This window comes from Micromonospora sp. NPDC049274, from assembly GCF_040678875.1.
GTDB lineage: Bacteria > Actinomycetota > Actinomycetes > Mycobacteriales > Micromonosporaceae > Micromonospora.
The window spans coordinates 562,036-676,810 of the sequence record NZ_JBFAQS010000001.1 but is presented as its reverse complement, the minus strand read 5'-3'; the positions used below and the strand labels follow the sequence as shown (position 1 = coordinate 676,810).

Below are 114,775 nucleotides of genomic sequence, written 5' to 3'. Positions count from 1 at the left end.
TACCAAAGGGTGGTCTCGCCGTACCGGCGACTGCGCTCGGGGGTGATCCCCTCCACCCACTCGAACTGCCTGGTCCGACGGGACCGCTCCACCACCACCAACGCGTCGGGCGCCAGCCAGCCCCCGTCGACGAGCGCCGTCAGCAGCGCGGCGATCTCCGCGTCCGGCACGGCGTAGGGCGGGTCGGCGAAGACCACGTCGTACGGCCCGCCGTCGGGCCCGGAGGCCAGCACTGTCGCCACCCTGGCGGTGACCAGACGGACGGCGGGACCGGCCCGCAGGGTCGCCACGTTCTCCCGGATCACGCGCGCCGCCCGCGGATCGGACTCGACAAGCAGGACGTGCCGGGCGCCCCGGGACAGCGCCTCCAGCCCGACCGCGCCGGAACCGGCGTACAGGTCGGCGAAGCGCGCCCCGTCCAGGTCGACCTCGGCCTCGATGGCACTGAACAGCGCCTCGCGGACCCGGTCGGAGGTGGGTCGGGTGCCGGCGCCGGGCGGCGCCGCGATCCGCCGGCCCCCGAGCGTCCCGGCCACGATCCGGGTCACCGTCTCCTCCTGCTCATGGCCCCGACGCTACGCGACCCGTTGGACCAGCCGTCCGACACGGTCGGTACCGCCACGAGGATGACGCGATCACTTCTCGTATATCAATGATCTCAAGTTAATAACATCCGTCTTAGCAAATCCTGAGCGCTGTATCACGCACGGCGATCTCGCTAGGGTCTGCCGGGTGCCGGCGGCCAACCCACCGGCCCACGGCTCGGGAGGGCGCCTCACCGATCGGACGTGCAGTGACCGTCCACTGTCGCTCCCGTGCCACACCCCTAACGCTTCAGCACTCCAGGAGTACCCGTGATCCGTCCCAAGCTGTCGCTCCGGCGACCGCTGGCCATCCTGGGAGCCGCCCTCGTCGGCCTCACCGGGGTCGCCGCGGTAGCCACCCCAGCCAGCGCGCACCACACCGAGATCAGCGCCACCGCCGACTGCGACCGGCTCACCGGCGAGCGCGTGATCACCTGGAAGGTGAAGAACAGCGAAGACAACAAGGACGCGACCATCCAGAAGGTGACCTCCGACCCGGACACCCCGGTGACGTCGCTGGTCGAGGGGGTGAAGGAGGCGAAGCCGCTGCAGGGGCTGGTCATCCCCATGGCCTCCTCCAAGCTGGCCGTCCAGCGGGTGCCCGGCAACACCACCAAGGCCCACCTCCAGGTCTACGCCGAGTGGATCAAGGAGGGGAAGGTCACGGCGTTCCACACCGCCAACGGCGACATCGACCTCGCGGCCGACAAGGCCTGCACCCCGGCTCCGAAGTGCGTCGAGGTCGACAAGGCCACGTACAGCCACACCTTCGACGGTCCGAAGGGCACCGCCACCGTCAAGCTCGACGGTGACCTGCCGCTCTGCGGCGACGGTAAGCAGTGGTTCACGCTGGTGTCGTACTTCGCGCCGCGTCCGCAGTTCGCCACTCCGCAGTACGTCTACGGGACCCCGGACAGCAACTGGATCGGTGGCACCCAGACCGAGATCACGCTGAACGTGGAGATCCCGGACTGCCACACCCAGGTCGACCTCATCTGGGGCGGCAAGGACCAGGTCATCGACGAGATCGTCGACGGCGGCACGCGCTACGACAACAAGAAGCTCGGCTCGCCCGGCGCTCCGGGCAACCGGTCCAAGGGCCCGCAGGGCTGGTACAACGGCGGCAGCAAGAGCTGCGTCACCCCGGCCTCGACCTTCGCGTCCAAGTGCGACGGTTCGGTCGCCGTCTCGCTGAGCAACGACGGCAAGATCAGCAAGTACGCCGTCGAGTTCGAGGTCAAGGGCGAGAACGGCTTCACCAAGAAGGTCTCCGTCGCGCCGGGTAAGGCCGACACCAGCATCGTGGTGCCCGCCGCCGACGCCGGCAAGATCGAGGTGCTGGTCGACGGCAAGGTCATCGAGAACGGCACGTACTCGTGGCAGCGCCCCGAGGACTGCCCGCTGCCGGCCGTCACCACCAAGGCCGACTGCAAGGAGTTCGCCCTCACCGTGACCAACCCCGAGGGTGGCCTGCCGGTGAAGACCACCTTCACCTACGGCGACAAGACCGAGACCCGTACGGTCGCGGCCGGCGCCTCGGAGACGGTGACCTTCAAGGCCGGCAAGGACAAGACCGCTGTCGTCGCCCTGCCGGACATGGACCTGGAGCTTGAGGCGATCTACACGCCGGAGGGCAACTGCGGCGGCAGCGGTGGTGGCGGCGGCGACGAGCCGGGCCTCCCGGTCACCGGCGCGGCGGCGGGCGGCATCGCCGCCGGCGCGGTCGCCCTGCTGATCGCGGGCGCGGTGCTCTTCGTCATCGCCCGTCGGCGTCGGGTGACCTTCACCGCCTGACCTGACCTGAGCTGAAGCCCGAGGGCGCGTCGACCACCCGGTCGACGCGCCCTCGGCCTTTGCTGCTGCGACTCGGGATCACTGAAACCGGGATGTCCCCTTGGCAGGGACAGCCCGGTTTCCTGGAACTGGAGTGGATCAACGGTCCAGGTCGGACCGACGGATGTCAGCCCTTCTCCAGGTACTCCGCGCGGTCCTCGTCGACAAGGGCCGCGACCGACGCGGCCAACGCGGGGTTGCGGGCCAGCTCGGGATCGTCCTCGATCAGGGTGATCGCCTCGGCGCGGGCGTCGCGGATCAGGTCGGCGTCGCGTTTCAGGGACAGCAGGCGCAGGTGCGAGCGGTGACCGGACTGGGTGGCGCCCAGCACGTCGCCCTCGCGGCGCTGCTCCAGATCCAGTTCGGCGAGCTTGAACCCGTCGCCTGTGGACGCCACCGCGTCCAGCCGTTCCCGCGCCGACGAGCCCTCGGCGGCCTCGCTGACCAGCAGGCAGAGCCCGGCGGCAGCGCCCCGGCCGACCCGGCCGCGCAACTGGTGCAGTTGCGAGACACCGAACCGGTCGGCGTCCAGCACGATCATCACGGTGGCGTTCGGCACGTCCACACCGACCTCGATGACCGTGGTCGCCACCAGCACGTCCAGGTCACCGGCCGCGAAGGAGCGCATCACCGCGTCCTTCTCGTCGGCGGGTAGGCGACCGTGCAGGACCCCGATCCGCAGACCGTGCAGCGGCCCCTCGGCCAGCAGCGGGGCCACCTCGGTCACCGCGAGGGGCGGCCGTCGACCGTTGTCGTCCTCGGGCGGCGGCTCGTCCTCCGACGCGGGCCCCTCTCCGATGCGCGGGCACACCACGTACGCCTGGTGGCCGGCGGCGACCTCCTCGCGCAGCCGACGCCAGGCCCGGTCCAGGAAGGCGGGCTTCTCGGCGGCCGGCACCACGTGCGAGGCGATCGGCGACCGGCCCCGGGGCAGTTGGGAGAGGGTCGACACCTCCAGGTCGCCGTAGACGGTCATCGCCACCGTGCGCGGGATCGGGGTGGCCGTCATCACCAGGGTGTGCGGCGGCTGGTCGGCCTTGGCGCGCAGGGCGTCGCGCTGCTCCACCCCAAAGCGGTGCTGCTCGTCGACGACCACGAGCCCCAGGTCGGCGAAGTCGACGCCCTCGTAGAGCAGCGCGTGGGTGCCGAGCACGATCCCGGCGTTGCCGCTGGCCACCTCGCCGAGCGCCCGGCGGCGCGCCGCCGCCCCCAGCGAGCCGGTGACCAGCTCGACCCGGGTGGCGTGCTCGGCGGAATCCAGCTCACCGGCCCGCCCGAGGGGCCCGAGCAGGTCGAGCATGCCCCGGTGGTGCTGGGCGGCCAGCACCTCGGTGGGAGCGAGCAGCGCGGCCTGTCCGCCGGCGTCGACCACCTGGAGCATGGCCCGCAACGCCACCACCGTCTTGCCCGAACCCACCTCACCCTGCAACAACCGGTGCATCGGGTGTTCGGCGGCAAGATCCTCGGCGATCTCCGCGCCCACCTCGCGCTGGCCGGCGGTCAGCTCGTACGGCAGTCGGGCGTCGAAGGCGTCCAGCAGCCCGCCGGCGCGCGGCGGGCGGGGGCGGGCCGGCCAGTCGGCGGCCCGGTGCTTGCGCTGCACAAGGGTCAGCTGGACGGCGAACGCCTCGTCCCACTTGAGCCGGTGTCGGGCCCGGTAGAGCTCCTCCTTGCTGGACGGGCGGTGGATCTCGCGTAGCGCGGTGCCCAGGCCGACGAGTTTGCGGTCGGCACGCACGGTTGCCGGCAACGGATCCTCCGGCGGCGTGAACGTGTCCAGCACGACGCGTACGCAGCGGGCGATCACCCAGGTCGGGACGGCCGCCGCCGCCGGGTACACGGGGATCAGCGCGCCGGCGAACTCCTCGATCTCGTCGCTGACCGCCGCCTCGCCCTCGCCGCCCTCGCCGAGCAGGACGTACTCCGGGCCGTTGAGCTGACGCTTGCTCCGGAACTCGGTGACCTTGCCGGCGAACAGCCCCCACCGGCCCGGGCGCAGCTCCCGTTCACGCCACGCCTGGTTGCCGAAGAACGTAAGCGTCAGCAAGCCGCCGGAGCCGTCGCCGACGGTCACCTCCAGCAGGTTGCCCCGACGTTGACGCATCGGCCGCACGGCGGTGCGCTGCACCTGGGCCAGCACGGTGACCTGCTCGCCGACGTCCAGCGACCGGATGTCGGTGTGCTCGCCGCGCTCGTCGTAGCGGCGCGGGAAGTGGTAGATCAGGTCACCCGCGGTGTGCAGGTCGAGGTGGGCGGCAAGTGCCTTGGCCGTCTTGTCCCCGACGAGCTTCTTCAACGGCGTGTCGACAGTGGCCGGCTCGCTCATTCGACCCCCACCAGGAGCGGATAGAACGGCTGGCCGCCCGGGTACGCCTGCACCTCGACGAACGGCCAGCGCCGCGCGACGTGCGCGCGGACGGCATCGGTGAGCCCGGCGGGGGCGTCCACCCCGGCCAGCAGGGTGACCAACTCCCCGCCGCCGCCGAGCATCCGGTCGACCACCGCGGCGCAGGTGTCGGTGAGGTCGGTGCCGATGAGGTGCACCTCCCCCTCGACAAGCGCCAGGACGTCACCGGGACGGCAGGGGCCGGCGACCGTCAGCGCCTCCCGGCTGGCGTGGCAGACCTCGGCGTAGCGGCAGGCGCCGGCCGCTTCGGCCATCGCGATCACGTCGTCCTCGAAGCGGCGGGTGCCGTCCCGCACCGCGAGGGCCGCGAGGGCCTGCACCGGCGAACGGGTCGGCACCACGCTCACCTTGATGCCGTGCCGATGCGCCTCGCGAGACGCCGCGCTCGCGACCGCCTCGGCGTTGGGGTCGTTGGGCAGCACCACCACCCGGGCTGCTCCGGTGCTGCGCACGGCGTCCAGCAGCTCACCGGTCGACGGATTGCCGGGCACCACAGTCGCGCCCTCGGCGGCGAACAGCTCGGCGAGCCCGCTGCCGGTGGCCACCACCACGGCGGCCCGGCCGTCCTCGGTCGGGCCGACGGACGGCTCCGGCTGGTCGGCGAAGCGGGTCACCGAGATCCGGTACGGGCGGCCGGCGGCGACCCCCGCCTCGACCGCCGCGCCCACGTCGTTGACGTGCACGTGCACGTTCCAGGTGCCGCCCGGTGCGCGCCCGTCGCCGACGACGACGAGCGAGTCACCAAGCGCCTCCAGTGTCCGGCGCAGCAGAGCCACCGCGTCGGGGTGCGCGTCGAGCAGGAACTGCACCTCGTAGGCGTACTCCTCGGAGCCGGTCTCCCGCGCGACGGTGGCCGCCGGGCGGGCGGTGCGCGGCGGCGGCGCGAGAGGGGTGGCGCTCTCCCCGGTGAGCACCTCGACCAGGGCGTCGAGCAGGACGCAGAGGCCCCGGCCGCCCGCGTCGACGACGCCCGCGCGGGCCAGGGCCGGCAGTTGCTCGGGCGTGCGGGCCAGGGCCTCGGTCGCCGCTCGCGCCGCGTCGCGGGCCACCGCCGGCAGGTCGTCGCTGCCCGCCTGCTCGGCCCCGGTGGCCGCCGCGGCGACGACGGTGAGCAGGGTGCCCTCGACGGGACGGCTGACCGCCGTGTACGCGGCGACGGTCGCGGCCCGCAGCGCGACGGCCAGGGCCCTCCCGCGCACCGCCGGCACGGCGACGACGGCGTCGGCGAAGCCGCGCAGGATCTGCGAGAGGATGACCCCCGAGTTGCCCCGGGCGCCGAGCAGCGCGCCCTGGGCCATCAACCGCAGGACGTGCCCGTGGGCGGTGGGGCCGCTGTCGGGGAGGGTGTCCAGGTCCATCGAGAGCGCCTGCTGGGCCGAGGTGAGGGTGAGCACCAGGTTGGTGCCTGTGTCACCGTCGGGCACCGGATAGACGTTGAGCTCGTCGATCTCACCCTGGTGGCGCTTGAGCGCGGCCAGCCCGCTCGCACACCAGCGGCGGACCGCGGCGGCGTCGAGGGTGTCCAGCACGGCCAGAAGCCTACTGTTGCGCACCGACACGCGCCGGGCTCGTCCGGCGTGTCCGCCCGCGCCCGGTCCGATGGTGCTCCCGGCCCTGGTCGACGCCTCCGGTACGGTTGCCGTCGGGCCGGCCCACCGGCCCACCGGCAGGCCCGATCCGGGCCGGGCACGACCGCCCGACCGGGCCGGTTGGCCGGCCCGGCGAGTCATCGGGTAACCTGACCAGGTTGCCCGGGCAGCACCTGCCGGCGACCTCATGAACGTTTCAATCCCAGGAGTATCCCGTGGCTAGCGTGTGCGACGTCTGTGGCAAGGGACCGGGCTTCGGCCACAACGTGTCCCACTCGCACCGGCGGACCAACCGCCGCTGGAACCCGAACATCCAGTCGGTGCGTACCCCGGCCGGTGGCGGCAACACCAAGAAGTTGCAGGTCTGCACCTCGTGCATCAAGGCCGGCAAGGTCACCCGCGCCTGACGCGGCGGCACCAACTCTTCTCGTTCGGTTCAGCCGGCGGCCCCTGCGGTCCGCCGGCTGAGTCGTGTCCACCCCCGGGTGGGCACCGGCCGTTCAGAGCGTGCGGCCGAAGGAGAGGCAGCCCTCCGCGTCCTTGTAGAAGCCGAAGTTCGGGATCCGGTCGTAACCGGCGGACGCGTACATGGTGATCGCCTCGGGCTGCTTGTCCCCACACTCCAGGACCATCCGCTTGCGGCCCTGCTCGCGGGCCGAGCGCTCGACGGCCGCGAGGACCGTCCGCGCCACGCCACGCCCACGGGCTGCCGGGGCCGTGTACATCCGCTTCAGCTCGGCGGTGTCCTCGCCGTGGCTGCGCCAGCCGCCGCAACCGACCGGCTCACCGGCCAGGTAGGCGACGAGGAACGCGCCGTCCGGCGGCTCGAACTCGCTGGCGGCGACCGGCGTGTCGTCGCCGGTACCCCCGTAACGGGTCGCCAGGTCCGCCAGCGCGGCCCGGATCAACTGCTGCGCCACCGGCGCGTCGAACCGCACCACCCGGATCTCGATCTCACTCACAGTGCCCAGAATACGGCGGGCTCCCGGCGTCAGCGGAAGTGGTCCCAGCCCCGGGGCCCGTCGTACGCGCCGCCGTCGACCGTCACCTCAGCACCCTCCGTCACCAGGCCGATGGGCCGCCACTCCGGCGGCAACGCCACCGTCGGGGGAAAGGTCGCGGCCAGCGCGTGGTCCTCGCCACCGGCGAGAATCCAGGTGTACGGGTCGACACCGAGCGCCCGCGCGGCGTCGGCCATCTGCCGGGGCACCTCGAACGCGTCGCGGCGCACGTCGATCGCCACACCGCTGGCCCGCGCCACGTGCCCGAGGTCGGCGAGGAGCCCGTCCGACACGTCGATCATCGAGGTCGCGCCGAGCAGGGCGGCCTGCGGCCCGGCCGGGTAGGCGACCTGCGGCCGCCGGTACGCCTCGACCAGCAGCCGGGGGGTGCGGAACCCCCGGGTGAGCACGGTCAGCCCGGCCGCCGCGTACCCGATTCGGCCGGCCAGGGCCAGCACGTCCCCGGGGCGGGCGCCCGAGCGCACCACGGGCGCCCGGCCGCCGAGGTCGCCCAGCGCGGTGACCGCGATGGTCAGGGTGGGGCTCGCCGACATGTCCCCGCCGACCACGCTCGCACCGACCGTGGCGGCTTCCGCGGCCAATCCGTCGGCCAGGCCCTCTGCCCAGCTCGTCTCCAGGTCGGCGGGCATGCACAGGGCGACCAGCAGGGCGGTCGGGGTGGCGCCCATCGCCGCGATGTCGGCCAGGTTGGCCGCCGCGGCCCGGTGACCGACGTCCGCCGCCGAGCACCAGTCCCGCCGGAAGTGCCGCCCGTCGACGAGCACGTCCGTGCAGGCGACGACCCGGGCGTCCGGCGCGGCCACCACCGCCGCGTCGTCACCCGGGCCGAGCAGTGTCGTCGGGCCCATCGCCAACCGGGCGGTGACCCGCCCGATCAGCCCGAACTCGCCGATCCCGGCCACGTTGGCCCCACCACCGGCGTTCCGCCCGTGCTGCCCGGCACCGCCGCGCTCGCTCACCGCTGCTCCTTGACGACCGATAGGGATCAGACCTGGTCCGTAAGGTAGTTTCACCCTTCGGGCCGCTCCCGGGCGGCGACGGACGGAGGTCGAGTCGTGGTACAGGCGTACATCCTCATCCAGACCGAGGTGGGCCGCGCACGTGACGTGGCGGGTCTCATCGCGGACATCGCCGGCGTGGTACGCGTCGACGCCGTCACCGGGCCGTACGACGTGGTCGTCCTCACCGAGGCGAACACCGTCGACGAGCTCGGCAAACTGATCGTCAGCAAGGTGCAGATGGTGCCCGGCATCACCCGCACCCTCACATGTTCGGTGGTGCGGCTGTAAGTGGACGAGATGACGACCTCCTCGGCTGCCCTGGACGACGCCGGAAACCGCGAGCCGGCTGCCGGGAACGGCGAGCCGACTGGCGGAACGCCCGAGCCGGCTGACGGTATCCGCGAGAGCGCCGACCCGGGCGCCGACGCGCCGGCCGGCCGGGACCGGACCATTCGGGGCGCCGCCCTGCTGGCCACGTTGATCGCGCTGCCGGTCACGCTGCTGGTGGCCGTGCTGGCCTTCGCCAAGCTCGCCCCGGACACGCCGGCAGCCGCGCCGAGCCCCTCGGCGAGCACCGCACGCGTGCAGTCCACCGCTCCGGTCGAGATGGCCGCCCCCGCGCTGGCCGAGCGCCCGGCAACGGTCTGCCGCGCGCTGCTCTCCCAACTGCCGCAGACCATCCGTGAGCTGGCCCAGCGCCCGGTCACCGCGGGTCCGGAGCAGAACGCCGCGTACGGCGACCCCGCGCTCACCGTGGCCTGTGGGGGCACCAAACCGACAGTCCCGGCCACCGACGAGGTCTGGATGGTTAATCGGGTCTGCTGGCACCCCGTCGAGGAGGCCGACGTGACGGTGCTCACCACTGTCGACCGGGAGACGCCTGTCACCGTCCGCATCCCGCGCTCGTACGAGCAGCCGTTGCAGTGGGCCTCGCCGATCTCCAGCGCGATCGTGGCGTCGGTGCCCTCGGGCGGCGCCATCCCCGCCGGCTGCCAGAGCTGATCCACTGACCCACGGCCGGCCCCTGCGGCTCCGCTGGCGCGCGGCCCGTGCGCCGGGCCGCGCGTCGAGGCCGCTGGCTCAGTGCAGGCCGACGCCGCGCCGCTGGGCGGTACGGATCAGCCGGTTGACCAGCTTGGGATACTCCAGGCCGGAGGCCGCCCACATCCGGGGGAACATCGACGTCGGGGTGAACCCGGGCATCGTGTTGATCTCGTTGAGGTAGACGTCCAGCTCGGGGGTGACGAAGAAGTCGGCCCGGGCCAGGCCGGCGCAGTCCAGCGCGGTGAACGCGCGGACGGCGTACTCCTGCACCTGGCGGGTCACCCGGTCCGGCAGCCCGGCCGGGATGTCGTACTCGCAGGAGTCGTCGAGGTATTTCGCCTCGAAGTCGTAGAAGTCGTGGTCGGCGACGACCCGCACCTCGGCCAGCACGGACGCCTCGGGGGCACCACCGGCCTCGCCCTCCAGCACTCCGCACTCGATCTCGCGGCCGACGATCGCGGCCTCGATGATGACCTTCGGGTCGAACTGCCGGGCGGTGGCGACCGCCGCGTCCAGGTCGGCCCAGTCGGTGACGCGGGTGATGCCGAACGACGACCCGGCGCGGGACGGTTTGACGAAGACCGGCAGGCCGAGCCGCTCCTTGTCCTGCTCGCCCAGCGTCATCCCGTTGCGCAGCACCGCGTACGCGCCGACCGGGATGCCCTCGACCGCGCAGAGCTTCTTGGTGAACTCCTTGTCCATCGCGGCGGCGGAGGCGAACACGTTCGCCCCCACGTAGGGGATGCCGGCCATCTCCAGCATGCCCTGGATGGTGCCGTCCTCGCCGTACGTGCCGTGCAGGACCGGAAAGACCACGTCCACGTCGGCAAGCGCCCGCGGGCCCTCGGTCGGGTCGAGCACCATCAGCCCGTTGCCGGTCGGGTCGGCGCGCAGCACGATGTCCGCGCCGGAGTCGGCGGTGATCTCCGGAAGCTGGCGGGCGTTGATGGCGAGCTGGGCGGGATCGCCGCTGGTCAGGACCCACTGGCCGGCGCGGGTGATGCCCACCGGCACCACCTCGTACTCGTCGGGGTCGAGTGCGCCGAACACGCTGCCGGCGCTGACGCAGGAGATGCCGTGCTCCGGGCTGCGACCGCCGAAGACGATCGCCACGCGGGTCTTGCCTGGGGTGGTCACTCCGGTCACCTCTTCGTACGCGACTGCGGCTGGTCGTGCTCGCCGGTGGCGCTCACGCGGTTGACCTTACTGTGCGTGGCGATCAGGCGGGGCGATACCCGGCGAGCCACGGACCGACACGGCAATCGGTCAACAGAGCATATACGGTGCGTTACTGAACGCCCCGGGGCCGTTCAGTCCCCGGTGTGCCGCCGGCCGACCGCGATCACCTTCACCCGCTGCCGGCCAGCCCGCACCATACCGAGCGCCATGAACGCCCCGGCGATCCGGTCGGCGGCCTCCCTGCTGCTGGCGCCGACCACCTGGCGGCGGCGTTCGGGGGCGACCCGCTCGTTGCGGTCGATGCCCTCGACGGGACGCACGTCCGTGAGCACGACCAGGAAACGGGTCATCGCCGGACCTCGTGCTGCGCGGCGAGAGACTTCGGATCGGTACGCACGTCGTCTCCTTCCGGCAGGCTCGAACGGGCGGCACGCGGCGATCGGGTACGGGGGAGAAACCCGATCACCGCGCGCCCTATCCCCTCCGGTCGCTCACCACCACCGTCGCCACGACAACCGGCGGTGAGGACGCGATGACAGATTGACACGTCTACAGCCGTGAATGCAACTCTCATCGCCCATCTCTCATGTACCCGTTCCCATGAATGTGTGCGACCATCGATGCATGGCCCCGAAGACCGCCCGCGCCCGCCGACTCGGCATCGCCCTGCGCCACCACCGGGAAGCCGCCGGGCTGACACTGGAGACCGCCGCGGATGAGATCAACAGCACCCGCAGCACCCTCTCCCGCTACGAGAACGCCCAGACGCTGATCAGCCCGGCCACCGTGCGCGCCCTGCTCACCTCGTACGGGGTGAGTTCCGAGGAGGTGGCCGCCGCGGTGCAACTCGCCAAGGACGCCCGCAAACCGGGCTGGTGGGTGTCGTACTCGTACCTGCTCGACCCGCGCACCATCGACTTCATCGCCCTGGAGGCGGAGGCCACCGCCATCGCCAACTTCGAGCCGTCGGTGGTGCCCGGGCTGCTGCAGACCGCCGACTACATCCGCGGCGTGATGCGGGGCGGCCCGCACACCCTCAGCGATGAGCTGGTCGAGCAGCGGGTCAAGGTCCGCCTCGACCGCCAGGTGCGGCTCACCGCCGACACACCACCCATCCTCGACGCGATCATCGACGAGGGCGCGCTGCTGCGCCCGGTCGGCGACCCGTCGGTGATGGACGGCCAGCTACGGCACCTCGTCAAGATGGCCGAACTGCCCAACATCACCGTCCAGGTGATCCCACTCTCCGCCGGTTACCACCGGGGCACCCGAGGCTCGCTGCACATCCTGGAGTTCGCCGACCCGGAGGACCCGATCATCGCCTCGGTGGAGACCGTCGCCGGTCAGATGATCCTCGACCGCGCGGGCGAGACACGTACCTGCGCCAAGATCATGGAGCATCTGCGCAGCGTCGCGCTCAGTCCGGCGGACAGCCGGGCGATGCTCCTGTCAGTCCTGAAGGGATGGTAGGACCGATGACACCGACGATCACAGCGGCGTTGGCCGCGGCGGCGTGGCGCAAGAGCAGCCGTAGCGGCGATGAGGGCGCCTGCGTGGAGGTGGCCACGATCCCCCGACTGGTGGCCGTCCGCGACTCCAAGGACCCGGCCGGGCCGGCCCTGCTGTTCCCCCCGGCGGCCTGGGCCGCCTTCGCCCAGGCTCCGCCACGCCCCTGACCGGAGCGCGCGACCGCGACCACACCGCGCCCCGCTGACCGGGCCGTCCGCCCGATCAGCGGGGCGCGGGCGCGGATGAGGACGCTCAGGCAAGCGGGCCCGGCCGACGAGCGGGAACTCAGGCGACCAGCGGACGGGGCTCCGGCACCGCGCGCAGCGCCTCCAGGGCGGCGATCGCCACACCCCGGGCACCGGCCATGTCGCGGTCCGGCACCAGCGCGAAGGTGGCCACCGCGGCCTGCTCCTCGCGCAGGACTGTGTGCTCGCGGACCGCCGCCAGGAACCAGTCGCGGAACTCCGGCGCCGCCTCGACCACCCCACCCCCCACGAAGTACGCGTGCGGGTCGGTGAAGTTGGCCGCCACGGTGAACAGGCGACCCAGCGCCATCGCCTGCTGGGTGAAGAGGCCACGGGCCAGTTCGTCACCGGCTTCGCCGTAGCCCCGCACGAGCTTCGCCGCCCGCGCCACCGGCTCGGCGGCCAGCGGGTGCTCGGGATGGCGGGTCAGCCAGTACGGCAGCAGGTTGCGCTCGATACCGGTCAGCGAGGCGACGCTCTCCACGTCGCCCGTGAAGCCGCAGGCGCAGGTGGGCTCCGACTGCCCCGGGCCGAGCAGCCCGTTCAGCGGGATGTGCACGTGGCCCAGCTCGCCGGCCATCCCGGCCGCGCCGGCGATCACCTTGCCGCTCTCGACCACCCCACCGCCGAGGCCCGTGCCGACGATCGCCGAAACCGACGAGCGGCTCATCGCCTCGTCGCCGAAGTACACGTGGTGGGCGTAGAGCGCGGCCGCGTTGCCGTCGTTGTGGTAGATCACCGGCAGGCCCAGCCGCCGCTGGAGCGCCCCCCGCACGTCGAAGCCGCGCCAGGCCGGCTGGGAGAAGTTGGTCGAGCCGCGCGAGGAGATGACGCCCGTGGCGCTGGCCGGGCCGGGCGTGTCCAGCCCGACCGCCCGGACCAACTCGCGCGGCACGCCGGTCTGCGCCAGGGCACCGTCCAGCGCCCGGGCCAGCGCCTCGATCGCCGCGTCCGGCCCGGCGCGCACCTCACTGGGGATCTCCAACAGCCCGTCCACCAGGAACCGGCCGTCCACCGTCAGCACGGTGGCGTTGTTGCTGGTGCCACCGTTGTCCAGGCCGACGACCACCGGCACCCCTGCGCTGCCCACCGAAACCGCCTCCCGCCCTCGTGAGTGTGAGCCGAGGCTAGTGCCAACCCCGCTCCCCCGCCACGCCCGCCCGCCGAAACCGGGTTGGGGGTACCCGTCGAGCCCCGGCGACACCCTGAGTCGCTGTCCCCCGCCCACGGGCGAGCTCAGGCTGGGCGGCGGGCGGTTACCGCTGTGGCGTCCCGGTCCTCGTCGTGCCGCACGCTCGGGACCAGCCCGGCGGCGCGGAACGCGTCGCAGAGCGCATCGGTCTGCGTGGTGCCGGCCTCGACGACCAGGTGTCCACCGGGCGCCAGCCAGTGCGCCGCGTCGACGCCCACCCGGCGCAGCACGGTGAGCCCGTCCGGCCCGCCGTCGAGAGCCACCGGGGCCTCGTGCAGCCGCGCCTCCGGCGGCATCAGCGCCACCGCGTCGGTGGGCACGTACGGGGCGTTTGCCACCACCAGGTCGAGCCGCCCCCGCCAGCGCGGCGGCAGCGGCGCGAACAGGTCGCCCTCGTACACCTCGGCGGGCAGACCGGCGAGGTTGCGGCGGGCGCAGGCGACGGCCGCCGGGTCGATGTCGGCGGCGGCGAGCCAGCGCGGCGCGAGCCGGCGTGCCAGCGCGACAGTGGTAGCCCCGGAGCCGCAGCAGAGGTCGGCCACTGCGGGCGTCGAGCCGGTCAGCTCGACGGCCAGGTCGACAAGCAGGGCCGTCCGGCCGCGGGGCACGAAGACGCCCGCGTCGACGGCGATCCGCAGGCCGCAGAACTCGGCCCAACCGAGCAGGTACTCCAGTGGCTCGCCGGCCACGCGGCGGGCGGTCAGATCGGCAAGCGTCGCCGGGGAGTCCGCGGCAGCCACCAGCAGCTCCGCCTCGTCCTCGGCGTACACGCAGCCGGCGGCGCGCAGCCGCCGTACCAGGGCGGATTGATCGGTGACCGTCACAGGATCCCTCAGGCCGGTCGGGCGGTGTCCAGGGCGGCGGTGATGTCGGCCACCAGGTCGGCCGTGTCCTCCACACCGCAGGAGAGCCGGACGAAGCCGGGGGCGGTGTCGTCCCCCCACTGCGCCCGCCGGTCGGCAGTGGTGTGCAGACCCCCGAAGGAGGTGGCCGCCGCCACCAGTCGCGCGGCCTCGACGAAGCGGGCCACCCGGTCGGCGTCGCCCAGGTCGAACGAGAGCACCCCGGGCATCCGGCGCATCTGGGCCGAGGCCACCGCGTACGCCGGGTCGGCCGGCAGCCCCGGCCAGCGCAGACCTGTCACGTCCGGCCGGGCCGCCAGCAGATCGGCGACGGCGGCGGCGTTCGCGCTCTGCCGTGCCAGCCGCAGGTCGAGGGTCGCCAGCGACCGGTGCGCCAACCAGGCGTCGAACGCGCCCGGGACCGAGCCGGTGCCGGTACGCCAGAGCGTCACCGCTTCGATCACCTCGGCGGACCGGCTGGCCAGGTAGCCCAGCAGCAGGTCGGAGTGGCCGGTGAGCGCCTTGGTGCCGGAGGCCACCACCAGGTCGGCGCCGAGGTCGAGCGGGCGCTGCCCGAGCGGGGTGGCGGTGGTGTTGTCGACCGCGAGCAGGGCGCCGGCGGCGTGCGCCCGCTCCGCCAGGGCGGCCACGTCCACCACGTCGAGACCCGGGTTGGCCGGGGTCTCCACCAGCACCAGCCGGACCCCCTCGAAGGACGGGTACGGGCCCACGGTCGGCACGAAGACCACCCGCACGCCAATCGTCTCCAGCACGGCGGTGGCGAACGCCCGGACGGGGAAGTAGCCGTCGGAGGGCAGCACCACGGTGTCCCCCGGGCGCAGCAGGGTGAGCAGCGTACCGGTGATGGCGGCCTGACCGCTGGCGAAGACCCGGCAGTCGCCGCCCTCCAACTCACCCACGGCGGCCTCCAGCAGCCGCCGGGTCGGGTTGTCGGGGCGGCCGTAGCCGTTCGGCGACGTGCCCTGGCCCTGCCACGGGTCGAGGTGGTAGGGCGCGGCGAAGACCGGACCGGGCAGGAACGGGTCACCCGGTGCCGGCTCGGGCAGGCCGGCGCGTACGCAGCGGGTGCCGTCTCCCAGTTCGCTCATCGGTTCCCTCACTCGTACGACTCGGGCTTGGCGGTTCGGCTCATGAGCGTGTCCACGGCGAGGCGCGGGTCCATCCCCTCGTGGCAGATCCGTTCGACGTGCTCGGTGATCGGCATCTCCACACCGTGGGCGCGAGCCAGGTCACGGATCGCGAGGCAGCTCTTGACTCCCTCGGCGGTCTGCCGCGTCGCGGCCTGCGCCTGCTCCAGCGTCTCGCCCCGGCCCAGGTGCTCGCCGAAGGTGCGGTTGCGGGCCAGCGGGGACGAGCAGGAGGCGACGAGGTCGCCCATGCCGGCCAGGCCGGCGAAGGTGATCGGGTCCGCGCCGAGCGCCACACCGAGGCGGGCCGTCTCGGCCAGCCCCCGGGTCATCAGCATGGCTCGGGTGTTGTCGCCGAAGCCCATCGCGGTGGCGATGCCGTACGACAGCGCGATCACGTTCTTGACCGCGCCGCCCAGCTCGCAGCCGATCACGTCGTCGTTGGTGTACGGCCGCAGGTACGGCGTCCGGATCGACGACTGCACGAGGGCAGTGCGGTCGCTGTTGGTGCCGGCGACCACCGTGGCGGCCGGCTGCTCGGCGGCGATCTCGGGGGCGAGGTTCGGGCCGGAGACCACCACCACCCGGTCCGCGGCCACCCGGGCGGTCTCGACGATGACCTCGCTCATCCGTTTTGTGGTGCCGAGTTCGATGCCCTTCATCAGCGACACCAGGGTGGCGTCCGGGTGCAGGTGCCCGGCCCACTCGGCGAGGTTGCCGCGCAGGGTCTGCGACGGTACGGCCAGCACCACCACCTCGGCGCCGCTGATCGCCTCGACGGCGTCGGTGGTGGCGGTGACCCGGGCGGGCAGCAGCAGGTCCGGCAGGTACTCCGGGTTGCGCCGCTCGGCGCGGATGCTCTCGGCCACCGGGGCGCGGCGGGCCCACACGGTCACGTCCCGCCCCGCGTCGGCCAGGATCTTGGCGAAGGCGGTGCCCCAGGAGCCGGCGCCCAGCACCGCGACGTGGCCGCTCATGCCGCTTCACCGTGGTGGCGCTCGACGGACGGTCGGGTGGGTCGCTCCCACAACGGCGGCGGCGTGCCGCCACGGATCTCGACGAGCATGTCCCGCAGCCGCAGCATGATGGCGTCCGTCATCTCCTCGAGGGTGGCCCGGGTCGGCGGAGCGCCCGCCCAGCGGCTCAGGTCGACAGGTTCGCCGGCGACCACCGTCACCGGGATCCGGGGGCGTGGGTTCAGCCGGCTGGTCCGCGGGTCGAAGATCCGCTCCGGCCCCCACATCACCAGCGGCACCACGGGTGCGCCGGTGGCGAGGGCCAGCCGGGCGGCGCCGGTCTTGGCCTTCATCGGCCACAGGTCCGGCTGCCGGGTGGTGGTGCCCTCCGGGTAGATCACCACCGCGCCCCCCTCGTCGAGCGCGGCGATCGACTTGTCGAGCGAGCGGACGGCGTCCACGCTGCCGCGCTCGACCGGGATCTGCCGACAGCGGTGCAGGATCCACCCGACCACCGGCACCCGGAACACGCTGGCCTTGCCCAGGTACTGCGGCCACCGCCCGGAGTCGTAGATGAAGTGCGCGGAGACCAGCGGGTCGGCGTGCGAGATGTGGTTGGCGACGATGATCATCCCACCGTCGGAGGCGAGGTGCTCCTGGCCACGCCAGGTCCGCCGGGTCCAGACGGTCATCACCGGCTTGACCAGCCCCACGGCGAACCGTTGCCAGAACCCCAGCCTCCGCCGTGCCACTGTGCCTCCTCGTCGCGCCCCGACCCGCCGCGGGCCTCACCCGCGACACCCGCAGCGGAAATCATGCCTGCTCGCCCCCGGTACGGCCAGCGAGGGTCCCGTCGTCCGGCTGGCAGGATTGCGGACGTGAGTGAGCCGAGGTGGGCCGTGGTGGTGCCGGTGAAGCGTCTGGCCGCGGCCAAGAGCCGGCTGCGGGGCGCGCTGCCCGGCGTACCGCATGAGGAGCTGGCGCTGGCGCTGGCGGCCGACACGCTCCGCGCGGTGCTGGCCTGCCCGGCGGTCGCCGAGGCCCTGGTGGTGACCGACGACGCACGGGTGGCGGCCGCGGCGCGGGCCGCCGGGGCGCGGACGCTGCCCGACGTGCCGGACGCCGGCCTGAACGCGGCGTTCCGGCACGGCGCGGCACAAACCCCCGGGCGGTGGGTGGCCGGGCTCACCGCCGACCTGCCGGCGCTGCGCCCGGCCGAGCTGGCCGACGCGCTGCTCGCGGCCCAACACGACTCCGAAGGGGTACGCCGGTTCGTGGCGGACGCCCCCGGCGGTGGGACGGTGCTGCTCGCCGCGCCGCCGGGTGTCGACCTCGACCCACGGTTCGGGGTCGGGTCGGCGGCGGCGCACGCGGCGAGTGGGGCGCTGCCGCTGACCGGCGACTGGCCCAGCCTGCGGCGGGACGTGGACACCGCCGAGGACCTGACCGCCGCCGAGCGGCTCGGGCTGGGCCCGCGCACCGCCGCGCTCCTCGCCGCCGGCTGCCCGGCGCGCTGAAACGAGCTGAGCCGCCGGCTGCCCGGCATGCTGAAACGAGTCGACCCCGCCGGTGTACGGTGCCAGCATGCAGGGCACGGTGGCCACCTACGACGCGGCGACGCGCAGCGGTGTCCTGCTGCTCGACGACGGCACCGAGCTGCGCTTCCCCGCCCGGGCCTTCGACGCCTCCGGCCTACGACTGCTCCGCCTCGGCCAGCGGGTCCGCATCGACACCGATCCCGACGGCGAGGTCGTCCGGGTGACATTGCCGACGATGAACTGAGCTGGCGAGGCCAAGTTCATTTTGCGTTAACTCGAATCGGGTGATTATGAGCGGGTGAGCACCCCTCGCGAGCATCCGGTCACCCCTCCCGCCACCGACCCCCGCAACGGCGCCCGCGTCCGCGGCACCGACGGTCGTTTCCGCCCGTCCCGGGCCGAACGGGCCGGCGCCGCCCGCGCCGACACTCTCGCCGACGACCCGGGCGCGGCCTCCTCCGGGCTCGACGAGGTCATCGAGTCCGGCGTGCCTCCCACGGCGACGGACGGCCCGGCGGCCGGGGCGGCCCTGCCCGGCACCTCCGGCAGCCTCTCCACCGGCCTCCCCACCAACGGTGACGCAGACGACGACCCGCCTGCTGCTCCCCCGCTGCCGGAGGACCGCTTCCTCAACCGGGAGCTGTCCTGGCTCGACTTCAACGCGCGGGTGCTGACCCTCGCCGAGGACCAGCGCACCCCCCTGCTGGAGCGGGCCAAGTTCCTGGCGATCTTCGCCAGCAACCTCGACGAGTTCTACATGGTGCGGATCGCCGGCCTGAAGCGGCGGCTCTCCGCCGGCCTGCCGGTGCGCGGCGGGGACCGGCTGCCCCTGCGCACGCAGCTGGAGCTGATCGCCGAACGGACCGCCGAGCTGGTCGCCCGGCACGCCGCCTGCTTCGTCGACGACGTCCTGCCCCGGCTGGCCGACGAGAGCATCCGCATCCTGCGCTGGGGTGACCTGGGCGGCCCCGAGCGGGAGCGGCTGCGCACCTACTTCCGGGAGCACATCTTCCCGGTGCTCACCCCGCTCGCGGTGGACCCGGCGCACCCGTTCCCGTACATCTCCGGGCGGTCGCTGAACCTGGCGGTGGCGGTTCGCGACCCGGACGGCGGGTCCGAGCTGTTCGCCCGGGTGAAGGTGCCCAACAACGTCCCGCGCTTCGTGCGGGTCGACCGGGACCAGCCGGGCGTGCGGATGCTGCCGGTGGAGGACCTGATCTCCGTGCACCTGGGTCAGCTGTTCAGCGGCATGCAGGTGGTCGAGTGCCACCTGTTCCGGGTCACCCGCAACGCCGAGGTGGAGGTCGACGAGGACCGCGACGAGGACCTGCTCCAGGCCCTCGAGCGGGAGCTGGCCCGGCGCCGGTTCGGGCCGCCGGTCCGCCTGGAGGTCGCCGCCTCGATCTCCGACCACGTACTGGAACTGCTCGTCCGCGAGTTGGACATGGACGACCAGGACGTGCTGCGGGTGCCCGGTCTGCTGGACCTGTCCGCGCTGTGGCAGGTGTACGGCGAGGCCGACCGCCCCGACCTCAAGGACCCGCCGTTCGTGCCGGCCACACATCCCCGGCTCGCCGAGGGCGAGGTGCCGCGCAGCGTCTTCGCCACCCTGCGCGACGGGGACATCCTGGTGCACCACCCGTACCACTCGTTCGCCACGAGCGTGCAGCGCTTCATCGAGCAGGCGGCCGCCGACCCCAACGTGCTTGCCATCAAGCAGACCCTCTACCGCACCAGCGGGGACTCGCCGATCGTCGACGCGCTCGTCGACGCGGCCGCCGCCGGCAAGCAGGTGGTGGTGCTGGTCGAGGTGAAGGCCCGCTTCGACGAGGTCGCCAACATCGGCTGGGCCCGCACCCTGGAACGCGCCGGCTGCCACGTGGTGTACGGCCTGGTGGGGCTCAAGACGCACTGCAAGACCGCGCTGGTGGTCCGGCAGGAGGGCAACCAGATCCGCCGGTACTGCCACATCGGCACCGGCAACTACCACCCGAAGACCGCCCGCCTGTACGAGGACTTCGGCATGCTCACCGCCGACCCGGAGATCGGGGCGGATCTCACCGACCTGTTCAACGTGCTGACCGGCTACAGCCGGCAGACCGCGTACCGGCGGCTGCTGGTCGCCCCGCAGGGCATCCGCAGCGGCCTCATCGAACGCATCGAACGGGAGATCGCGCACGTCCGGCTGGGCATGCCCGGCCTGGTCCAGTTCAAGGTCAACTCGCTGGTCGACGAGGGCGTGACCGACGCGCTGTACCGGGCGTCCCAGGCCGGCGTCCACGTCGACCTGCTCATCCGGGGCATGTGCACGCTGCGCCCGGGGGTGCCGGGGCTGTCGGAGAACATCCGGGTCCGCTCGATCCTCGGCCGGTTCCTGGAGCACTCCCGGGTCTTCCGGTTCGGCAACAACGGCGAGGCCGAGTTCTGGATGGGCTCGGCGGACCTGATGCACCGCAACCTGGACCGGCGGGTGGAGGCGCTGGTGCAGGTGACCGATCCGGTCGCCCGTGCCGAGCTGGACCACGTGCTGACCGCCGCGATGAGCCCGGACGTGGACGCGTTCGAGCTGGCCGGCGACGGCACCTGGACGAGACGTACCGCCGGCGAGGAGGCGGCCCGGGTGCATCTGCAGGAACTGCTGCTGCGCCGCGTCGGTGGCACGGCCGGCTGACCGATCGCGGCATAGGCTGAGCTGATGGTCGAGGAGGAGCAGAAGTACGAGGTGGACGACAGCTTCGTGCTGCCGGACCTGTCCGCCGTGGCCCCGGTCGGCGGTCGGGTCCGGGAGCTGCCACCGGTGACGCTCGTCGCCCGTTACCTCGACACTGTCGACCTACGGCTGGCCCGCGCCGGGGCGTCGCTGCGCCACCGCGAGGGTGACGAGCTGCCGTGGACGGTGAAGCTGCCCACCGGTACGCCCGGCGTCCGGCACGAGATCTCCCGCCCCGGGCCGGTCGGGCAGCCTCCGCCGGAGCTGGTCGAGCTGGTCACCGCCCTGCATCGGGGCGCGCCGCTGGCGCCCGTGACTGTCGTCCGCACCGTCCGGCACGCCCACGAGGTGTGCGACCGGGCCGGCACGGTGCTCGCCGAGGTGGTGGACGACCGGGTGACAGTGCTCGACGACGCCGGCACCGCCACCGCCACGTTTCGCGAGGTGGAGGTCGAACGGAAGACCGGCGACCGCAAGTTGCTCGACCGGATCGGCGGCGTGCTGCGCGAGGCCGGGGCGCGGGGCGGCTCGTTCACGCCGAAGCACGTACGCGCGTTGGGGGAGGTGGCGCAGTCCGAACCCGACCTGGTCGGGCCGGGCGGTCTGCCGGCCGACCCGAGCGCCGGGGAGCTGGTCACCGAGGCGGTTCGCAAGGAGGCGGGCCGGCTCCTGGCGCACGACCCGCTGGTGCGGATGCGCACCTCGACGGACGGCGGCGACAGCGCCGTACACCAGATGCGGGTGGCCTGCCGACGGCTGCGCAGCGACCTGCGCACCTTCCGGCCGCTGGTGCGTCGGAGCTGGGCCCGGCCCCTCCGCGACGAGTTGCGCTGGCTGGCCGGGGTGCTCGGCGCGGCCCGCGACGCCGAGGTGCTGCGCGACAGGCTGCGGCGCACCGCGACCGCCGACCCGCTCAGCCCGCTCGACGCGGGCGCGGTGGACCGGCTCGACGAGGCACTCGCGCAACGGCAGCGGCAGGCGCACGCCGCCATCGACGAGGCGCTGCGCTCGCCGCGTTACCTGGCCCTGGTGGACTCCCTCGTGCTGGCCGCCCGCGCGCCCCGGCTCACCCGCCGGGCGGCCGCCCCCGCGGCGCGGACGCTACCGAAGCTGGTGGCCCGCCCCTGGCGGCGGCTCGCCGGCCCGGACGGCGTGGACGGGCTCGACCCGTCGGCCCCCGACGACCGCTGGCACGCCGTCCGCAAGGAGGGCAAGCAGGCCCGCTACGCGGTCACCGCCGTGCTCCCGGCCGTCGGCAGGGACGCACGGCGGCTGGCCCGCGCGTTGGCAGGCGTCCAGGACGTGCTCGGCGAACACCAGGACGCCGCGGTGGCCGCCGAGACCTGGCTCGCCCTCGCCGCCGAGCGGCCGGAGGACCACGAGCTGGCGGTCACCGCCGGGCGGTTGGCCGAGCGGGAACGCCACACGGTCCGCCTGATGCGGGCCCGGTTCCCCGCCGCGTGGCACCGGGCCACCCGGCGACGGCGGACCAGATGGTTGCCGTGACGGGCATTCGGGCTGCCGGCGGGGTCTGCTGGCGACCGACAGCCGACGGCGTACGGGTGTGCGTCGTGCACCGCCCGCGCTACGGGGACTGGACGCTACCCAAGGGCAAGCTCGAACCGGGCGAGCATCCGCTTGTCGCCGCGGTGCGGGAGGTGGCCGAGGAGGCCGACGTGCGGGGTGTGCCGCAGGTGCGGCTGCCGTCGGTGCGCTACCGCAGCGAGGGGCAGGCCAAGCTTGTCGACTACTGGTCGATGCTCGCGGTCGCCGAAGGCGGTTTCCAGCCGGGCACCGAGGTCGACGACATCCGGTGGCTCGCCGTGGACGACGCGATCCGACTGGTCAGCTACCCGCACGACGCCGAGGTGCTGGCCGCGTTCGCCGGGCTGCCGCCGGTGACCGCGACCGTCGCGCTGGTCCGGCACGGCCATGCCGGAAAACGGGCCACCTGGAGCGGCCCGGACACCGCCCGCCCGCTCGACGCCGAGGGCTGGGCCCAGGCGTACGCCCTGGCGCCGCTGATCGCCGTGGTCCGGCCGGCCCGGCTCCTGTCGGCCTCGCCGCGCCGCTGCGTGCAGACCCTGGACCCGGCGGCCGCGCTGCTCGACCTCCCCATCGAGATCTGCGGCGACCTGGACGAGCCGCAGCCGGGTCAGCAACGCGACGAGCGGGTGCTCGCCACCGCCGCCCAACTGCTGGAGCTGGCCTGCGCCGGCGGGCAGGTGGCGGTGTGCAGCCAGGGCAAGGTGCTGCCGGGCGCGTTGGAGCAACTGACCGGCCGCGCCGACGAGGACTTCACTACCCCGAAGGGCGGCGGTTGGCTGCTCGCCTTCGACGGCGACCGACTGCTCGCCACCGACCGCCTGTAACGGCCGGCTCGCGGCCCGTCGGCTCGCCGCCAACCGTCGGTGGCGGTGGGCTCGCACGCCCTCCGGCGGGCGTCAGCGGGGCGGCAGGGTGAGGGTCACCGCCACCGGCAGGTGGTCGCTGGCCTCGCCGCGCGGTGCGACCGGGTCGCTCGGGGCCAGGCCGGGCGAGACGAAGACGTGGTCGATCTGCTGGCGCGGATCGTCGGCGGGGCTCGTCGCCAGCGGCCGGGCGGCAGACAACGCGTCGACCAGACCGGCCCGGGTGAACTGCTCGAACGCCTCGTCGCCCGGCTCGGTGTTCAGGTCGCCGGCCACCACGAGCGGCCGGCCGGCCGCGTACCCGAGGGCGAAGTCGGCGACCGCGCGGGCCTGCGCCACCGGACCCGCGTCGGGCGGCGGTTGCAGGTGGGTGCTCACCACTGCGGTACGCACGCCGTCGCCGAGGTCCAGGGTGACGGCGAGAGCCTGCGCTCCGGTGGGCGCCCCGAGGGACGCCAACGAGCGGGACCGCAGGTCGCTGACCGGCCACCGGCTGAGCACCGCGTCACCCCAGACCGGGTCGGCGGCCGGCCCGAACACGTACGGCATGCCGAGCCGGTCGGACAGTAGATCCAGCGTGTCGTGGCCGCCGTTGAGCAGCCAGCCCCGGTCCACCTCGCTGAGCAGCACCACATCGGGTCGCTGGCGGGCGATCGCGGTGGTCAGCCCGGCCAGGTCGAACCGGCCGTCCAACCCGAAGCCCATCCGGATGTTGTAGGCCACCACCCGCAACCGCTCCGGCGGACCCTCCCGGTTGCTCGCCACCGCCACCTCGTCGGCCAGCAGCGGCGCGAGCAGAGCCAGCGCGGCGACCGCGCCGGCGGTCCGCAGCGGCGGAAGCGGCCCGGGACGCCAGTGGCCCGATGGACGGGCGGCCAGGGCCACGGCGGCTACCACCACTGCCACCACCACCGGCACCGCCGCGTTCGGGTAGCCCAGGTCGTAGGCGGAGTAGTAGCCCACCGCCCCCAGCACGAAGAGCAGCATGCCGGCGGCGACCGCGTACCCCCGGCGGGCCTCAGCTCGGCGGGTGTCGTCCGCGCCTGTGGCTCCCGCATGGCCTGCGGCGGCGTCGGTGGGCGCGGCCTCGGTGGCGTCGGCGGCATCGGCCGCTGCGGCGTCGGTGGTGGTGGCCTCGGTACGGCTCGGAGCGTCGGTACGGGCGAGGCAGGCGCCGAGGCCGACGGCGGTGAGCAGGATGGCCGCGACGAGCAGGTCGCCACGGTCGAGGGCGAAGAGCACCACGCCCGTCAGCAGGGCCACCGGCCCGAGTGGTCGGCCCCACCGTCGGGTCGGGCCGGCCAGAGCCGTCAGCAGGAACGCGCCGACCGCCAGCGGCACCGGCGCCAGGCCGAACAGCGGTGAGCGGGCGACGTCGCCACCGGCGACCAGGTACGACATTCCGGCCTCGGCAAGGGCCGGAGCGAGAGCCACCATGCCGGCCAGCAGCAGTACCGGCCCGGCCAGCAGCCACGACCGGGCGCCACCCGGACCCGGTGACGCGGCGGGCAACGCCATGGTCAGCGCCGTGCCGAGCAGGAACAGCGCCACCGCGACCGCGCTGAGCAGCCAGGCCACCCAACCGCCCCGCCACACGAGGTCGTAGGTGTCCAGGATCGCGTGCACGGCGGCGTTGACCGCCAACCCCAGGGCCAGTCCCGGCACCGGACGATCGGTGCACCCGGCGACACCCACCAACCAGACCAGGCCGGCGAGCAGACCGGCGGTGGCCAACCAGAGCTGCGGCCGACCGCCGGGGGTGCTGGTGAGCGCGAGCCGCGCAACGGCCAGCAGCACGGCGGCGGCGCCTGCGACCCAACGAGGGCCCACCCGCCGGACCAGTGCCGGCGCGGCCATCGCCAGGACGAACCAGCCGAGCGCGAACGCGCCCATCAACTCCGCAGGGGTGGACGCGGCCTGCCCGAAGATGGTGATGATGCCGGGTAGCCACACGCGCAGCACGTCGATGAGCAGAACGACGCCCAGCGCGAGCGACCCGGTGGTGAGCTGGCGATAGCGCACCGGCGCCCCATTTCCGTCGGCGGACCGGTCCCTCAGGGGGGCCGGCACGGCGATTCTGCGCGTACGGCCCGGCCGGGTCAACGGTCTCGGCACGCGCAAAGGGCGCCCACCGAGACGGTGGACGCCCTTTGGGCGGACAGGCGGTCAGCGCTTGCTGGCCGTCTTCTTGGCCGGAGCCTTCTTCGCGGGCGCCTTCTTGGCCGCCGTGCTCTTGCTCGCCGCCGCGGTGGTCTTCTTCGCCGTGGCGGACTTGGTCGCCGCGGCGGTCTTCTTCGCCGGAGCGGTCTTCTTGCTGGCGGCCGTCTTGGTCGCCGTGGTGGTCTTGCTCGCCTTGGCCGGGGCGGTCTTCTTGCTTGCCGCCTTGGTCGCGGCGGTGGTGGTGGTCTTGCTCGCCTTGGCCGGGGCGGTCTTCTTGCTTGCCGCCTTGGTGGCGGTGGCCTTGGTGCCCGCCGCCTTGGTGCCGGCGGTCTTGGCCGTGGTGGTGGCGGTCTTCTTCGCCGCCACCGTGGCCTTCGGCACCTTGCCGCTGGCCACCATCTCCTTGAACCCGGCGCCGGGGCGGAAGGTCGGGACGGAGGTCTTCTTGACCTTCACCGCCTCGCCGGTACGCGGGTTGCGCGCTGTTCGTGCGCCACGCACACGCTTTTCGAATGCTCCGAATCCGGTGATCGCCACCTTCTCGCCCTTGGTGACCGCCGCCTGGACCTCAGTGAGGACCGCGTCGAGCGCGGCCGTCGCCGTCTTCCGGTCCCCCAGGCGAACGGCGAGCGCCTCGATGAGCTCGGCCTTGTTCACGACTTCCTCCCGATTGTGCAACTGACTCGACGCGAGCCATTCTGCGCGCACCGTATGCCCTGTGCTGCCTGGACACAAACATTCGGTGGAAAAAAGCCCTTGTGTCGTAACGGATTCGCCCCCGCCGGTCGGACCGGTGGGGGCGAATTCCGCTGTGCGGGCGCGCGTACGGCTATGCCACCGAGGGCAGGAACGGCAGTCGGGACGCCTCGTACGAGTCGATGTCGGCGGCGTGGCGGAGGGTGAGTCCAATGTCGTCCAGGCCCTCCAACAGCCGCCACCGGCTGAAGTCGTCCAGCGGGAACGACCAGGTCGCGTCCCCGGCTCGGAGCTGTCGGGCGGTCAGGTCGACGGTCACCGGAGTGGTCGGATCCGCCTCGACGAGATCCCACAACTCCTCGACAGCTTTCAATTCCAACTCGACCGGCAGCAGACCCTCCTTGAGCGCGTTGCCGCGGAAGATGTCACCGAAGCGTGGAGCCACCACCGCGCGGAAGCCCCAGTCGCGCAGTGCCCACACGGCGTGCTCCCGGGAGGAGCCCGTGCCGAACTCCGGACCGGCGATGAGGATCGACGCACCGGAATAGGATTCATCGTTGAGAACGAATGCCGGGTCTTCCCGCCAAGCGTTGAACAGCCCGTCGGCGAAGCCGGTCCGGGTCACTCTCTTGAGGTACACGGCCGGAATGATCTGGTCGGTGTCCACGTTGGACCGGCGCAGCGGTACGGCCGTCCCGGTGTGGGTGGTGAACTTGTCCATCTCCTGGAGTCCCTTCTACAGGTCGGCAGGGGCGGCCAGCCGCCCGACCACGGCCGTGGCGGCGGCGACCGGCGGGGAGACCAGGTGGGTACGACCACCCCGGCCCTGCCGGCCCTCGAAGTTGCGGTTGGAGGTGGACGCGGAGCGCTCGCCGGGCTTGAGCGTGTCGGGGTTCATGCCCAGGCACATCGAGCAGCCGGCGAACCGCCACTCGGCGCCGGCGTCGGCGAAGACCTTGTCCAGGCCCTCGGCCTCGGCGGCCTCCCGGACGGCGGCGGACCCGGGCACCACGAGCATTCGAACGGAGTCGGCGACCCGGTGACCGCGCAGCACGTCGGCGGCGGCCCGCAGATCCTCCAGGCGGCCGTTCGTGCAGGAACCCACGAAGACCACGTCGATGGGCAGGTCCCGCAGCGGGGTGCCGGGGCGCAGGTCCATGTACTCCAGGGCGCGGCGGGCCGCGGCGCGCTCCGAGTCGGTGACGAACTCCTCCGGGTCGGGCACCGGCGCGCTCAGCGGCGCGCCCTGCCCCGGGTTGGTGCCCCAGGTCACGAACGGGGTGACGCGGCTGGCGTCCAGGGTCACCTCGGCGTCGAAGCGTGCGCCCTCGTCGGTGGGCAGCGTCCGCCACCAGGCCACCGCCGCGTCCCAGTCCGCGCCCTGGGGCGCGTTCGGCCGACCCTTGAGGTACGCGAAGGTCGTCTCGTCAGGCGCGATCATGCCGGCCTTGGCGCCCCACTCGATGGACATGTTGGCGATCGTCATCCGCCCCTCCATGGAGAGGGCCTGGATGGCCTCGCCGCGGTACTCGACGATGTGCCCGCGACCCCCACCGGTGCCGACCTGGGCGATCAGCGCGAGCACCAGGTCCTTGGCGGTGACGCCGGGGGCGAGCTGGCCGGTGACGGTGACGGCCATGGTCTTCGGTCGGCTCTGTGGCAGCGTCTGGGTGGCCAGCACGTGCTCCACCTCGCTGGTGCCGATGCCGAAGGCGAGCGCGCCGAACGCGCCGTGGGTGGCGGTGTGCGAGTCGCCACAGACGATCGTCATGCCGGGCTGGGTGACACCGAGCTGCGGGCCGATGACGTGCACGATGCCCTGGTTCTCGTCGCCGAGCGGGTGCAGCCGCACGCCGAACTCGGCGCAGTTGCGGCGCAGCGTCTCGATCTGCGTACGCGACGTCGGGTCCGCGATGGTGAGCAGGTCACCGCGGCGGAGCCGGAACGCCGGATCGGCGTACCCGGTCGGGGTGTTGTGGTCCTCGGTCGCGAGGGTCAGGTCGGTACGGCGCACCCGGCGCCCGGCGAGCCGCAGCCCGTCGAACGCCTGCGGGCTGGTCACCTCGTGCAGCAGGTGCAGGTCGATGAAGAGCAGATCCGGCTCACCAGCGGCGGACCGTACGACGTGCGCGTCCCAGACCTTCTCGGCCAGGGTCCTCGGCTCAGGAGTGACTCCCACCATCTGGACATCCTAAATTCTGGGAGGTAAGTTTCGGCTTGTGGGACACAGTATGAGCGGTGTCGGCGTTCTCGACAAGGCGGTGGTCATCCTGGCCGCCTGTGTCGACGGCGCCAGCCTGGCCGAACTCGTTGAACGCACGAAGCTGCCCCGGGCCACCGCGCACCGGCTGGCACAGGCACTGGAGATCCATCGGATGCTCGTCCGGGACACCCAGGGGCGCTGGCGTCCCGGCCCCCGGCTGGGCGAGCTGGCCAACGCGGCGCCGGACGTCCTGCTGACCGCAGCCGAGCCGCTGCTTGCCGCGCTGCGCGACGCCACCGGTGAGAGCGCGCAGCTCTACCTGCGCCGCGCCGACGAGCGGATCTGCGTGGCGGCGGCGGAGCGCGCCAGCGGCCTGCGGGACACCGTTCCGGTCGGCTCGGTGCTGCCGATGACCGCCGGCTCGGCGGCCCAGATCCTGCTCGCCTGGGAGCCTCCGGAGGCGGTCATGCCGCTGCTGCCGCGCAGCAAGTTCACCGGTCGCACCCTGGCCGAGGTCCGCCGCCGAGGCTGGGCGCAGAGCGTCGCCGAACGCGAGGCCGGTGTGGCGAGCGTCTCCGCCCCGATCCGCGACCGCACCGGGCGAGTGATCGCCTCGGTGAGCATCTCCGGCCCGATCGAGCGCCTCGGCCGCCGCCCCGGCGAACGCCACGCCATGGCGGTAGTAAGAGCCGGCCAACGCCTCTCCGGCCTCTAACCCCGCTACCCCACCCCACCCCCCACCCCCACCCCACCCCCGGCATCGTTGATCATGAAGTTATTGCCACGACACGCCGTGGTCGGTGGCAATAACTTCATGATCAACCGGGGTGGGTGGGTGGGGCGGGAGCGGGTACGGGAAAGGCTCACCTCGCGTAGCGAGGTGAGCCTTTGGTTGTAGCCCCGACCGGATTCGAACCGGCGCTACCGCCTTGAGAGGGCGGCGTCCTGGGCCGCTAGACGACGGGGCCAGAACTTTCCTGTTCACCACCCTCACAGGCGGTGCCGCTGTAGTCTAGCGGCACCGTCCGCTGGGGCGAGCGTGGGGTGTGGCACCGTGGACGGCCGTGCGTACCAACGAAACAACCCGCCTCACCGAGGTGAGACGGGTTGTGCACAGATGTAGCCCCGACCGGATTCGAACCGGCGCTACCGCCTTGAGAGGGCGGCGTCCTGGGCCGCTAGACGACGGGGCCAGAACAACTTTCGCTCCCCCACCTTCACAGGCGGAGGAGCTGCACTCTACCAGAGACCACTCTCCGCCCCCTTCGGGGCGGAGTCGAACTCCGTCAGAATCCAGCGTCTGGAACTCTCGCGAATTCCAGCTGCGCTGGGGTACCAGGACTCGAACCTAGACTAACTGAACCAGAATCAGTCGGGCTGCCAATTACCCCATACCCCATTGGCCCCTTGCGGCGCCGGGAGTGAACATTACCCTCCCGGTGCCGACAGGCCAAATCCGATCCCCCCGAACCACCCGTGAGCTGCGGAAACAGGGGCATCGCACGGATCAGGCGACGGGGACCACCGGGTTGCTGAGCTCGCCGATGCCCTCGATCCGCACGGTGACCGTATCCCCCTCGACGAGAGGGCTAACCCCCGCCGGAGTGCCGGTGAGCACCACGTCGCCGGGCAGCAGGGTCATCACGTGCGAGATGTACGACACCAGGCCGGCCACGTCGAAGACCATGTCCTTCGTCCGGCCGAGCTGGCGTACCTCCATCTCGTCGGGGTTGCGACCCACCTCACAGCGGATCTCCAGGTCGGAGACGTCCAGACCGGTGGTGATCCACGGACCGATCGGGCAGAACGAGTCGAAGCCCTTGGCACGGGTCCACTGCCCGTCCGAGCGCTGGAGGTCCCGGGCGGTCACGTCGTTGGCGCAGGTGTAGCCGAAGATGGCGCGCTCGGCGGCGGCCCGGTCGGCCCGGCGTGCGCCCGGCGCGCCGATCACCACCGCGAGCTCCGCCTCGTGCTCGACCTGCTTGGAGAAGATCGGCAACCGGATGGCGTCGCGGGGACCGATCACCGAGGTGGACGGCTTGAGGAAGAGCAACGGCTCCTTGGGCACCTCGTTGCCCAGCTCGGCGGCGTGGTCGGCGTAGTTGCGGCCCACGCAGACCACCTTGCTGGGCAGGATCGGCGAGAGCAGCCGGACGTCGGAGAGGGCCCAGCGGGCCCCACTGAAGGAGAGCTGGCCGAACGGATGACCCTCGATCTCGGCGATGGTCAGGCCCTGCGGCCCGGCCTCCGGTTCGCCCTCGACGGCTCCGAACGACATTCCCTTGGCATGAGCGAAACGAGCGATACGCACCGGGCCAATCTAGCCCCGCCGGCGTCGTCACCGGCCACAACCGGCCGCCGAGTGTGCGCAACCCGTCACGTCGCGGCACCCTAGCGCAGCTCGGGTCGTCGGGGGCGGGCTTCCCGACTTCGTACCCGCCCGGAGGGCGGACGCCCCTAGCGTCGGCTCCGGAGGTTCGTTCGTATGCCTGCATCCGCACGACACCACAGAGCCCTCGCGGTGTTCGTACACTGCCTCGGCATCCTCGCCGCCGCGCCGGCCCTGCCCGCGGTGGCCCCGGAGGCGGCGACCGCGCCACGACCGGCGGCCGTCACGCCACAACCAGCCGCGACCGCGCCACGACCGGCGGCCGTCACGCCACCACCAGCCGCGACGACGCCTCGTCCGACGGCGTCGGCGCCCAGACCGACGGCGGTCACGCCGCCGCCGGTGGCGGTGGCCGCGCGGGCGCCCGCCGCGGCGAGCGCGGAGCCCACCCCGCCCTCGGCGCCACCGGCGGTGGCGCCGCCGTCGCGGGTACCGGCGTCGGTGCCCCCGCCGCCCGTCACGGTGGCGGTCGCGACGGAGAGCAGTCCAGCGCCGCGGTACCGGATCCACGTCCGCAACGTGGGTAACGCACCGCTCGACACCACTGTGCGCCAGGAGCTGCCGTCCGGGTCGTCGCCCACCGCGATCAGCGGGGGCGGGCGATCGAGCCGCTCCGGCGGGTCCACGGCCGAGGTGACCTGGCGGTTGCGGTTGCCCGCGCACAGCACCACCACGGTGGGCACCGCGCTGACCGCGGCCGCGCCGGGCCAGCCGCTGACCGCGCCGGCCTGCGCGTTCACAAGTGACGGCACCCGGCCGTACGACTGCGCCAGCGCCACCTGGCAAGCGGGCGGCGCCCCGGCGGCCGAGATCACCGAGGCGCCGCCCTGGCGGCGGTATCCGGTGCTGCTGGCCGGGTTGGGCGTCCTGGTGCTGCTCAGCGCCCTCGTGGCGTGGGTGTGGCGGCGACGGCGCGGACGACGGGTGACCGCCGCCGCCCTGGCCGGCAGCGGAACGCCGGACGGTGGCCGCGGAACGATCTACCCGCGTGCGGCGAGTCCGAGCCCGAGCCGACGGCGGCGCACGCCTCCGGTCTGGCTGTTGGTAGGCGCGGCGGTGGTGGTTGTGGCGGGCGTGATCGGCACGGCCGGCTGGACGGCGACCCGGCAGGCTTCGTCGATCGACACCCAGAAGCAGCCGACCAGCGGCGCGTGGATGGGCACCGGGGTCTCCGGGCCGGTAGGCGTGCCGCTGCGGGAGTCCGCGTTCGAGTTCACCGTCTACCGGATGTCGTGCGCCGCGGGTGCGGCAAGCGGGTCCGGCGCGGCACCGGCCGCGGGTCGGCGCTGCCAGGCCACCGTCGGTGTGCGCAACGTCACCGGGGCCGAGCAGCCGTGGCACGGCCAGCTGCAACGTGCCTACCTGCCGGGTGGCCGGTGGGTGAGCACTGACGAGCCCGCCACCCGGGCGGCCAACCTGGGCCGGGACGTCTTCGCCGACCCGGTGGCCGCGGGCAGCCGGGCCGTGCTCCCGCTGGTGTTCACGGTTGACGGGCGGGACCCGCCCCGGCAGCTGGAGCTGCGCAGCGGGGTGTTCTCCGCCGGCGTCCGGGTGCAGATGCCCTGACCGGCGACGGGGCGGCGGTCGTACCCTGGGGTCCGTGACCGCCGCCCTCGCTCCCGCCGTGCTCGACGTGGCCGCCTGGCGGGAGCGCCGCCGGGCCCACGAGGAGCGGGTGGATGTCTGGCTGACGCCGCACCTGGCCCGCCGACGCCGGGGCGAGCGGCACCCGGTGGCCGACTTCCTCTTCACCTACTACTCGCACCGGCCGGCGCAGCTGCGCCGGTGGCACCCGGGCGCGGGGGTCGAGCTGCGCGACGCCGACCCGGCCGAGGTCGGCCGGGACTACCGCGCCACGCCCGCCGGGGTCACCCTCGACACCGAGGCGGTACGCGGGCGACGCGGCGAGTCGATCGCGTGGATCCGCTCGCTGTTGACGGCCACGGCGGGGCGGCCGGCGCACTTCGGCTGCTTCGGTATGCACGAGTGGGCGATGGTGTACCGGCAGACCCGCGAGGAGCTTCGGCACAACGCCTGGCCGTTGCGGCTGGACCCGGAGCGGACCGCCGCCGTCGTCGAGGAGCGCGGGGTGCGGTGCAGCCACTTCGACGCGTTCCGGTTCTTCACGCCGCCGGCCCGTCCGTTGAACCTGCTCAGGCCGACGCGGGAGACGCAGCACGCGAACGAGCAGCCGGGCTGCCTGCACGCCAACATGGATCTCTACAAGTGGGCGTACAAGCTGTCGCCGCTGGTGCCGTCCGAGCTGGTCGCGGACTGTTTCGAGCTGGCCCGGGACATCCGCACGTTGGACATGCGGGCCAGCCCGTACGACCTGGCGGCACTCGGTTACCCGCCGGTGCCTGTGGAGACCGCGGAGGGTCGCGCGGAGTACGCCGCGGCGCAGCGCGGGTTCGCCGACCGCGCGGCAGTGCTCCGCGACCGGTTGCTCGCCGCCGTCCCCGCCTGAACCGGGACGGCCCGGTGTCAGCCGGTGGGGCGGGCGCGCAGGCCGTCGAGGAGCAGCGCGACCACCGCTTCCAGGTCGTCGTCGAGGCCGGGCTCGTTCCACTCCGTCCGGTGCGACGGGTGGTGGAACCGCGCGGTGGCCTGCAACAGCGCGCGGCCGGCCACCGCCGGATCGGGCACGGTGAACTCGCCGGCGGCCACCCCGTCCGCGACGATCAGGCTGAGCTGACCGGCGAGGACCTCCAGGTGGTTGGCGACCGCACCCTCGGAGAGCGTGGCGAGCTGGTGGAAGTTGTCGAACAGCTCCGGGTCCTCCCGGGCCATCCGCCGCTTGGTGCCGCTCAACTCGGCCAGCCATCGGCGCAACCGCTGCGGGGCGGGGTCGCTGCCGTTGGCGACGTCGATGAGCGGGGTGGAGACGCGCGCCAGCCAACGTTCGGCGACCGCCTCGCGCAGGGCGGCCTTGCTGGCGAAGTGCCGGTAGACGCTGCCGTGGCTGACGCCCAACGCGCGGGCGACGTCCAGCACTGTGGCCTTCGCCGGGCCGTACCGGCGCAGCACCTCCTCGGCGCTGTCGAGGATGCGGTCGGCGGTCAGGGCGGTGGCGTCGCTCATCGTCCCAGCCTCCCTGACCGCGCCGCCGGTCGTGGCGCGACCCCCGGTCGACTGTCGCGCCACGACCGGGTCGTCATGACCGCTCGCTGTCCAGGAACGCCATCTGCGCCTCGTCGTACCTGCTGCCGGCCACCGCTTCGGCCGGGACCGCGGCCTCGATGGCGGCCAGGTCCGTCGCGGTCAGGGTGACCTCGGCGGCGCCGAGGGCCTCGGTGAGCCGGTCCCGGCGACGGGCGCCGATCAGGGGTACGACGGTCTCGCCCCGGGCGAGCACCCAGGCGATGGCGATCTGCGCCACGGTGACGCCCCGCGCCTCGGCGATGGCGCGCAGCGCGTCGACCAGGGCGAGGTTGCGGTCCAGGTTCGCACCTGCGAAGCGCGGCAGGTGGCTGCGGAAGTCGGTGCCGGTGGTCTCCCGCCCGGCCGTCCAGTGGCCGCTGATCAGCCCTCGGGAGAGCACCCCGTACGCGGTGATCCCGACGCCCAGCTCACGGGCCGTCGGCAGGATCTCGGCCTCGGGGGCGCGGGAGATCAGCGAGTACTCGATCTGGAGGTCGCTGATGGGGTGCACGGCGTGCGCCCGGCGCAGCGTCTCGGCGCTCACCTCGGAGAGGCCGATGTGCCGGACGTGGCCCGCCTTGACCAGCTCGGCCAGGGTGCCGACGACCTCCTCCACCGGCACGTCCGGCGCGAGCCGGGCGGGGCGGTAGACGTCGACGTGGTCGGTGCCGAGCCGGCGCAGCGTGTACGCCAGGAAGTTCTTGATCGCGACGGGTCGGACGTCGTTGCCGTTCCAGCCGCCGTCGACGTCGCGCAGCGCGCCGAACTTCACGCTGATCACTGCGTTGTCCCGGTTGCGGCCGCGCAGCGCGTCGCGCAGCAGCATCTCGTTGTGGCCCATCCCGTAGAAGTCACCCGTGTCGAGCAGGGTGATGCCGGCGTCCAGCGCGGCGTGGATGGTGGCGATGCTCTCGGCCTCGTCGGCGGGGCCGTAGAGGTCCGACATGCCCATCAGGCCGAGCCCGAGCGCGGAGACGGTGGGGCCGGTGGTGCCGAGGGTGCGGGTGTCCATGAGGTCTTCCTCTCTCCTGGGGTTCCCGTCGACCGTACACCGATCGGCTGACAGATTCCGGATTCTGTCACCCGACAGTTGCAGAGATCACGCACACGGCTCGGGGAAGAGGGCTACTACTCGCCGTCGACGCGGCGGTCGCGCTTGCGCTGCGACTGGCGCTTCTTCTCGGCCAGCCGGCGCTCCTTCGCGCCCCGAGACGGCCTGGTCGCCCGCCGCGGCGGCGGGGGCGGGGCGGCGGCCTCGCGCAACAGCGCGGCCATCCGCTCGCGGGCCGCCTCCCGGTTGGCGAGCTGCGCCCGGTGCTCGCTGGCGGCGATCGTCAGCACACCGTCCACCAGGCGGTTGGCGAGGCGTGCCAGCGCCCGAGCCCGCAGCGACTCGGGCACGGTCGGAGAGTGGGCCAGGTCGTAGCTCAGCTCGACCCGGGAGTCGGCGGTGTTCACGCCCTGCCCACCGGGGCCGGACGAGCGGGAGAAACGCTCCCGCAGCTCCCCGGCGGGGACGACCCACCGATCGGTCACCCGCAGTCCCTCGTCCACGTCCCGAGGCTAGCCCGCGACGACCCGTCCGGGGTCACCGGCGCGGAGGCTCACTCTCGGTCACCGATGGGGTGGGCGTCGGCCCGGCGGTCTCGTCGTCCGCGCCCACGGCGGCGTACGCCACGGCGCCGAACAGCAGCAACCCGATCACCGCAGCCTTCAACGCGACCCCGCGGATCAGCAACCACGCGCCGCGGCGAGCGCCGGGCACCGACTTCTTCACAGTCTGGTAGTCGGTCCACCCGCGTCGCGCCCGGGCGTACGCCGACCCCACCGCACATCCGATGATCAGGCCCACCAGCAGGAGGACCGTGAGAAGAGGACGCTCCACCTCCGCCAGTATTCATACCGAGCGTAATATTTCCATGGTCCGATGGCGTGTGGCCGGATATCCGACAGTGCAGGCGGCCCGAAGGGCCGTCCGGGCAGCTCAGCCACCCTTTCCGATGATGGTGTCGGCGGTCTGCTGCACCTGGTCGATGGGAATGGCGAAGCCAATGCCGATCGATCCGCTGCCGTCGATGGTGGCGATCGCGGTGTTCACCCCGACCACCTCACCTCGGGCGTTGACAAGCGGCCCACCCGAGTTGCCGGGGTTGATCGACGCATCGGTCTGCACCGCCCGGTGCCTGTTGTTGCCCAACCGCACCTGGCGGTCCAGCGCGCTGACGATGCCCGCGGTGACCGTCCCGGACAACCCCAACGGTGAGCCCACCGCCAGCACCGGCTCACCGACCCGGGTGGCATCCGGCTTGGCCAGCGGCAACGGGGCGAGGCCGGCCGACGGTGGCACCTTCAGCACGGCGAGGTCGCTACGTGGCTCCCGGCCGACCACCTCGGCCTCGTACCGGCGGCCGTCGGGCAGCTCCACCGTGACCGGCCCGCCGCCGCCCTTGGCGAGGATGTGGTCGTTGGTGACCAGGTGCTGCTGGTCGTCGATGGCGAACCCGGAGCCGGTCGCGGACGCGCCGTTCGCGCCGCCGGCCAGCACCGACACCACACCGGGCACGGTCCGTTCGGCGGCGGTGACCAACTCCGCAGGCACCGGCGCGGCCGACGCCGCGGCCGGGCCGGCCCCGCCGTCCCTGCTGGCCACCACGCCGCCCGCCAGAGCGCCCGAGACGGCCGAGACCGCCACGACGGCCAGGGTGGCGAGCAGACGCCCGGGGCGTCGCCCGCCGGGATCCCGGCCCGAGCCGGGTGGGTCCCACCACCCGCGCCCGTCCGGATCGAGTTCCGGCGAGATGAACCAGGGACCGCGCGGTTCGCCCAGTCCGGTCTGCACTGCCATACGTACTCCTCACTGACGACGTCGGCGCTCTGGGTCAGGGCAGTCGGGAGAACCAGCGCATCGAGCCGGCGGCGGCACCCATCGCGAACACCAGTCCGAGCCCGATGAACCGGGCCGAGACGTCCTGCCGTTCGGTGCGGTAGCCGACCGAGCTGCCGATGTCGTCGTAGACGGCGCGCAACTCGTCGGTGGTGCTGGCCTCGTGGAACATTCCGCCGGTCTCGTCGGCGACGGCCCTGAGGGTCTGCCCGTCGACGGGCACCTGGATCGGCCGTCCGCCCCGGTCCACGAACCCCGACGGCGTACCGAAGGAGATCGCGTGCACCGGCACCTTCGCCGCGACCGCCTCCGCCGCAGCCTCCATCGGGTCCATTCCCGACGTGTTGGCCCCGTCGGAGAGCAGGATGATCCGGGCCGGCGGTGGCTCCTTTGCGGCCGCGCTGTCCAGGCTCTTGACCGCGCCGAGCGAGGTGTTGATGGCCTCACCGATCGCGGTGCCCTGCACCCCGGTCACCCCCTCGGCGAGGCGACCGATGCCCTCGTCCAGGGCGTCCCGGTCGGTGCCGGGCGGCACCAGGACGGCGGCACTGCCGGCGAACGCGACAAGCCCCACGTTGAACTCGTCCGGTAGGCCCTCGACGAAACGTCGGGCCGCCTGCTTGGCAGCCGCCAGCCGGTCCGGCTCCACGTCGGTGGCGAGCATGGAGGTGGACACGTCGACGGCCACCATCACCGTGGCGCGTTCCCGGGGAACCCGGACCTCGGCGGTGGGCCGGGCGAAGCCGACCACGAGCAGCGCCAGCATGGCCAGGAACAGCCCGGCCGGGACGTGCCGGCGCCAGGCCGGACGAAGGGGCGCCACCCGGTCCAGCAGCCGCAGGTTGGTGAAGCGGACGGCGTACTGGCTGCGGCGGCGCTGGAGCACCAGGTACGCGCCGACCAGCGCGAGCACGCCGATCAGCAGCCAGAGCCGCATCGGGGACTCCCAGGTCACGCCACACCTCCCCGGGCGGCCCCGGCCGGCGCGGCGGCCATCCGCCGCTGGGCGTGCACGTGCCGGACGATGTCGGCACTGAAGTCCCGGTCGGTGCGCAGCGCCAAGTGCGTCGCCGCGCTCCGGCGCAACACCTGGCGGACCTGCTCACGCTGGGCGGCGGCGGCCGCGGCGTAGCGCTCCCGCAGGCGTCGGTCCGATGTGCACACCTCACGGCGGCGACCGGTCTCCGGGTCGACGAGCGTGATGAGGCCGACGTCGGGCAGTTCCAGTTCGCGCGGGTCGGTCACCTCGATCGCCAGCACCTGGTGGCGGGCGGACAGCCGGCGCAGGGTCCGCTCCCAGGGCGGCTGCTCGTCGGGGTCGTCGGGCAGGCCGTCCAGGAAGTCGGAGACCACGACGACCAGTCCGCGCTGGTTGGCGACCCGGTGCACCGCGTCGAGCCCGTCCGCCAACTCGGCCGCCGCGACCGGCCGCGCAGTCGCCGGCCGCGACCGGGACCTGTCGTCGGGCTCGGTCGCGCGCGGCGCGGTCAGCAGCGCGCGGAGCAGACCGAGCAGATGGGTACGCCCGCTGCGGGCGGGAAAGCGTCGTACCCCGTCGGCGCGCAGCACCTGGGCGCCCAACCGGTTGCCGACACCGGCGGTCAGGAAGCCCACCGCCGCCACCGCGGCCACCGCCAACTCCCGCTTGTCCAGCTCTGCGGTGCCGAAGTCCATGCTGGCGCTGGAGTCGACGAGCACCCAGGTGGTCAGTTCCCGGTCGGCGTCGACCTGTCGGACGTGCGGCACGGCGGTCCGGGCGGTCACTGCCCAGTCCATCCGGCGGACCTCGTCCTCCCCCGGCCGGTACTCGCGGCTGCCGGCGGGTTCGCTGCCCGGCCCGGGCAGCAGGCCACGGTACTGGCCGTGCAGCAGACCGTTGAGTCGCCGGGTGACTGTCAGTTCCAGCCGGCGCAACCGCTGGTCGGCTGTCAGCTCGGCCAGGCCCGGGTCGGGCGGCGTGGCCACCGACGTGCGACCGGCGCGTCTCACGCCGCCGCCAGGTCGGGGGTGTGCTGAAGGTGTCCGGTGGCCACCCGGGGTGGCGGCACCGCCTCCACGAGCCGCCGGACCAGGCTCTCGGCCGACACCCCGTCGGCAACGGCGTCGAAGGAGAGCACCAGCCGGTGGGAGAGGACGTCCACCGCCAGCTCCCGGACGTCTTCGGGCAGCACGTACTCCCGTCCCCGCAGCAGAGCCTGCGCGCGGGCGGCGGCGACCAGGCCGAGGGTCGCCCGCGGGCTCGCGCCGTACGCCAGCAGCGGCGCGATCTCGGCCAGCCCGAACCGGCCCGGGTCGCGGGTGGCGAGGATGAGTCGCACCACGTACTCGGCCAGGGCGTGATGGACGAAGATCCGCTCGGCGTGCACCTGCAGGTGTCGCAGCCGTTGCGGGTCGAGCACCTGCCGCGCACTGGGCCGGTCGGTACTCATCCGGTAGAGGATGGCCAGCTCGTCGGCGTCGCTGGGATAGTCGACGACCACCTTCATGAGGAACCGGTCGCGCTGCGCCTCGGGGAGCTGGTAGACCCCCTCGGATTCGATGGGGTTCTGGGTGGCAAGCACCAGGAACGGCGTCGGCACCGGCCAGCTGCGCCCGCCGATGGAGACCTGCCGTTCGGCCATCGCCTCCAGCAGCGCCGACTGGACCTTGGCCGGCGCCCGGTTGATCTCGTCGGCGAGCACGAGGTTGGCCATGATCGGGCCCAGCTCGATGTCGAAGGTCTCCTTGGAGGCCCGGTAGATCCGGGTGCCGACGATGTCGCTGGGGACCAGGTCCGGAGTGAACTGGATGCGGGAGAAGGTGCCGCCGACGACTGTGGCGAGGGTCTGCGCCGCCAGGGTCTTGGCCACGCCGGGCACGCCCTCCAACAGACAGTGCCCGTTGGCGATCAGTGCGGTGAGCAGACGTTCGACGAGCCGATCCTGCCCGACGATCACGCGTTTGACCTCGAAGAGGGTCTGTTCCAGCTCGACGCCGCTCGGCTCGGGATCGACCGAGGTGGGCAGGCTGGCCAGGGTGTCCGAGATGTCCGTCACGGTGCTTGCTTCCCGGGCCGGGGCCTCGGCAAACGTCGGATTGTGAGCGCCGGACGGGTCCGTTGCGCATCGGACGGGGATGAGTCGCCCGGAAGGGTGTCACCGGTACGAGTGGGTCGAAGCAGGGACGACCGCCGCGCTGACGGCAGAACTCGACCGGCACGGGCACGACCCCCGCGCACGAGGCACGGGGGTCGTTCCGCCCGGTTCGGTCAGGGGGTGTGGGTGAGCAGGGTGAACCCTCGGTCGGTAGGCGTTCCGGCCGAGTTGCGGGTCTCGATGTAGACCGCGTTGGGCGTGCTCAGCCGCGGGGCGACAGCGATCTCACCGGCCGGTGGGATGCAGCAGGCGTCCTGCCGGGAAATGGTGGCCAGGAAGGCGCCGGCCGACACGGTGTAGCCGAACTGCACCTCGTACTGGCCGGTGCCGTACTTGAGCACGGTGCCCGTGCCGCGGGCCTTGGTGCCGTTGGGGTTCACGACGGTGAAGGCGGTGGTGGCCACCAGCGTGGTGGCGTCGCCCGACTTCAGAGCGGCCCGCGCCGAACGAGCGGACTCGGCCGTGACCGGCGGCTGGGTGTCGGTGCCGCGCGCCGTCGGCTTGACGGCCGCCTGCGGCGCCTTCGCCGACGGCTGGGCGATGGCGATCCCCCCACCGGCCAGGGTGAGCGCCAGGACAGCGAACGTGACCGCTGTCGCCTTACGTCGGAAGGATGTACTCATGACAGGTCCCCCTTGTGTGACCGTGCGAATTCGACCGACCCGCGGGGCGGGACGGATGACTGCCAATAATGGGATCGACGACGACGACACGAGAACCGGTAGAAGGTCGCTCACCCGCAGTCGGGAAAGTTGATTTCTCGTTGATCTGAATCCGGTCTGAGCTGCTGTTACTACTCAGTGTTGCGTCGTTTTAACACGTGGAACGTAGCACCGCAAAAAGCCGCAGGTCAATAGTTGATCTCGCATTGTCGGCCTGTCGCACAGGAGTCAGATAATTGTGAAAGGTGAGCGCCTTTCCATTCATGAAAATAGGCTGCGCCGGTTCCGGCTAGGCTGACGCCATGATCGTCGACGCCCCGCCCGCGCCGGCCCGCCGCAGAGCGCCTGTCGGCACGGTGCTCTGCTGGGTGGCCGCGGCGCCGACCGCCGCCTGGGCCACAGTGCGGCTGGTCGGGCTGGACCGGGGGCCGCTGGTGCAGGCGCTCGCCTTCACCCCGTACGTCGCCGGATGGAGCGTGCTGGCCCTCGCCCTCACGCTCGCCCTGCGGCGCTGGTGGCCGGCGGCGGTCGCGGCCCTGGCCGCGGTGGCGCTGCTCGGTGTGGTCGTGCCCCGGGCGCTGGCCCAGCCACAGCCGGCGGTGACCGGCCCGACGATCCGGCTGCTCACGGCCAACCTGCTCGCCGGCGCCGCCGACGCGTCGACGCTCGTCGAGCTGGTCCGCCGGCACCGGGTCGACGTGCTCACCGTGCAGGAGTTCACGCCGGACGCGCAGGCCGCCCTGGACCGGGCCGGCCTGGACCGGCTACTGCCCTACCGGCAGCTCAACGCGCAGGACGGCACGCCCGGCTCCGGGCTCTACTCGCGCTGGCCGATCGGCGAGGTCGGCGTCCGCGACAACCGGGGCGGCTGGGGGTTCAGCCAGGCGTACGGCACGCTTGCCGTCCCCGGTGGGCCCCCGGTCCGGGTCGAGTCGGCCCACCCCTCGGCGCCGTACGCGCTGGACCAGGTCGGCGCGTGGCGCGCCGACCTGGTCGCCCAGCCACCGGCCACCCCGGGCGGTGGCCTGCGGATCCTCGCCGGGGACTTCAACTCCACCCTGGACCACGGGCCGCTGCGGGCGCTGCTGCGCACCGGTTACGTCGACGCCGCCGACGCCACCGGCACGGGGCTGACCGGCACGTGGGGCCCGTACGACGGTGACCTCATCCCCCCGGTCACGATCGACCACGTGCTCATCGACCGCCGCATTGCCGCCGACGACGTGGCGGTGTTCGACCTGCCCGGCAGCGACCACCGCCCCGTCCTGGCCACCCTGCGCCTACCCGCGGCCTGACCGCTCGCGGTCGTGCGCCTGCCGGCCCGGTGCGAGTTGGCAGAGGTCAGGGGGTTGGTGTCGAGACCGGGGCGGGGGCCAGGCCGTAGGTGAGGGCGTCGACCAGGGCGTGCCAGCTGGCCTCGACGACGTTCGGGTGGACGCCCACAGTGGTCCAGTCGCGGCCGGCGCCGTCGGAGGTCTCCAGCAGGACCCGGGTGACGGCACCGGTGCCGTGGCTGCCCTCCAGGATCCGCACCTTGTAGTCGGCCAGCTCGAACTCACGCAGCTGCGGATAGTGCCGGGCCAGCCCCACCCGCAGCGCCTCGTCCAGCGCGTTGACCGGGCCGTTGCCCTCCGCGGTGGCGATCACGCGCTCGCCGCGTACCCGGATCTTCACGGTCGCCTCGGAGACGACCGCGCCGTCCTCCCGGTGCTCGACCTGCACCCGGTACGACTCCAGGCTGAACGGCCGGGCCGGACCGCCCTCGGGCAGTTCGGAGCGGACCAGCAGCTCGAAGGAGGCGTCCGCCGCCTCGAAGGACCAGCCGCCGGCCTCCAACTCCTTGACCCGATTGGTGACCCGGGTCAGCGCCTCCGGGCGGTCGGCCAGGTCCAGGCCGAGTTCACGACTCTTGAGCTCGACGCTGGCCCGGCCGGCCATCTCGGTGATCAGGATCCGCATGTCGTTGCCCACCACCGACGGGTCCACGTGGTTGTAGAGCAACGGGTCGACCTTGATCGCGCTCGCGTGCAGCCCGGCCTTGTGGGCGAAGGCGGCAGCCCCGGCGTACGCCTGGTGGGTGTCGGGGGCGATGTTGGCGATCTCGGCGATGGCGTGCGAGACCCGCACCATCTGCGCCAGGCAGCCCTCCGGTAGGACGGGCATGCCGAGCTTGAGCTGGAGGTTGGCGACGACAGCGAAGATGTCGGCGTTGCCGGGGCGTTCGCCGTACCCGTTGGCGGTGCCCTGCACGTGGCGAACGCCCGCCTCGACGGCGGCGATCGTGTTGGCCACCGCGCACGCGGTGTCGTTCTGGGCGTGCATGCCGAACAGCGCGGGGTCGACGCCGAGTCGGTTGGTCAGGTCGACGATCGCGGCGGTCACCTGCGACGGCAGCATGCCGCCGTTGGTGTCGCAGAGGACCATCCGCTCGGCGCCCGCGGCGAGCGCGGTCTGCACCACGGCCGCGCCGTACGCCGGGTCGTGGCGGTAGCCGTCGAAGAAGTGCTCGCCGTCGACGAACACCCGCCGCCCCTCGGCGACCAGGTGGCTGACGGTGTCGTGGATCATCGCCAGGTTCTCCGCGCCCGTGGTGCGCAACGCGCGCTCGACGTGGCGGATGTCGGCCTTGGCGACAAGCGCGACGGCCGGGGTCTGCGCGTCCAGCAGAGCGCGCACCTGGGGGTCCTCGGCGACCGCGACGCCGGCCTTGCGGGTGGAGCCGAACGCGACGAGCACCGCGTGCCGCAGGGTCAGCTCTGCGCGGGCCCGGCGGAAGAACTCGGTGTCCTTGGGCACCGCGCCCGGCCAGCCCCCCTCGATGAAGCCGACACCGAACTCGTCGAGCAGCCGGGCCACCGCGAGCTTGTCGACCACCGAGTAGGTGAGCCCCTCGCGTTGGGCGCCGTCGCGCAGTGTCGTGTCGAAGACCTGGAACGTCATCAGGATCCTTTCTCGGAGCAACAAAAAGACCTCCCGCGGATGCGGGAGGTCTGCGCGCTCGGCGGAGGGAGAGCCGGCGCGCTAGGTCGCAATAATCAGGGTGGTGCTGGTCACGACGATTACTCTGCCACCGCTCCCCCGTTTTTGGGAGGAACTACCCACATCCCGGGATGGTGACGGAACGTGGCCGTCGCTGCCGGCCACGCCGTTGGTGATCGACTTCACCGGACAGCCGACCACTGACCGGCGGAAACACGCGCATGAGAGCATCTGGAACCGATCCAGTTACCGGCCCTCGTGCCGCTCTCAAGGAGGACCTGTGCTCACCGTCGGTGACCGCTTCCCCGAGTACGAACTCACCGCCTGCGTGTCGCTCGACGCCGACAAGGCGTTCGAGACGATCAACCACACGTCCCACGAGGGCAAGTGGCGGGTGGTCTTCTTCTGGCCGAAGGACTTCACCTTCATCTGCCCGACGGAGATCGCCGAGTTCGGCCGGCTCAACGGCGAGTTCGCCGACCGGGACGCGCAGGTCCTCGGCGCGTCGGTGGACAACGAGTTCGTCCACTACGCGTGGCGCAAGGACCACCCGGACCTGCGGGAGCTGCCGTTCCCGATGCTCAGTGACATCAAGCGCGAGCTGTCCGAGGCGTGCGGGATTCTCGGCGCGGACGGCGTGGCCCAGCGCGCCACGTTCATCGTCGACCCCGACAACGAGATCCAGTTCGCCATGGTCACCGCCGGCTCGGTCGGCCGCAACGTCTCCGAGGTGCTGCGGGTCCTCGACGCCCTGCAGACCGACGAGCTGTGCCCGTGCAACTGGAACAAGGGCGGCGAGACCCTCGACGCCAACGCACTCCTCGCCGGCGCCGGGGTCTGACGTGGGCCTGGATGCGATCAAGGCGGCCCTGCCCGAGTACGCCAAGGACATCAAGCTCAACCTGGGCTCCACCGTCGGCACGTCGACCCTGACCCCGACACAGACGTGGGGCACGGCGCTGGCCTGCGCGGTCGCCGCCCGCAACCCGCTGGTGCTGCGGGAGATCGCCGCCGAGGCGGTCGAGCACCTCGGGGCCGGGGGCGTCGAGGCAGCCAAGGGCGCCGCGGCCATCATGGCGATGAACAACATCTACTACCGGGCCAAGCACCTGATCGGCGACGAGCAGTACGCCTCGATGCCGGCCCGGCTGCGGATGCAGATCATCGCCCGCCCGGGTGTCGACAAGGGCGACTTCGAGCTGTGGTGCCTCGCCGTCTCCGCCATCACCGGCTGCGGGGTCTGCCTGGAGTCGCACGAGAAGGCGCTGCGCGGCAGCGGCTTCACCCGGGAGCAGGTGCACGAGGCCCTGCGCATCTCCGCCGTGGTGCACGCCGCGGCGGTCACCCTGGACGCCGAGGCGGCACTGGCCTGAGCCAGGTACGCCCCGACGGGCCGACGCCGTGCCACGGCGTCGGCCCGTCTCGTTTCCGGCCCCCGGCCGCCGGGTAGCTCCTGCGGAGACGCACCCAGCGCCGCCGAGACGATCGGCGACAGTCAGGAGTGAACGGCATGGACAGGATCGACCCGCACGCCGCCCACGCCGGGCCCGACCCGCTGCACGGCGGTGACCAGGGCGCCGTTGCGGGCGGCGCGCCGACCGGCACCTTCGACCCGTGGCGCTACCGGGACGCGGCCGGAGTGGCAGACGCCGACCTGGTCGGTTACAAGGTCGAGGCCACCGACGGTGGCGTCGGCAAGATCGACAGCGCCAGCCACGAGGTCGGCGGCAGCTACCTGGTCGTGGACACCGGGCCGTGGATCTTCGGCAAGAAGGTGATGCTGCCCGCCGGCACGGTCAACCAGGTCGACCACGACAAGCGCACCGTCTCCGTCGACCGCACCCGGGACCAGATCAAGGCCGCCCCGGAGTACGACGAGACCAGCCACAGCGACCCGGCGTACCGGGACCAGCTGGGCGGTTACTACGACGAGACGTACGGCGCGCTCCCGCCCGGGACGGCGCGGTAACCGATCGCACACCGACGGCCGGTGGGGCAACGCCGCACCGGCCGTTACGGTGTCAACGTGGACGCCATCGACGAGAACCGACACATTCCGCTGCCTGCGACCTTCAACTTCCGCGACGTCGGTGGCTACCTCGGCCACGACGGCCGCACCGTGCGCCGGGGCCGCCTCTTCCGCTCCGACTCCCTGCACCGCCTGGATGAGCAGGACCGGGACGCGTTCGCCGCGATCGGCATTCGCACCGTCATCGACCTGCGCCGCCCCACCGAGGTCGAGCGCGACGGTCGGGTGCCGGCGTACCAGGGGCTGACCTACCGGAACATCCACCCGGAGCACGAGGACTGGTCGGGTACGCCGCACGAGGAGGGCAGCGACCTGGCCCGCTACCTCGCCGACAGGTACGCCGACCTGGCCCAGACCGGCACCGCGGGGCTGGCCGAGGCGATCGGGCTGATCGCGGACTCCGCGAACGCCCCGGTCGTGGTGCACTGCGTGGCCGGCAAGGACCGCACCGGCATCGTCTGCGCCCTCACCCTCGCCGTCCTGGGCGTCGACGACAGCGACATCACCGCCGACTACGCGCTCAGCACCGAGGCGTCGGCCAAGTTCAGCGCCTGGCTGGCCACCACCATGCCGGACGCGGCCGAGGTGCCCGCGCCGTTTCTGGCGTCACCCGTCGAGGCCATGCAGATCTTCCTCGACGAGCTGCGCGCGGGGCATGGCTCGATCGAGGCGTACCTGCGCCACGCCGGGGTGACCGACGAGCAGCTCGCGGCCCTGCGCGACCACCTGCTCGACGAAGGCTGAGCCGTGCTGACCGGCCCGCGCGGACGGGCCGGTCAGCACGCGGACCTCACAGAACCTGGTGCACCCAACCGTGCGGGTCGGCGGCCTTGCCCCGCTGGATGTCGACGAGCTGCTGGCGCAGCGACATGGTGACCCGGCCAGGCTCGCCGCCGCCGACCAGGAACTCGCCGTCGGGGAAGCGCACCCCACCGATCGGGGTGATCACCGCGGCGGTGCCGCAGGCGAAGACCTCGCGCAGCCTGCCGCTGGCCGCGTCGGCCTGCCAGTCGGCGAAGCTGACCGGTCGCTCCTCGACCCGGATCCCGGCCTTGCCGGCCAGGGTGATGATCGCGTCCCGGGTGATGCCCGGCAGGATCGTGCCGGTCAGCGGCGGGGTGACCACCGAGTCGTCGTCGTACACGAAGAAGACGTTCATGCCGCCCAGCTCGTCGACGAAGCGGCGCTCCACCGCGTCGAGGAAGACCACCTGGTCGCAGCCGGCGTCGATGGCCTCGGCCTGGGCCGCCAGCGACGTCGCGTAGTTGCCGCCGCACTTGGCCGCGCCGGTGCCACCGGGCGCCGCCCGGGTGTAGTCCGGTGAGACCCAGACCGTGACCGGCTTGACCCCGCCGCTGAAGTACGCGCCGACCGGCGAGGCGATCACCATGTAGAGGTATTCGCTGGCCGGGCGGACGCCGAGGAAGACCTCGCTGGCGAACATGAACGGCCGCAGGTAGAGGCTGCCGTCCTCGCCGGCCGGGATCCACTCCCGGTCGATCTCGATCAGCTTGTGCAGCGAGTCGACGAACACCTCGGGCGGCAGCGCCGGCATCGCCATCCGCTGCGCCGAGTCGACGAACCGGGCGGCGTTGGCGTCTGGCCGGAACATCGTCACGCCGCCGTCGGCGGTCCGGTACGCCTTCAACCCCTCGAAGATCTCCTGCGCGTAGTGCAGCACCGCGCTGGCCGGGTCCATCGGGATCGGCGCACGCGCCTCCACCCGGGCGTCGTACCAGCCCTTGCCGTCGGCGTACCGGATGGTGACCATGTGGTCGGTGAAGACGCGGCCGAAACCCGGGTTGGCCAGCAGGGCGGCCCGGTCGGCGACGGATACCGGCGCGGGATTCGGACGGATCTCGAAGTCGAGCTTGTCACCACCGCTCATCGCGCTGACCTCCCTGGGGGACAACGGCATGCGGGATCGCACACCGACGTGGTTGTGCCAGAAACTTACCCCGAACGGTCGTTCAGAAGGTAGCGCCGCTCGGGACCGGGTGGACTGCCCGGACAGGCGGATGCCGCTCCGGCCCCTGCAGGGTCGAAGCGGTCAGGCTACGGAGTGGGCGGCGAGCCGGTCGCCGACCTCGTCGGTGCGCAGCGCCGCGCCCGGGGTGCGGCCGGCCAGCTCGGCGGCGACCGCCGCGTTGACCCGGGCCGCCGCGTCGGCGTGCCCGAGCTGCTCCAGCAGCAGCGCGACGGAGAGCACCGCGGCCACCGGGTCGGCGACACCCTGCCCGGCGATGTCCGGCGCCGAGCCGTGCACCGGCTCGAACATCGAGGGGTACGCGCCCTCGGGGTTGATGCACCCGCTGGCGGCCAGCCCGATCCCGCCGGTGACCGCGGCGGCGATGTCGGTGAGGATGTCGCCGAACAGGTTGTCGGTGACCACCACGTCGTAGCGCTGCGGCTGGGTCACCAGGAACATCGCGGCCGCGTCGACGTGCTGGTATTCCGTCGTGACGTCCGGGTGCTCGGCGGCGACCGCCGCGAAGGCGCGCGCCCACAGCGACCCGGCGTGGGTCAGCACGTTGGTCTTGTGCACCAGGGTGACCTTGCGCCGCTCCCGGCGGTCCGCGCGGGCGAACGCGTCGCGGATGACCCGCTCCACGCCGTGGCGGGTGTTGAGGCTCTCCTCGGTGGCGACCTCGGCGGGGGTGTCCCGGTGCAGGGAGCCGCCGGCGCCGGCGTAGAGGCCCTCGGTGCCCTCGCGCACCACCACCAGGTCGACCTCGCCGGGCTTCACGTTGCCCAGCGGACCGGCGACGCCGGGCCAGAGCCGCGAGGGGCGCAGGTTGACGTACTGGTCGAAGGCGAACCGGAGCTTGAGCAGCAGGCCGCGCTCCAGGACACCCGGCGGAACCGTGGGGTCGCCCACCGCGCCGAGCAGGATCGCGTCGTGCCCGGCCAGCTCGGTCAGCACCGAGTCCGGAAGAACCTCGCCGGTACGATGCCAGCGGGCGGCGCCGAGGTCGTACTCGGTGGCCTGCACGCCGGGGAGCACCGCGTCGAGGACCTTGCGAGCCTGCGCGACCACCTCGGGCCCGATGCCGTCCCCGGCCACCACCGCGATCCGCGCCACGCTCGCACTCCCCACGCTCGACTGCCCCGTCCCGCCCACGGTACGTCGGCGTCCCGCAACCCGGTACGATGCTTCCAGTATTTGGGATATCAGAATCCACAGCACCCTCTCAGCTGGGATTCATGGGGCGATCATCTGCGCTGCCTACGGTGGGGGTCAGCGGGTCAGGGGGCCCGCGAACCGTGGTCGTGAGGACGCGACGTCAACTGCGAGGGGGCAGGTGCCATGCGCATCGACGAGCAGCCGCGGACCCGCTGGCCCGACCCTTCGGCATTCCGGAGCCGCCGGCCCGACCTGCGACTCGGCAGCCGACGGCACCGGATCGACCCGACCGCCGCCACCGACGGCCGGATCGCCGTGCAGCACACCGTACGCACCGCGACCGCCGAGTACACCCTGCTGCTCAACGCCCCCGAGTGGCTCGGCCGCCGAGGCGTCGGCGAGGCCCTGCGGGACAGCGTCGCAGAGCTGCGCGCCGTCGACCTGACCTATGGCCCGAACCGCCCGGAGAGCCTGGTCTCCATGCTGCGGCGGGGAGAGATCAGCCCCGAGTCGTACCCGCCGCTGGCCGACCTGGTGGACCGCTGCACCGCCATGCGCGCCGCCACCGACGGCTGGTTCGACGCCTGGGCGGTGCCCGGCGGCTTCGACCCGGGTGGCCTGCTGGGCGGCTGGGCCGTGGAACGTGCCGCCGCCCGGCTGCGCGCCGCGGGCATCCACGACTACGCCGTACTCGCCGGCGCCGACCTGGTGGTCCGCGGCCGCGCGCCGCACGGCGGGCCGTGGCGGGTGGCGGTGCACCACCCGACGGCACCCGAGCGCGCGCCACTGGTGCTGGAGATGACCGCCGGGGCCGTCGGCACCTCCGGGGTGACCGGGCGCCAGGGGCACGTGGTCGACCCGCACACCGGTGAGCCGGCCAACCAGCTCGTCGCCGCGACGGTCGTCGGCCCGGACCTGACGGTCGCCGACGCGTACGCCACCGCGCTCTACGCCGCCGGACCCACGGGCCTGGCCTGGTTCCGTGGTGGCTCCGACTATCGCGCGCTCTTCGCCCACCGGCGCTGAGCGCTGTCCCGTTACCGCCCCGTGCTGGGGTCCGGCACGGTGACCCGCGCCGGGGTCCGCGCCCCGAAGACGGTGGCGACCAGATCGCTCACCGCGTGTACCCCAATGTCGATCCCCTTGCCGGGTGGCAGTTGGTACATCACGGCGACGACGTAGCGTTGGTCGTCACCGGCGAAGCCCACCGTGTTGGTGACCCAGTGCTCGCCACCCGGATCCGGCTCGATCGACCAGCCGTCCTTGGTGCCGGGTCGCTGGTCGGCGCCGGCCGCCCAGACACCCCAGTGTTGGATCGAGCCGACCGAGCGCATCGCGCCGACGAGATAGGCACGGTCGGTCGGGTCGAGGTCATCGAGCACGTACGACATCAGCCGCTGCAGATCATCTGCCGTGCACTTGAGGTGACCCCAGAAGCGCGTGTACCCGGCGACGGTGCGCAGCCCCGTCATCCCGTAGCGCCGCTGGAAGCGTTCGAGCTGTTTGTCACGGCCGTAGCGGTTCCACAGAGCAGTAGCCGCGTCGTCGGAGGAGACGTGCAGCATGTCGGCGATCTGTCGACGCGCGGTGGCGTCGAGCGTGATCTCACCCGCACGGGAGCGCTCCAGCAGCCCGACGGCCATCGCGAGCTTGATGGTGGAGGCCGTCCAGACCGGATGGTCGGTGGTTCCCGCCTTCCAGAGCTCGCCGGTGCGCCGGTCCCGTACCAGGATTCCGAGGACTCCCGGTTTGCTCTTGAGGAGGGTTGCCGTCGCCGCGAGGCGTGGGCGTTGCGCCTCGTCGACGCTGAGCGGGCCCGGGGTACCGGGCTGTCGGACCCCAGCCGGACCCAGCCCGCTCGTGGATCGCGGCTCGGTGGTTCCCGTGGACACCGACGAGTCCCGCGAAGCAGGCGGGCCGGTTGGATCAGTCGAACAGGCTGCCAACACGAGCACCGCCACCACGGCCGCGAGGAGCCTCGTCGGGCCCACCGTCCGTCGAGGCATCACCTGTCGCCGCAGTTCGGCAACCCACCGGCCGCCCTGACGGGCATCACCGTCCGAGAACCGAGCGCTCGTCACGGCCGCAGATCATAGCCGGACGGCCGGCCACGTAGTCGCACGTGAGACAGGTCCAACGCGTCGCACCACCCGGATTGCGATCGGCCCCCACAGCCTCGGCAACGGCCGTGGGGGCCGGTCAGCGACGAGTGCGCGTGGCTCGCACAATCGAGGGGTGCGGACCGGTCGGGCCGGACGTCGGCCGCGTCACCCGAAGACGGGCCGGCGCCGCGACCCGCGGCCAGTAACCGCAGTCGTACGCTATCGAATCGACGCAACTCGACGCAAGAGTCTCCACAGCGGACCCTCCCGACCGGAGAGTGGGGAATCGGCGATTGGCCTGCGGCGAGGCAGTTTCGACATGGTGAGCGACGGATGGCACGCTGTCCGCCGTGAGTTTCGATCTGAGTGTGTGGGCCCTGGAGGACAGGGCGACGCCCGAGGACGTGCGGGCAGCGGTCGACGGTTGCCGGCAGGGGCGGCACGTGGACCGTTACCCGGACCCGCGCGTTGTCGGCTTCTACCGGGCGATCACCGCGTCCTATCCGGACCGACACCCCGGCCCGGACAGCCCGTGGGCCGTGGCGCCGCTGCACGCCGCGCACGACCACGTCGAGCTGAACCTGCACCCGACCTGCGCGGACCAGGTGCTGCTGGACATCGAGCGACTGGCCGGGGAGCACGGGCTGATGCTCTTCGACCCGCAGGACGGCTCGGTCTACCCGCCCCCCGCCCGGCTGTCCCACTGACCCGAGGCCTGTGGGCCGGCATCCCCGGCCGTGGAGGCGTACGGCAGAGGGGCCCGGCGTGTCGCCGGGCCCCCCGTGGTGCTGCCGTCCGCGCCGCTACTGTCGACGGCGTCGCGACTGCCTACTCGTCGCGCAGGTCCGCCGCGCTGGCGGCGGTCGCGCCGATCGAGTCGGCCGCCGAGGTGAGCAGGTCGGCGCCGAGCGCCTGGTCGACGGTGAGCGTCATCAGGGTCTCGCCGCCCGCCTCACGCCGGGCCACCTGCATCGCGGCGATGTTGATGCCCGACTCGCCCAGCAGGGTGCCGACGGTGCCGACGACGCCCGGCCGGTCGGCGTAGCGCAGGAAGAGCAGGATGCCCTCGGCGGCGATCTCCACGTCGAAGCCGTCCACCTCGGTCAGCCGGGGGACGTCGCGGGCACCGGAGTGGGTGACCGTCCCGGAGACGCTCACCGTCCGGCCGTCCGGCAGAGCGCCGCGCACCGTGACCAGGGTGGGCTGGTCGGCCGTCTCGGCCAGACTGTCCAGCGTGACCTCCACGCCGCGCTCGGCGGCCAGGTGCGGAGCGTTCACGTAGGTGACCTGGTCTTCCACGACCGAGCTGAACAGGCCCTTCGTCGCGGCGAGCTTGAGCACCGACACGTCGTGGCCCACGATCTCGCCACGCACCTCGACGGCGACGCTGGCGGCTACCCCACCGGCGACGGCGGTGAACGCCCGGCCCAACTTCTCGGCGAGCGGCAGCAGCGGCCGGACGTCCTCGGCGACCACGCCGCCGGCCTGGACGTTCACCGCGTCCGGGACGAACTCGCCCTGCAACGCCAGCTTCACGCTCTTGGCCACGGCCAGGCCGGCCTTGTCCTGCGCCTCGTGGGTGGAGGCCCCCAGGTGCGGGGTGGCCACCACGTTGTCGAAGGCGAACAGCGGCGAGGAGGTGCAGGGCTCCTTCGAGTAGACGTCGACGCCGGCGCCGGCGACCCGGCCCTCGGCGATGGCGTTCGCGAGCGCCTGCTCGTCCACCAGACCACCGCGGGCGGCGTTCACGATGCGGACGCCGGGCTTGACGATCGCCAGCTCCTTCTCACCGATCAGGCCCACCGTCTCCGGGGTCTTCGGCAGGTGGATGGAGATGAAGTCGCTCTCGCGCAGCAGCTCCTCCAGCCCCACCAGGCGTACGCCGAGCTGCGCCGCACGGGCCGGCTGGATGTACGGGTCGTACGCGATCAGTCGGGTGCCGAACGCGGCGATGCGTTGCGCGAAGAGCACCCCGATGCGGCCGAGACCGACCACGCCGACGGTCTTGCCCTGCACCTCGACGCCCGTGTACTTGGACCGCTTCCACTCCCCCGCCTTGAGCGCGGCGCTGGCGCTCGCGGTGTTGCGAGCCACGGCGAGCAGCAGTGCGACGGCCTGCTCGGCGGCGGAGACGATGTTCGAGGTGGGCGCGTTGACGACCATCACGCCCCGCGCGGTGGCCGCCGGCACCTCGACGTTGTCGAGTCCGACGCCCGCGCGAGCGACCACCTTGAGTCGCGGCGCGGCGGCGACCGCCTCGGCGTCGATCTGGGTCGCGCTGCGCACGATGACGGCATCGGCCTCGGAGAGCGCCGAGAGCAGGGCCGGACGGTCGGTGCCGTCGACGTGACGAACGTCGAAGTCGTGAGCGAGCACCTCGATGGCGGCGGGGGCGAGTTCTTCGGCGATCAGTACGACAGGATTCATCGGTCCTCGTAGAGGTCGTGTTTGCGATCGGCCCGGGCGGCGGGGCGCCGCACTGCGCCCCGCGCTGATCCGTGCCGTGGCCGTCAGGTGCCGGCTCAGCGCACCTACACGCGATCGTAGGGGCCGCGCTGGCTGGCGTGTTCTGGTCTGCGGGGTGAGGGCCCTCACACGCCCGGTCGAGCGACGGACATCAGCCGTTCACCGCGTCGAAACGGTTTCCGCGCCGCGAACTCGCCCGAGGCGTTCGTCACTCGCTCCCAGTACGTGGGCCTGGCGCATCGATGTCACAGATGCCGGACGGCCCCGGGCGCGGCGCTGGGGAGAGCGCCGGCTTGGGGCCGTCGGTGGACCGTTCCGGGTGGGACGGTCAGGCGGTCTCGGTGATCGGGCGATCGACCCAGCTCATCATGCCGCGCAGCTTCTTGCCGGTCTCCTCGATCGGGTGCGCCGCACCCTCGGCCTGCCACTTGGTGAAGTTGGGCCGACCCGCCTCGTCCTCGGCGACCCACTCGCGGGCGAACTCGCCGGACTGGATCTCACCGAGGATCTTGCGCATCTCGTCCTTGACGCGGGAGTCGATGATGCGCGGACCACGGGACAGGTCGCCGTACTCGGCGGTGTCGGAGATGCTGTACCGCATCTTCGCGATGCCGCCCTCGTACATGAGGTCGACGATGAGCTTCAGCTCGTGCAGGCACTCGAAGTAGGCCACCTCGGGGGCGTAACCCGCCTCGGTGAGCACCTCGAAGCCGGTCTGCACCAGGGCCGCCGCGCCGCCGCAGAGCACCGCCTGCTCGCCGAAGAGGTCGGTCTCGGTCTCCTCGGTGAAGGTGGTCCGGATCGCGCCGGCACGGGTGCCGCCGATCCCCTTGGCGTACGCGAGGGCCAGCGCGAGCGCGTTGCCGCTGGCGTCCTGCTCGACGGCGACCAGGCAGGGCACGCCCTTGCCGTCGACGTACTGGCGGCGAACCAGGTGGCCGGGGCCCTTCGGCGCGACCATCGCCACGTCCACCTCGGCCGGCGGCTTGATGAGCCCGTAGCGGATGTTGAAGCCGTGCCCGAAGAAGATCGCCTTGCCCGGGGCGAGGTTCGGGGCGATCGACTCGGCGTACAGGCTGCGCTGAGCGGTGTCCGGCGCGAGCACCATGATCACATCGGCCTCGGCGGCGGCCTGCGCCGGCGTGACGACCCGCAGGCCCTGCTCCTCGGCCTTGGGGCGGCTCTTCGAGCCCTCCGGCAGGCCGATCACCACGTCGACGCCGGAATCGCGCAGCGACAGCGCGTGGGCGTGGCCCTGGCTGCCGTAGCCGATCACCGCGACCTTCTTGGCCTGGATCAGGCCGAGGTCGGCATCGTCGTCGTAGTACACCTCAACGCTCATGAGACTTCCCTTTCGTACGACGGCCTCGGTGGCCCGTCGTGGTCTGTGCGGATGGGTCAGGCGGCCCGCAGCGCGGGACCGGCGGTGATCGAACGCGAGCCGCGCCCGATCGCCACCAACCCGGACTGGACCATTTCCTTGATGCCGAACGGCTCGAGGTCGCGCAGCAGCGCGTCGAGCTTGTCGGGTGTGCCGGTGGCCTCGATGGTCAGCGTGTCCGGTGCGACGTCGACCACCCGGGCGCGGAACAGGTTGACGGTCTCCAGCACCTGGGACCGGGCGGCCCGGTCGGCGCGGACCTTCACCAGCAGCAACTCTCGGGCGACCGAGACCTGCGGATCCAGTTCAACGATCTTGAGCACGTTGACCAGCTTGTTGAGCTGCTTGGTGACCTGCTCCAGCGGGGACGACTCCGCGTTGACCACGATGGTGATGCGGGAGACGTCCGGGTTCTCGGTCTCGCCCACGGCGAGGCTGTCGATGTTGAACCCGCGCCGGGAGAACAGGCCGGAGACCCGGGCGAGCACGCCGGGCTTGTTCTCCACCAGCACGGACAGGGTGTGCATCGTCACTGCGTCTCCTCGGTCATGCCTTCATGACGCTCGCTGCGCTCGGAAAGTTCGGTCATGACTAGATGTCATCCTCGTCGAAGACCGGGCGGACGCCGCGGGCGAACATGATCTCGTCGTTGCTGGTGCCGGCGGGGACCATCGGCCAGACCATGGCGTCCTTGCCGACCACGAAGTCGATCACCACGGGGGCGTCGTTGATCTCCATGGCGGCGGCGATGGTCTTGTCCACGTCGTCGGCGGTCTCGCAGCGCAGCCCGACGCAGCCCAGCGCCTCGGCGAGCTTGACGAAGTCCGGGATGCGGTGCTTGTGGGTGCCCAGCTCGGTGTTGGAGTAGCGCTCGTTGTAGAACAGCGTCTGCCACTGCCGGACCATGCCGAGGTTGCCGTTGTTGATCACGGCGATCTTGACCGGGATGCCCTCCAGCGCGCAGGTCGCCAACTCCTGGTTGGTCATCTGGAAGCAGCCGTCGCCGTCGATCGCCCACACCACCGTGTCCGGCTTGCCGACCTTCGCGCCCATCGCCGCCGGCACCGCGTAGCCCATCGTCCCGAGACCGCCGGAGTTCAACCAGGTGTACGGCTTCTCGTAGGAGATGAACTGGGACGCCCACATCTGGTGCTGCCCCACCCCCGCCACGAAGATCGCGTCCGAGCCGACGATCTCGCCCAGGCGCTTGATCACGTAGTGCGGGGAGAGGGTTCCGTCGGACGGCTCCTCGTAGCCCAGCGGGTAGCGGGTGCGCAGGTCGTCCAGCTGGGTCCACCAGTCGCCCAGGTCGATGCCGCGTCCCGCCGACCGCTCGACGGCCACCGCGGCGATCAGTTCGTCGATGACGTGCCGGGCGTCACCGACGATCGGGACGTCCGCGTGCCGGTTCTTGCCGATCTCGGCGGGGTCGATGTCGGCGTGGACCACCGCCGCGTCCGGGGCGAAGGAGTCGAGCTTGCCGGTGACCCGGTCGTCGAACCGGGCGCCCAACGCCACCATCAGATCGGACTTCTGCAGGGCGTAGTTTGCCGCGACGGTGCCGTGCATGCCGGGCATACCCAGGTGCTGCCGGTGCGAGTCCGGGAACGCCCCGAGCGCCATCAGCGTGGTGACCACCGGGATGCCTGTCAGTTCGGCGAGCTTGCGCAGACCCTCGGTGGCGCCGGCCTTGAGCACCCCACCACCCACGTAGAGCACCGGCCGGCGGGCGCCGGCCATCAGTCGGGCCGCCTCGCGGATCTGCTTGCCGTGCGGGTGCAGGGTGGGCCGGTAGCCCGGCAGGTCCAGCGTGGGCGGCCAGGCGAAGGTGGTCGGCGCCTGGAGCACGTCCTTGGGGATGTCGACGAGCACCGGGCCCGGCCGGCCGGTGCTGGCCAGGTGGAACGCCTCGGCCAGCACCTGCGGGATCTCCTCGGGGGTCTGCACGAGGAAGTTGTGCTTGGTGATCGGCAGCGTGATGCCCTGGATGTCCGCCTCCTGGAAGGCGTCCGTGCCGATCGACGGGCGGGCCACCTGGCCGGTGATCGCCACCATCGCGACCGAGTCCATGTACGCGTCGGCGATCGGCGTGACAAGGTTTGTCGCACCCGGGCCGGAGGTCGCGATGCAGACGCCGACCTTGCCGGTGGCCTGCGCGTACCCGGTCGCCGCGTGCCCGGCGCCCTGCTCGTGGCGGACCAGGATGTGCCGGACGGTGGAGTCGTAGAGCGGGTCGTACGCCGGCAGGATCGCGCCGCCCGGGATGCCGAAGACGACGTCGACGCCGAGCGCCTCAAGGGACCGCACCAGCGAGCCGGCGCCGGAGACCTGGGCCGGGGCGGCTGTCCGTACGGCCGGGACGGCCGGGGTGGCCGCGGGGCGCGTGGCGGCGGGGTCGACGGCGCCGGCCGGGTCGGCGGTCGCGCGGGCCCGCCGGGCGGTGTGGGCGAGGGTCTCAGGCGTGGGTCTCGTCATGGCGGTTCTGGCCTTCGGCTGGAGTGGCTGGGGCTTGTTCAGCGGTGCGAGGCGGGCGTGGGCCCGTCGCGACAGGTTCCGACGGCAATAAAAACGGCCCTCGTGCAGATGCACGGGGCCAGCGCACTCTCGATGAGGGAGAGTGCGCTCAGGTAAGTACTCGCAGCGACCGGTACGACGACATGCGGCTAAGCCTGACGCATCTCACGCGATGAGTCAACTGATCCCACATGTTGGTTGACGGAGGGCGGCGAGTCGGCCGACGCCGCGCCGTCACCGGGCGGCATGACCTGCCCGGACCCGCCGGAAACCCGGCGCGGAGCGGGCAGTGGGGCGGGCCGCGCGCCCGGTGAGGTGGCCGCCTCCAGCATCGCCTCCAGGTGCTCGGCCGGCACTCCCCAGCCGAACAGCGCGCCCTGCCCGAACCGGCAGCCCGCGGCGACCACAGCGGCCAACTCGGTAGGGGTGGTGACCCCCTCGGCGATGACCTCCAGGCCCAACTGGTGGCCCAGCCGCATGACGATGTCGACCATGGGCGCGAACGCCGGGCCGTCCTGGCCCACCGGACGCACCGGCTCGTGCTCGGCGACCAGGCTGTGGTCGATCTTCAGGATGTCGATCGGCAGGCGGCGCAGCTGCCCCAGCGACGAGTAACCGGCGCCGAAGTCGTCGAGCGCGATCCGTACGCCGGTCAGCCGCAACGCGGTCAACCGCCGGATCAGCTCGTCCAGGTCGGTGGCGACCGCGTGCTCGGTGACCTCCAGCACCAGCCGCTGCGGCGGCACGTGGTGGGCACGCAGCGCCTCGGCGACCTGGACCACGTACTCCGGGGCGTGCAGCTCGCGCGGCGAGACGTTCACCGAGACCCAGACGTCGTGCCCGTCGGCAAGCCACCGGGAGAGCTGGTAGCAGGCCTGGTGCAGCACCCACGCCCCGAGGGTGGCGATCATCCCGCACTCCTCGGCGAGCGGGATGAACTCGTCCGGGCGGATGTTGCCCAGCTCGGGGTGGCGCCAGCGCAGCAGCGCCTCGGCGCCGACCGGCCGCACCGACGGCAGCGACGCCACCGGCTGGAAGGCCAGCCGCAGCTCGTCGCGCTCGATCGCACCCCGCAGCTCGTGCTCCAGCGTGGTGCGGCGGCGCAGCAACTGGTCGTACGCGGCGTCGTAACGCTCGATCCGGTTCTTGCCGCGTTGCTTGGCGTAGCGCAGCGCCAGGTCGGCGTGGCGCAGCAGCAGCTCCACGTCCGGTTCGCCGGCCCACCCGGCCACGCCGATGCTCACGGACAGGAAGACCGGGCCCTCCGGCTGGTCGTACGGCCGGTTGAGCACGCCGAGCAGCCGCTCGGCCACCCGGTCCGCCTCGGCCGGCCGGGCCGGCATGAGCACGGCGAACTCGTCGCCGCCGAGCCGCGCCGCCACGTCGCCCGGGCGCAGGTTGCCGCGCAGCCGGCGGCCCACCTCGGCCAGCACGGCGTCGCCCACGTCGTGGCCCCGCATGTCGTTGACGTTCTTGAAGCCGTCCAGGTCCAGACCGAGCAGGACGCACGGGGTGCCGGCCTCGGCGCCGTCGTGCAGCGCCCGCAGCAGCCCCCGCCGGTTGGCCAGCGACGTCAGCGGGTCGGTGTGCGCCAGCTCGCGGAAGTGCGCCTCCCGCTCGGCCAGCCGGCCGGCGTAGTCCCGGACGTCCTTGAGGGTGAGGTACTGCCGGGCCACCAGGGCGAAGCCCTCCACGCTGCCGGCGACGATGGCGGGGGCAGTGAACCGCCCGTCCTGGAGCAGGTGGTACATCGCCGAGGCCGCCATGGCCAGCATCGGGGCGATGGCGTACTCGCCGTCGCGACCGATCAGGTCCAGCTCGACGTGCCCGGGCCGGTCGGCCTGGTAGACGGCGAGCGCGACGGTCAGCAGGCCGGCGGCCACCACCGCGGCGCCGGCGAGCGCCATGGTCGGCCCCGCCTGGCAGAGCCCCGCGCTGAGGCCCAGCCCGCCGCAGCTCACCGCGCTGATCCCGGCGGCGAGCACGGCCAGCCGCTGACGCGGGGCGGCGGCCCGGAAGACGACGATCACGGCGAGGCCGGCGCCGAGCGCCGCGCTCACCGTCGCCAGCAGGATCGCCGGGCAGGCCATCGGGGTGGCGGCGCCGAGCAGCCGGGTCGGCTCCGAGAAGAACACCCAGCCGACGAACCAGAGCGCCGCCGCCATGGTCAGACCGTCCAGGGCGAGCCGGGCGGTCCCCGCAGCGGTGGCGGCGACCCCCGGCAGCCGGAGCAGCCCGGCCGCGAAGGCGAGACCGCTCACCGCCGTCCCGATCGCCGCCACGGTGGCCCAGCCGGTGCGCTGCCCCTGCTCGTGGACCCAGTGGTCGCTCGTCGAGAGCACGGCCACCAGCCCGACCAGCAGACTGGCCAGGGACGTCCCGGCGGCCGCCGCGAGCAGCAGGTGCGCCGGTCGGTGCGGCCCGCTGCGTCGCCGGGCGACAACGGTCAGCAGCACGGTCGCCGCGGCGGCGACCACGCCGCTCAGCGCCGCGACGGCGACCATGCCCGGGGGGAGATGCACGCCATCAAGAGTGCCGGATGAGCGCACGCCGTGGGAGACCGGATGTGCATCTGTTGGGACACGGCGGATACTCCGGATGCCTGACGCGGCGGCGGTGTCATGCTGGTACGCATGCCTGAGCTGCGATCGAGGACGTCCACACACGGTCGGACGATGGCCGGCGCCCGGGCCCTCTGGCGGGCCACCGGGATGACCGACGACGATTTCGGCAAGCCGATCGTCGCCATCGCCAACAGTTTCACCCAGTTCGTGCCGGGTCACGTCCACCTGAAGGACATGGGCGGTCTGGTCGCCGACGCGGTGGCCGAGGCCGGTGGCGTCGGCCGGGAGTTCAACACGATCGCTGTCGACGACGGCATCGCCATGGGCCACGGCGGCATGCTCTACTCCCTGCCCAGTCGGGAGTTGATCGCCGACGCGGTGGAGTACATGGTCAACGCACACTGTGCCGACGCCCTGGTCTGCATCTCGAACTGCGACAAGATCACCCCGGGCATGCTGCTGGCCGCGCTGCGCCTCAACATCCCGACCGTCTTCGTCTCCGGCGGCCCCATGGAGGCCGGCAAGACGGCGGCGATCGAGGGCGTCGTCCACAGCAAGATCGACCTGATCGACGCGATGATCGCCTCCTCGAACGAGGCGGTCACCGACGACCAGCTCGGCGAGATCGAACGCTCCGCCTGCCCCACCTGCGGCTCCTGCTCGGGGATGTTCACCGCCAACTCGATGAACTGCCTCACCGAGGCGATCGGGCTCGCGCTGCCCGGCAACGGTTCGACGCTTGCCACCCACGCCGCGCGCCGGTCGCTCTTCGTCGAGGCCGGCCGCACCGTCGTGGAGATCTCCAAGCGGTGGTACGACGGTGACGACGACTCGGTGCTCCCCCGCACCGTCGCCTCCAAGGCCGCCTTCGAGAACGCGGTCGCCCTGGACGTGGCGATGGGCGGCTCCACCAACACGGTGCTGCACCTGCTCGCCGCCGCCCGCGAGGCGGAACTGGACTTCGGCGTCGCCGAGATCGACGCCATCTCCCGGCGGGTCCCGTGCCTCGCCAAGGTCGCCCCGAACTCCCCGAAGTACCACATGGAGGACGTGCACCGCGCCGGTGGCATCCCGGCGATCCTCGGCGAACTGGACCGGGCCGGGCAGCTCAACCGCGACGTGCACGCCGTGCACTCCCCCTCGCTGGCCCAGTGGCTCACCGACTGGGACGTGCGGGGCGGCTCACCGACGCCGACGGCTGTCGAGCTGTTCCACGCCGCACCCGGCGGGGTGCGTACCGTCGAACCGTTCTCCACCACCAACCGCTGGTCGTCGCTCGACACCGACGCCGCCGAGGGCTGCATCCGCGACCGCGAGCACGCATACTCCGCCGACGGCGGTCTCGCCATCCTGCACGGCAACCTGGCCCCGGAGGGCTGCGTCGTGAAGACGGCGGGCGTGCCGGACGACTGCCTGACCTTCCGCGGCCCGGCGAAGGTGTACGAGTCGCAGGACGACGCGGTGACCGCGATCCTCGCCAAGCAGGTCGTCGCCGGCGACGTAGTGGTGATCCGCTACGAGGGGCCGAAGGGTGGCCCCGGCATGCAGGAGATGCTCTACCCCACCTCGTTCCTCAAGGGTCGCGGGCTGGGCCGCTCCTGCGCGCTGCTCACCGACGGCCGCTTCTCCGGCGGCACGTCCGGGCTCTCCATCGGGCACGCCTCCCCCGAGGCCGCCTCCGGCGGGCTGATCGCCCTGGTCCGCGAGGGCGACGAGATCATCATCGACATCCCGGGCCGGTCGATCTCCCTCAACGTCGCGGAGGACGAGCTGGAGGCGCGACGCGTCGCCGAGGAGAAGCGCGACAAGCCGTACACCCCGACCGACCGGCAGCGGCCGGTGTCGGCGGCGCTGCGCGCGTACGCCTCGATGGCCACCTCGGCCAGCGACGGCGCCTACCGCCGCGTCCCGGAGTAGTCGTCGCCGGGCAGCGGCACACGTCGCTGCCCGGCATACTCCCCGAGATGCCCCCCCGCACGCTGCTCGCCATCGTCACCCCGCTCGTGCTCGCCCCCTTCCTGCTGGCCGGCGTGATCTGGTGGGCGCTGCGTCCACCCGAGGCGATCTGGCACGACGACGCGGTGGCCGACGCGACCGAGACCGCCGACCGGATCGAGACGCGGTTCAAGCAGGACCACCTGTACCGGGCGGCCGACTACGCGCACACCGCGGGGCAGGAACCCGACGTGGCAGTGCTGAGCGTCATCGGCGAAACGCACTGGCAGACCGGGGTGACCCTGGTGCTTCGGATCACCGGACACGGGCAGGGCACCCGGGGCAACGGCCACACGGACAAGGGCGACGAAGAGGTCTGCTTCCGATTCCAGCTCGGCCCCGAACGGGACAGCCGCGACGACGACATCGGCTGCCCCGCCGACGCCCCACTGCCGATCCAGAAGGACCCCACACTGGACGGGGTGGACGGACGGCTGGAGAAGGCCCTCGGCCCCGCCGGCCCGGACGAGGCCCGGATCCGCAAGGCCGTCGACGCGCTCGGACTGGACCCCGCCGTACGCCGGGAATTCACCACCGAAGGCGACACGGTCGGGGTGGCCCTGCGCGCCTCCCAGTACGACTGTCTCCTGGCCCGGGTCGACGCGTCCGGCGCCCAGACCTGGCGGCCGTCGCACATCCAGCTCGCCCCCGGGGAGCTGCCCTGCACGGCCGGCACGGCGTTGAGCAGCCAGTTCGGTCACGGCCCACGCTGACGCGGGCCACGGCGGTCCGCGAGCCGACGGCCTGCCGCCGCGTCCGACGGGGAGCGCGATAGGTGGCCGAGATGTCCCCCGCACACCGTCGTAGGCATCGACTACGCTGCGAGCCCGGTCCACCGTCTGGCGGGCCGATGCCGGCGGGCCACTGTGGTCCGACCGCACACCACACGGGGGAGGACACCATGGCTCCTGCGCGTCTTCGAACACTGTCCCGCATCCTGACCGCCGCCACCGCCACGGTGCTGATCGCGGCGGCAGCGCCGGCCGCAGCGGCGCCGAAGCCCACGATCGGATTCTCCGGTATCGCGTTCGCGACCGACCACGTCGACACCACCACCGGCGGCGCGACAGTCACTCTCAACTGGACCGTCACCGACACGTCGACGACCGCCCGCGATCTCGCCGGCAGCATCTACGTGCAGGCCTACAGCGGGACCACCGCGCTCGGGCCGCTGGAGCAGATCCGGTTCGCCCTCAACGGCGGTTGGCCGGTGGTCTCGCCGCAGACGGGCGGCATCGCCAGCGCAACATACGCATACGACTTCCTGCTGACCGAGTACGGCCCGGCCGCGCCGGTGACCTACCGCGTCACGAAGATCACCGCGACCGACGACCAGGGCACCACGCGAACCCTGTCCGGCGACAGGATCAGCCCGGCCGCCGTGCTGGCCGCCACTCAGACCCCGGACACGGCACCGCCGACGACCGAGTACGTCTGGCTCGACCCACCCACCGAAAGTGTGGTGTACGACGATGGTTCCGGCGCGACCCTGCGTTTCGGCCTGTACGCCTTCGACGAATCGGGCGCGGGCTTCTGGAAGGGTCGCCTCGTGCTGGACGGACCCGGCACCGCCGAGGTCGTCGCGCCCATCACGCTGACGCAGAGCGACCAGGGCGGCCTGCTCTGCGGTGACGCGCAGAACTGGGACCTCTGGCGTGTCGAGTGCCACGTGCCGGTGACCCTGCCGGCGGGCAGCCCCACCGGCGACTGGACGGTGAAGGCGGTCAGCCTCACCGACCGGGCCGGCAACACCAAGCGCTACACCGGCCTGCAGGCGCCGACGGTGCGGGTCACCCGCAACGAGGCCATCAGCGCCACCGGGTTCGCTCTGAACCCGACGCAGGTGAACAACTGGCGCGGGCCGGCGACGACGACTCTGACGTTCACCGCGAGCGGCGCTCAGGGCAAGCTCACCGCCACCGTCGAGACCCTGGGCTGCTCGACCTGGAACCAGGTGCTGACCGAGGGACCGGCGGGCACGTACGCGCTCCCGGTGGTGCTGAGCACGCTGAGCACCTCGTGCGCCATCGAGGGCATCCTGCTCACCGACGAGGCCGGCGCGCTCTCGGCGTACGGCGCCCCCTACGGTCGGCCCGCGCTCGACCTGCGGGCCACCCGGTTGCCCGATACGGCCCGGCCAGTGGCGACCGCGGCAACCCTGAGCCCTACCGAGGCCCGCCCGGACGAGGTGTCGAACGGCATCAACGTCGACGTCACTATCGACGACGTCACGCTCGCTCCCATCGACGGCTTCTCGACCACCATCTACAACTCCCTCGGCCACTCGGTGGGCGGCTCGGTCGGCGGCATCCGGGTCGGGTCCGACGGGCGCGTCTCGCTGCCGGTGTCCTTCCGTGAACTGCCTCCGGGGACGTACACGGTGGGCTTCTCGCTCACCACCGCAGCCGGCAACACCGCCGGGTGGGGCTATCCCAACGGCGGCACTCCGGCACCGTCCGGGCCCCTGGTGTTCACCAGCCTGCCGGCGGCCTGACCCCAGCACCCCGCAGTTCTCCGCGGCCCTCTCCCCACTCGGGAGAGGGCCGCGCCGTCGTCTAGACACCGCGCAGGTCGAGGGCTTGAGCGAGGAGGCGTAGGCCGTCGTCGTCGTGTCGGTGCACGGCGCAGCCGGCGCGGGTGAAGCGCACGGTGACCGCCTGCCCGGCGTGCCGGGCGGCGAGCCGCAGCAGATCCGGCTCGGGGTCGCCAGCGAGGTCGCGCGGCCCCGACCAGGGCACCGGGATCGGGACCGCCGGGTCGGCCGGGACGGCGCTGGCGACCGCGTCGGTGAGACCTTCCCGGCACCAGGCGAGGGCGGCAGCAAGACTGGGCCGGTAGGGCAGGTCGTCGGGGAGGACGGGTGCGTCGCGCGGTTTCACCTCGACCGACCAGCGCAGACCGTCGGCCAGCAGCGGGTCGCCGGTGTTGTGCCGCAGGTCGCACACGGTCACCACGAGCGCCACGTCGAGGCCGAGGGCGAGCCGCAGCAACTCGGCCAGCGGCGGCGCGTCCGGGGGTGCCGCCACCACGATCAGGCGGCCCGCTGCGGCGCCCCGTCCGGCGCTGCGCGCGTACTCCCCCACCGGGTCGGCGCCGGCCCAGGGCAGGGTGACGTACCCGTCGCGCAGGTTCCGGTCGAGGTCGTGCCCGCCATCGGCGTCGCGGAGGTCCTCGGGTCGCGCGCCGAGGACGGCGGCCCAGGAGCCGAGCCGGTAGCGGTCGGGGAGCTGGACTACGGGCCGACCGTTGGGCTGGGTGGCGACCAGCGGCGCAACCTCCGGTGTGCCGGCCTGCCAGGTCAGGTGCACCACCCGGTGCCGCAGGTCGGTGACGGTGACAAGCACGGCCTGGTACAGGCGGTGGGTGTCGCCGCAGGTGTAGCAGCGCAGCGCCGACGCGCGCAGGCCGGCGCCGCAGCAGTGCGGGCAGTCGGAGTCGGCGGGCCGGTCGCCGAGCCGGCAGTCGCAGGCGCGCAGCCGGTTGTGCGGCCGGCAGTCCGGGCAGGGCCGCCACTCGACGGGTGCACCCAGCCAGGACGGGTCGGGCGGTTCGTAGCCACGGTGCAACGGCACCCGCACCCTGCGAACCACCTGCCCGGTGGGCTGTTCGGCGAGGGTCTCGATCGCCTCGCCGGGGCGCAGGGTGGTGTGCCACCAGCGGCCGTCCCGCCAGAGGGCCTGCGCGCCGGGCAGCTCTTCGCCGCCGGCCGGGTCGACGCAGTCGGCGAGGAGGCGGCGTTCGAGTTGGTCGACGTCTATGGCCGGGGCACCGGGTGGGCGCGGCGAGTCGGGACGCAACAGCCGGGCGGGGGCGGTCAGGCCGCGCTCGGCGAGACCGGTGAGCGCGCCGGCCACGTCGGTGCGGGCCAGCGCCTCCGACGGTCCTGACACCAGGCGGTTGTGCCGGGCGGCACCGGGGAGCCGGGCACTTCATATCGGAGGGCCCACCCGAACCCGAGACCCTGCCGGCGGGCCTCGACGACCAGGTCGAGCAGCAGAAGGTCGGCCAGCGCGCAAAACCGAGCCAGGCGGGCGGCAAGGTCGACGGTGGGCGCGGCGCTCGACCGTCCCAGCACCAGCCGCCAGGGAGCGTGATCGGCGCGCAGGATGGCGTGGGCCTCTAGCTCGTGCCGCTGCGCGGCGGGCAGGTCGGGTCGCCACTGCCGGTCCAGCCACAGCGACGGCACGTCAGCGTCGGTCACGATCGCGCCGACGCTGGCGGCGAGTTCGCGTACCCGGGAAGCAAGGGCGACCACCCAGTGGCCCGCGGGGTCGCGGTGGGGTTCGAGGCCGCCGGGCACGACCTGGTGGGACGCGACCGCGCCGGTGTCCAGGTTGGCGACGGTGACCACGAGCTGCGCTCGCCGCCGGCCGCGCCGACCGCAGCGATAACAGGGGTACGCGATGCTGCCCGCGCCGTGACACTGCTCGCAGCCCCGGTACGCCTCCCGGCGCGGCCCGAGCACCTCGGCGTCGACGAGGAACCGGTCGCCGTAGGTGGTGCACCGGCACGGGTCCAGCGTGAAGGTCATCCCGTCGCAGTCGGGGCAGGTGACGACGGGCGCGGCGGTCACCGACACCGCCGGGCCGTGCAGTCACCGTCGTGCTCGACGCGGCGCACGCACCGCCGGCCACCGTCGAGCGGCAGGTCGCAGAAGACCCGATGGCGTACGCCCTGCTCGTCCTCGGCCGAGACGGTGGTCTCGCCCGCGTCCACCTCGGGCAGAAAGGTCAGGGAGCGAGCCAGGGTGCCGGCGAAGTGCTGGGCGGCCGGCAGATCGGCGGCGGTGAACGGCAGGTGCGCCACCCAGCGAGGGCTCATTGGACGGCCGTCGGCTCGGCTCGAAGAAACGCGCACATGCCTTCTCCTCACTGACGGATTGGTTGAAAAATCGGCGGCCGACGGGAATTGCGCGTCGTCGCCTTTGTCGGACCTATCTTGTAAGGTCAGAGGCGCTATCGCAATGATTGTCGACTCACCCTGTTCCGTTATTTGTGGGCAACATTCCCCTGTTGCAGAACGGCCGTCGGGATGTTGCAAAATTCAACAGGAAGGAGAGCCGCGTGACCGACGACATGGGCTCGACGGTGCCCCGACGGCAGCTCGGCAGGGCGTTACGCGACCTGCGCACCGAGGCGGGGGCAACCCTGGACGCGGTCGCCGAGGCGCTGGAGTGCAGTCGGCAGAAGGTGTGGCGGATCGAGAGCGGGCTCGGCTCGGTGCGCGGGGTCGACGTCCGAGCGATGTGCGAGCTGTACGGGGCGACGGGCGAGCTGACGCGGGCTTTGACCTCCCTGGCCGGCGAGACCAGAGCCAAGGGGTGGTGGCACGCGTACGGCGATGCCGTGCCGGAATGGTTCGAGCTGTACGTCGGCCTCGAATCCGCCGCGAGCCGAATCCGCCGCTACGACGAATCGCTGATACCCGGCTTGTTGCAGACCCGAGGCTATGCGCTCGCCGTCTACCAACACCGGTCCGAGGTCGACGACGACGAACGCGATCGGCTGGTTCAGGTGCGACTCCAACGACAGTCGCTGCTGACGCGTCGCCTACCAGCAGCACCCGAACTGGACGTCGTGATCTCCGAGGGTGCCCTGCTCCGCGTCGTCGGCGACCGAAGCACGATGTCCGAGCAGCTACACCACCTGCTTCACGTTGCTGAGCTCGAATCCGTGACCATCCGGGTTCTGCCGCTGGCGGTCGGCCTCCATCGCGGAGTCGAGGCGGGCACCTTCGTCATGTTGGAGTTCCCGCCCGGCAACCGGGCAACACCAGAACCGCCGGTCATCTACAGCGAGTCATGGACCGGAGCGCTCTACCTCGATCGCCCAGACGAGTTCAGCGCCTACGAGAAGGTCTGGGCCAGCCTGGATCAGCTCGCCCTCGATGAAGGACAATCGAGGCACCTCATCAATAAGATCATCGGAGAGGTTCACCATGGCTGATCTGACCCGTGCTCGATGGCGTAAGAGCACCCGTAGTGGCAGCAACGGTGGCGACTGCGTTGAGGTTGCCGACAACCTGACTGGCATCGTCGCCGTCCGTGACAGCAAGGATCCGCACGGCCCAGCCCTCACCTTCACCCCCACCGCCTGGGCCAGCTTCGTGGGCTCGGCCCGCACTTCCCGCTGAGGATTCGGTGGGTGTCGCGGGGCCTCCTGGGACACCCACCCGGTGCAGGGCTGGGGCTGCGGCGAAGGGCGCCGGCGATCTGCGTTGCCCGCCGTGTCGTTGTGCTGTTGAGCGGTATACCTCAGGGTATGAATATGACTCTGAGGTATACCGCTTACCACCGCATCCGCCCCCACCGAGTTGACCGACGGTTACCGCCGGCCGCCGGCTGCGCCCACCGCTCCAGCCAGGGTCAGGAATTACTCGTCTAGCGCTCCGTTCAATCGATCTGCAAGGAGCAGAGGGGTCACGAGGTCGTGAGCGTGCGGACCGATTTCGGCGACCTCATCCGCGCGATGGCACGGCGTGATTGGGGCGCGGTGGACCATCTCCTGGACGCGTTGGAGACCTCCGGTTGGCGGGGCGGCTACCAGGTGATCGGCGCTGCCTTCGCCATCGCCGTCAACGACCACTTCTCTGCCGCCCACTCCCCCACTGACGTTGCCCGCTTCGTCGCCGAGACGCGTACCCAGTTTCCGGGCGCGGAGTCGCTGCCCGCCCCGGAGATGGAAGTGCTCGTCCGCGCGGCCCTCGGTGAGGTCGGGCTGATCGACAACCTCAGCCCCGAGACGGCCCTCCAGATGCAGATCGTGTTCCTCGGCAAGCTGCTCCAAGACCGTGATTTCACCAGGACGCAGCTTGAAGAGTTCATCACCGACGTGGAGCGCACGGCTGCCGAATACCTGTAACCAGCGGGGCTGCGTGCCACAGTCATCTCCGATAGTGTCCGTCCGACCACGCAAACGTGAACTCGTTGCGCGATCGTCAGACGGAGGGCGGCATGGCCAGCATCGAGGAAGTCAAGGCAGCGCTGATGCAGGCCGCCGAGCAGGGCAACGCCACGATCAGCCAGATTCGGGCCGCCGCCGACAACACCGAACAGATGCTGGCCCGGCTACGCGCCATCTCTGCCGGCACCGGCCACCCGACGATCGCCGAGGCCATCGCCCGAGGCGAGCAGAGCAAGCAGCGCCTGGCCGAAGCCATGGCCCTGGTGCAGGGCAGCTCGGAGGCGGCACGCCGCTACATCAGCGTCCTCGGCTGAGCGTCGGCCACACCGATGAGCGTTGGCGAGGTCAAGGCGTCCCTTCGCGCCGCCATCGAAGCTGCCCGTCAGGGGCGTCGGGTGTTCGACCAGGCCGCTTCCGACGCGGAGGCAGCGACCCGAATGGCGGACGCCGTCTTGCAGGGCAGCCGAAACGAGGACGTAACGGCAGCACATCAGGCGCTTGCCGCCGCCAGCGCAGAGGTCGAACCGACCCGACGCCGCTTCGACAACACCGTCAAACACGCAGCCGACTACCTCACCCGCCTCGGATGAGCGGCAGCCTCGCCGAGGTTGTCGCGCAGCTTCTCGCCGTACGCGGAAAGCTCGATGCCGCCGCCGTCACGGCGCTGCGGGCCCGGGCGGATGCCGAACAGGCCGTGACACACCTGGCTGCGGTCAAGCGGGGTAGCAGTGACCAGCGATTGAGCGCCGCTGTCGCGGATGCCGAGGTGGCCCGCGACAAAGCCGGCCGCTACGCCCGCCTTCTAGCCGACGCTGCCCGACACATCACCGGATATGTGAACACCATCGCCCCCGGTGCCGCAGCCTCCGGACCCGTTGGGGAGGACGCCTCCCCGTCCGGGGAACGTCTGGTGACCGAAGCCGAGAGGCGCGGACGTCGGGCCGACATTGCCTGGCGCAAACAGGTCCAGAAGGCCGACAACACCGAGGACAGCCTGAAGGACGCCGAGGCCAGCGCCAAGGAGGTCTTCAAGTTCTTCAAGCAGCAGAAGGAGGGCGGCACAAGCGGCACGACGAGCCCGCAGCCCACACCTGCTCACGAACAGCCGCAGGTCGACAGCCCAGTGACCGCCGTAGTGATGGCGGCCGGCGCGTTGGCGGTGACCGCAAAGGCGATATGGAACCATGGCAAAGCTCGACGAGCGAGGAAGCGAGACGATGATGATCAAGCCTGAGTTGCCGGAGTACATCCGCACGATGGTGCGCGGTGATCACGCCGCCAACGACGCGGTCGAGGCACGGCTTGACGCCGAAGGGTGGGACGGGCTTCCACGCTTTCTCGCGGCGGTCTTCTTCCTCGCCGTCGACCGTCGTTTCGGTGAAACCGCCGGGCGTTCTGAGGTCATCACGTTTGTCGGGGACCTCAGAGCAGGGCTCAGCGACGGCGGACCGGACATCAACGCCGAAGCAGCCGAGACGCTCATCATGTCGATCATTGATCCTTCGATCGACTACTCGATCAGTCAAGAGATGATCGGCCGCATCCAGGCGGCCACGGTGCAGAAGATCCTGACCGAAGAGAACCTGTCGGACAGCGAGCTGGACGCCCTGCTCGCCGAGGCAGTCGGCCTTTCCTCAAGATCCTGAGGAGGGCGAGGCAGCGCTGACAGGAAACGTCGAGGCATCCTCGTTCTCACAGCGCCTGCCCGTCGTCGTGCATTGCTCGCATGGATCCGCCTGCAACAGGATCGGGTGGCCTTTCCGCCCATCCAACCCATTGACGATCACGCTTGCCGTCGACCTGCTCGTCCATCCCCGACGACGGCAGGGCGCAGGTGCCCTGCCAGAATCGGCATTCCGACACCGATCCTCAATGCTTCTGAGATTTGGCATCGGCAGTGCCCGCTGCGGTGTGCGCCGGCTGTTCCCCTCGAACGGGAGGCCGAGGGCTCTCTTGAACGACCTGCACGACGCCTGGCGCGGTCTGCACTGGAGTACGGGGCGGTGGCACCAGGTTGGCGAGAAACTCCTGTGTCTCCGGATCCACCGAATGGATCAGCGTCCCTCGCATGCCCCGCGTGAGCAGGACCTTGTAGGCGTTGCGGATCAAGCGGTCGGCGCCCTCCGAGACCCGCCCATTCCTGAATATCGCGCTGTCATGGGATTTCGTCGGCTCACTGCGGAGCTGTCCGTCACGGAACACGAGATCCGGGCCCAGGATCACGCCGGACCAGTCGTATTCGAAGCCCTGCGCGGTGTAGATGCAGCCGATCTGGTCGAAGCCCCGCGGATCGGTAGCCCAGTAGGAGCCAGACGGGATGCCCCTCGGTGGATGGTCGCTGGCAGCGTTCCACGGTCTCCGCCAGTCGTTGATGGACACATCCGCAACAAGTTGGCCGCCGCGGGGTAGTTCGTGCCAAGGCCAACAAAATCCCGCTGAGATCCGAGCAGACTGGCCGGCAGCGAGGCGTGGTCGCAGCAGATCCTCCATCTGCTGCGGTGAGGCGGCCAGCGCGACGCGGTAGTCGTCATCGGCCGACCATCGATAGGGGGTGGCACCTTCGGCCAGCCCCAACAGGTGCATCACCCAACGCTCGTACCGAGGGCTGCCGCCGCAGCGAAACTGCGCGCCGAGATGGATGTAGTCCACCTCGAGATCCAAGCTGTCCGCCGCCTCGCGGATCATCCGCACGCTCCCCACCTCGTTCGGACGAACCGCCTGATCGTCATCAAGGAGGAACACCGGAACTTTGGCGACCGCGATCAGTTCGTGAACCTGCGGGATTTTCCCGGTGAACCCGCCGCGGCGGGTCGACCTGTTACGGATGCGGTGGGCCTCATCGCAGATCAGCACATCGAGGCTGTTCGGCGGCGACTTCATGAAGTCCAGGAAGTAGTTGAACACCGGTGTCGTTCGCTGCTCCGGGTCTCGGGGCTGCCTCCTGGCGTACGCCTGGACGGTCTTCTTGAAGGCCTTGGACCCGGTGGCATGAGCGACGGGACGCTCCTCCCGGGCCAGGTCCGCCAGCAACGTGAGCGCGATGGCGCTCTTGCCGCTGCCCGGCCCGCCGGAGACCAGCACAACCCGCTTGCGCCGCCCTCGGTCCGCCCAGCGGATCCCGCGCATGACCAGTTCGTACGCCGTACGCTGCTCATCCAACAGCACGAGATGGCGGCGACTCGCCACCTCGTCCGCCACCACAGCCAGAAGCTGCTTGCTCGGTCGGGCGTGAGCGTTCAGCAGCCGTTCGGCCGCTGCCCTCTCCCGCCACGGCGCGAACCGCTCCCGCAGGTAAGTGCGCAGATTCTCAGCTCGGTCCTTGGTGAAGATCATTCGCCGTTCAGTCGGCGCGGAGAGGCTGCCAGGGGGTAGGTCGGGGATCTGATGACGGTCGGCGTTATGCAGAAATGCGAGACCATGCACCGACCCCGGCCATTCCCACAGCACGGGCAGGAAGTCAGCCAGGTAGGAGCAGTATGTCTGGACTTGCAGCGCGGGGTGCGGCTGCGGCTCACGCATCCCCGGAACTCGTACCAAGTTCTCCGCCTCGTCGTAGACGCTCGCCCGGCTCCACTGTTTGAGTTCCACAACGGCGTAAACCGGCCGCTGCGACGATCGCTCGACACCGGCGATGATCACATCGATCCGTCGGCTGCTGCGGGGAAGCTGGCACTCCACCAGTGCGTCGAGGTCACCGAGCCCTGCCGCGGTGACTTCCCTGGCCAGCGCGGGGAGACTCTCCTCCCAGGAGAAGCGCTCGCTGGCCTTCACATCGAAGCCCGCAGCGGACTGGTGGGCAGCCACCCGGGCTGCCAACTGCTTCGCCTCGGCAAGCTCAAGAATCTGCTTGGGTGTGGTTTGGAACGCCAGCACTGACAGGCCCCCGAGGCACGAAGATCTCGTGCGGTGGGGGCATGTCCTGCTCAGGAAGCCCGTCGATCCGCTGAACTGACGGTCACAGTATCGACACTGTGTAGCTGCCGCTACCCGGCTTCGTCCGCAAATCTGATCTCCGGGGCCCACCGGACCCGCACCAGGTTGTGCAGGAACTCCCGCGTCTCCGGGTCCGTCGCGTACAGCACCGTGCCGCGCATGCCCCGGGTCAGCAACACCTTGTAGGTGTTACGGATCAAGCGGTCCACTTCCCCGTCGCCGACGGATTTGCGGCTGCGGATCGACGAGTCCTTCGACTCCTCGCGGCGAGTCACCAACCGGCCGTCCCTCGCCACCAGGTCCGGGCCGATGATGACCCCTGACCAGTCGTACTCGAAGCCCTGCGCTGTGTAGACGCAGCCGACCTGGCCGAAACCGTTCGGGTCGGTGGCCCAGAACGCGCTCCCCGGCGCCTCTCCGACACTGCGTTCACTCCGGACGTTCCACGGCCGCGCCCAGTCACCGATCGTCACGTCCGGCACCAACGTGCCGTCCGGCCGAGGATCGCTCCACGGCCAGCAGTAGCCGGCCGACATCCTGGCCGTGCCACTCACTTCCTGCCGCTCGGCGAGGTACGCCTCAAGTTCCTCCGGCGACTCGGCGACCCGCACGTCGAAACGGCCGTCGCCGGTCCAGACCGACGGCGTGCCGCCATCCAGACCCAGCAGGTCGAGAACCCACTCCTCGTACGCCTCGCTGCCACCACAACGGAACTGGTCGTGTAGGGAAACGACATCGACCTCCACGCCAAGCTCCTTCGCGGAGGCAGAGATGACCTCGACGCTGCCCAACTCGCCCGGCTTCACCACCTGATGCTCGTCGAGCAGGAAGACTGGCACCCGGGCGAAGGAGATGAGTTCCTCCAGCTGGGGACGCGCGACGTCCCGACGTGCCTTGGGCGTGTAGCGGTTGACCGACGTCTCCCGCACCCGATGCGCCTCGTCGCAGAGCAGCACCTCGATGTCGTTCGGGTCGGCGTCCATGAAGCTGTTGAAGTACTTGAAGAGGCTCTGAATCCGGGTCGATCCCCGGCCGGCGTAGCGACGCAGCGTCTGCGTGAAGGACCGCGAGCCGGTGGCGTGCAGCACCGGCCGACCCCGTCGGGCCAGCTCCCCGAGGAGCGCGAGGGCGATGACACTCTTCCCACTTCCCGGCCCGCCGGCCACCACCACCGCCCGCTTGTGGTTCGCCGTCCGCGCCCGCTCGATCGCGTGCATGACCAGCTCGTACGCCACATGCTGCTCGTCGAGCAGAGTGAAGTGCGAGCGCTCCTTCAGCTCCGCGGCGGCGTACGCCAGCAGATGCCGGCCGGGGCGCACGGTGCTGGTCAGGAACCGGTCCGCCGGGCCGGCTCCCGAGGCGGGCGCGAATCGGCTCCTCAGGTGATCGAGCCACTGCCCACGACGCTGCCCGGTAAAGATCCGGCTCTGTTCCGTGGCCGGCCGGGCGAGCAGGTCGGCAACGTCGCGATCCACCGCGTTGTGCAGGTACGAGGCACCCCGCAACAGCTTCTCGTCGCGGCCGAGCACGCCCAGAAAGTCGGCGAGATAGCGGCAGTAGTCCTGCACCTGGATGCCGGGATGCAGGCGAGGCCCACGCGCCTGCTCGACGGCCACGAGGGTGTCGGAGTCCTCGTAGGCCGTGGCGTAGGACCACTGCTTGAGCTCCACGACGAGGTAGGAGTCATCGCCAGTCTGCGGATCGATACCGGCCAGAACCGCGTCGACGCGTCGGCTGGTCAACGGCAGCTGGTACTCGACGAGCACCTCGACCTCAGCCAAGCCCGCGTCGGCGAGATCCTGTGCGAGCACCGGGAGGCTACGGGCCCAGGATCGCTTCTCGGCAGGACTGACTCCGTGACCGCCGTGGCGGGCCCGCTCGGTCAGCACTTCGACGAGGTTGCCATCGGTGGCGAGACGCAACAGACCAGCAGCGGACGTACGGTATGCCGACATCGACAGGTGCCCCCGGGCAGCACGAAATGATCGTGCGGATGGGGGGCATATCCGTGCACCGGAAGCCCGTCGGACCGCCTTACGGCCATGACTGTATCGAGAAGATCAATCAGCGACTACGACCGTGGCGCCTTCGCCGCGGACCCTCTCGCGCTCTCGATGGGATAACGCCGGGCCGAGTCCGCCAGCTTGTGGGTAGCTGCGTTCACCAGGTCGATGTCGAGGACGTCGGCGAGCCGGACCAGATAGATCATGACGTCGCCGATCTCGGCGCGTACCCGCGCACCGGCCTCTGGGTCCGCCATGACCTGGGCCGCCTGCTCCGGTGTCAGCCACTGCAGCTCCGCCAGCAGTTCGCCGACCTCGCCGGAGAGCGCCATCGCCAGATTCTTCGGCGTGTGGAACTGCTGCCACTCACGCTCCTCGGCGAACTGGCGGAGCTGCTCGGCGAGCTGGGTGACGCTACCTGTGGATCCCTCTTCCGACCGGCTGACCATGCTCAGATCCTCACACGCCAGTGTTCACGGCTCAGCGGCGCCGGGGTGATCCACACGAGTTCGCCGATGTCGCGGTATCCGCTCGACTCGGACACCGCGATATTGGTGAAGTCGTGTGGATCAAGCCGTCGGCAGGTCGTTGACGCAGCGCAGCACCGGGCGGGTGATCAGCGCTGCCTCGTCCAGCGGCCCGGCCGCGTGCACCGTGAACGTTGCCGACTCGCCGGGCAGCAGCGTGACCAGGGCTCTGTCCACTGTGCCGGAAGCGTCCAGGCGGTCCGGGAAGAGAGTCAGATCGCGCAGCACCGTCCGGGCGGTGACCCGGACCCGCTGACCTCCGTCACAAGGTTCGACAGTCGCGTCCCAGGCCGCCGCCGGCCAGGCGACGTCCCGGTCCTCGGCGAAGAACCACAGCGCGCGCTCGACGCCAGCCTCGGCCACGAGCAGCTCACGCCGGGCGTCGTCCGGCCGGGCCAGGTCCGCCGGCAGGGCCAGCGGCACCGCGGAGTACGCGGGCACGTCCAGCTCGACTGTCGTCTTCGCCCGAGGCTCCCCGTCGAGGTTCAGCCGGGTCACCGAGGCCGACGCCCGCCACGGCTCGCCTGTCTCGTTCACCGCGACGAGGGCCAGGCCACCGTCGCGCGGCTGCACGGTCAACAGCCTGTCGGCGTACGCGTGGCGCAGCGCGTACCACAGGGGTTTGCGGCGGCCGTCGCCGTCGACGGCCGACCAGGAGGTCACCGGCCAGCAGTCGTTGAGCTGCCACACGATGGTGCCGGCGCAGACGTCCCGGTGCGACCGGAAGTGCTCGACGCCGAGCTGGATGGCCCGCGCCTGGTTGAGTTGTGTCAGGTAGTGCCAGTCGTCGAAGTCGGCCGGGGCGGGCAGGTGCGCGTCCAGGCCGCGCTGGAGTTTGCCGTCGCCGCCGGCGGCCTTCTGGTGGTGCGCCATCCCGGGTGAGTCATGCGCCAGCGGCTCGTCGGAGATCGAGCGGCGCAGGGTGGCGTACGTCGGTGGTGCCTGGTAGCCGAACTCGGCGACGAAGCGCGGCACGTACTCCCGGTACTTCGTGTAGTCGTCGGTGTTCCACACGTCCCAGATGTGGGTGGTGCCGTGCGCCGGGTCGTTGGGGTGGATCGTCTCGGTGCCCGACCAGGGGCTGCCCGACCAGTACGGGCGGGTCGGGTCCAGCTCGCCGACGATGCAGGGCAGGACGTCGAGGTAGTAGCCGCGCCCCCAGGTGCGCCCCGCGAGGGGTTCCTGCCAGTCCCAGTCGTGCCAGCCCCAGATGTTCTCGTTGTTGCCGGTCCACAGCACCAGCGACGGGTGGGGCGTCAGCCGGGTCACCTGCTCGGCGGCCTCGGCGGCGACCTCGCTGGCGAACGGCTCCTCCTCCGGGTACGCGGCGCAGGCGAAGAGGAAGTCCTGCTGGACGAGCAGCCCTCGTTCGTCGGCGAGGTCGTAGAAGTCCTCCGACTCGTACCGGCCGCCGCCCCAGACGCGCAGCAGGTTGACGTTGGCTCCGATCGCCTGGTCGAACCGGCCGGCGAGCCGGTCCCTGGTGATCCGGGTGGGGAACACGTCGTCGGGGATCCAGTTGACGCCCCGCACGAAGACCGGAACGTCGTTTACCGACAGCACGAACGGGGTGCCGTGCTCGTCGGGCGTGGTGTCCAGCCGCACCGAGCGGAAGCCGACCCGCCGCGACCAGGTGTCCAGGGTGTCGCCGTCCGGCGCGTGCAGGGTCACGTCCAGCGGGTGGAGCGCCTGCTCGCCGTACCCCCGGGGCCACCACAGCGCGGGCTCACGGACGGTGACTCTCAGCACGGCCGTGCGCTGCCCGGCCGGAACGACGACCTCGGCATGGGCGTCGGCGACTGTGGCGCGGACGGTCAGCGGGACGTCCGCGACCCGCTCGACCTCGACGTGCACCTCGACCCGGCCGTCGCGACCGTCCACGGTGACCAGCGGGCGGACGCCTGCCAGCCGGGCCGTGGACCAGGCGTGCAGGGCGATGTCCTGCCAGATGCCGGCGGTGACCAGGGTGGGCCCCCAGTCCCAGCCGAAGTTGCAGGCCATCTTGCGAATGAAGTGGAACGGCTCCGGGTAAGCGTTCGGCCGGTCGCCCAGCCGTTCCTGTTGCGCCTCGGCGTAGCGGTAGGCGGAGTCGAACGCGACTGCCAGGTCGTTGTCGCCGTCGCGCAGCAGCGCCCCGACGTCGAACCGGTAGGAGCGGTGCATGTTCTCGGTACGGCCGACCTCGACCCCGTTGACGCGGATGGTGGCGACGGTGTCCAGGCCGGCGCAGACCAGGTCGACCCGGTCGTGGTCGCCGGCCGGGGCAGAGAAGGTCGTCCGGTAGTGCCAGTCGGTGCGCCCGATCCAGGCCAGGGACAGCTCGTTGTCGTCGAGGTACGGATCGGGGATCAGCCCGGCGTCGAGCAGGTCGGTGTGCACACAACCGGGCACGGTCGCCGGCACGGACCGACCGACGACCTCCGCCGGCACCTGCGCTGCGGGCGTCGCCCGCACGGTCCAGCCGTCGTAGAGTCCCTGTCGGCTCACGATGTCACCGCACCTTCTGCATCGAAAGATGCCTACTGAACCGGATAAGCTGAGCAACCGTACGGTTCGGATTTCGGGACTGTCAACGGCACCAGAGACCAAGGAGCACGCCGGTGAAGCGGCCGACCATCGCGGACGTCGCGCGTCGCGCCGGCGTGTCCAAGGGCGCCGTGTCGTACGCCCTGAACGGGCAGCCCGGCGTCTCGGCGGCCACCCGGGAGCGCATCCTCGCCATCGCCACCGAGATCGGGTTCAGCCCGAGCAGCGCCGCGCGGGCGCTCTCCGCCGCCACGGCCGGCGCTGTCGGTCTGGCCCTGTGCCGGCCCGCCCGGACACTTGGCGTCGAGCCGTTCTTCATGGCGCTGATCAGCGGCGTGGAGGCCGAACTCTCGGCCCGCTCGTACGCGCTGACCCTCCAGGTGGTGGCCGACCACGACGCCGAGATCGCGGTGTACCGGCGCTGGTGGGGCGAGCGCCGGGTCGACGGGGTGCTCGTCTGCGACCTGCGCACCGACGACAGCCGCATCCCCGCCCTGCACCAGCTCCAACTGCCGGCCGTGGTGATCGGCGGGCCGGGCGGCACCGGCGAGCTGGCAAGCCTCTGGTCGGACGACGCGGCGGCGCTGACCGAGGCGGTGGAGTACCTGGTGGCGCTGGGCCACCGCCGCATCGCCCGGGTCGGCGGCCTGCCCGACCTGCTGCACACCGAGATCCGCACCGACGCCTTCGCGGGGGTGTGCCGGCGACTCGGCCTGGCCGACGCGGTCACCGTCTTCTCCGACTACAGCGGCGAGGAGGGTGGGCGGGCCACCCGCCGCCTGCTCAGCTCCGCCACGAGGCCCACCGCCGTCATCTACGACAACGACGTGATGGCCGTCGCCGGGCTCTCGGTCGCCCAGGAGATGGGCCTCACCGTGCCGGACGACCTGTCCATCGTGGCCTGGGACGACTCTCCTCTGTGCCGGCTGGTGCACCCGCCCCTGACAGCGCTGGGCCGCGACATCCCCGCGTACGGGGCGCACGCCGCCCGCCACCTGCTCGCCGTCATCGCCGGGCAGCCGGCGACGCGGGTGCAGGACGAGAGCCCACAGCTGACCCCGCGCGGCAGTACCGCACCGCCGCGCGGGAAGTGAACCGGTTCAGCGGGACGTCGAGGGGAACTCCTCGAAGTACGCCTCGACCCGCTCGGCGGTGGCCGGACGCGCCAGCGCGAAGCCCTGCCCGTAGTGGCAGCCGGCCCGACGCGCCCCCTCGACCTGGGTCGCTGACTCCAACTCCTCGGCGACGATCTCCACACCCAACCGCTCGCCCACGTTGACCACCACGTCGATAAGCGGCGGCTGCCCCGCCGACTGCGCCCCCACCAGCTCGGGGCCCACCTTCAACAGGTCGATCGGCAGGCGGCGGAGCTGGGCCAGCGAGGCGTGCTCGGCCCGGAAGTCGTCAAGCGCGGTACGGACGCCCAGCGACCGGAGCCCCGCCAGCCGGGCCACCACCGTCGACAGGTCGGCGGCGATCCTCGGCTCGGCCACCTCCACCACCAGCCGCTCCGGCGACACCCCGTACGCGGCCAGCACCGCCGCGGTGCGGTGCACGAAGTCGGGAGTGGTCAGTTCCCGAGTGGTGACGTTCACCGCCATCCACAGCTCACGGGGGCCCGCCGACCAGCCGGCCAACTGCCGGCAGGCCCGGTCCAGCACCCACCACTCCAACTCGCCGACCAGATCCAGATCCTCGGCGACCGGCAGCAACTCGGCCGGAAGCACCGTGCCGAGCACCGGGCTGCGCCAGCGCAGCAGCGCCTCGGCGCCCACCGGCTGCCGGTCGGTCAGGTCGAGCACCGGCTGGTAGACCAGGTCCAGCTCGCCCCGTGCCACCGCACCGGGCAACTCACGTTCCAGGTCGAGGCGGCGTACCAACTGCTCCTCAAGGAACGCGTCGTACCACTCGACCCGGTCCCGGCCCAGTTGCACCGCCCGCCGCCGGGCCAGCTCGGCCTGACGGAGCACGTCGGCAGGCCCGGCGCCACTCACCTCGGCGAGCCCGATGCTCACCTGCACGCGCAGCACCGACCCGGCCAGCTGGTACGGCGGGGTGAGCGCGGTCAGCAGCCGGGTGCCCAACGCGTACGCCACCACCGGCCCGGCGCCGGTGACCACCGCGAAGCCGGTGCCGGTGCAGCCGGTCACCAGGTCGCCGGACCCGACGGCCGCGCGGACCCGCAGGACCGCCTCGGCCAGCACGTCCTCCCGCGCCACCGGGCCCAGCCCGTCCGCGCCGTGCAGCTCCACCAGCAGCAGCGAACCGGCCGGCGCCGGGACGTCGCCGATGGCGGCGAGAGCGTCCAGCAGCGCCGCCCGGTCCCCGACCGAACCGGACCGGTGGTCGACAGTCGACCAGGCGACGCCCGCGTCGGGCCAGGCCGTGTCGACAGCGGTCGTGGCGCCGATGCCACCGGTCGGAGGCCAGAGACCGTCGACGCCGCGGGTGGCGGTTCCGCCGGCGTCGGGGGGCCACGCCGCGGCGACCGGGCTCTGGCCCGATCGGGGCGACACGGGGGTCGCCTCGGGCCGCAGTGGTTGCGCCGCGCGCCGACGCCGGACCGCGCGGTCGGCGCGTCGGCGGTGCGCGGCGTGCCGCTCCGGTACGCCCGCGTCACCGCCGCGCAGCAACTCCCGCAGGACCAGCGGTGGCACCGCCGCCAGGGCGAGCAGCACGCTCGTCCGGTCCGGAGTGCGGCCCGCTCCCACGTGCAGACCCGCCGCGAGCAGCAGCACCGATGCCGGGAGCACCACCCGTGGCCAGGTCGCGGCGGGCGGGCCGGCAGCCGGTTGCGCACGGGCCGTCGTCACTGCGGACGTCGCCCCCCGTGCGGTCAACAGCATCCCGAGCACCAGCGGCGGCACCGCCAGCAGCGCCGCCCGGCCCGTCGGCGCTGGCGGCAGGATCGTCAGCAGCGCCAGCCCGACAAGTGTGAGCAGGACGCCGCCCCGGCAGATCGCGTCGCCCGAGCGCCGCCCAGACCCGGTGAACGCGCTGAGCACGGCCATGCCCAGCCCTGCGAGTGCCAGCGCCGCGACCAGCCGGGCCGGCGGAGGCAGGGTGTCGGGCGGGAGCAGCAACCAGCCGGCGAGGGTCAGACCGACAGTCGGGCCGGCCGCCTCGACCAGCCCCCGCAGTCGTGCCGTCCGGGGCGGCCGAATCGCGCCTCGACGCAGCCCGGCCACGGACAGGACGGCCACGGTCAACGAACCGAGCAGCGCGGCGGCGCGGTGCCCGGCGTCGACGAGCGGCAGAGCGGCGGCGACGCAGCCGGCCGTCACCACCGCCGCGTCGAGCAGCACGGCCGCCGTCCGCCATGACGGGTCGTCCGACGCCGGGTCGCTGGGTCGACGGCTGGTCAGCCGGGAGAGTCGTACGCCGGCGAGGGTGGCGCCCGCGCCGCCGGACAACGCGATCACCACCGGGGGCGGGACCAGATCGGCGGACCCGGCGACGACGAGCAGCGCCACGGCCGTGGACACGGCGACCTCCGGGGTCGCCCGGCGGGGGATGAGAACACGGAACGGGTACGCGAGGAGCACGGCGGTCGCCTTCGTGAGGGGGCACGGGGCGGTGCGGCGGTGCGGGGCGGCGGACGTTGCTGGTCCACTGCCCAACAGGAGGAAACGACCGGCGACCAGATTGGTTACGCGTCGGTCATCGAAACGGAACAGTGACCCGTATCACTGTACGGCGTCCGGGTGCCGTGGCGCCGCCCGCCGCGACCCTCGCCGACCAGGGGTGGGATCATCGCCTGGTGAGTACGCCCGACACCGTCCGCTTCCGGTACAACCAAGCCATCCTGGCCGCCGCCGTCATCGCCTTCGTCGGCGCCCTGCCGCTTGCCAACGCCCGGGCGTACCTGCTGCCGGTGCTGCTCGTCCCCCTCGCCGTCGGGGTGTGGGCCTGGCGGGCCGGCACCGACGCCGACTCCCGGGAGCTGCGCCTGCGGGCGCTGTTCGGACAACGTCGGATCGGCTGGGACCGGGTCGCCGAGCTGGCCACCGACGCGCGTGGGCGGGCGGTGGCCCGCCTCGACGACGGCCAGCAGGTCGGTCTTCCGGCGGTACGCGGCACCGACCTGCCCCGACTGGTCTCGGCCACCGGCCAGACACTGCCCGACGAGACCACCGAAACACCCGGTCAGTAGCCGTCGACCACCGTGTTGATCAGCGGCTGACCGGCGGCGAACCGCCTGACCTGGTCGCCGACCAGCCGGTACGCCCGCGGCAGCAGCCCCCGCACCGATCCGGCCACGTGCGGGGTGAGCAGCACGTTCGCCATCGTCCACAGCGGGGAGTCGGCGGGAAGCGGCTCCGGGTCGGTGACGTCCAGCGCGGCCGAGATCCGGCCGGTGGCCAGTTCGGCGACGAGCGCCTCGGTGCGGGCCACCGGACCACGGGACGCGTTGACGAGCAGCGCCCCGTCGGGCATCGCGGCCAGGAAGTCCTCGTCGATCAGGCCACGGGTCTGGTCGGTGAGCGGCACCAGGACCACCACCACGTCGGCGTCGGGCAGCAGTCGGGGCAGCTCCGCCACCCCGTGCACCTCCTGCTCCGGTCGGGCCGTCCGGGCGACCAGGGTGAAGCTCACCTCGAACGGAGCGAGCCGGTCCCGTACCGCCGTGCCGATCGAGCCGGCCCCGACGATCAGCACCCGCTTGCCGGTCAGCTCGTCGGTGGGCGCGTGGCCGTCGTACGCCCACCGCCGCTCGGCCTGCGCGCGGGCGAAGGCTCCGAAGGCCCGCAGCTGGGCCAGGATCGCGGTGACCACCCACTCGGCGGTGGACGGGTCGTGCACGCCCCGGGCGTCGCAGAGCGTGACCCCGTCCGGCATCCGGCCGACCCAGGCGTCGGCCCCGGCGGAGAGCAGCTGCACCACCTCCAGATCGGGCAGCTCGCCCAGCAACGCGGTCGCGTCCGACCCGCTCAGGAACGGCGGTACCCAGAAACGGACGTCAGTCGGGGCGGACGGCAACCGGCCGGCGTGTTCGGCGACCTCCACCGTCACGCCCGGAGGCAGCTCGCCGACGAGGTCCAGGCCGGCCTGATGCGGAATCCATACCTTCACGTCCGCCGACGATAGCCGTCGGCGCGACGGCCGGTGCGGGCACGGCGGCGAACCGGCGTCACGGGGGATGGCGCGCGGCGGCGGGGCGGGCGAGACTCGGCACACCGATGTTCGGTCCCGGCCACAACGAGGTATAACCAAGGGTCGGAGGGCCGGTCGGGCCTCCGACCCGGCAGACAGGTGCTCGATGACCGACGGCTCCCCCGCCAGCGCGCGACGTTCGATCGCCCCACCTCCGGCGCTCGGTGACGCGGCGCGGCTGCGTGCGCTCGCCGACACGGGTCTGGACGCCGCACCGGACGAGGCGTTCGACCGCTTCGCCCGACTGGTCAGCGACCTGCTGGAGGTGCCTGTCGCGCTGGTCTCCCTGGTCTCCGCCGACCGGCAGTTCTTTCCGGGGGCGGTGGGTCTGCCGGAGCCGTGGTCGCAGCGGCGGCAGACCCCGCTGAGCCACTCGTTCTGCCAGCACGTGGTGGACATCGAGGTGCCGATGGTGCTGCCGGACGCGCGGCTCTACCCCCGTGTCCGCGACAACCTGGCCATCGACGACCTCGGCGTCGTCGCGTACGCCGGGATGCCGTTGACCGACCTCTCGGGCCGGGTGCTCGGCTCGCTGTGCGCCATCGACAACAAACCCCGGGCGTGGACCGCCGGGCAGCTACGGACGCTTGCCGACCTCGCCGCCGCCTGCTCGTCGGAGCTGCGACTGCGGATCGCGCTGGACGGCGCGCAGGAGGCGCGTCGTCGGATCGTCCGGGCGCACCAGCGACTGGAGCTGCTGGCCGGTGTGAGCGAGACGCTCGCCGGCACGCTCGACGTCGGCACGTCGCTGCGCCGGCTCGCCGCCACCATGGTGCCGCTGCTCGCCGACTGGTGCCTGCTCACCCTGGTCGGACCGTCCGGGCAGCCCCGGGAGGTGGTCGCGGTGCACCGCGACCCGGCCCGAACGCCGGACGTCGACCGCTTCGCCGAACTGCTGCGTACCGGGCTGAGTCAGGAGTCGATCATCCGGGCGGTGCTGCGCACCGGCCAGCCGCGCCTCGGGGGCGTGGCGTCGTTGGCCGACGTGGCCCGGGGCACCACCGATCCGGAGATGGCGGCGATCGCCGAGCGGCTGGGCATCGCCTCCTACCTCAGCGTGCCGGTCCGGGCCGTCGGGGGCACCGTGCTGGGCGCGATCACCCTGGTCAACGCCCCCGACCGTCAGCAGTTCGACGACCGTGACCTGCTCACCGCCGTGGACATCGGCCGCCGGGCCGGCCAGGCAGTCGGCAACAGCTCGATGTACGGGGAGCAGCGGCACGTAGCCGAGGTCCTGCAACACAGCATGCTGCCGCGGCTGCCGGTGGTGCCGGAGCTGGAGCTGACGGCCCGCTACCAACCGGCGGCCGACCGGGTGGAGGTGGGCGGCGACTGGTACGACGCCTTCGTGCAGCCCGACGGTGACGTGATCGCGGCGATCGGGGACGTGGCCGGGCACGACATCGAGGCGGCGGCGACCATGGGCCAGCTGCGCAACCTGGTACGCGGCAACGCGTTCGGCCGGCCGGACGCGGTCGGAGCGCTGATGAGTCACCTGGACAACGCGATCCGTGGCCTGCGACTGCCGATCGCGGCCACCGCGACGCTCGTGCGCATCTGCGGCGAACGCTCCGGCGTCCGCGAGGTGACCTGGTGCAACGCCGGGCACCCGCCGGCCCTGGTGGTCCGCGCCGGCGGTGCGGTGGAGGTCCTCCAGGCGACGCCGGAGCCGTTGCTCGGCCTTGCCCGACCGTCGGTGCGCACCAGCCGGTCGACAAGCCTGGCGACCGGCGACACGCTGCTGCTCTACACCGACGGGCTGATCGAGCGCCGGGACCGGTCCATCGACGACGGGCTCGCCGAGTTGGTGCACCGGTTGACCGGCACCGACACGGTGCCCCTCGACGACCTGTGTGACCTGCTGCTCGCCTCGATCCAACACCGCGAGGACGACACGGCGCTGCTGGCCGTCCGGGTCCGCTGAACGGTTCCGGCGCGAGCCGTGGCCCATCTGTCGGGCCCGACCGGGCCGTCCGGCGGGCTACCCTGGGCCGGGTGAGAGCCCGTCTCCCGTACCCTCGCCTCCGCCGCCTCCGGGTGGTCCTCGCGGCGTCCTGCGCGGCGCTGCTGCTCGCCTCGGGTTGCAGTTTCGGCGAGCCGGAGCCCGACCCGGCGGGTGAGCCGCCGAACCTGCCGACCCCGTCGGCGCCGGCGAGCCCCGGCGGTGCCGGCCAGCAGGCGGTGGCGACAGTCCTGGCCAAGGGGCTGCGAGTGCCGTGGGCCATCGCGTTCCTGCCCGACGGCGGCGCGCTGGTCACCGAACGGGACAGCGGCCGGATACTCCAGGTCGGCCCGGAGTCCGGCCCGGACGGGCTGCGCGTCCGGGTGGTGCAGACGATCAGCGACGTGGCGGCGGCGGGCGAGGGCGGGCTGCTCGGCATCGCCGTCTCCCCCGGCTACGCCCGGGACCGGACGGTCTTCGTCTACTACACGGCCGAGCAGGACAACCGGGTTGCCCGCCTGCAACTGGGCGGGCAACCCACAGCGATCCTCACCGGCATCCCGAAGGCCAACGTGCACAACGGTGGCGGGTTGGGCTTCGGCCCGGACGGGCAGCTCTACGTCAGCACCGGCGACGCGGGCCAGCGTCCCAACGCGCAAAACGCGAAGAGCCTCGGCGGCAAGATCCTGCGGATCACCGCCGACGGCAAGCCCGCCCCGGGCAACCCGTACCCGGGCTCCCCGGTCTGGTCGCTGGGTCACCGCAACGTGCAGGGCTTCGCCTGGGACGACGCCAAGCGGATGTACGCCGTGGAGTTCGGCCAGAACACCTGGGACGAGATCAACCAGATCACCAAGGGCGGCAACTACGGCTGGCCGGAGGTCGAGGGGCGGGCCGGCAACAAGCGGTACACCGACCCGATCACGCAGTGGGCGACCTCGGACGCCTCGTGCTCCGGGCTGGCGGCGACGGATCGGCTGCTGGTGACCGGGTGCCTGCGCGGCAAGCGGCTCTGGGTGATGGAACTGACCGACACCGGGACGCTGCTCGGGCAGCCCAGCGAGCTGCTCACCAACCGCTACGGCCGGCTGCGCGCGGTGGCCGCCGCGCCGGACGGGTCCCTCTGGGTGAGCACCTCCAACCACGACGGGCGGGGTGAGCCGGCGGCCGACGACGACCGCCTCCTGCGGGTGGTCTTCGCCGGCGGCGACGGCGGTCGCAGCTGACAGGCGTCACCTTCCACGCGGGTTTGCCAAGATCCTCCGACGGGCAGGTCAGAATCTCAGCATGGACGGGCAACGCGACGAGCAGCACGACGACGCCGAGGGCCGGGGCGACCCGGTGACCGGCGGCGAGCCGTCGCGCCCGGCAGACCGGCGGATCGGCCGGCCGGGTGGACCGGTGCGCCGCACGGGTGTCGTCCTCGCCGTGCTCGTGGTGGCTCTGGCCGGGGCGGTGCTCGGGGTGCTGGCCGGTGGTCGGGTGAACACCGACATCGGGCCGTTCCGGGCCAGCCTCACCCTCTCTCCGGCCACCGAGGGCGGGACGACAATCGACGTGCCGCCACTCGGCGCGCTGCTGCTCGACAGCCACAGCGGGCCGACCCACCTCACCGTGCGGCTGGGCGCGTTGGACCAGGGGCGCACCGAGGCGCTGCTCGACGATCCGGCGAGCATCAGCCGCGCCAGCCAGAGCGCTGTGGAGGACGTCCGCTCCGGGGTGATGCGACTGGGCCTGCGCACCCTCGCCTCGGCGGTGCTTGTCACCCTCATCCTGGCCGGGTTGATCTTCCGCAACGTGCGGCGTACCGCCTGGGCGGGCGGGTTGGCGTTGCTGGTCACCGCCGGCAGCCTCGGCACGGCCGCGGCGACCCTGCGCCCACAGGCGATCGAGGAGCCGCGGTACGAGGGTCTGCTGGTCAACGCGCCCGCCATCGTCGGTGACGCCCGCCGCATCGCGAACGACTACACCAAGTACGCCGAGCAGCTGCAACGCATCGTCGGCAACGTCAGCCAGCTCTACACGACGGTGTCGGCGCTGCCGGTGCTGGAGCCGGCGCCCGGCACCACCCGGGTCCTGCACGTCTCCGACATGCACCTCAACCCGACCGGCTGGCAGCTGATCCGCACGGTGGTCGAGCAGTTCGGCATCGACGTCGTCATCGACACCGGGGACATCACCGACTGGGGCAGCGAGCCGGAGGCGTCCTTCGTCGGCTCGATCAGCCTGCTCAAGAAGCCGTACGTGTTCATCCGTGGCAACCACGACTCGGGCAAGACCGGCGCCGCGGTGGCCCGCCAGCCGAACGCGATAGTGCTGAACAACTCGACCGCCACGGTCGCCGGGCTGACCATCGCCGGCATCGGCGATCCGCGCTTCACCCCCGACAAGAACACCTCGCCGGCCGGCAGCGGCCTGACCCAGGAGGTGGCCGACCAGGTGATCGGCGTCGGCGAGCAGTTGGCCGCGACCGTGCGCAGCTCGCCCCGGCCGGTCAACATCGCGCTGGTGCACGACCCGGCGTCGGCCGGGCCGCTCGCCGGCACCTGCCCGCTGGTGCTGGCCGGGCACACCCACGCCCGGCAGGTCTCCAAGCTGCCGCAGGCGCCCGGCCAGCAGCCCACCGCCCTCTTCGTGGAAGGCTCGACAGGCGGGGCCGGGCTGCGCGGCCTGGAGGGCGAGAAGCCGACCCCGCTGTCGATGACAGTGCTCTACTTCGACCAGCAGAAGATGCTCCAGGCGTACGACGACATCACCGTCGGCGGCACCGGCCAGGCGCAGGTCAACCTGGAACGCCACATCGTGCAGGACCCGAGCGCCGGCGCGCCCGCCTCGGTCACCCCCACCCCGACCCGCTGAGCGCCGGCCGGGGCGTGCGGGGCGGGGTCAGCGCAGGGCGAGCGCGGCCAGAGCGGCGTTGACGATGCTGCCCGGCATCAGGTCGTGCAGCTCGTACAGGTCGGCCACACTGCCGGACTGGCCGAACTCGTCCACACCGAGCGGCACCGCCGGGGCGCCGAGCGCCGACCCGAGCCAGGCCATCGCGTGCGACGCCGCGTCGTGCACGGTCACCACCGGCACCCGGTCGGCGAACGCGGACCGCAGCGCGCCCGGCACGCTGGGCACGGTCGCCGTGCGTACGCCCTGGCGCAGGGTGCGCTGCCACGCCCGGTAGAGCCGGTCCAGCGAGGTCACGTCCACCACGTGCGCGGCGATGCCCTCCTCGGCCAACTCCGCGGCGGCGGCCAACGTCTCGGGCAGCACCGCGCCGGAGGCGGCCAGCTGCACCACCGGGGCGTCGGCCAGGTGCGGGTACGCCTGGTGCGCGTCGACGAGCCGGTACGCCCCGGCGACCACCTGCCGGCGCAGCACCGCGTCGCCGAGCCGGGCCCGCGCCGCCTCGAACGGCGCCTGGTCCAGCGGTCGGGTGCTCAGTCGGAAGTAGTACGCGCCGTCCTCGGTCGGGGCGGCCGTCGCGGCCGGGGCCGCCCCGCCCGCGATCTGCCCGAGCGCGTCGCAGAGCAGCCAGTCGAGGCTGCCCGCGTACGCCGGTTCGAGGAACGTCACCCCGGGCAGCTCCAGGCCTACCGACGCGGTGATGGTGGACTGGTGCGCGCCGCCCTCGGGGGCGAGGGTGATGCCCGACGGGGTGCCGGCAACCACGAACCGGGAGCCGGAGTACGTGCCGTACAGGAACGCGTCGAGGCCACGCAGCACGAACGGGTCGTAGACGGTGCCCACCGGCAGCAGCGGCTGCCCGGACAGATCCCAGGACAGGCCGAGCTGGCCCAGCAGCAGGAACAGGTTCATCTCCGAGATGCCCAGCTCGATGTGCTGCCCGGAGGGGCTCTCGGTCCAGCGCAGCATCCGGTCCTCGTTCCAGGAACGCTGCTCGGTGGGGGCGAACACCCCGGTCTTGTTGATGAAACCGGCCAGGTTGGTGGAGGTGGCCACGTCCGGGGCGGTGGTCACCAGGTAGCGGCCCACCTCCCGGTCGCGAGCCAGGTCCACCAGCACCCGACCGAAGACCTCCTGCGTGGAGATCGGCTTGTTGGCGCGTACTCCCGTGCTCTCCGGAACGGTGACCCCGAGCGCGCGCTCGCGCGGCGCGCGGGACAGCGCCTCCCGGCGGGCGCCGGCCTGGATGCCGGCGGGTGACGCCGGGTCGAGGCGGTCCCACTCGGTCTCGGCCGTCAGGCCCTGCGCGGCCCGCAGCGCGTCGACCTGCTCGGTGCTGAGCAGCGCCGAGTGGTTGCGCGGATTGCCGGCGATGGGCAAACCCCAACCCTTCACGGTGTACGCGAAGACGACGCTGGGCCGGTCGGTGACCGCGTCGCACTGGGCGTACGCGTCGAGCATCGCCTGAAGGTCGTGCCCGCCCAGGTCGGTGACCAGCGGGCCGAGCTCCTCGTCGTCGATGCCGTCGACGAAGGCGCCCACCTCGGCCGGCGCGCCGTCCAGGAACTGCTTGCGCAGCGCCGGCCCGGCCAACCCGAACAGCGACTGGTACTGCTCGTTGGGCATCAGGTCGATCCAGTCGCGCAGCGCCTCACCACCCGGCCGGGCGTACGCCTCGGCGAGCCGACGGCCGTACTTGACCTCCACGACATGCCAGCCGGCCGCCTCGAACTGGCCCCGCCACTGGTTGATCCGGATGCCGGGCACCACCCGGTCCAGCGACTGCCTGTTGAAGTCGACGAGCCACATCACGTTGCCCAGGCCTGTGGTGGCCGGGTCGGCGACCGCCTCCCAGATGTTGCCCTCGTCCAGCTCGGCGTCGCCGATCAGCGCCACGAACCGCGAGTGCGGGCGGGCGCCGAAGTGCGCGTCGACGTAGCGGCGGGTGGCGGCGGCGAAGAGCGGCGCCGCCGCGCCCAGACCCACCGAGCCGGTGGAGAAGTCCACCTCGTCGGGGTCCTTCGTGCGCGACGGGTACGACTGAAGACCGCCCCGGGCCCGCAGCCGGGGCAGGTACGAGCGGTCCAGGTTGCCCAGCAGGTACTGGATGGCGTGGAACACGGGCGAGGCGTGCGGCTTGACCGCGACACGGTCCTCGGCGTCCAGGTGCGCGAACCACAGGGCGGTCATCGCCGTGACGAGGGAGGCGCTGGACGCCTGGTGGCCGCCGACCTTCACCCCGTCACCGGTCGCCCGGTCGTGGTTGGCGGCGTCCACGATCCGGGTGGCGAGCCAGAGCACCCGCCGCTGGATCTCGTCGAGGACATCGAGGTCGTGCTGGTTCACGGTGGCTCCATCCGGGCGTCGCCGTTGACGCCCTCGCGAGGGGGTTGCGGTGTGCACGGCGAACACCGCTGGCGCAGCACGCGCCAGCGGTGTGCGATCGGGCGGATCAGCCCTGGACGCCGAGGCGCTCCAGGATCAGCTCGCGCAGGGTCTTCGCGTCGGCCTGACCACGGGTGGTCTTCATGACCGCGCCGACGAGGGCGCCGACGGCCGCGACCTTGCCGCTACGGATCTTGTCGGCGATGCCGGGGTTGGCGGCGATCGCCTCGTCCACGGCGGCGGTGAGCGCGCCGGTGTCCGACACGACCTCCAGGCCCCGACTGGTCATGATCTCGGTGGGCGAACCCTCACCGTCGACCACGCCCTCCAGCACCGTACGGGCCATCTTGTCGTTGAGCTTGCCCGCGTCGACAAGGCCCTGCAGCTCGGCGACCTGCGCGGGGGTGGCACCGATGTCGGCCAGCTCCACGCCGCTCTCGTTGGCCCGACGGGACAGCTCACCCAGCCACCACTTGCGGGCCGCCGCCGGGGTGGTGCCGGCGGCCAAGGTGGCCTCGATCAGCTCGACCGCGCCGGCGTTGAGCACCGACTGCATGTCCAGGTCGGACAGGCCCCACTGCTGCTGGAGCCGACGCCTGTGCACCCGGGGCAGCTCCGGCAGGGCGGCCTTCAGCTCGGCGACCCAGGCCGGGTCCGGTGCGATGGGCACCAGGTCCGGCTCGGGGAAGTACCTGTAGTCGGTGGCCGTCTCCTTCGAGCGCCCCGGCGTGGTGTCACCGGTGTCCTCGTGGAAGTGCCGGGTCTCCTGGGTGATCCGACCGCCCGCGTCCAGCACCGACGCCTGCCGCAGCATCTCCGAACGGACCGCCCGCTCCACCGAGCGCAGCGAGTTGACGTTCTTGGTCTCGGTACGCGTGCCCCACTCCTGACCCGGCAGGTTGAGCGAGGTGTTCACGTCACAACGCAGCGAACCCTCCTCCATCCGTACGTCGGAGACGCCGAGGGTGCGGATCACGTCGCGTAGCTCGGCGACGTACGCCTTCGCCACCTCGGGGGCGAGCGCACCGGTGCCCGTGATCGGCTTGGTCACGATCTCGACAAGCGGAATGCCGGCCCGGTTGTAGTCGACGAGCGACTCGGTCGCACCGTGGATGCGGCCGGTGGCGCCGCCGACGTGCAGCGTCTTGCCGGTGTCCTCCTCCAGGTGCACCCGCTCGATCTCGATCCGCACCGTCTCGCCGCCCACCTCGACGTCCAGGTAGCCGTCGACGCAGATCGGCTCGTCGTACTGGCTGATCTGGAAGTTCTTCGGCATGTCCGGGTAGAAGTAGTTCTTCCGGGCGAAGCGGCACCACTCGGCGATCGAGCAGTTCAGCGCCAGGCCGATCCGGATGATCGCCTCGATGGCGGCCTTGTTGGCCACCGGCAACGAGCCGGGCAGGCCCAGGCAGACGGGGCACACCCGGGTGTTCGGCTCGCCACCGAAGTCCGTCGGGCAGCCGCAGAACATCTTGGTGTTCGTGCCCAGCTCGACGTGGGTCTCCAGGCCGATCACCGGTTCGAAGCGCGCGACGACCTCGTCGTACGCGGGCAGTGTCGTGGTCATGAGACGCTCCAGGCGCGATCCGGACAGAACCCGTCCAGCCTAGTGGGGTTGTCCGGCCACGCTTCTCCCGGGTTTCCCGACGCACCGGCAACCGCCGTGACCGGGTGTGTTCGCGACGACACCGGGGTACCTGTCGACCATGACGAATACGGGGAATGATCGATCCGTCAGCCAGGCCAGGCCGGGGCGGCGGTACAACACGAAGCAGGTCCTGCTGGTGGTGCTGGCCGCGTGGGCGGTGGGGGCCGTGGTAGCCCTGATCGGCTGGACTGTCGCCGGCGGCGAGCGGCAGCCGGACGACCTTCTGCTGCTGGTGGTCCTGCTCGCCATTCCGGGCCTGATCGGGCTGGCCGTCGCCTGGGGGACGGGCAGGTTGACGGCCTCGCGCGAGCGCGGCCGGGCCGGCTCGTGACCTCGCCGCCATCCCCGCGGCGACAGCCGATCGGCCGCCGCGCTGTGCTGGTCGCCGCGGGTCTGGCGGTGGGGCTCCCGGCGGTGGCGGTGGCGGCGATCGCCCTGGACGGGCGGGACACCTCGCCGGGCGGCCTCCTCAAGATTTTCCTGATCGCGCTCGTCTTCGGGGCGCTCGGCGCGGCAGTGGCCCTCCTGGCCAGCCACCGGCTACCCGCACCCCGGACCACCAGCCCGGCGGCCCGCCAGGCCCTGCGCGCCGGGCACACCGACGACCCGCGCGTCGACGCCCTCGCCCGCCAGGAGGCCGAACGCCGCAGGGGCAGACGCTGGGTGCTGTGGATCCTCGGCGCCGCCGTGCTGGCCGAGGCGCTGCTGGTCGTCGGCGCGTCCCGCCCCTCCACCCGGGTGTTCGCGGTGGTGCTCGGCGTCTTCTGGGCGGTCCAGGGCTGGATGCGCTGGCGTGACCTGCGGGAGGCCGACCGCTACCTCGCCAACCACCGCACCGCCTGAGAGCCCCCGGACAGACCACCGGCCCCGACGGACGGATCCGTCGGGGCCGGTCGCGACGGCGCTACAGCGCCGGCGGGGTGAACGTGCCGACGGCGGACTCCAGCGCGGCGGCGACCCGGTACATCCGGTCGTCGGCCAGCGTCGGAGCCATCACCTGCAGGCCGACGGGCAGCCCCTCGGAGAGACCACAGGGCACCGAGATGCCCGGCCCGCCGTACAGGTTGGTCGGAATGGTGAACAGGTCGGCCAGGTACATCTGGTACGGATCGGCGGTACGGGCGCCGATCGGGAAGGCCGTGAACGGGGTGGTCGGCGAGATCAGCGCGTCGACCCGCTCGAACGCTGCGGTGAAGTCCCGGGTGATCAGGGTCCGGACCTTCTGCGCCTGCCCGTAGTACGCGTCGTAGTAACCCGACGACAGCGCGTACGTCCCGATCATGATCCGGCGCTTGACCTCCGGGCCGAAGCCGGCCTCGCGGGTCAGCGACATGACCTCCTCCAGCGACCGGTTGCCGTCGTCGCCGACCCGCAGGCCGAACCGGACACCGTCGAACCGAGCCAGGTTGGAGGAGCACTCGCTCGGGGCGATCAGGTAGTACGCCGGCAGCGCGTACGCGAACGTCGGGCAGGAGATCTCCACGACCTCGGCGCCCATCTTGGTCAGCGCGTCCACCGACTCGCGGAACGCGGCCATCACGCCCGGCTCGGCGCCCTCGCCGACGAACTCGCTGACGATGCCGAGCCGCACGCCGGTCAGGTCACCTGTCGCGCCGAGCTTCGCCGCCGCCACCACGTCCGGCACCGGCTGCGGAATCGAGGTGGAGTCCCGCGGGTCGTGCCCGGCGATCACCTGGTGCAGCAGGGCCGCGTCGAGGACCGTACGGGCACACGGGCCGGGCGTGTCCAGCGACGACGAGAAGGCGACCAGCCCGTACCGGGAGGTGCCGCCGTAGGTGGGCTTCGCGCCCACCGTGCCGGTCACCGCGCCGGGCTGACGGATCGAGCCGCCGGTGTCCGAGCCGATCGCCAGCGGCGCCTCGTACGCGGCCAGCGCCGCGGCGCTGCCACCACCGGAGCCACCCGGGATCCGGCTGAGGTCCCACGGGTTGTGCGTCGGACCGTACGCCGAGTATTCGGTGGAGGAGCCCATGGCGAACTCGTCCATGTTCGTCTTGCCGAGCATCACCGTGCCGGCCTCGCGCAACCGCTGCACGATCGTCGCGTCGTACGGCGGGCGCCAGCCCTCGAGGATCTTCGAGCCGACGGTGGTCGGCACACCACGGGTGGCGAGCACGTCCTTCACCGCTACCGGCACACCGGCCAGGGGACCCAGCTCCTCGCCGGCGGCCCGGCGCTCGTCCACCGAGCGGGCCGCGGCGAGCGCACCGTCGGTGTCGACGTGCAGGAAGGCGTGCACCTGCTCGTCGACCGCCGCGATCCGGTCCAGATGCGCCCGGGTCACCTCGACGGCGGAGGTCTCGCCCCCGGCGACCAGCGCGGCGATCTCCGTCGCGGTCATTCTGGTCAGATCGCTCATGCCGTCACTCCGCTTCGCTCCGCGACGCCATGAGGCACCACGGCGCTGCACTGCTGATTCGCTCGCTGACGCTCGCTCATGAGGCCACATCCTCGGTCAGGATCCGCGGTACGCGGAACCGCTGGTCCTCGGCGTCCGGCGCGCCCGACAGCGCCTCCTGCGGCGTCAGGCACGGCGTGACGACGTCCTCGCGGAAGATGTTGGTCAGCGGCACCGAGTGCGAGGTCGGCGGGATGTCCGCGGCGGCGACCTCGCCGACCTGGGCGACCGCCTGGAGGATCACGTCGAGCTGGCCGGCGAAGGTGTCCAGCTCCTCCTCGGTGACGGCGAGCCGCGACAGGCGCGCCAGGTGCGCGACCTCCTCGCGGGAGATGGCGGCCATCCGTGCCCCCTTCTGATGTCCTGCTGGTCGGGCGGTGTGCCGGCCGCGCGACGGATGCAGTGTGACGCGCGGTGACCGGAGCGAGTCTATTGTTCCGCTCCCGTGCCGCGTCCCCGACTCCCCCTCCGGCGACTTGTGCCGTGGGTCAGCGGGTCGAACGGCGGCCGGCCTCCGGCTCCGGACCACCCGTCGGGCGGACCGGCCGGTAGCGGGCCAGCCAGGTGACGAGCTGCTCGGCGGGCATCGGGCGGGCGTAGAACCAGCCCTGGGCGGCGTCACAGCCGGCGGCGTACAACATCCGCCAGGTCCGCTCGTCCTCCACGCCCTCGGCGACCACCCGCAGCCCCAGCGCGCCCGCCAACTCGATCATCGATCGGACGATAGCCGCGTCGTCGGCGTCCTCGGCCATGCCGAGCACGAACGACCGGTCCACCTTCACCTCGGACAGCGGAAGCCGGCGCAGATGTTGCAGCGACGAGTACCCGGTGCCGAAATCGTCAAGCGCGATGGCCACCCCGATGCGGTGCAGCCGGGAGATGGTGGCCAGCACCCGACGCGGATCGGCCATCAGGGCGCCCTCGGTGATCTCCAGTTGCAGTCGCTCGGCCGGCACCCCGTACCGGGTCAGCCGGTCGGCGATCTGGTCGGCGATCTCGCCGGTGTGCAGGTCCCGCACGCTGACGTTGAGCGCCGCACGCAGCCCGATGCCGGCCGCCGACCACTTGGCGAGCTGCTCCACCACGTCGTCCACCACCCGCCGGGTGAGCAGCCGCATCACCGCGCTCTGCTCGGCGACACGGATCAGCTCCTCCGGGTCGACCATCCCCCGGCGCGGGTGCCGCCACCGCAGCAGGGCCTCGACGCCCACGACCTCGCCGGTCGCGATGGCGATCTGCGGCTGGTAGTACATGGTGATCTCACCGGCGTCGTCGACCGGCTCGCCATCGTCGCGTACCCACCCGGTCGGCTCGATCGCCTGGCCTTCGGGAACCGACAGGCCTGCGCGCCCCGGACGGCCGACGCTCGGCGGGGGCACCGCCCCGCCGTTCGGCGATCGCCGACCCTGGCCACCGGCACGCCGGTCCCGCGACGGGCCGGGGCGGGTGCCGGGGATCGTCGCGCGGTTGTTGCGGCCCCGGATCGGGTCGGCGCCGGTGGCGATCCGGTTGATGAGCTCATCGGCCTGCGCCAACTCGCCGCCGGTCCGCCGCCGACGACCCCACCACCGCCCGCCCGTCGGGGGCGCCGCGGCCATCACCGGCGCGCCGCCCGGCTGCGGCGCAACCTCGGTCTCCACCCCGGCGGGCAGCGCCGCACCGTCACCACCGCGCACCTCGGCCTCCACAGCCAGGGGTACGTCTGCCGTCCGCTCGGCCTCACCCGGCTCGCCGCCGCCGGCGTCGACCCGGCCGGCCTCGTCGGCGCGACCGACGTTGGCACGGTTGATGTGGCCGGCGTGCTCGACACTGCCGGGATGCTCGGCGTGCTCGGCGCGGCCGGCATGCTCGGCCTGCTCGGCGCGGCCGGCATGCTCGGCGCGGCCGGCATGCTCGGCCTGCCCGGCGTGCCCGGCTTGGAGCTGCGGCGGCGCGGCGTCGAGCGGGCCGGCGGCCGGCGGGCCGGATTCCAGCACCCGGCGGAGGTCGGCGAGGAGACCGAGACGCTCGGCCGAGTTGTGGTCGGATTCGGGGGCGTACACGGCGACCGTGTCGTTGCGATGCTTGGCGTCGTACATCGCCACGTCGGCGTGCCGCATCAGGGTGGCGAAATCCTCGCCGTGCTCCGGGAAGAGGGCGATTCCGATGGAGCCGCCCACGTCCAACGGCAGCCCGTCCAACGGCACCGGCTCGGCCAACGCCCCGACGACCCGGTCGGCCAGCTCACGCGCCTGGCCGACGTCGGTCAGGCCGGTCATCACGATGGCGAACTCGTCGCCACCCAGCCGGGCGATCATCTGCGGTCGGGGTTCCACGTCGGTGAGCCGGGCGCTGACCTCGACCAGCAGCCGGTCACCCACCGCGTGCCCGAGAGCGTCGTTGACGTTCTTGAAGCGGTCCAGGTCGATGAGCAGCAGCGCCAGGTGCCCGCCGGGCTCACCGCGGGCGGTCCGCTCGGCGTGCAGGTGCACCTGCTCCGCCACCTCGGCCAGCAGCGCCTTGCGGTTGGGCAACCCGGTCAGCGGGTCGGCGGCGGCCAGGTGCTGCTGCTCGACGGTCAGCCGGGCCATCCGGTACACGGCGAAGAGCGGCACCAGCACCAGCGGGATCAGCGCCGCGCTGAGACGGGCGGCGGCGACCAGCACCGGCGCGAGCAGCAGCAGCGAGCCGGTGGAGAGCAGTTCGAAACCGACGCCCTGGCGGACGGTGGGCCACCAGCGGTCACCGAAGCGCAGCCGCACCGCCCAGCTCACCAGGCCGTAGTTCACGACGAACCAGGCCAGCGTCGCCCCGCCGACGGCGACCACGTCCGTCGGGTGCAGGCGGCCGCCGGAGAAGACGGTGCTCGGCCCGAGCTGGATGACGCCGTACGCGGCGGCGAGCGCGCAAGCGTACTGGCCGACGTTGAACGCGGTCCGCCAGGCGGCATGACGCATCCGCCAACCAGAGACGATCACCCCCACCGCCTGCACCGCCACCGCCGGACCGAGCCCCCAACCGAGCAGGATCGCGAAGGTGAAGCAGGTGGACGGGAAGACCGCCGAGGTCTGCCGTCGCCCGGGCGGGACGAAGGGGCGCGCGTCGCAGACCACCGCGAGGGCGGCCATCGTCCAGAACGCCACCGGCAGGCGGGGCAGCTCCTCGGGGAGCGTCGTGAGTGGACCCGTGGCGGTCAGCGCCGCGACCACCAGGATGCCGACGACGAAGGCGGCGAACGGCGTCACCCGCCCCGGTGGGACGGAGTTGCGCGGGTCGGCGACCTCCATCACACCTCCCGACCGACGGTCGACGTGCCGATGAGCACGCCGTGACCCAATGAAACGCCCTGAGCCCCAAGTTTCCCGGTATGACAGTCACGAATCGGTCGTAGTCGTAATTAAGTTGGTATACGCGACGGCCACCGCGCGGGTGCGCCACCGCGGTCAGCCCTCCACCCGGGCGACCTCCCGCGCGGCCTCCGGACCCGCGTCCAGCAGCACCCGGAACCCGTCCTCGTCGAGCACCGGCACCTTGAGGCTGGCCGCCTTGTCGGCCTTGGACCCCGGGTTGTCTCCCACGACGACGAAGCTCGTCTTCTTGGAGACCGACCCGCTGACCTTGCCGCCCCTGGTCTGCACGGCCTCGGCGGCCTGGTCCCGCGAGAAGCCGGCGAGGGTGCCGGTCACCACGACTGTCAACCCCTCCAACGGGCGCGGACCCTCGTCGACTGCCTCCTCGGCCATCCGTACGCCCGCCTCGGCCCACTTGCGGACCACCTCGCGGTGCCAGTCCACGGCGAACCACTCCCGGATGCTGGCCGCGATGGTCGGCCCGACCCCGTCGACCGAGGACAGCTCCTCCTCGCTGGCGGCGTCGATGGCCTCCATCGAGCGGAAGTGTCGGGCCAGCGCCTGGGCGGCGGTGGGGCCGACATGCCGGATGGAGAGCGCCACCAGCACCCGCCACAGGTCCCGTTCCCGGGCGACGGCCAGATTGTCGAGCAGCTTGACCGCGTTGCTGCCGAGGCTGCCGTCCTTGTTGACGAAGAACGGCGACCGGGAGAGCTGGTCGGCGTCGAGCTGGAAGAGGTCACCCTCGTCGGCGATGATCTCCGCGTCCAGCAGTGCCGCCGCGCCCTTGTAGCCCAGGACCTCGATGTCGAACGCGCCACGACCGGCGAGGTGGAACACCCGCTCGCGCAGCTGTGCCGGGCAACTGCGGGTGTTGGGGCACCGGATGTCGACATCGCCCTCCTTCGACGGCGCGAGCGGGGTGCCGCAGGCCGGGCAGGTGGTAGGCATGACGAACGGGCGGGCGTCGGCGGGTCGCAGGTCGACCACCGGGCCGAGCACCTCGGGGATCACGTCGCCGGCCTTGCGCAGCACGACCGTGTCGCCGATCAGCACGCCCTTGCGCTCGACCTCGCGGGCGTTGTGCAGGGTGGCGAGCGCCACTGTGGAGCCGGCCACCCGCACCGGTTCGAGGACGGCGAACGGGGTGACCCGACCCGTACGCCCCACGTTGACGTCGATGTCGAGCAGCTTGGTGGTGACCTCCTCCGGCGGGTACTTGAAGGCGATCGCCCAGCGTGGGGCACGGCTGGTCGAGCCCAGGCGACCCTGGATGGAGACCGGGTCGACCTTGACCACCACACCGTCGATCTCGTGCTCGACGTCGTGCCGGTGCTCGGCGTAGTAGGCGATGTATTCCGCTACGCCGGACAGGTCCGGGACGACCCGCCACCTGTCGCTCGTCGGCAGCCCCCACGCCTTCAGCGCCGCGTACGACTCGGACTGCGCGGTGGGCTGGAAGCCCCGGCGGGCGCCGATGCCGTGCACGACGAGACGCAGCGGTCGTGAGGCGGTGACCCGGGGGTCCTTCTGCCGCAGGCTGCCGGCGGCGGCGTTGCGCGGGTTGGCGAACGGTGCCCGCCCCTGCTCGACCAGGCTCGCGTTGAGGTCGGCGAACGCGGCCACCGGGAAGTAGATCTCGCCCCGGACCTCCAGCAGCTCGGGCAGCGTCGGGAACTCGGCGGACGGCGCGAGCTGGCCGGGCACGCCTTGAATGCTGCGCACGTTGGCGGTGACGTCCTCGCCGGTGCGGCCGTCACCCCGGGTGGCGGCCCGGACCAGTCGGCCGGCCTCGTAGGTGAGGTTGATCGCCAGACCGTCGACCTTCAACTCGCAGAGGTAGGGCACCGGCCCGCCCGCGTCCCGCTCGACACGCTCGGCCCAGGCCGCCAGCTCTTCGTCGGCGAAGGCGTTGTCGAGCGAGAGCATCCGCTCGGCGTGGGTGACCGGGGTGAAGTCGGTGGAGAACGTGCCACCCACCCGCTGGGTCGGCGAATCCGGCGTGCGCAGCGCCGGGAACTCCTCCTCCAACGCCTCCAGCTCGCGCAACTGCTTGTCGAACTCGGCGTCGGTGATGATCGGCGAGTCCAGCACGTAGTAGCGGTATTGATGCTCGGTCAGCTCCCGGCTGAGGGTGGCGTGCCGCTCCCGCGCCTGCGGCGTCGGCTCCGCGCCGGCCGCCGCCTCCTGAGCCGGGCTGACCTGTTGACCGATTTGCTCCTCGGACACCCCGCCACCTTCGGACACGCCTGCGACCCCCCTGAATCACGCTACTTAAGGCACGGTATCGGTCCGGGGTGACAATCCGACGCCCACCTGCGTCCGCAGCGACCTCCGAACCGGTCGGCCGTGCACCTGATCGACTCCAGGTCGGCGAGATGGGGGTGTCCGGACGCCGGGATACCGCACCGTCGCCGACCCGGAGTTGATCATCACGAAGGCATCGACGTTCGCGGTGTGGTCCTCGGGCGGCGTGGGCGGTGGCGTGCGACGATCGCCGCACTGACGCGGCGCACGTGCCGCACCACGCGGCGTACCTGCCGCACTGACGCGGAGGTGGCGATGACCGAGGCGTTGCTCTGGGCGGCGGCGATCCTGCTGGCGGTGGCCGCCGGCTGGGCGTGGAACAGCTGGCGGCATCGGGTGACCAGCCGGCGTTCGGCCGACCGACCCGGGCGCGGCACCCCGACCCGAACGGGTGGTCGCCGTCCCGCGCCGCCGAGGCCACGCGGCACCGATCGACAGGCCACCACGCAACGCTCCCGCGACACTCAGGGCGCGACCGGCACGCCGACGGCCGGCGAGATCTGGTGGGCCGACGTGCCGTACGCCGACGGCAGCGGCTCGAAGGTCCGCCCCTGTCTGGTGCTGCGCGCCGATTCCCGGGGCGCTGACGTCCTGAAGATCACCAGCCAGGACAAGAGCGACCGGGACGACCACGTCCGGATTCCCACCCGGGACTGGGATCCCGATGCCGAGCACGACAGCTACCTGAGCCTGACCGAGCCGACCCGGATCAGCTCGGCCGACTTCGCCGACCGCGCCGGCCGCTGTGACGCCGATCTGTGGCGGAAGGTCCGCAACCTGCGCCACCTACCCGCCAGCTGACAGCGGGCCGGGCCATGGCCGGGCCGGGCCATGATCCACTCGGCTTCCAGGAATCCGGGGCATCCGCCCGCCAGCAACACCGCGACTTCCAGGAATCCGAGTGGATCACTGACCGGCCGAGGCGTCGAGGGACGGCCGGTCAGTCCCAGGCCGCGCCGAGAGTGGCGAGCTGGTCGGCGTACTCGATGCGGTCGGCCCAGTCGCGCGGCCAGGCAGCCGTTCCGGTGGCCGCGCCCACGAAGGCGCCGGCCAGGGCGGCGATCGAGTCGGAGTCGCCGGCGGTGGTCGCTCCCCGGGCCAGAGCCGCGACCGGGTCGTCGGCGTGGCGTACGGCGCAGAACAGTGCGGTGGCCAGCGCCTCCTCGGCCACCCAGCCCTCACCGGTGACCCGGCACGGGTCGCCGCCGTCGTCCGGCTCGCCGAGGGCGGCGGTCAGCCGACGCAGCGCCGCCAGGCACTCGTCCCACCCCGGGGCGATGAAGTCGGCTGGAGAAGACGAGCCGGCGCGCTGCCAGAGATCACCCAGCCACCGCTCCCGGTAGACCCGGCGCTGGGACCGCGCCCGCTCGATGAGGAGCGCGGGTAGCTCCGCCAGCGCGGCACCACCACGCACGGCGAAGATCGCGTACGCGGTGAGCTCGCTGGCCGCCAACCCGGTCGGGTGGCCGTGGGTCAGCCCGGCCTGCAACTGGGCCAACCCGGCCAGCGTGTCGGGGTCGGCGTCCAGCAAGCCCACCGGCGTCACGCGCATGTTGGCGCCGCAGCCCTTCGAGTCGGCCACGGTCGCCTCCTGCCAGCGCAGCCCTCGGCCGAGGTCGGCGCAGGCACGCAGGCAGGTCATCCCGGGAGCGCGGTTGTTGTCCGGGCTGACCGACCAGGCCACGAAACGCCGCCGTAGCAGCGGCTCGACCACCTCCGGAGTCAGCGACGACGCCTCGCGCAGCGCCCAGCCCACCGCCAGCGCCATCTGGGTGTCGTCCGTGACCAGCGCCGGCTCCCCGGTCAGCTCACGCGGGCCGGTCGGGCCGTAGCGACGCTGGATCTCGGCGACGGTCAGGAACTCGGTGGGCTTGCCCAGGGCGTCGCCGTAGGCGAGACCGAAGAGCGAGCCGGTGGCGCGCAGCGGGATGGAGTCGATCACGGCGGCCATGATGCCGGGCCGCCGCAACCCACGCCATGGTCAGTCCCAGCAGAGACAGAACGGGTGACCGGCCGGATCGGCGTAGACCCGGAAGCCCTCGCCCTCGCCGGGCAGCCGCCGAGCGCCGAGTGCGAGCGCCGCCTTCTCGGCGCTCTCGATGTCGGCCACCGTCACGTCCAGGTGGAACTGCTGCGGGCGCTCCGGGTCGGGCCACGCCGGCGGCCGCAGGTTGAGCGCCTGCTGGAAGGCGAGACGCGGCTGGTGGCCGGGTGGGCCGCCCAGCACGACCCAGTCGTCATCGGAGTCGCCCTCGGCGAAGGGCACGCCGAGCAGCTCGGAGTAGAACGCCGCCAACGCCCGCGGATCGGGGCAGTCGATCACCACTGAACGAAGCTGTCCAATCATGACCGTCATCGTGCCCCGCCGGTACGACAGGAAAACGTCACTCCTCTAAGAACCGGCGGCCGGCGTCCCGACAGGCTGCGAGCACCGCCCGGGCGTACTGCGGGGTGGCGCCGGCGAGGCCGCAGGCCGGGGTGACGACCACCTGCTCGGCGAGCTGTCGGCGGGGAAAGCCGAGGCGGTCCCAGATCTGGCGTACCCGGTCGGCGATCTGCGCGGAGGTCGGTGCGCCACCGGCCGACGGCGGCCGGGTCGGCGCGGCACCGGCCAGCAGTCCGAGGCCCGCGTCAATGGCCTCACCCAGCGGGTCCAGGTCGGTGACCAGGTCGAGGTCGAGGGCGACAGCTACGGCGCCGCTGGAGCGGATCAGTTCCAGCGGCACCTGCGGGGCGCAGCAGTGCACGATCGTGGGTACGCCCACCGCGTCGACGACCGTGCGCAGCAGGGCGGCCGCGTCCGCTGAGTCCACAGCCCGGTACGCGCCCAGGCCGCTCTCGGTGGGCACCCGTCCGGCCAGCACGGTCGGCAGCGACGGCTCGTCCAGTTGCAGCAGCACCGATGCTCCGGGCAGCCGCCGGGCGACCGCCGCGACGTGCCCGCGCAGCCCCTCGGCGAGGGAGCCGGTGAGGTCGCGGACGGCGCCGGGGTCACGCAGCAGCCGGCCGCCGATCGGCAGCTCCAGGGAGGCGGCCAGGGTGAGTGGGCCGGCGGCCTGCACCTTGATCGGGCCGGCGTACCCCTCGGCCTGCTCGGCGAGCTGGTCCAGGTCGCGTTCCATCAGGTCGCGGGCCCGGCGCAGGTCACGGCCGGGGCGGGGGGCGACCCGCCACCGCCCGGTGTAGAGCTCGACGGGCAGCTCGACCAGCAGCCCGGCGCTGCGGCCGATCAGGTCGGCTCCGGGGCCGCGCGCCGGCAGCTCGGGCAGGTGCGGCAGCTCGGGAAGCTCACCGAGGACCACCCGCTGGGCCTCGGCGATGTCGGTGCCGGGCAGCGAGCCGATACCGGTCGCCGCGCCGGCCGGCCAGGGCCACGCCTGATCTGTCACGGCCGAAGGCTATCCCGCTGGACGCGCCGACCGCTCGGCGACCGCGCCGCGCCGGCCCCGCGACGCCCGCGCACCAGCGCCGCGACGCCCACGACCCGGCCAATCGGCGGTCGCTCGGTCAGCCGGTGATGGTCGCGGAGCCGAGGACGATGTCGCCGGCCGGGTCCGGGCGGTACGCCACCACGGCCTGACCGGCGGCGACACCGCGGACCGGCCGACGCAGCTCGGCGTGCAGCGTGTCGCCGTCGAGGTCGACGGTCGCCGGCACCACGTCACCGTGCGCGCGCAACTGCACCTCGCACTCGACAGGCGTGTCCGGGCGAGGGCCACCGGTCCACACCGGCCGGGTGGCCCGAACCCTGGACACCTCCAGCGCCTCGGCCGGGCCGACCGTCACCGTGTTGGTCTTGGGCGTGATCGAGAGCACGTAGCGTGGCCGACCGTCGGGGGCGGGTCGGTCCAGGTGCAGACCGCGCCGCTGACCCACCGTGTAGGCGTACGCGCCGGTGTGGCTGCCGACCACCGCGCCGGTGCTCGCGTCGACGACGTCGCCGGGCGCCTCACCGAGCCGGCCGGCCAAGAAGCCGCGGGTGTCGCCGTCGGCGATGAAGCAGATGTCGTGCGAGTCCGGCTTGTCGGCCACCGCCAGGCCACGCTCGGCGGCCTCCGCGCGGACCTGCGCCTTGGTCGAGTCGCCGAGCGGAAACATCGACCGGTCCAGCTGCTCGCGGGTGAGGACCGCCAGCACGTACGACTGGTCCTTGGCGACGTCGACGCTGCGGCGCAGCAGGCCGTCCGGGCCGAGGCGGGCGTGGTGGCCGGTGACCACCGCGTCGAAGCCCAGGGCCACCGCCCGGTCCAGCACCGCCGCAAACTTGATCTTCTCGTTGCAGCGCAGGCACGGATTCGGCGTACGACCAGCGGCGTACTCGGCCACGAAGTCGTCGACGACGTCCTCGTGGAAGCGGTCGGCCATGTCCCACACGTAGAAGGGGATGCCGATCACGTCAGCGGCCCGGCGGGCGTCCCGGGAATCCTCCAGGGTGCAGCAGCCGCGTGCACCGGTCCGGTACGTCTGCGGGTTGCGGGCCAGCGCCAGGTGCACGCCTGTCACGTCATGCCCGGCCGCCACCGCCCGCGCCGCCGCCACGGCCGAGTCCACCCCGCCCGACATCGCCGCCAGAACCCTCACCAGCTAACCCCCCTGCCCACAGGCCAACCCCAACCCTATCCACCCCGCCACCCCAACCCCCATCCCCCAGCCCGCGCACCCTCCAACCCGCAAACACCGCCACACCCCGGAACACCCCGCCACACCGCCATACCCCGCCACCCCGCCACACACCCGCCACACCCCGTCGATCATGAAGTTATCGCCACGACACGCCGATCCACGGGGCAATAACTTCATGATCGACGAGGCGGGGGCGGGGGGGCGGGGCCGGGCCGGGGCGGGGCCCGGGGGGGCCGGGGCGGGGCCGGTGGGTGTTAGCGGGGGGTGCGGGGGGCTGCTGCTCGGCGGGCGCGTTCCACGGCTGCCGGCAGGGCCGCGACGAGGGCGTCCACGTCGGCCTGGGTGCTGGTGTGGCCGAGGGTGAAACGCAGCGAGGAACGGGCGCGGTCGTCGTCGGCGCCCATCGCCAGCAGTACGTGCGAGGGCTGGGCCACCCCGGCCGAGCAGGCCGAACCCGTCGAGCAGGCGATGCCCTGGGCGTCCAGCAGGAGCAGCAGGGCGTCGCCCTCGCAGCCCGGGAAGGAGAAGTGCGCGTTGCCGGGCAGCCGGTCGGTCGGATCACCGTTGTAGACCACCTCGGGCACCGCCCGGCGCACCCGCTCGATCAGGTCGTCGCGGAGCGCGGCCACCCGGGCCGCGTACTCCTGCTGGCCCTTCACCGCCGTCTCGACGGCGACCGCGAAGGCGACGATGCCGGGGGTGTCCAGCGTGCCGGAACGGACGTCGCGTTCCTGGCCGCCGCCGTGCAGCAGCGGTACGGCCGCCACGTCCCGGCCTAGCAGCAGCGCGCCCACCCCGGTCGGACCGCCAAGCTTGTGCCCGGTGACGGTCAGCGCGGCGGCCCCGCTGGCGGCGAAGTCGACGGGCACCTGCCCGACGGCCTGGATGGCGTCGGTGTGGAAGGGCACACCGTGCTCGGCGGCGACGGCCGCCAACTCGGCCACCGGCTGCACCGTGCCGACCTCGTTGTTGGCCCACATCGCGGTGACCACTGCCACCTGATCGGCGTGCGCGGTCAGCTCGGCGCGCAGGTCCTCCGGGTCGAGGCGGCCCGTGGGGTCCACCGGCAGCCAGCCGACCTCGGCGCTCTCGTGCTCGACGAGCCAGTCGACCGAGTCCAGCACGGCGTGGTGCTCGACGGCGCTGGAGATCACCCGGCGGCGGTCGGGGCCGGCGGCCCGGCGGGCCCAGAAGATGCCCTTGACCGCGAGGTTGTCGCTCTCCGTGCCCCCACCGGTGAAGATCACTTCGGACGGTCGGGCGCCGAGCACGGCGGCCACCCGCTCGCGCGACTCCTCGACCCGGCGACGGGCACGACGACCCGCCGCGTGCAGGGAAGACGCGTTGCCGACCTCGCGGGCGGTAGCGACGTACGCCTCCAGTGCCTCGTCGAGCATCGGAGTCGTCGCCGCGTGATCCAGGTAAGCCATCACCGTTCAGCGTACGGCCGAGGGGTCGGGGGCCGAATGCCGGAGGGGACCCCGGGGCGGGCGGAGGACTCCGCCCGCCCCGGCGCGCCGGTCAGGCGGGCACCGCCGTGACGACGATGTTGTCGCGATACTTGCGGGCCTTGGCGTCGAACGGCCCGCCGCAGGTGATCAGAGTCAGTCGGGGCTTGCCGTCGCGGGCGAAGTACCGCTCCAGCGGGATCCTGGTCTTGGCGTACTCCTCCCGGGCGACGACCCGGTACTTGCGTGCCCTGCCGTCGCTGCCGGTCGCGGTCAGAGTGTCGCCCTGGTCCAGTTCGCGCAGCCGGAAGAACGCACCCCTGCCCTGCTTGGCGCTGTCCACGTGACCGGCGATGACCACCGATCCGGCGCCCGCCTCCAGGCCGGGGCCGTAGCGGTACCAGCCGATCTCGTCGACGCTCGGCGGCACCTCGAACTCGTTGGTCCGCTCGTTGATGCCTACCGCGTTGACAGTGGCGGTGACGTCGATCTCGGGGATCACCAGTCGGACCGGCGGGACGATCCGGGCGCCGGCGGGCAGCTCGCCCGCGGTCACCGGCACCGACGGGTCGCCGCCGACGGCCGAGGGGGTCGCGCTGGCGGCCAGCGTGCTCGCCTCCTCGGCGCCGACGTTCCCCGCCGGCTGGGAGTTGCACGCCACCAGGGTGGCGACGGTGAGCGCGGCAACGCCGGCGGCCAGGGCCGCCAGCGCGCCGCGGTTGCGCACCGTCACTTGCGACCGGTCCGCGCGGTCGCCATCCGCACCCCACCACCGAGCAGCAGGAGTACGCCGGCACCGGTGAGCGCGTACCACCAGGTCTGCACGCCGGTGCCCGCCTGGCCGCCGTCACCGCTGGGCACGCCGCCCGGGGCGGAGTGCAGGCCGGTGATCGTCTGGGCCACCACGTCGAGGCTCTTGCCCTCGGCGGAGCCGATGGCGTAGACGATCGTCGCGGTGCCCTCCTTGAGGTTGAGGTCCGCCGGGCCGATGGCCACGGTGTCGGTGCCGGCAAGCACCACGTCCGCCTTCACCGTGCCGGCGTCGACGTCGGCCTTCGCCTCCTTCGGGTTGGTCAGGCCCTTGAAGACCGGGGTGCCACCGGCGCGCACGTCGACCGCCGGGGCGGCGGCGGTGTGCCGGACGATCAGCCGAGCCTTGCCGGCATCGACCTTCGAGACGTCGTTCACGAACGGCGTGATCTTCGGCTTGCCTGCGGCGTCGAGGTGGGCGGCGAGGCTGATGTTCGCCCCGCCCGGCACCTCGGCGTTGTCGACAGTGAGGATCGCGCTGCCGACCGGGTCACCCGGCTTGGTGAGGGCGATGTCGTACTCGCCCTCGGCCAGGTTCAGCGGGCCGGCCACGTCACCGGGCTTGAAGTTGTCGAGCGTCTTCTTGCCGTTGACGTAGACGTCGACCGGGGTGTCCGGGATGCCGTGCACGACCGAGACCTTCGAGGTGGCGGCGTACGCGGGGGTGGCGGTGAACGCGGCGACGCCGGCGAAGGCCAACGCGGCGACGGCGCCGCCCGCGGCGACCCGACGGAAGTACGAGAGCTGCATGTCTGCCTCCTGGTGATTGGTGCTGATTCGTCAGGCCTGGCTTGCAGAACGGGTTACGCCGGCTCCGCGACGGGTGGATGCGCCCGCGACGCGCTTTCTTTTTCCGGCTCCGACCGCATCCGGATCGGGCTCGGCGGACGAAGAGCTGGTGAGATGACATCGACCGGGAGAGTGGGGCGGAGGCTGTGGCAGCTACAGTCGGGCATGCCCCATCGAAGGCTGGCCGCCCGATGACGGCGTTACCGCAGCAACCGGACCCCCCGGTGGACGACCTCGCGCCCCGGTTCCGGTCCGGCGACGAGGTGGCGCTGCGCGAGGCGTACGACCGCTACGGCCGCGCCGTGCTCCACCTGGCCACCTCCATGCTGGCCAACCGCGCCGACGCCGAGGACGTGACCCAGGCGACGTTCGTGGCCGCCTGGCTGGGCAGGGACACCTTCGATCCGGCCAAGGGTTCGTTGATCGGTTGGCTGCTCGGCATCGGCCGGCGCAAGGTGATCGACCGGATGCGGGCCAGCGCACGGGAGACCCGCGTGGTGGAGACGGTCCGGCAGTTGCCCGAGCCGGCGCAGACCGTCCCGGATCCGGACCGGGTGGTGGACCGGCTGGTGATCGCGGACGAGCTGGCACGCCTGCCCGACGACCAGCGACGCATGCTGGAGCTGGCCTTCTACGACGACCTGACACACCAGCAGATAGCCACGGTGACGGGGGTGCCGCTGGGCACCGTGAAGAGTCACATCCGACGCGGCATGGCGAGCTTGAAACGCAGATGGGAGGTGGACGGTGCAGCACCTGGAGCACGAGCGGCTGGTTTTTCTGGCGCTCGGTGAGAGCGATGCGGACGACGGGGAGAGCACCCACCTCGACACCTGCGCGCACTGCCGTACGGAGCTGACGTCCCTGCGACAGGTGGCCGGGCTCGGCGTGGAGACGCAGGGCCTGGGTGATCTGCCCGACCCGCCGGAGCACATCTGGCAGGGCATCGCGGCCGAGATCAGGGCTGCCGAGGTCGTGCCGTCGCTGACCGAGGCCCGCCTCTTGGGGGCGGGTGTGGCGGGAGACCCCGGAGTGGGCCGCAGGTCACAGGTACGTCGGCGTGCCGGCTGGTCGCGCTGGGCGGCCACCGCGGTGACCGCCGTCGCGGCGGCGGCGGTCGGCGTGGTGGGCACGGTTTCGGTGCTGCGCCCGGACGAGCCGGCGCCCGCTCCGCCGCCCGCGGTGCTGGCCAGCGCGCCGCTGGCGGCGTTCGGCTCGACGCCGAAGTCGGCCCAGGGTGACGCGCGGGTTCTGCGGAGCGGCCAATTGCATCTGCATGTGGCGAATCTCCCGCGCGTGCCGGGGTACTACGAGGTCTGGCTCATCAATCCGACGAACATGGAGATGTTCTCGATCGGCACCCTCGGTGGCGACTCGGACGCTCTGCTGCCCCTGCCCCCGAATGTCGACCTCAAGAGCTACTCGGTGGTCGACGTCTCCGCCGAGCGCTACGACAACAACACCAAGCACTCCGGTGACAGCCTCCTGAGGGGCACCCTGACGGGCTGATCGGCGGGCCGGCTCAGCTCCCCGGCCCGCCGATCAGCTCCCACGAAAAAGTGGCCGCCCGGCGAGGGGCGGCCACTTTTTCTGTCAGACGATCACTTGCGCTTGCGGATCTCCTCGGCGGCCTGCGGGACGATCTTGAACAGGTCGCCCACCACGCCGAAGTCGGCCAGCTCGAAGATCGGGGCCTCGCCGTCCTTGTTGACGGCGACGATCGTCTTCGAGGTCTGCATGCCGGCCCGGTGCTGGATGGCGCCGGAGATGCCAAGTGCGACGTAGAGCTGCGGGGAGACCGTCTTGCCGGTCTGGCCCACCTGGAACTGGTGCGGGTAGAAGCCGGAGTCGACAGCAGCGCGGGACGCGCCGACGGCGCCGCCGAGCAGGTCGGCAAGCTCCTCGACCAGCTTGAAGTTGTCGGCGTTGCCGACGCCCCGGCCGCCGGAGACGACGATGCCGGCCTCGGTCAGCTCGGGGCGGGAGCCCTTCTGCTCGGCGACCCGCTCGACGACAGTGGCCAGCTTGTCGGTGTCGGTGACCGACACGGTGAGCTGCTCGATCGCCGGGCTCGCGGCGGCCGGGGCCGGGGTGACCGAGTTGGGCCGGACGGTGACCAGCGGCAGGCCCTTGGTGACCTTGGACTTGACGATTGTGGAGCCGGCGAAGGCGACCTGGGTCGCGGTGCCGTCGGCGGCCAGGCCGACCACGTCGGTCAGGATGCCGTTGTCGAGCTTGACGGCGAGGCGGGCGGCGATCTCCTTGCCCTCCTGGGCCGAGGCCAGCAGCACGGCGGCCGGCTGCACCCGCTTGACCAACTCGGCCAGCACGGTGGCCTTGGGGGCCACCAGGTAGCCGTCGATCTCGTCACCCTCGGCGGCGTAGATCTTCTCCGCGCCGTACTCGCCCAGCTTGCCGCTCAGCGCCTCGGCGGCGCCGGCGCCACCGAGCACGACCGCGCTCGGGGTGCCCAGCTCGCGGGCGAGGGTGAGCATCTCCAGGGTGACCTTCTTGACGCCGAATTCCTTGGTGGCTTCGACGACGACGAGAACCTCAGACATGTCCAGACCCGCTCTCACACGAACTTTTCGGTGGCGAGGAACTCGACCAGCTTGACGCCGCCCTCGCCCTCATCGGTGATCTTGGCACCGCCGGAGCGCGGCGGGCGCTTGGTGTGCTCGACGACGGCGCTCGTGGCGCCGTCGAAGCCCACCTCGCTCGGCGCGACGCCGAGGTCGGCCAAGGAGAACGTCTGCACCGGCTTCTTCTTCGCGGCCATGATGCCCTTGAACGAGGGGTAGCGCGGCTCGTTGATGGTGTCCCACACGGAGACCACGGCCGGGGTGGAGGCGGTGACGACCTCGTAGCCCTCCTCGGTCTGCCGCTCGACGGTAAGCGTGGCGCCGTCGACGGTGAGCTTGCGGGCGCCGGTGAGCGCCGCGACGCCGAGCCGCTCGGCGATCATGTGCGGCATGACCTGGACCCGCCCGTCGGTGGACTCGGCGCCACAGATCACCAGGTCGGCGTTCAGCTGACCGAGGGCGGCGGCGAGCACCTTCGAGGTGGCCACGGCGCAGGAGCCGTGCAGGGCGTCGTCCAGCACGTGGACGGCCTTGTCCGGGCCCATGGAGAGCGCCTTGCGGATCGACTCGGTCGCCCGGTCCGGACCCATGGTCAGGATGGTGACCTCGCCACCGTGCGCCTCCTTGATCTTCAGCGCCTCCTCGATGGCGTACTCGTCCATCTCGTTGATCACGTTGTTCGCCGAACCGCGGTCGACGGTGTTGTCGTCATTGCGCAGGTTGCGGTCCGCGCCCGAATCAGGCACCTGCTTGACGAGTACGACGATGTTCATCGCGCTTCGACGACCCTCCTGTGTGGTGTTGCGATTGGCTCGCCCGGTTGGGCCGCAGCCTCGCGCGTCGGTCGACGCCAGGTCAACCGTGAGCTGTTGTGCAGTTGCCCACGAGCGCAATGTTACCTGCCAGTAGGTTGCGGCTCCCGGGCACGGAGAGTGACACAGCTCACCCGTCAGGCAGGCTCGGCCAGCGCATCCCTGATCGAGTCGATGGCAGCGGCCTCCGCCGGGGCCACCCCGTCGTGCGCGCGGGCCACCCGGTCCGCAGCGGTCAGCACCACCGACCGGTACGCCTCGACGTCGGCCGGCGACTTCTCCCGCAGGATTCGCACCGCCCGGCCGAGCGCCGGCAACACCACCGACTCGATCTCCAACTGGGAGTCGCGCGGCAGCCGGGGCAGCGGCCCGGTGGTCAGCGCCTCCTTGACCACCCCACTGGCATCGGCCAACGCACCGGAGGCGGCGACGCTCTCCCGGATCACGCCCAGCAGTCCCGGGTCGGCGTTCGAGACCAGGAAGACCGCGCCGAAAGCGCCCGTCTTGAGGGTCAGGCGCTCCTCGTCGGTCAACCGCTGCTCCATGATCACGGAGTGTAGACGTACGGGGTGGTGGTGGTGACCGGGACGAGGCCGAGTCGCTGCAGGATCGGTCGGCTGTCCTCGGAACAGTCGACCTGCATCAGCGTGCGGCCCCGCTGCTCCGCCAGCCGCGCCCGGTAGTTGACCAACGCCCGGTAGATGCCCCGGTGCCGCCACTGCGGCAGGGTCGAGCCGCCCCACAGGGTGGCGAAGCCGGTGTTCGCCGGGAACCGCACCCAGCCGGCGCTCACCACCGTGTCGTCCGCCTCGGCCACCACGACGGTGATCGAGTTCGGGTCGGCGTCGATCTCCTTGGCCAGACCCGTGACGAGGTGCGAGCGGTCCTCCTGCCAGACCTCCTCCTCCATGGCGGCGATCCGCTCCAGGTCGGCGCGGGAGGTCACCTCACGCAGGCGTACGCCCTCGGGGACGACGGGCAGCGCGGCGGCAAGCGGGGCGACCGGCCCGACCACGACGGTCTCCCGGTCCTCCGGCACGAAGCCGGCAGCGCGCAGCCGGTCCGCGAGGTCGGCCGGTTCGTCGTGCTCGTTCAGCTTCCACTCGACCGACTGGCCGCGCTCGCGGAACAGCGCCACCTGCCGGGCGATCAGCTCGTCCAGCGCGTCGCCTGTCAACCCGCCCAGGTCGCGGTAGGTGAGGAACCCGCCGGCGTCGAGCCCGATGATCCGGACCAGCGGCCCGTCCCGCTCCACGGTCACCCCGGCCGGGACCGGGTCGGGGATCTCCGGGCGGAGCTGGTTGTCGTAGGCGGTGCGCAGGGTGGTCACATCAAGATCCGTCACCACACCAGGCTAAGGCCCGAGGGAAGCGGATAATCTCCCAGCATGTGGGAGGCGATCAAGCGGTGGTTCGACCCGGCCGAGGCGCGCGCCGTCGGTGAGACGCCGGACTACCGGTTCTCCCTGGCCAACGAGCGGACCTTCCTGGCCTGGCTGCGTACCAGCCTGGCGCTTGTCGGTGGCGGGCTGGCCGCCGCGCAGTTCCTTCCGCAGCTGCCGATGAGTCACCTGCGGGAGGTCATCGCGGTCGCGCTGCTGCTGCTCGGCGGCGCTGTCGCGATCCGCGCGGTGGACCACTGGGCGCGTACCGAACGGGCCATCCGGCTCGGTCAGGAGCTGCCCGTCTCCCGCTTCCCCGCCGTCCTGGCCCTCGCCGTGGGCGGCGGCGCGGTGCTGCTGGTCATCGCGGTGCTGGCGCGGGCGATCGGCGGACGGTGAGCGCCGGACGCGATCCCGGGCTGCAACCGGAGCGGACCCGCCTGGCCTGGCGGCGCACCCTGCTGACGCTGACCGTGGTGACCGCGCTCGCCGTCCGGCTGGCATCGGGCGGCGGCCCGTTCGGAGCGCTTGTCGCCGGTGCGGCCGTCCTGGTCTGGGGCGGCGCGCTCGTGCTCTGCTGGCCCCGGGGCACCGGCACCGGGGCGGCCCGCACCGGCGGCCGGACGTTGCCGCTTGTCGCGCTGGGCACCGTCGGGCTCGCGCTGCTCGGCGTGCTGGTGACCGTTCGCGGACTGTGGTGACGCGACGCGGTGCGCCATGATGGGTGCATGGCCCGGCTGTACGTTCTCCTCTTCCTGGTGCAGATTGTCCTCGCCGTCTGCGCGCTGATCAGTTGCCTCTCCGCCGAGGAGGGCCAGATCCGCGCCCTGCCCCGGATCGCCTGGGTGCTGATCATCCTGTTCTTCCCCCTGGTCGGGTCGATCGCCTGGTTCGTCGCCGGACGGGAGCCCGACCCCGCGGCCCGCGGAGCATGGCCGGCCGGCGGCGGTTCCACCGAACGGCAGCCACGCCGCCCGCTCGCCCCCGACGACGACCCGGAGTTCCTCCGCTCCGTGCAGGACCGCTCCCGCCAGCAGGACCAGGAACTCTTCCGCCGCTGGGAGGAGGACCTGCGCCGGCGTGAGGACGACCTGCGCCGTCGCGACGGTGAGCCGCCCCGTGAGGGTGACCGGCCGGAGGTGTGAGCACCAGCCCGACCGCGCCGGTGCCGGCGTCCGACCCGGCGGGCGGCACAATCGGTGGAGTGCAGATCAGCCTGCTCGGCCCGTTGCAGGTCCGGGTCGATTCGACGACCACTATCGAGATCCACGGAGCACGGCTACGCCGGCTCCTGATCCTGCTGGCTCTGGCGCCCGGCCGGGTGGTCAGCGTCGCGCACCTGGTCGACGCCCTCTGGGAGGACGAGCCGCCGGCCGCCGCGGCCAACGCGCTCCAGGCGCTGATCTCCCGGCTCCGCCGGGCCGTACCCGGCCTCGGAGTCGACGCGCGTCCCGGCGGTTACCAGCTCACCCTCGGCCCGGAGGCCGTCGACCTGCACCGGTTCGAGGCCGGCGTACTCGCCGGCCGGGCGCTGCTGCCCGCCGACCCGGGAGCCGCCCGCAAGGTGCTCGAGGAGGCTCTCGCGCTGTGGCGCGGGTCGGCGCTGGCCGACGTGGCCGGCGCCCCGTTCACCCGCGCACCGCTGGCCCGGCTGGACGAGCTGCGGCTCACCGCCACCGAGGAGCTGATCGAGGCCCGTTCGGCGCTGGAGGACCCCGCACACCTGGTGCCCTGGCTGCGGGAGCTGGTCACCGCGTACCCGCTGCGGGAACGGCTGGCCGGCCAGCTCATCCGGACCCTGCATCGGGCCGGCCGCCCCTCCGAGGCGCTCGCCGCGTACGAGCGGCTCCGCACCGACCTGGCCGAGACGCTCGGCGCCGATCCCGGGCCGGAACTGGCCGCCCTGCACCTGGCGGTGCTGCGCGGTCAGCGGGCCGACCCCGCACCGGCCGACGCCGACACCGCGCCCGCACCGGCGGCGGCGGTCCGCGCCCGGGGCGCCCTGCCGACGGCGTTGACAAGCTTCGTCGGCAGGGAAGCGGCGGTCGACCGGGTCGGCGCCCTGCTCGACAGGGCTCGGCTGGTCACCCTCACCGGCCCCGGGGGCGCCGGCAAGACCCGGCTGGCGATCGAGTCGGCCCGCGAGGTGGCGGCGCGGTTCCCGGACGGGGTCTGGCTCGTCGAGCTCGCCCCGGTGACCGACCCGGCCGAGGTGCCGCAGGCGCTGCTGGGCCCGCTCGGCCTTCGGGAGCAGGCGTTCTTCGCCGGCAGCCGGTCCCGGATCCCACCCGGGGAGGCCACCGAGCCGACCGTACGGGCCATCGACGCGTTGGCCAGCCGGCGAGCGCTGCTGGTCCTGGACAACTGCGAACACCTGCTGGACGCCGCCGCCGAGTTGGCCGACCGCCTGCTCGCCGCCTGCCCGGACGTACGGGTGCTGGTCACCAGCCGGGAGCCGCTGGGCATCACAGGCGAGGCGCTGCACCCCGTCGAGTCACTGGAGCAGCCGCCCGTGGGCGCCGACCCGGTCACCGCGCTTGCGTACCCGTCGGTGCGGCTCTTCGCCGACCGGGCCGCCGCGGTGCGACAGGACTTCCAGGTGGACGACCGCACGGTCGGGCCGGTGGTGGGCATCTGCCGGTCGCTGGACGGCATGCCGCTCGCCATCGAGCTGGCCGCGGCCCGGTTGCGCGCCATGACGGCCGAGCAGGTCGCGACCCGGCT

General features: G+C 72.4%; 106 protein-coding genes and 3 tRNA genes (2 of these 109 running past the window's edge). 45 read left to right on the top strand and 64 right to left on the bottom strand.

The window, feature by feature from the left end; all coding sequences use genetic code 11:
* A protein-coding gene (gene rsmD / locus AB0K10_RS03095) for a 16S rRNA (guanine(966)-N(2))-methyltransferase RsmD (protein ID WP_363679394.1) crosses the window boundary here: on the bottom strand, positions 1-548 show its 5' portion. 16 nt of this gene lie to the left of the window's left edge; the window shows 548 of its 564 coding nt (coding positions 1-548); the start codon lies at positions 546-548; its stop codon lies off the left edge, out of view.
* Between the two features lie 306 nt (positions 549-854).
* On the opposite strand from rsmD, the gene AB0K10_RS03090 reads away from it, so the two are divergent.
* The gene (locus AB0K10_RS03090; RefSeq protein WP_363679392.1) at positions 855-2,378 is read left to right on the top strand and encodes a cell wall anchor protein; all 1,524 of its coding nucleotides are present in this window, start codon (positions 855-857) and stop codon (positions 2,376-2,378) included.
* 166 nt (positions 2,379-2,544) lie between these two features.
* Here AB0K10_RS03090 and recG read toward each other — a convergent pair whose 3' ends face one another.
* Both recG and AB0K10_RS03080 read right to left on the bottom strand, forming a co-directional pair.
* Positions 2,545-4,743, bottom strand: coding sequence for an ATP-dependent DNA helicase RecG (gene recG, locus AB0K10_RS03085; RefSeq protein ID WP_363679390.1), 2,199 nt, complete (start codon positions 4,741-4,743; stop codon positions 2,545-2,547).
* The gene (locus AB0K10_RS03080) at positions 4,740-6,353 is read right to left on the bottom strand and encodes a DAK2 domain-containing protein (protein ID WP_363679388.1); all 1,614 of its coding nucleotides are present in this window, start codon (positions 6,351-6,353) and stop codon (positions 4,740-4,742) included. The genes recG and AB0K10_RS03080 overlap by 4 nt, the downstream gene beginning before the upstream one ends.
* A gap of 275 nt (positions 6,354-6,628) precedes the next feature.
* On the opposite strand from AB0K10_RS03080, the gene rpmB reads away from it, so the two are divergent.
* Positions 6,629-6,820 (top strand): 50S ribosomal protein L28, encoded by a 192-nt coding sequence (gene rpmB, locus AB0K10_RS03075; protein WP_007456456.1) that lies wholly within the window; start codon positions 6,629-6,631, stop codon positions 6,818-6,820.
* A gap of 93 nt (positions 6,821-6,913) precedes the next feature.
* Here the strand turns inward: rpmB and AB0K10_RS03070 are convergent, their stop codons facing one another.
* Together AB0K10_RS03070 and AB0K10_RS03065 are read right to left on the bottom strand one after the other, a co-directional pair.
* Positions 6,914-7,375: a GNAT family N-acetyltransferase gene (locus AB0K10_RS03070; protein ID WP_363679386.1), complete on the bottom strand. Its 462-nt coding sequence runs from the start codon at positions 7,373-7,375 to the stop codon at positions 6,914-6,916.
* Between the two features lie 29 nt (positions 7,376-7,404).
* Positions 7,405-8,394 carry a thiamine-phosphate kinase gene (locus tag AB0K10_RS03065; protein ID WP_363679384.1) on the bottom strand — a complete coding sequence of 330 codons (990 nt, stop codon included), beginning with the start codon at positions 8,392-8,394 and terminating at the stop codon, positions 7,405-7,407.
* A gap of 96 nt (positions 8,395-8,490) precedes the next feature.
* Here AB0K10_RS03065 and AB0K10_RS03060 point away from each other — a divergent pair, with 96 nt between their 5' ends.
* Both AB0K10_RS03060 and AB0K10_RS03055 read left to right on the top strand, forming a co-directional pair.
* Complete coding sequence (locus tag AB0K10_RS03060) at positions 8,491-8,724, top strand: Lrp/AsnC ligand binding domain-containing protein (protein WP_007456453.1); 234 nt, start codon at positions 8,491-8,493, stop codon at positions 8,722-8,724.
* Entirely contained in the window at positions 8,725-9,438 is a 714-nt protein-coding gene (locus tag AB0K10_RS03055; RefSeq protein WP_363679382.1) for a DUF3515 family protein, read from the top strand.
* A 78-nt stretch (positions 9,439-9,516) separates the two neighbouring features.
* On the opposite strand, the gene AB0K10_RS03050 is transcribed toward AB0K10_RS03055, so the two are convergent.
* Both AB0K10_RS03050 and AB0K10_RS03045 read right to left on the bottom strand, forming a co-directional pair.
* Positions 9,517-10,617: a D-alanine--D-alanine ligase family protein gene (locus tag AB0K10_RS03050; protein ID WP_363679380.1), complete on the bottom strand. Its 1,101-nt coding sequence runs from the start codon at positions 10,615-10,617 to the stop codon at positions 9,517-9,519.
* Between the two features lie 173 nt (positions 10,618-10,790).
* Entirely contained in the window at positions 10,791-11,009 is a 219-nt protein-coding gene (locus AB0K10_RS03045) for a hypothetical protein (protein WP_363679378.1), read from the bottom strand.
* Between the two features lie 274 nt (positions 11,010-11,283).
* Here AB0K10_RS03045 and AB0K10_RS03040 point away from each other — a divergent pair, with 274 nt between their 5' ends.
* Together AB0K10_RS03040 and AB0K10_RS03035 are read left to right on the top strand one after the other, a co-directional pair.
* Positions 11,284-12,129, top strand: a complete 846-nt coding sequence (locus tag AB0K10_RS03040) for a helix-turn-helix transcriptional regulator (protein WP_363679376.1) — start codon at positions 11,284-11,286, stop codon at positions 12,127-12,129.
* A 5-nt stretch (positions 12,130-12,134) separates the two neighbouring features.
* On the top strand, positions 12,135-12,335 hold the full coding sequence (locus AB0K10_RS03035) for a DUF397 domain-containing protein (RefSeq protein WP_363679374.1): 201 nt from the start codon (positions 12,135-12,137) through the stop codon (positions 12,333-12,335).
* A 118-nt stretch (positions 12,336-12,453) separates the two neighbouring features.
* Here the strand turns inward: AB0K10_RS03035 and AB0K10_RS03030 are convergent, their stop codons facing one another.
* The 5 genes from AB0K10_RS03030 to AB0K10_RS03010 form a co-directional block, all read right to left on the bottom strand.
* On the bottom strand, positions 12,454-13,503 hold the full coding sequence (locus AB0K10_RS03030) for an ROK family protein (protein ID WP_363679372.1): 1,050 nt from the start codon (positions 13,501-13,503) through the stop codon (positions 12,454-12,456).
* Between the two features lie 146 nt (positions 13,504-13,649).
* Positions 13,650-14,429, bottom strand: a complete 780-nt coding sequence (locus tag AB0K10_RS03025) for a putative protein N(5)-glutamine methyltransferase (protein WP_363679370.1) — start codon at positions 14,427-14,429, stop codon at positions 13,650-13,652.
* 8 nt (positions 14,430-14,437) lie between these two features.
* On the bottom strand, positions 14,438-15,556 hold the full coding sequence (locus AB0K10_RS03020; protein WP_363679368.1) for a cystathionine gamma-lyase: 1,119 nt from the start codon (positions 15,554-15,556) through the stop codon (positions 14,438-14,440).
* An 8-nt stretch (positions 15,557-15,564) separates the two neighbouring features.
* Positions 15,565-16,572 carry an NAD(P)H-dependent glycerol-3-phosphate dehydrogenase gene (locus AB0K10_RS03015; RefSeq protein ID WP_363679366.1) on the bottom strand — a complete coding sequence of 336 codons (1,008 nt, stop codon included), beginning with the start codon at positions 16,570-16,572 and terminating at the stop codon, positions 15,565-15,567.
* Entirely contained in the window at positions 16,569-17,303 is a 735-nt protein-coding gene (locus tag AB0K10_RS03010) for a lysophospholipid acyltransferase family protein (RefSeq protein WP_363679364.1), read from the bottom strand. Before AB0K10_RS03010 ends, AB0K10_RS03015 begins: the two co-directional genes overlap by 4 nt.
* A gap of 126 nt (positions 17,304-17,429) precedes the next feature.
* Here AB0K10_RS03010 and cofC point away from each other — a divergent pair, with 126 nt between their 5' ends.
* The 5 genes from cofC to AB0K10_RS02985 all read left to right on the top strand — a co-directional run bounded on the left by cofC (position 17,430) and on the right by AB0K10_RS02985 (position 23,171).
* Positions 17,430-18,068: a 2-phospho-L-lactate guanylyltransferase gene (cofC, locus tag AB0K10_RS03005; RefSeq protein WP_363679362.1), complete on the top strand. Its 639-nt coding sequence runs from the start codon at positions 17,430-17,432 to the stop codon at positions 18,066-18,068.
* A gap of 67 nt (positions 18,069-18,135) precedes the next feature.
* Positions 18,136-18,333, top strand: coding sequence for a cold-shock protein (locus AB0K10_RS03000; protein ID WP_363679360.1), 198 nt, complete (start codon positions 18,136-18,138; stop codon positions 18,331-18,333).
* Positions 18,334-18,387: 54 nt separating this feature from the next.
* Positions 18,388-20,760, top strand: a complete 2,373-nt coding sequence (locus AB0K10_RS02995; RefSeq protein WP_363679358.1) for an RNA degradosome polyphosphate kinase — start codon at positions 18,388-18,390, stop codon at positions 20,758-20,760.
* Between the two features lie 24 nt (positions 20,761-20,784).
* On the top strand, positions 20,785-22,305 hold the full coding sequence (locus AB0K10_RS02990; protein WP_363679356.1) for a CYTH and CHAD domain-containing protein: 1,521 nt from the start codon (positions 20,785-20,787) through the stop codon (positions 22,303-22,305).
* Complete coding sequence (locus AB0K10_RS02985) at positions 22,293-23,171, top strand: NUDIX hydrolase (protein WP_363679354.1); 879 nt, start codon at positions 22,293-22,295, stop codon at positions 23,169-23,171. Before AB0K10_RS02990 ends, AB0K10_RS02985 begins: the two co-directional genes overlap by 13 nt.
* 72 nt (positions 23,172-23,243) lie before the next feature.
* Here AB0K10_RS02985 and AB0K10_RS02980 read toward each other — a convergent pair whose 3' ends face one another.
* From AB0K10_RS02980 to leuC, 4 genes are all read right to left on the bottom strand, one after another.
* Complete coding sequence (locus tag AB0K10_RS02980; RefSeq protein WP_363679352.1) at positions 23,244-25,232, bottom strand: endonuclease/exonuclease/phosphatase family protein; 1,989 nt, start codon at positions 25,230-25,232, stop codon at positions 23,244-23,246.
* A 144-nt stretch (positions 25,233-25,376) separates the two neighbouring features.
* Positions 25,377-26,027, bottom strand: a complete 651-nt coding sequence (locus tag AB0K10_RS02975) for an HU family DNA-binding protein (RefSeq protein WP_363679350.1) — start codon at positions 26,025-26,027, stop codon at positions 25,377-25,379.
* Between the two features lie 172 nt (positions 26,028-26,199).
* Positions 26,200-26,787 carry a 3-isopropylmalate dehydratase small subunit gene (leuD, locus tag AB0K10_RS02970; RefSeq protein ID WP_363679348.1) on the bottom strand — a complete coding sequence of 196 codons (588 nt, stop codon included), beginning with the start codon at positions 26,785-26,787 and terminating at the stop codon, positions 26,200-26,202.
* A gap of 15 nt (positions 26,788-26,802) precedes the next feature.
* Positions 26,803-28,248, bottom strand: coding sequence for a 3-isopropylmalate dehydratase large subunit (gene leuC, locus AB0K10_RS02965; RefSeq protein ID WP_363679346.1), 1,446 nt, complete (start codon positions 28,246-28,248; stop codon positions 26,803-26,805).
* Between the two features lie 49 nt (positions 28,249-28,297).
* Here leuC and AB0K10_RS02960 point away from each other — a divergent pair, with 49 nt between their 5' ends.
* The gene (locus AB0K10_RS02960) at positions 28,298-28,984 is read left to right on the top strand and encodes an IclR family transcriptional regulator (RefSeq protein ID WP_007456408.1); all 687 of its coding nucleotides are present in this window, start codon (positions 28,298-28,300) and stop codon (positions 28,982-28,984) included.
* A 180-nt stretch (positions 28,985-29,164) separates the two neighbouring features.
* Here AB0K10_RS02960 and AB0K10_RS02955 read toward each other — a convergent pair.
* The 4 genes from AB0K10_RS02955 to AB0K10_RS02940 form a co-directional block, all read right to left on the bottom strand.
* A tRNA-Glu gene (locus AB0K10_RS02955) sits at positions 29,165-29,237 on the bottom strand.
* Positions 29,238-29,389: 152 nt separating this feature from the next.
* A tRNA-Glu gene (locus AB0K10_RS02950) sits at positions 29,390-29,462 on the bottom strand.
* Between the two features lie 134 nt (positions 29,463-29,596).
* Positions 29,597-29,668 (bottom strand) — tRNA-Gln (locus AB0K10_RS02945).
* 108 nt (positions 29,669-29,776) lie between these two features.
* Complete coding sequence (locus AB0K10_RS02940) at positions 29,777-30,580, bottom strand: fumarylacetoacetate hydrolase family protein (protein WP_234591312.1); 804 nt, start codon at positions 30,578-30,580, stop codon at positions 29,777-29,779.
* Positions 30,581-30,754: 174 nt separating this feature from the next.
* Between AB0K10_RS02940 and AB0K10_RS02935 the strand changes: the two genes are divergently transcribed.
* Entirely contained in the window at positions 30,755-32,224 is a 1,470-nt protein-coding gene (locus tag AB0K10_RS02935) for a hypothetical protein (protein ID WP_363679343.1), read from the top strand.
* Between the two features lie 34 nt (positions 32,225-32,258).
* The gene (locus AB0K10_RS02930) at positions 32,259-33,125 is read left to right on the top strand and encodes a 3-methyladenine DNA glycosylase (RefSeq protein WP_363679341.1); all 867 of its coding nucleotides are present in this window, start codon (positions 32,259-32,261) and stop codon (positions 33,123-33,125) included.
* A gap of 17 nt (positions 33,126-33,142) precedes the next feature.
* On the opposite strand, the gene AB0K10_RS02925 is transcribed toward AB0K10_RS02930, so the two are convergent.
* The 9 genes from AB0K10_RS02925 to AB0K10_RS02885 form a co-directional block, all read right to left on the bottom strand.
* Positions 33,143-33,739, bottom strand: coding sequence for a TetR family transcriptional regulator (locus AB0K10_RS02925; protein WP_363679339.1), 597 nt, complete (start codon positions 33,737-33,739; stop codon positions 33,143-33,145).
* Between the two features lie 73 nt (positions 33,740-33,812).
* Positions 33,813-34,811, bottom strand: coding sequence for an aldo/keto reductase (locus tag AB0K10_RS02920; protein ID WP_363679337.1), 999 nt, complete (start codon positions 34,809-34,811; stop codon positions 33,813-33,815).
* A 116-nt stretch (positions 34,812-34,927) separates the two neighbouring features.
* Positions 34,928-35,353 carry an alternative ribosome rescue aminoacyl-tRNA hydrolase ArfB gene (arfB, locus tag AB0K10_RS02915; RefSeq protein WP_363679335.1) on the bottom strand — a complete coding sequence of 142 codons (426 nt, stop codon included), beginning with the start codon at positions 35,351-35,353 and terminating at the stop codon, positions 34,928-34,930.
* 34 nt (positions 35,354-35,387) lie between these two features.
* Positions 35,388-35,684: a hypothetical protein gene (locus tag AB0K10_RS02910; protein WP_363679333.1), complete on the bottom strand. Its 297-nt coding sequence runs from the start codon at positions 35,682-35,684 to the stop codon at positions 35,388-35,390.
* Positions 35,685-35,783: 99 nt separating this feature from the next.
* Positions 35,784-36,644, bottom strand: coding sequence for a trypsin-like peptidase domain-containing protein (locus tag AB0K10_RS02905; protein ID WP_363679331.1), 861 nt, complete (start codon positions 36,642-36,644; stop codon positions 35,784-35,786).
* A 34-nt stretch (positions 36,645-36,678) separates the two neighbouring features.
* Positions 36,679-37,638: a VWA domain-containing protein gene (locus tag AB0K10_RS02900; RefSeq protein ID WP_363679329.1), complete on the bottom strand. Its 960-nt coding sequence runs from the start codon at positions 37,636-37,638 to the stop codon at positions 36,679-36,681.
* Positions 37,635-38,672, bottom strand: a complete 1,038-nt coding sequence (locus AB0K10_RS02895; protein ID WP_363679327.1) for a DUF58 domain-containing protein — start codon at positions 38,670-38,672, stop codon at positions 37,635-37,637. Before AB0K10_RS02895 ends, AB0K10_RS02900 begins: the two co-directional genes overlap by 4 nt.
* Positions 38,669-39,718 carry a MoxR family ATPase gene (locus tag AB0K10_RS02890; protein WP_358159769.1) on the bottom strand — a complete coding sequence of 350 codons (1,050 nt, stop codon included), beginning with the start codon at positions 39,716-39,718 and terminating at the stop codon, positions 38,669-38,671. Before AB0K10_RS02890 ends, AB0K10_RS02895 begins: the two co-directional genes overlap by 4 nt.
* 212 nt (positions 39,719-39,930) lie before the next feature.
* Positions 39,931-40,440, bottom strand: coding sequence for a hypothetical protein (locus AB0K10_RS02885; protein WP_363679325.1), 510 nt, complete (start codon positions 40,438-40,440; stop codon positions 39,931-39,933).
* A 341-nt stretch (positions 40,441-40,781) separates the two neighbouring features.
* Here AB0K10_RS02885 and AB0K10_RS02880 point away from each other — a divergent pair, with 341 nt between their 5' ends.
* On the top strand, positions 40,782-41,774 hold the full coding sequence (locus tag AB0K10_RS02880) for an endonuclease/exonuclease/phosphatase family protein (RefSeq protein WP_363679323.1): 993 nt from the start codon (positions 40,782-40,784) through the stop codon (positions 41,772-41,774).
* 46 nt (positions 41,775-41,820) lie between these two features.
* Here AB0K10_RS02880 and cimA read toward each other — a convergent pair whose 3' ends face one another.
* A complete protein-coding gene (gene cimA / locus AB0K10_RS02875; protein WP_363679321.1) occupies positions 41,821-43,419 on the bottom strand; it encodes a citramalate synthase in 1,599 nt (532 codons plus the stop codon).
* Positions 43,420-43,738: 319 nt separating this feature from the next.
* Between cimA and AB0K10_RS02870 the strand changes: the two genes are divergently transcribed.
* The 4 genes from AB0K10_RS02870 (at position 43,739) to AB0K10_RS02855 (ending at position 46,231) form a co-directional block, all read left to right on the top strand.
* Positions 43,739-44,299, top strand: a complete 561-nt coding sequence (locus AB0K10_RS02870) for a peroxiredoxin (RefSeq protein ID WP_363679319.1) — start codon at positions 43,739-43,741, stop codon at positions 44,297-44,299.
* A 1-nt stretch (position 44,300) separates the two neighbouring features.
* Positions 44,301-44,831: a carboxymuconolactone decarboxylase family protein gene (locus AB0K10_RS02865; protein ID WP_363679317.1), complete on the top strand. Its 531-nt coding sequence runs from the start codon at positions 44,301-44,303 to the stop codon at positions 44,829-44,831.
* A gap of 137 nt (positions 44,832-44,968) precedes the next feature.
* A complete protein-coding gene (locus AB0K10_RS02860; protein ID WP_363679315.1) occupies positions 44,969-45,427 on the top strand; it encodes a PRC-barrel domain containing protein in 459 nt (152 codons plus the stop codon).
* A gap of 57 nt (positions 45,428-45,484) precedes the next feature.
* The gene (locus AB0K10_RS02855; protein ID WP_363679313.1) at positions 45,485-46,231 is read left to right on the top strand and encodes a tyrosine-protein phosphatase; all 747 of its coding nucleotides are present in this window, start codon (positions 45,485-45,487) and stop codon (positions 46,229-46,231) included.
* 46 nt (positions 46,232-46,277) lie between these two features.
* On the opposite strand, the gene AB0K10_RS02850 is transcribed toward AB0K10_RS02855, so the two are convergent.
* Both AB0K10_RS02850 and AB0K10_RS02845 read right to left on the bottom strand, forming a co-directional pair.
* Positions 46,278-47,375, bottom strand: a complete 1,098-nt coding sequence (locus tag AB0K10_RS02850; RefSeq protein WP_363679311.1) for a branched-chain amino acid aminotransferase — start codon at positions 47,373-47,375, stop codon at positions 46,278-46,280.
* A 162-nt stretch (positions 47,376-47,537) separates the two neighbouring features.
* Positions 47,538-48,569 (bottom strand): 3-isopropylmalate dehydrogenase, encoded by a 1,032-nt coding sequence (locus tag AB0K10_RS02845; RefSeq protein ID WP_363679309.1) that lies wholly within the window; start codon positions 48,567-48,569, stop codon positions 47,538-47,540.
* Positions 48,570-48,794: 225 nt separating this feature from the next.
* On the opposite strand from AB0K10_RS02845, the gene AB0K10_RS02840 reads away from it, so the two are divergent.
* Entirely contained in the window at positions 48,795-49,637 is an 843-nt protein-coding gene (locus tag AB0K10_RS02840; protein WP_363679307.1) for an FAD:protein FMN transferase, read from the top strand.
* An 11-nt stretch (positions 49,638-49,648) separates the two neighbouring features.
* On the opposite strand, the gene AB0K10_RS02835 is transcribed toward AB0K10_RS02840, so the two are convergent.
* On the bottom strand, positions 49,649-50,503 hold the full coding sequence (locus tag AB0K10_RS02835; RefSeq protein WP_363679305.1) for a hypothetical protein: 855 nt from the start codon (positions 50,501-50,503) through the stop codon (positions 49,649-49,651).
* A gap of 560 nt (positions 50,504-51,063) precedes the next feature.
* On the opposite strand from AB0K10_RS02835, the gene AB0K10_RS02830 reads away from it, so the two are divergent.
* A complete protein-coding gene (locus AB0K10_RS02830) occupies positions 51,064-51,420 on the top strand; it encodes a hypothetical protein (RefSeq protein ID WP_363679303.1) in 357 nt (118 codons plus the stop codon).
* 121 nt (positions 51,421-51,541) lie between these two features.
* On the opposite strand, the gene serA is transcribed toward AB0K10_RS02830, so the two are convergent.
* From serA to AB0K10_RS02805, 5 genes are all read right to left on the bottom strand, one after another.
* Positions 51,542-53,140 (bottom strand): phosphoglycerate dehydrogenase, encoded by a 1,599-nt coding sequence (gene serA / locus AB0K10_RS02825; protein WP_363679301.1) that lies wholly within the window; start codon positions 53,138-53,140, stop codon positions 51,542-51,544.
* A 367-nt stretch (positions 53,141-53,507) separates the two neighbouring features.
* Complete coding sequence (ilvC, locus tag AB0K10_RS02820; protein ID WP_363679299.1) at positions 53,508-54,521, bottom strand: ketol-acid reductoisomerase; 1,014 nt, start codon at positions 54,519-54,521, stop codon at positions 53,508-53,510.
* A 56-nt stretch (positions 54,522-54,577) separates the two neighbouring features.
* Positions 54,578-55,093: an acetolactate synthase small subunit gene (gene ilvN, locus AB0K10_RS02815; protein ID WP_007456364.1), complete on the bottom strand. Its 516-nt coding sequence runs from the start codon at positions 55,091-55,093 to the stop codon at positions 54,578-54,580.
* A 58-nt stretch (positions 55,094-55,151) separates the two neighbouring features.
* Positions 55,152-57,035, bottom strand: coding sequence for an acetolactate synthase large subunit (locus tag AB0K10_RS02810; protein ID WP_363679297.1), 1,884 nt, complete (start codon positions 57,033-57,035; stop codon positions 55,152-55,154).
* A gap of 188 nt (positions 57,036-57,223) precedes the next feature.
* Complete coding sequence (locus tag AB0K10_RS02805; RefSeq protein ID WP_363679295.1) at positions 57,224-59,596, bottom strand: bifunctional diguanylate cyclase/phosphodiesterase; 2,373 nt, start codon at positions 59,594-59,596, stop codon at positions 57,224-57,226.
* A gap of 111 nt (positions 59,597-59,707) precedes the next feature.
* On the opposite strand from AB0K10_RS02805, the gene ilvD reads away from it, so the two are divergent.
* From ilvD to AB0K10_RS02790, 3 genes are all read left to right on the top strand, one after another.
* Complete coding sequence (ilvD, locus tag AB0K10_RS02800; protein WP_363679293.1) at positions 59,708-61,555, top strand: dihydroxy-acid dehydratase; 1,848 nt, start codon at positions 59,708-59,710, stop codon at positions 61,553-61,555.
* A 47-nt stretch (positions 61,556-61,602) separates the two neighbouring features.
* Positions 61,603-62,346 carry a hypothetical protein gene (locus AB0K10_RS02795; RefSeq protein WP_363679291.1) on the top strand — a complete coding sequence of 248 codons (744 nt, stop codon included), beginning with the start codon at positions 61,603-61,605 and terminating at the stop codon, positions 62,344-62,346.
* A gap of 188 nt (positions 62,347-62,534) precedes the next feature.
* Positions 62,535-64,127 (top strand): hypothetical protein, encoded by a 1,593-nt coding sequence (locus AB0K10_RS02790; RefSeq protein ID WP_363679289.1) that lies wholly within the window; start codon positions 62,535-62,537, stop codon positions 64,125-64,127.
* Between the two features lie 61 nt (positions 64,128-64,188).
* Here the strand turns inward: AB0K10_RS02790 and AB0K10_RS02785 are convergent, their stop codons facing one another.
* From AB0K10_RS02785 to AB0K10_RS02775, 3 genes are read right to left on the bottom strand one after another with little or no spacing between them, the layout of a single operon-like run.
* Positions 64,189-65,523, bottom strand: a complete 1,335-nt coding sequence (locus AB0K10_RS02785; protein WP_363679287.1) for a hypothetical protein — start codon at positions 65,521-65,523, stop codon at positions 64,189-64,191.
* Entirely contained in the window at positions 65,448-66,206 is a 759-nt protein-coding gene (locus tag AB0K10_RS02780; protein ID WP_363679285.1) for a hypothetical protein, read from the bottom strand. Before AB0K10_RS02780 ends, AB0K10_RS02785 begins: the two co-directional genes overlap by 76 nt.
* A complete protein-coding gene (locus tag AB0K10_RS02775) occupies positions 66,203-66,454 on the bottom strand; it encodes a hypothetical protein (protein ID WP_363679283.1) in 252 nt (83 codons plus the stop codon). The genes AB0K10_RS02780 and AB0K10_RS02775 overlap by 4 nt, the downstream gene beginning before the upstream one ends.
* Positions 66,455-66,696: 242 nt before the next feature.
* Here AB0K10_RS02775 and AB0K10_RS02770 point away from each other — a divergent pair, with 242 nt between their 5' ends.
* The 7 genes from AB0K10_RS02770 (at position 66,697) to AB0K10_RS02740 (ending at position 70,181) form a co-directional block, all read left to right on the top strand.
* A complete protein-coding gene (locus tag AB0K10_RS02770) occupies positions 66,697-67,578 on the top strand; it encodes a helix-turn-helix transcriptional regulator (RefSeq protein ID WP_363679281.1) in 882 nt (293 codons plus the stop codon).
* Positions 67,571-67,765 carry a DUF397 domain-containing protein gene (locus AB0K10_RS02765; protein ID WP_363679279.1) on the top strand — a complete coding sequence of 65 codons (195 nt, stop codon included), beginning with the start codon at positions 67,571-67,573 and terminating at the stop codon, positions 67,763-67,765. Before AB0K10_RS02770 ends, AB0K10_RS02765 begins: the two co-directional genes overlap by 8 nt.
* Positions 67,766-68,067: 302 nt before the next feature.
* The gene (locus AB0K10_RS02760) at positions 68,068-68,493 is read left to right on the top strand and encodes a hypothetical protein (protein WP_363679277.1); all 426 of its coding nucleotides are present in this window, start codon (positions 68,068-68,070) and stop codon (positions 68,491-68,493) included.
* 92 nt (positions 68,494-68,585) lie between these two features.
* Positions 68,586-68,849 (top strand): hypothetical protein, encoded by a 264-nt coding sequence (locus AB0K10_RS02755; RefSeq protein WP_363679275.1) that lies wholly within the window; start codon positions 68,586-68,588, stop codon positions 68,847-68,849.
* 15 nt (positions 68,850-68,864) lie between these two features.
* The gene (locus AB0K10_RS02750; protein ID WP_363679274.1) at positions 68,865-69,125 is read left to right on the top strand and encodes a hypothetical protein; all 261 of its coding nucleotides are present in this window, start codon (positions 68,865-68,867) and stop codon (positions 69,123-69,125) included.
* Positions 69,122-69,769, top strand: coding sequence for a hypothetical protein (locus AB0K10_RS02745; RefSeq protein WP_363679272.1), 648 nt, complete (start codon positions 69,122-69,124; stop codon positions 69,767-69,769). The genes AB0K10_RS02750 and AB0K10_RS02745 overlap by 4 nt, the downstream gene beginning before the upstream one ends.
* Positions 69,720-70,181 carry a hypothetical protein gene (locus tag AB0K10_RS02740; protein ID WP_363679270.1) on the top strand — a complete coding sequence of 154 codons (462 nt, stop codon included), beginning with the start codon at positions 69,720-69,722 and terminating at the stop codon, positions 70,179-70,181. Before AB0K10_RS02745 ends, AB0K10_RS02740 begins: the two co-directional genes overlap by 50 nt.
* 223 nt (positions 70,182-70,404) lie before the next feature.
* Here AB0K10_RS02740 and AB0K10_RS02735 read toward each other — a convergent pair whose 3' ends face one another.
* The 4 genes from AB0K10_RS02735 to AB0K10_RS02720 all read right to left on the bottom strand — a co-directional run bounded on the left by AB0K10_RS02735 (position 70,405) and on the right by AB0K10_RS02720 (position 77,485).
* Entirely contained in the window at positions 70,405-72,408 is a 2,004-nt protein-coding gene (locus tag AB0K10_RS02735; protein ID WP_363679268.1) for a DNA/RNA helicase domain-containing protein, read from the bottom strand.
* A 110-nt stretch (positions 72,409-72,518) separates the two neighbouring features.
* Positions 72,519-74,423: a DUF2075 domain-containing protein gene (locus tag AB0K10_RS02730; RefSeq protein WP_363679266.1), complete on the bottom strand. Its 1,905-nt coding sequence runs from the start codon at positions 74,421-74,423 to the stop codon at positions 72,519-72,521.
* A 116-nt stretch (positions 74,424-74,539) separates the two neighbouring features.
* Positions 74,540-74,920: a nucleotide pyrophosphohydrolase gene (locus tag AB0K10_RS02725; protein ID WP_363679264.1), complete on the bottom strand. Its 381-nt coding sequence runs from the start codon at positions 74,918-74,920 to the stop codon at positions 74,540-74,542.
* 120 nt (positions 74,921-75,040) lie between these two features.
* Complete coding sequence (locus AB0K10_RS02720) at positions 75,041-77,485, bottom strand: glycoside hydrolase family 2 protein (RefSeq protein WP_363679262.1); 2,445 nt, start codon at positions 77,483-77,485, stop codon at positions 75,041-75,043.
* Positions 77,486-77,598: 113 nt separating this feature from the next.
* On the opposite strand from AB0K10_RS02720, the gene AB0K10_RS02715 reads away from it, so the two are divergent.
* Entirely contained in the window at positions 77,599-78,618 is a 1,020-nt protein-coding gene (locus AB0K10_RS02715; protein WP_363679260.1) for a LacI family DNA-binding transcriptional regulator, read from the top strand.
* A 6-nt stretch (positions 78,619-78,624) separates the two neighbouring features.
* Here the strand turns inward: AB0K10_RS02715 and AB0K10_RS02710 are convergent, their stop codons facing one another.
* Complete coding sequence (locus AB0K10_RS02710; protein ID WP_363679258.1) at positions 78,625-81,069, bottom strand: GGDEF domain-containing phosphodiesterase; 2,445 nt, start codon at positions 81,067-81,069, stop codon at positions 78,625-78,627.
* A 215-nt stretch (positions 81,070-81,284) separates the two neighbouring features.
* On the opposite strand from AB0K10_RS02710, the gene AB0K10_RS02705 reads away from it, so the two are divergent.
* A complete protein-coding gene (locus tag AB0K10_RS02705) occupies positions 81,285-81,677 on the top strand; it encodes a PH domain-containing protein (RefSeq protein ID WP_363679256.1) in 393 nt (130 codons plus the stop codon).
* On the opposite strand, the gene AB0K10_RS02700 is transcribed toward AB0K10_RS02705, so the two are convergent.
* Complete coding sequence (locus AB0K10_RS02700; RefSeq protein ID WP_363679254.1) at positions 81,671-82,597, bottom strand: 2-hydroxyacid dehydrogenase; 927 nt, start codon at positions 82,595-82,597, stop codon at positions 81,671-81,673. The genes AB0K10_RS02705 and AB0K10_RS02700 overlap by 7 nt on opposite strands.
* Before the next feature lie 187 nt (positions 82,598-82,784).
* On the opposite strand from AB0K10_RS02700, the gene AB0K10_RS02695 reads away from it, so the two are divergent.
* The 3 genes from AB0K10_RS02695 (at position 82,785) to AB0K10_RS02685 (ending at position 87,479) form a co-directional block, all read left to right on the top strand.
* On the top strand, positions 82,785-84,602 hold the full coding sequence (locus AB0K10_RS02695; protein ID WP_363679253.1) for a SpoIIE family protein phosphatase: 1,818 nt from the start codon (positions 82,785-82,787) through the stop codon (positions 84,600-84,602).
* 71 nt (positions 84,603-84,673) lie between these two features.
* Positions 84,674-85,846 (top strand): PQQ-dependent sugar dehydrogenase, encoded by a 1,173-nt coding sequence (locus tag AB0K10_RS02690; RefSeq protein ID WP_363679251.1) that lies wholly within the window; start codon positions 84,674-84,676, stop codon positions 85,844-85,846.
* A gap of 61 nt (positions 85,847-85,907) precedes the next feature.
* Positions 85,908-87,479: a metallophosphoesterase gene (locus AB0K10_RS02685; RefSeq protein WP_363679249.1), complete on the top strand. Its 1,572-nt coding sequence runs from the start codon at positions 85,908-85,910 to the stop codon at positions 87,477-87,479.
* 27 nt (positions 87,480-87,506) lie between these two features.
* Here AB0K10_RS02685 and AB0K10_RS02680 read toward each other — a convergent pair whose 3' ends face one another.
* A complete protein-coding gene (locus tag AB0K10_RS02680) occupies positions 87,507-89,864 on the bottom strand; it encodes a pyruvate dehydrogenase (RefSeq protein ID WP_363679247.1) in 2,358 nt (785 codons plus the stop codon).
* A 106-nt stretch (positions 89,865-89,970) separates the two neighbouring features.
* Positions 89,971-91,470, bottom strand: coding sequence for an Asp-tRNA(Asn)/Glu-tRNA(Gln) amidotransferase subunit GatB (gene gatB / locus AB0K10_RS02675; protein WP_363679245.1), 1,500 nt, complete (start codon positions 91,468-91,470; stop codon positions 89,971-89,973).
* A gap of 139 nt (positions 91,471-91,609) precedes the next feature.
* Between gatB and AB0K10_RS02670 the strand changes: the two genes are divergently transcribed.
* Positions 91,610-91,882, top strand: coding sequence for a hypothetical protein (locus AB0K10_RS02670; RefSeq protein ID WP_363679243.1), 273 nt, complete (start codon positions 91,610-91,612; stop codon positions 91,880-91,882).
* Between the two features lie 68 nt (positions 91,883-91,950).
* On the top strand, positions 91,951-92,394 hold the full coding sequence (locus tag AB0K10_RS02665; protein ID WP_363679241.1) for a hypothetical protein: 444 nt from the start codon (positions 91,951-91,953) through the stop codon (positions 92,392-92,394).
* Between the two features lie 61 nt (positions 92,395-92,455).
* On the opposite strand, the gene gatA is transcribed toward AB0K10_RS02665, so the two are convergent.
* The 4 genes from gatA to ligA form a co-directional block, all read right to left on the bottom strand.
* Positions 92,456-93,931 (bottom strand): Asp-tRNA(Asn)/Glu-tRNA(Gln) amidotransferase subunit GatA, encoded by a 1,476-nt coding sequence (gene gatA / locus AB0K10_RS02660; RefSeq protein ID WP_363679239.1) that lies wholly within the window; start codon positions 93,929-93,931, stop codon positions 92,456-92,458.
* A gap of 76 nt (positions 93,932-94,007) precedes the next feature.
* On the bottom strand, positions 94,008-94,313 hold the full coding sequence (gene gatC / locus AB0K10_RS02655; RefSeq protein ID WP_007456314.1) for an Asp-tRNA(Asn)/Glu-tRNA(Gln) amidotransferase subunit GatC: 306 nt from the start codon (positions 94,311-94,313) through the stop codon (positions 94,008-94,010).
* Between the two features lie 145 nt (positions 94,314-94,458).
* Complete coding sequence (locus tag AB0K10_RS02650; RefSeq protein ID WP_363679237.1) at positions 94,459-97,236, bottom strand: EAL domain-containing protein; 2,778 nt, start codon at positions 97,234-97,236, stop codon at positions 94,459-94,461.
* Between the two features lie 156 nt (positions 97,237-97,392).
* Positions 97,393-99,528 carry an NAD-dependent DNA ligase LigA gene (gene ligA, locus AB0K10_RS02645; protein ID WP_363679235.1) on the bottom strand — a complete coding sequence of 712 codons (2,136 nt, stop codon included), beginning with the start codon at positions 99,526-99,528 and terminating at the stop codon, positions 97,393-97,395.
* A 333-nt stretch (positions 99,529-99,861) separates the two neighbouring features.
* Here ligA and AB0K10_RS02640 point away from each other — a divergent pair, with 333 nt between their 5' ends.
* Positions 99,862-100,407, top strand: a complete 546-nt coding sequence (locus AB0K10_RS02640) for a type II toxin-antitoxin system PemK/MazF family toxin (RefSeq protein ID WP_363679233.1) — start codon at positions 99,862-99,864, stop codon at positions 100,405-100,407.
* A 139-nt stretch (positions 100,408-100,546) separates the two neighbouring features.
* Here the strand turns inward: AB0K10_RS02640 and AB0K10_RS02635 are convergent, their stop codons facing one another.
* From AB0K10_RS02635 to AB0K10_RS02605, 7 genes are all read right to left on the bottom strand, one after another.
* Entirely contained in the window at positions 100,547-101,557 is a 1,011-nt protein-coding gene (locus tag AB0K10_RS02635; RefSeq protein WP_363679231.1) for an ADP-ribosylglycohydrolase family protein, read from the bottom strand.
* Between the two features lie 30 nt (positions 101,558-101,587).
* A complete protein-coding gene (locus tag AB0K10_RS02630) occupies positions 101,588-101,953 on the bottom strand; it encodes a VOC family protein (RefSeq protein WP_363679229.1) in 366 nt (121 codons plus the stop codon).
* Positions 101,954-101,990: 37 nt separating this feature from the next.
* Positions 101,991-102,995: a methionine synthase gene (locus AB0K10_RS02625; protein ID WP_363679227.1), complete on the bottom strand. Its 1,005-nt coding sequence runs from the start codon at positions 102,993-102,995 to the stop codon at positions 101,991-101,993.
* A gap of 118 nt (positions 102,996-103,113) precedes the next feature.
* Positions 103,114-104,187 carry a tRNA 2-thiouridine(34) synthase MnmA gene (mnmA, locus tag AB0K10_RS02620; RefSeq protein WP_363679225.1) on the bottom strand — a complete coding sequence of 358 codons (1,074 nt, stop codon included), beginning with the start codon at positions 104,185-104,187 and terminating at the stop codon, positions 103,114-103,116.
* 296 nt (positions 104,188-104,483) lie between these two features.
* Complete coding sequence (locus tag AB0K10_RS02615; RefSeq protein WP_363679223.1) at positions 104,484-105,659, bottom strand: cysteine desulfurase family protein; 1,176 nt, start codon at positions 105,657-105,659, stop codon at positions 104,484-104,486.
* Between the two features lie 91 nt (positions 105,660-105,750).
* On the bottom strand, positions 105,751-106,410 hold the full coding sequence (locus AB0K10_RS02610) for a class F sortase (protein ID WP_363679221.1): 660 nt from the start codon (positions 106,408-106,410) through the stop codon (positions 105,751-105,753).
* Positions 106,407-107,237 carry a DUF4397 domain-containing protein gene (locus tag AB0K10_RS02605; RefSeq protein WP_363679219.1) on the bottom strand — a complete coding sequence of 277 codons (831 nt, stop codon included), beginning with the start codon at positions 107,235-107,237 and terminating at the stop codon, positions 106,407-106,409. The genes AB0K10_RS02610 and AB0K10_RS02605 overlap by 4 nt, the downstream gene beginning before the upstream one ends.
* Positions 107,238-107,467: 230 nt before the next feature.
* On the opposite strand from AB0K10_RS02605, the gene AB0K10_RS02600 reads away from it, so the two are divergent.
* Both AB0K10_RS02600 and AB0K10_RS02595 read left to right on the top strand, forming a co-directional pair.
* Positions 107,468-108,070: a sigma-70 family RNA polymerase sigma factor gene (locus AB0K10_RS02600; RefSeq protein WP_363679217.1), complete on the top strand. Its 603-nt coding sequence runs from the start codon at positions 107,468-107,470 to the stop codon at positions 108,068-108,070.
* Complete coding sequence (locus AB0K10_RS02595) at positions 108,024-108,785, top strand: anti-sigma factor (RefSeq protein ID WP_363679215.1); 762 nt, start codon at positions 108,024-108,026, stop codon at positions 108,783-108,785. Before AB0K10_RS02600 ends, AB0K10_RS02595 begins: the two co-directional genes overlap by 47 nt.
* Before the next feature lie 92 nt (positions 108,786-108,877).
* Here the strand turns inward: AB0K10_RS02595 and AB0K10_RS02590 are convergent, their stop codons facing one another.
* The 4 genes from AB0K10_RS02590 to AB0K10_RS02575 all read right to left on the bottom strand — a co-directional run bounded on the left by AB0K10_RS02590 (position 108,878) and on the right by AB0K10_RS02575 (position 112,015).
* Positions 108,878-109,837, bottom strand: a complete 960-nt coding sequence (locus tag AB0K10_RS02590) for an electron transfer flavoprotein subunit alpha/FixB family protein (protein WP_363679213.1) — start codon at positions 109,835-109,837, stop codon at positions 108,878-108,880.
* Between the two features lie 14 nt (positions 109,838-109,851).
* Positions 109,852-110,631: an electron transfer flavoprotein subunit beta/FixA family protein gene (locus AB0K10_RS02585; RefSeq protein WP_363679211.1), complete on the bottom strand. Its 780-nt coding sequence runs from the start codon at positions 110,629-110,631 to the stop codon at positions 109,852-109,854.
* A gap of 176 nt (positions 110,632-110,807) precedes the next feature.
* Complete coding sequence (locus tag AB0K10_RS02580; RefSeq protein ID WP_363679209.1) at positions 110,808-111,221, bottom strand: hypothetical protein; 414 nt, start codon at positions 111,219-111,221, stop codon at positions 110,808-110,810.
* The gene (locus tag AB0K10_RS02575) at positions 111,218-112,015 is read right to left on the bottom strand and encodes a GNAT family N-acetyltransferase (RefSeq protein ID WP_363679207.1); all 798 of its coding nucleotides are present in this window, start codon (positions 112,013-112,015) and stop codon (positions 111,218-111,220) included. The genes AB0K10_RS02580 and AB0K10_RS02575 overlap by 4 nt, the downstream gene beginning before the upstream one ends.
* 42 nt (positions 112,016-112,057) lie before the next feature.
* Between AB0K10_RS02575 and AB0K10_RS02570 the strand changes: the two genes are divergently transcribed.
* The 4 genes in view from AB0K10_RS02570 to AB0K10_RS02555 are tightly spaced (at most 27 nt apart) and all read left to right on the top strand, a layout consistent with a single transcriptional unit that may run on beyond the window.
* Positions 112,058-112,450 carry a DUF202 domain-containing protein gene (locus tag AB0K10_RS02570; RefSeq protein ID WP_363679205.1) on the top strand — a complete coding sequence of 131 codons (393 nt, stop codon included), beginning with the start codon at positions 112,058-112,060 and terminating at the stop codon, positions 112,448-112,450.
* Positions 112,447-112,752 (top strand): DUF202 domain-containing protein, encoded by a 306-nt coding sequence (locus AB0K10_RS02565; RefSeq protein ID WP_363679203.1) that lies wholly within the window; start codon positions 112,447-112,449, stop codon positions 112,750-112,752. Before AB0K10_RS02570 ends, AB0K10_RS02565 begins: the two co-directional genes overlap by 4 nt.
* A 27-nt stretch (positions 112,753-112,779) precedes the next feature.
* On the top strand, positions 112,780-113,196 hold the full coding sequence (locus AB0K10_RS02560) for a PLD nuclease N-terminal domain-containing protein (RefSeq protein WP_363679201.1): 417 nt from the start codon (positions 112,780-112,782) through the stop codon (positions 113,194-113,196).
* Positions 113,193-114,775, top strand: partial view of a BTAD domain-containing putative transcriptional regulator gene (locus AB0K10_RS02555; protein ID WP_363679199.1) — the beginning only. Its footprint extends 1,738 nt past the window's final position; the window shows 1,583 of its 3,321 coding nt (coding positions 1-1,583); it begins with the start codon at positions 113,193-113,195; its stop codon lies off the right edge, out of view. Before AB0K10_RS02560 ends, AB0K10_RS02555 begins: the two co-directional genes overlap by 4 nt.

Coding starts and splice junctions, on each gene's coding strand:
- cimA (WP_363679321.1), bottom strand. CDS start 43,419: ATGACGTTCCAGGTCTTCGACACGACACTGCGCGACGGCGCCCAACGC.
- leuD (WP_363679348.1), bottom strand. CDS start 26,787: ATGGACAAGTTCACCACCCACACCGGGACGGCCGTACCGCTGCGCCGG.
- AB0K10_RS02725 (WP_363679264.1), bottom strand. CDS start 74,920: ATGGTCAGCCGGTCGGAAGAGGGATCCACAGGTAGCGTCACCCAGCTC.
- gatA (WP_363679239.1), bottom strand. CDS start 93,931: ATGAGCGATCTGACCAGAATGACCGCGACGGAGATCGCCGCGCTGGTC.
- AB0K10_RS02635 (WP_363679231.1), bottom strand. CDS start 101,557: ATGGCCGCCGTGATCGACTCCATCCCGCTGCGCGCCACCGGCTCGCTC.
- AB0K10_RS02585 (WP_363679211.1), bottom strand. CDS start 110,631: ATGAACATCGTCGTACTCGTCAAGCAGGTGCCTGATTCGGGCGCGGAC.
- AB0K10_RS02920 (WP_363679337.1), bottom strand. CDS start 34,811: ATGGACACCCGCACCCTCGGCACCACCGGCCCCACCGTCTCCGCGCTC.
- AB0K10_RS02560 (WP_363679201.1), top strand. CDS start 112,780: ATGGCCCGGCTGTACGTTCTCCTCTTCCTGGTGCAGATTGTCCTCGCC.
- AB0K10_RS02750 (WP_363679274.1), top strand. CDS start 68,865: ATGAGCGTTGGCGAGGTCAAGGCGTCCCTTCGCGCCGCCATCGAAGCT.
- serA (WP_363679301.1), bottom strand. CDS start 53,140: ATGAATCCTGTCGTACTGATCGCCGAAGAACTCGCCCCCGCCGCCATC.
- AB0K10_RS02755 (WP_363679275.1), top strand. CDS start 68,586: ATGGCCAGCATCGAGGAAGTCAAGGCAGCGCTGATGCAGGCCGCCGAG.
- AB0K10_RS02925 (WP_363679339.1), bottom strand. CDS start 33,739: ATGAGCGACGCCACCGCCCTGACCGCCGACCGCATCCTCGACAGCGCC.
- AB0K10_RS02775 (WP_363679283.1), bottom strand. CDS start 66,454: ATGAGCCCTCGCTGGGTGGCGCACCTGCCGTTCACCGCCGCCGATCTG.
- leuC (WP_363679346.1), bottom strand. CDS start 28,248: ATGGTGGGAGTCACTCCTGAGCCGAGGACCCTGGCCGAGAAGGTCTGG.
- AB0K10_RS02630 (WP_363679229.1), bottom strand. CDS start 101,953: ATGATTGGACAGCTTCGTTCAGTGGTGATCGACTGCCCCGATCCGCGG.
- AB0K10_RS02605 (WP_363679219.1), bottom strand. CDS start 107,237: ATGCAGCTCTCGTACTTCCGTCGGGTCGCCGCGGGCGGCGCCGTCGCC.
- AB0K10_RS02795 (WP_363679291.1), top strand. CDS start 61,603: ATGCCCCCCCGCACGCTGCTCGCCATCGTCACCCCGCTCGTGCTCGCC.
- AB0K10_RS02985 (WP_363679354.1), top strand. CDS start 22,293: ATGGTTGCCGTGACGGGCATTCGGGCTGCCGGCGGGGTCTGCTGGCGA.
- AB0K10_RS03000 (WP_363679360.1), top strand. CDS start 18,136: ATGCAGGGCACGGTGGCCACCTACGACGCGGCGACGCGCAGCGGTGTC.
- AB0K10_RS02570 (WP_363679205.1), top strand. CDS start 112,058: ATGTGGGAGGCGATCAAGCGGTGGTTCGACCCGGCCGAGGCGCGCGCC.
- AB0K10_RS02670 (WP_363679243.1), top strand. CDS start 91,610: ATGACGAATACGGGGAATGATCGATCCGTCAGCCAGGCCAGGCCGGGG.
- AB0K10_RS02840 (WP_363679307.1), top strand. CDS start 48,795: ATGCGCATCGACGAGCAGCCGCGGACCCGCTGGCCCGACCCTTCGGCA.
- AB0K10_RS02850 (WP_363679311.1), bottom strand. CDS start 47,375: ATGAGCGGTGGTGACAAGCTCGACTTCGAGATCCGTCCGAATCCCGCG.
- gatB (WP_363679245.1), bottom strand. CDS start 91,470: ATGACCACGACACTGCCCGCGTACGACGAGGTCGTCGCGCGCTTCGAA.
- ilvD (WP_363679293.1), top strand. CDS start 59,708: ATGCCTGAGCTGCGATCGAGGACGTCCACACACGGTCGGACGATGGCC.
- recG (WP_363679390.1), bottom strand. CDS start 4,743: ATGAGCGAGCCGGCCACTGTCGACACGCCGTTGAAGAAGCTCGTCGGG.
- AB0K10_RS02740 (WP_363679270.1), top strand. CDS start 69,720: ATGGCAAAGCTCGACGAGCGAGGAAGCGAGACGATGATGATCAAGCCT.
- AB0K10_RS02765 (WP_363679279.1), top strand. CDS start 67,571: ATGGCTGATCTGACCCGTGCTCGATGGCGTAAGAGCACCCGTAGTGGC.
- AB0K10_RS02685 (WP_363679249.1), top strand. CDS start 85,908: ATGGACGGGCAACGCGACGAGCAGCACGACGACGCCGAGGGCCGGGGC.
- AB0K10_RS03020 (WP_363679368.1), bottom strand. CDS start 15,556: ATGAGCGAACTGGGAGACGGCACCCGCTGCGTACGCGCCGGCCTGCCC.
- AB0K10_RS03045 (WP_363679378.1), bottom strand. CDS start 11,009: ATGACCCGTTTCCTGGTCGTGCTCACGGACGTGCGTCCCGTCGAGGGC.
- AB0K10_RS02695 (WP_363679253.1), top strand. CDS start 82,785: ATGACCGACGGCTCCCCCGCCAGCGCGCGACGTTCGATCGCCCCACCT.
- AB0K10_RS02885 (WP_363679325.1), bottom strand. CDS start 40,440: ATGAGTACATCCTTCCGACGTAAGGCGACAGCGGTCACGTTCGCTGTC.
- AB0K10_RS02745 (WP_363679272.1), top strand. CDS start 69,122: ATGAGCGGCAGCCTCGCCGAGGTTGTCGCGCAGCTTCTCGCCGTACGC.
- AB0K10_RS02730 (WP_363679266.1), bottom strand. CDS start 74,423: ATGTCGGCATACCGTACGTCCGCTGCTGGTCTGTTGCGTCTCGCCACC.
- AB0K10_RS03035 (WP_363679374.1), top strand. CDS start 12,135: ATGACACCGACGATCACAGCGGCGTTGGCCGCGGCGGCGTGGCGCAAG.
- AB0K10_RS02860 (WP_363679315.1), top strand. CDS start 44,969: ATGGACAGGATCGACCCGCACGCCGCCCACGCCGGGCCCGACCCGCTG.
- AB0K10_RS02810 (WP_363679297.1), bottom strand. CDS start 57,035: ATGACGAGACCCACGCCTGAGACCCTCGCCCACACCGCCCGGCGGGCC.
- gatC (WP_007456314.1), bottom strand. CDS start 94,313: ATGGCCGCCATCTCCCGCGAGGAGGTCGCGCACCTGGCGCGCCTGTCG.
- AB0K10_RS02790 (WP_363679289.1), top strand. CDS start 62,535: ATGGCTCCTGCGCGTCTTCGAACACTGTCCCGCATCCTGACCGCCGCC.
- AB0K10_RS02590 (WP_363679213.1), bottom strand. CDS start 109,837: ATGTCTGAGGTTCTCGTCGTCGTCGAAGCCACCAAGGAATTCGGCGTC.
- AB0K10_RS02650 (WP_363679237.1), bottom strand. CDS start 97,236: ATGGAGGTCGCCGACCCGCGCAACTCCGTCCCACCGGGGCGGGTGACG.
- AB0K10_RS02880 (WP_363679323.1), top strand. CDS start 40,782: ATGATCGTCGACGCCCCGCCCGCGCCGGCCCGCCGCAGAGCGCCTGTC.
- AB0K10_RS02990 (WP_363679356.1), top strand. CDS start 20,785: ATGGTCGAGGAGGAGCAGAAGTACGAGGTGGACGACAGCTTCGTGCTG.
- AB0K10_RS02600 (WP_363679217.1), top strand. CDS start 107,468: ATGACGGCGTTACCGCAGCAACCGGACCCCCCGGTGGACGACCTCGCG.
- ilvC (WP_363679299.1), bottom strand. CDS start 54,521: ATGAGCGTTGAGGTGTACTACGACGACGATGCCGACCTCGGCCTGATC.
- AB0K10_RS03040 (WP_363679376.1), top strand. CDS start 11,284: ATGGCCCCGAAGACCGCCCGCGCCCGCCGACTCGGCATCGCCCTGCGC.
- AB0K10_RS02640 (WP_363679233.1), top strand. CDS start 99,862: ATGACCGAGGCGTTGCTCTGGGCGGCGGCGATCCTGCTGGCGGTGGCC.
- AB0K10_RS02960 (WP_007456408.1), top strand. CDS start 28,298: ATGAGCGGTGTCGGCGTTCTCGACAAGGCGGTGGTCATCCTGGCCGCC.
- AB0K10_RS02615 (WP_363679223.1), bottom strand. CDS start 105,659: ATGGCTTACCTGGATCACGCGGCGACGACTCCGATGCTCGACGAGGCA.
- AB0K10_RS03015 (WP_363679366.1), bottom strand. CDS start 16,572: ATGAGCGGCCACGTCGCGGTGCTGGGCGCCGGCTCCTGGGGCACCGCC.
- AB0K10_RS02935 (WP_363679343.1), top strand. CDS start 30,755: ATGCCTGCATCCGCACGACACCACAGAGCCCTCGCGGTGTTCGTACAC.
- AB0K10_RS02905 (WP_363679331.1), bottom strand. CDS start 36,644: ATGGCAGTGCAGACCGGACTGGGCGAACCGCGCGGTCCCTGGTTCATC.